The sequence below is a fragment of the Mycobacterium deserti genome (assembly GCF_025345615.1).
Lineage (GTDB): Bacteria > Actinomycetota > Actinomycetes > Mycobacteriales > Mycobacteriaceae > Mycobacterium > Mycobacterium deserti.
The window spans coordinates 1-115,343 of record NZ_JAODWD010000006.1 but is presented as its reverse complement, the minus strand read 5'-3'; the positions used below and the strand labels follow the sequence as shown (position 1 = coordinate 115,343).

At 67.1% G+C, this 115,343-nt stretch carries 102 protein-coding genes, 3 tRNA genes and 1 pseudogene (1 of these 106 running past the window's edge); 60 read left to right on the top strand and 46 right to left on the bottom strand.

All coding sequences use genetic code 11. From position 1 onward, the window contains the following. The 9 genes from N4S67_RS23255 to N4S67_RS23215 all read right to left on the bottom strand — a co-directional run. A protein-coding gene (locus N4S67_RS23255; RefSeq protein ID WP_260995405.1) for a BTAD domain-containing putative transcriptional regulator crosses the window boundary here: on the bottom strand, window positions 1–2,064 show its 5' portion. 1,206 nt of this gene lie to the left of the window's left edge; the window shows 2,064 of its 3,270 coding nt (coding positions 1–2,064); it begins with the start codon at window positions 2,062–2,064; its stop codon lies beyond the left edge, outside the window. 394 nt (window positions 2,065–2,458) lie between these two features. After that, window positions 2,459–5,095: a replicative DNA helicase gene (gene dnaB / locus N4S67_RS23250; protein WP_260995404.1), complete on the bottom strand. Its 2,637-nt coding sequence runs from the start codon at window positions 5,093–5,095 to the stop codon at window positions 2,459–2,461. Window positions 5,096–5,576: 481 nt separating this feature from the next. Continuing rightward, window positions 5,577–6,032 carry a 50S ribosomal protein L9 gene (rplI, locus tag N4S67_RS23245; protein ID WP_260995403.1) on the bottom strand — a complete coding sequence of 152 codons (456 nt, stop codon included), beginning with the start codon at window positions 6,030–6,032 and terminating at the stop codon, window positions 5,577–5,579. 13 nt (window positions 6,033–6,045) lie between these two features. Continuing rightward, on the bottom strand, window positions 6,046–6,309 hold the full coding sequence (gene rpsR / locus N4S67_RS23240) for a 30S ribosomal protein S18 (RefSeq protein ID WP_260995402.1): 264 nt from the start codon (window positions 6,307–6,309) through the stop codon (window positions 6,046–6,048). A gap of 42 nt (window positions 6,310–6,351) precedes the next feature. Continuing rightward, window positions 6,352–6,858, bottom strand: coding sequence for a single-stranded DNA-binding protein (locus N4S67_RS23235; protein WP_260995401.1), 507 nt, complete (start codon window positions 6,856–6,858; stop codon window positions 6,352–6,354). A gap of 118 nt (window positions 6,859–6,976) precedes the next feature. Next, window positions 6,977–7,267, bottom strand: a complete 291-nt coding sequence (gene rpsF, locus N4S67_RS23230) for a 30S ribosomal protein S6 (protein WP_260995400.1) — start codon at window positions 7,265–7,267, stop codon at window positions 6,977–6,979. A gap of 221 nt (window positions 7,268–7,488) precedes the next feature. Further along, entirely contained in the window at window positions 7,489–9,135 is a 1,647-nt protein-coding gene (locus tag N4S67_RS23225; RefSeq protein ID WP_260995399.1) for a glycosyltransferase family 87 protein, read from the bottom strand. Then, complete coding sequence (locus N4S67_RS23220) at window positions 9,132–11,591, bottom strand: transglycosylase domain-containing protein (RefSeq protein WP_260995398.1); 2,460 nt, start codon at window positions 11,589–11,591, stop codon at window positions 9,132–9,134. Before N4S67_RS23220 ends, N4S67_RS23225 begins: the two co-directional genes overlap by 4 nt. 58 nt (window positions 11,592–11,649) lie before the next feature. Beyond that, window positions 11,650–12,084, bottom strand: a complete 435-nt coding sequence (locus N4S67_RS23215) for a DUF5318 domain-containing protein (RefSeq protein WP_260995397.1) — start codon at window positions 12,082–12,084, stop codon at window positions 11,650–11,652. Window positions 12,085–12,189: 105 nt separating this feature from the next. Here N4S67_RS23215 and N4S67_RS23210 point away from each other — a divergent pair, with 105 nt between their 5' ends. The 12 genes from N4S67_RS23210 (at window position 12,190) to N4S67_RS23155 (ending at window position 24,736) form a co-directional block, all read left to right on the top strand. Further along, the gene (locus tag N4S67_RS23210; RefSeq protein ID WP_260995396.1) at window positions 12,190–13,035 is read left to right on the top strand and encodes a thioesterase family protein; all 846 of its coding nucleotides are present in this window, start codon (window positions 12,190–12,192) and stop codon (window positions 13,033–13,035) included. Between the two features lie 54 nt (window positions 13,036–13,089). Continuing rightward, entirely contained in the window at window positions 13,090–13,947 is an 858-nt protein-coding gene (locus N4S67_RS23205; RefSeq protein WP_260995395.1) for a DUF1707 SHOCT-like domain-containing protein, read from the top strand. Window positions 13,948–14,058: 111 nt separating this feature from the next. After that, window positions 14,059–14,604: a PadR family transcriptional regulator gene (locus N4S67_RS23200; protein WP_260995394.1), complete on the top strand. Its 546-nt coding sequence runs from the start codon at window positions 14,059–14,061 to the stop codon at window positions 14,602–14,604. A 36-nt stretch (window positions 14,605–14,640) separates the two neighbouring features. Further along, on the top strand, window positions 14,641–15,717 hold the full coding sequence (locus N4S67_RS23195; RefSeq protein WP_260995393.1) for an inositol-3-phosphate synthase: 1,077 nt from the start codon (window positions 14,641–14,643) through the stop codon (window positions 15,715–15,717). Window positions 15,718–15,812: 95 nt separating this feature from the next. Next, window positions 15,813–16,712, top strand: a complete 900-nt coding sequence (locus N4S67_RS23190) for an alpha/beta fold hydrolase (protein WP_260995392.1) — start codon at window positions 15,813–15,815, stop codon at window positions 16,710–16,712. 119 nt (window positions 16,713–16,831) lie between these two features. Further along, window positions 16,832–18,901: a PhoX family protein gene (locus N4S67_RS23185; protein WP_260995391.1), complete on the top strand. Its 2,070-nt coding sequence runs from the start codon at window positions 16,832–16,834 to the stop codon at window positions 18,899–18,901. A gap of 68 nt (window positions 18,902–18,969) precedes the next feature. Beyond that, a complete protein-coding gene (locus N4S67_RS23180) occupies window positions 18,970–20,037 on the top strand; it encodes a hypothetical protein (RefSeq protein WP_260995390.1) in 1,068 nt (355 codons plus the stop codon). 43 nt (window positions 20,038–20,080) lie between these two features. Then, complete coding sequence (locus N4S67_RS23175; RefSeq protein ID WP_260995389.1) at window positions 20,081–20,881, top strand: LLM class F420-dependent oxidoreductase; 801 nt, start codon at window positions 20,081–20,083, stop codon at window positions 20,879–20,881. Window positions 20,882–20,949: 68 nt separating this feature from the next. Next, on the top strand, window positions 20,950–21,627 hold the full coding sequence (locus N4S67_RS23170; RefSeq protein ID WP_260995388.1) for a GntR family transcriptional regulator: 678 nt from the start codon (window positions 20,950–20,952) through the stop codon (window positions 21,625–21,627). A 114-nt stretch (window positions 21,628–21,741) separates the two neighbouring features. Then, entirely contained in the window at window positions 21,742–23,463 is a 1,722-nt protein-coding gene (locus tag N4S67_RS23165) for an ABC transporter substrate-binding protein/permease (protein WP_260995794.1), read from the top strand. Between the two features lies 1 nt (window position 23,464). Continuing rightward, window positions 23,465–24,229 (top strand): amino acid ABC transporter ATP-binding protein, encoded by a 765-nt coding sequence (locus N4S67_RS23160; protein ID WP_260995387.1) that lies wholly within the window; start codon window positions 23,465–23,467, stop codon window positions 24,227–24,229. A gap of 57 nt (window positions 24,230–24,286) precedes the next feature. Then, entirely contained in the window at window positions 24,287–24,736 is a 450-nt protein-coding gene (locus tag N4S67_RS23155) for a MarR family winged helix-turn-helix transcriptional regulator (RefSeq protein WP_260995386.1), read from the top strand. Here the strand turns inward: N4S67_RS23155 and ggh are convergent, their stop codons facing one another. Then, window positions 24,737–26,077: a glucosylglycerate hydrolase gene (gene ggh, locus N4S67_RS23150; RefSeq protein WP_260995385.1), complete on the bottom strand. Its 1,341-nt coding sequence runs from the start codon at window positions 26,075–26,077 to the stop codon at window positions 24,737–24,739. A 54-nt stretch (window positions 26,078–26,131) separates the two neighbouring features. On the opposite strand from ggh, the gene N4S67_RS23145 reads away from it, so the two are divergent. Next, complete coding sequence (locus N4S67_RS23145; protein WP_260995384.1) at window positions 26,132–26,797, top strand: SDR family oxidoreductase; 666 nt, start codon at window positions 26,132–26,134, stop codon at window positions 26,795–26,797. 17 nt (window positions 26,798–26,814) lie between these two features. Here N4S67_RS23145 and N4S67_RS23140 read toward each other — a convergent pair whose 3' ends face one another. After that, entirely contained in the window at window positions 26,815–27,696 is an 882-nt protein-coding gene (locus N4S67_RS23140) for a type IV toxin-antitoxin system AbiEi family antitoxin domain-containing protein (RefSeq protein ID WP_260995793.1), read from the bottom strand. Window positions 27,697–27,792: 96 nt separating this feature from the next. Beyond that, window positions 27,793–30,660: a leucine--tRNA ligase gene (gene leuS / locus N4S67_RS23135; protein WP_260995383.1), complete on the bottom strand. Its 2,868-nt coding sequence runs from the start codon at window positions 30,658–30,660 to the stop codon at window positions 27,793–27,795. A 189-nt stretch (window positions 30,661–30,849) separates the two neighbouring features. On the opposite strand from leuS, the gene N4S67_RS23130 reads away from it, so the two are divergent. Next, window positions 30,850–31,806: an LpqN/LpqT family lipoprotein gene (locus N4S67_RS23130; protein WP_260995382.1), complete on the top strand. Its 957-nt coding sequence runs from the start codon at window positions 30,850–30,852 to the stop codon at window positions 31,804–31,806. 80 nt (window positions 31,807–31,886) lie between these two features. Then, window positions 31,887–32,228: a hypothetical protein gene (locus tag N4S67_RS23125; protein WP_260995381.1), complete on the top strand. Its 342-nt coding sequence runs from the start codon at window positions 31,887–31,889 to the stop codon at window positions 32,226–32,228. Window positions 32,229–32,249: 21 nt separating this feature from the next. On the opposite strand, the gene N4S67_RS23120 is transcribed toward N4S67_RS23125, so the two are convergent. Continuing rightward, a complete protein-coding gene (locus tag N4S67_RS23120) occupies window positions 32,250–32,855 on the bottom strand; it encodes a YqgE/AlgH family protein (RefSeq protein WP_260995380.1) in 606 nt (201 codons plus the stop codon). A gap of 128 nt (window positions 32,856–32,983) precedes the next feature. On the opposite strand from N4S67_RS23120, the gene N4S67_RS23115 reads away from it, so the two are divergent. Both N4S67_RS23115 and N4S67_RS23110 read left to right on the top strand, forming a co-directional pair. Continuing rightward, window positions 32,984–34,261: an MFS transporter gene (locus N4S67_RS23115; protein ID WP_260995379.1), complete on the top strand. Its 1,278-nt coding sequence runs from the start codon at window positions 32,984–32,986 to the stop codon at window positions 34,259–34,261. Between the two features lie 10 nt (window positions 34,262–34,271). Continuing rightward, window positions 34,272–35,048 (top strand): TIGR03084 family metal-binding protein, encoded by a 777-nt coding sequence (locus N4S67_RS23110; RefSeq protein WP_260995378.1) that lies wholly within the window; start codon window positions 34,272–34,274, stop codon window positions 35,046–35,048. On the opposite strand, the gene N4S67_RS23105 is transcribed toward N4S67_RS23110, so the two are convergent. Both N4S67_RS23105 and N4S67_RS23100 read right to left on the bottom strand, forming a co-directional pair. Then, entirely contained in the window at window positions 35,045–35,542 is a 498-nt protein-coding gene (locus N4S67_RS23105) for a pullulanase (RefSeq protein WP_260995377.1), read from the bottom strand. The two genes, N4S67_RS23110 and N4S67_RS23105, sit on opposite strands and share 4 nt — an antisense overlap. Window positions 35,543–35,548: 6 nt before the next feature. Next, window positions 35,549–36,997, bottom strand: coding sequence for a CCA tRNA nucleotidyltransferase (locus N4S67_RS23100; protein WP_260995376.1), 1,449 nt, complete (start codon window positions 36,995–36,997; stop codon window positions 35,549–35,551). 85 nt (window positions 36,998–37,082) lie between these two features. Between N4S67_RS23100 and N4S67_RS23095 the strand changes: the two genes are divergently transcribed. The 8 genes from N4S67_RS23095 (at window position 37,083) to N4S67_RS23060 (ending at window position 48,146) form a co-directional block, all read left to right on the top strand. Continuing rightward, the gene (locus N4S67_RS23095; RefSeq protein ID WP_260995375.1) at window positions 37,083–37,886 is read left to right on the top strand and encodes an NUDIX hydrolase; all 804 of its coding nucleotides are present in this window, start codon (window positions 37,083–37,085) and stop codon (window positions 37,884–37,886) included. Next, window positions 37,886–40,267, top strand: a complete 2,382-nt coding sequence (locus tag N4S67_RS23090) for a DUF6049 family protein (protein WP_260995374.1) — start codon at window positions 37,886–37,888, stop codon at window positions 40,265–40,267. The genes N4S67_RS23095 and N4S67_RS23090 overlap by 1 nt, the downstream gene beginning before the upstream one ends. After that, a complete protein-coding gene (murJ, locus tag N4S67_RS23085) occupies window positions 40,264–44,121 on the top strand; it encodes a murein biosynthesis integral membrane protein MurJ (protein ID WP_260995373.1) in 3,858 nt (1,285 codons plus the stop codon). The genes N4S67_RS23090 and murJ overlap by 4 nt, the downstream gene beginning before the upstream one ends. Before the next feature lie 74 nt (window positions 44,122–44,195). Further along, a complete protein-coding gene (gene sigM, locus N4S67_RS23080; protein ID WP_260995372.1) occupies window positions 44,196–44,759 on the top strand; it encodes an RNA polymerase sigma factor SigM in 564 nt (187 codons plus the stop codon). Between the two features lie 56 nt (window positions 44,760–44,815). Then, window positions 44,816–45,412, top strand: coding sequence for a hypothetical protein (locus tag N4S67_RS23075; RefSeq protein WP_260995371.1), 597 nt, complete (start codon window positions 44,816–44,818; stop codon window positions 45,410–45,412). Window positions 45,413–45,494: 82 nt separating this feature from the next. Beyond that, a complete protein-coding gene (gene trxB, locus N4S67_RS23070) occupies window positions 45,495–46,466 on the top strand; it encodes a thioredoxin-disulfide reductase (protein WP_260995370.1) in 972 nt (323 codons plus the stop codon). A 13-nt stretch (window positions 46,467–46,479) separates the two neighbouring features. Further along, window positions 46,480–46,830 (top strand): thioredoxin, encoded by a 351-nt coding sequence (trxA, locus tag N4S67_RS23065; RefSeq protein WP_260995369.1) that lies wholly within the window; start codon window positions 46,480–46,482, stop codon window positions 46,828–46,830. A gap of 122 nt (window positions 46,831–46,952) precedes the next feature. Further along, entirely contained in the window at window positions 46,953–48,146 is a 1,194-nt protein-coding gene (locus N4S67_RS23060; protein WP_260995368.1) for an N-acetylmuramoyl-L-alanine amidase, read from the top strand. Here the strand turns inward: N4S67_RS23060 and N4S67_RS23055 are convergent. The 9 genes from N4S67_RS23055 to rpmH form a co-directional block, all read right to left on the bottom strand. Further along, window positions 48,140–48,886 carry an acetyltransferase gene (locus tag N4S67_RS23055; protein ID WP_260995367.1) on the bottom strand — a complete coding sequence of 249 codons (747 nt, stop codon included), beginning with the start codon at window positions 48,884–48,886 and terminating at the stop codon, window positions 48,140–48,142. The genes N4S67_RS23060 and N4S67_RS23055 overlap by 7 nt on opposite strands. Window positions 48,887–49,103: 217 nt before the next feature. Then, entirely contained in the window at window positions 49,104–50,096 is a 993-nt protein-coding gene (locus N4S67_RS23050) for a ParB/RepB/Spo0J family partition protein (protein WP_260995366.1), read from the bottom strand. Window positions 50,097–50,142: 46 nt separating this feature from the next. Next, window positions 50,143–51,138, bottom strand: coding sequence for a ParA family protein (locus tag N4S67_RS23045; RefSeq protein ID WP_260995365.1), 996 nt, complete (start codon window positions 51,136–51,138; stop codon window positions 50,143–50,145). Next, complete coding sequence (gene rsmG, locus N4S67_RS23040) at window positions 51,135–51,824, bottom strand: 16S rRNA (guanine(527)-N(7))-methyltransferase RsmG (protein WP_260995364.1); 690 nt, start codon at window positions 51,822–51,824, stop codon at window positions 51,135–51,137. Before rsmG ends, N4S67_RS23045 begins: the two co-directional genes overlap by 4 nt. Window positions 51,825–51,881: 57 nt before the next feature. Next, a complete protein-coding gene (locus N4S67_RS23035; RefSeq protein WP_260995363.1) occupies window positions 51,882–52,436 on the bottom strand; it encodes a Jag family protein in 555 nt (184 codons plus the stop codon). Window positions 52,437–52,472: 36 nt separating this feature from the next. After that, window positions 52,473–53,642: a membrane protein insertase YidC gene (yidC, locus tag N4S67_RS23030; protein ID WP_260995362.1), complete on the bottom strand. Its 1,170-nt coding sequence runs from the start codon at window positions 53,640–53,642 to the stop codon at window positions 52,473–52,475. Beyond that, the gene (gene yidD, locus N4S67_RS23025) at window positions 53,593–53,940 is read right to left on the bottom strand and encodes a membrane protein insertion efficiency factor YidD (RefSeq protein ID WP_260995361.1); all 348 of its coding nucleotides are present in this window, start codon (window positions 53,938–53,940) and stop codon (window positions 53,593–53,595) included. Before yidD ends, yidC begins: the two co-directional genes overlap by 50 nt. Continuing rightward, a complete protein-coding gene (gene rnpA / locus N4S67_RS23020; RefSeq protein WP_260995360.1) occupies window positions 53,937–54,293 on the bottom strand; it encodes a ribonuclease P protein component in 357 nt (118 codons plus the stop codon). The genes yidD and rnpA overlap by 4 nt, the downstream gene beginning before the upstream one ends. Before the next feature lie 15 nt (window positions 54,294–54,308). Beyond that, window positions 54,309–54,452 carry a 50S ribosomal protein L34 gene (gene rpmH, locus N4S67_RS23015; RefSeq protein ID WP_260995359.1) on the bottom strand — a complete coding sequence of 48 codons (144 nt, stop codon included), beginning with the start codon at window positions 54,450–54,452 and terminating at the stop codon, window positions 54,309–54,311. A gap of 563 nt (window positions 54,453–55,015) precedes the next feature. Between rpmH and dnaA the strand changes: the two genes are divergently transcribed. The 10 genes from dnaA to N4S67_RS22965 all read left to right on the top strand — a co-directional run bounded on the left by dnaA (window position 55,016) and on the right by N4S67_RS22965 (window position 66,982). Then, window positions 55,016–56,527: a chromosomal replication initiator protein DnaA gene (dnaA, locus tag N4S67_RS23010; protein WP_260995358.1), complete on the top strand. Its 1,512-nt coding sequence runs from the start codon at window positions 55,016–55,018 to the stop codon at window positions 56,525–56,527. 516 nt (window positions 56,528–57,043) lie between these two features. Continuing rightward, window positions 57,044–58,240, top strand: a complete 1,197-nt coding sequence (dnaN, locus tag N4S67_RS23005) for a DNA polymerase III subunit beta (protein ID WP_260995357.1) — start codon at window positions 57,044–57,046, stop codon at window positions 58,238–58,240. Between the two features lie 55 nt (window positions 58,241–58,295). After that, window positions 58,296–59,189, top strand: a complete 894-nt coding sequence (gnd, locus tag N4S67_RS23000) for a phosphogluconate dehydrogenase (NAD(+)-dependent, decarboxylating) (protein ID WP_260995356.1) — start codon at window positions 58,296–58,298, stop codon at window positions 59,187–59,189. Window positions 59,190–59,191: 2 nt separating this feature from the next. Beyond that, window positions 59,192–60,355, top strand: a complete 1,164-nt coding sequence (recF, locus tag N4S67_RS22995; RefSeq protein ID WP_260995355.1) for a DNA replication/repair protein RecF — start codon at window positions 59,192–59,194, stop codon at window positions 60,353–60,355. Then, window positions 60,352–60,897 (top strand): DUF721 family protein, encoded by a 546-nt coding sequence (locus N4S67_RS22990; protein ID WP_260995354.1) that lies wholly within the window; start codon window positions 60,352–60,354, stop codon window positions 60,895–60,897. Before recF ends, N4S67_RS22990 begins: the two co-directional genes overlap by 4 nt. Before the next feature lie 231 nt (window positions 60,898–61,128). Further along, complete coding sequence (gene gyrB, locus N4S67_RS22985; protein WP_260995353.1) at window positions 61,129–63,156, top strand: DNA topoisomerase (ATP-hydrolyzing) subunit B; 2,028 nt, start codon at window positions 61,129–61,131, stop codon at window positions 63,154–63,156. 35 nt (window positions 63,157–63,191) lie between these two features. Beyond that, entirely contained in the window at window positions 63,192–65,699 is a 2,508-nt protein-coding gene (gyrA, locus tag N4S67_RS22980) for a DNA gyrase subunit A (protein WP_260995352.1), read from the top strand. 29 nt (window positions 65,700–65,728) lie between these two features. After that, window positions 65,729–66,634, top strand: coding sequence for a DUF3566 domain-containing protein (locus N4S67_RS22975; RefSeq protein ID WP_260995351.1), 906 nt, complete (start codon window positions 65,729–65,731; stop codon window positions 66,632–66,634). Between the two features lie 68 nt (window positions 66,635–66,702). Continuing rightward, window positions 66,703–66,776, top strand: a tRNA-Ile gene (locus N4S67_RS22970). Between the two features lie 133 nt (window positions 66,777–66,909). Further along, window positions 66,910–66,982: transfer RNA gene (locus N4S67_RS22965), tRNA-Ala, on the top strand. Window positions 66,983–67,021: 39 nt separating this feature from the next. Here N4S67_RS22965 and cwsA read toward each other — a convergent pair. Beyond that, window positions 67,022–67,441, bottom strand: coding sequence for a cell wall synthesis protein CwsA (gene cwsA / locus N4S67_RS22960; RefSeq protein WP_260995350.1), 420 nt, complete (start codon window positions 67,439–67,441; stop codon window positions 67,022–67,024). Between the two features lie 107 nt (window positions 67,442–67,548). On the opposite strand from cwsA, the gene N4S67_RS22955 reads away from it, so the two are divergent. Then, entirely contained in the window at window positions 67,549–68,076 is a 528-nt protein-coding gene (locus tag N4S67_RS22955; RefSeq protein WP_260995349.1) for a peptidylprolyl isomerase, read from the top strand. Between the two features lie 4 nt (window positions 68,077–68,080). Here the strand turns inward: N4S67_RS22955 and N4S67_RS22950 are convergent, their stop codons facing one another. Next, entirely contained in the window at window positions 68,081–68,497 is a 417-nt protein-coding gene (locus N4S67_RS22950) for a PH domain-containing protein (RefSeq protein ID WP_260995348.1), read from the bottom strand. A 155-nt stretch (window positions 68,498–68,652) separates the two neighbouring features. Beyond that, window positions 68,653–68,916 (bottom strand): cell division protein CrgA, encoded by a 264-nt coding sequence (crgA, locus tag N4S67_RS22945; RefSeq protein WP_260995347.1) that lies wholly within the window; start codon window positions 68,914–68,916, stop codon window positions 68,653–68,655. A gap of 73 nt (window positions 68,917–68,989) precedes the next feature. Between crgA and N4S67_RS22940 the strand changes: the two genes are divergently transcribed. Together N4S67_RS22940 and N4S67_RS22935 are read left to right on the top strand one after the other, a co-directional pair. Beyond that, the gene (locus N4S67_RS22940; RefSeq protein ID WP_260995346.1) at window positions 68,990–69,739 is read left to right on the top strand and encodes a DUF881 domain-containing protein; all 750 of its coding nucleotides are present in this window, start codon (window positions 68,990–68,992) and stop codon (window positions 69,737–69,739) included. Window positions 69,740–69,761: 22 nt separating this feature from the next. Further along, entirely contained in the window at window positions 69,762–70,436 is a 675-nt protein-coding gene (locus tag N4S67_RS22935) for an aminodeoxychorismate/anthranilate synthase component II (protein WP_260995345.1), read from the top strand. Here the strand turns inward: N4S67_RS22935 and pknB are convergent. From pknB to N4S67_RS22900, 7 genes are all read right to left on the bottom strand, one after another. Further along, window positions 70,414–72,288, bottom strand: a complete 1,875-nt coding sequence (gene pknB / locus N4S67_RS22930; RefSeq protein ID WP_260995344.1) for a Stk1 family PASTA domain-containing Ser/Thr kinase — start codon at window positions 72,286–72,288, stop codon at window positions 70,414–70,416. The two genes, N4S67_RS22935 and pknB, sit on opposite strands and share 23 nt — an antisense overlap. Continuing rightward, window positions 72,285–73,637, bottom strand: a complete 1,353-nt coding sequence (locus N4S67_RS22925) for a serine/threonine-protein kinase (protein ID WP_260995343.1) — start codon at window positions 73,635–73,637, stop codon at window positions 72,285–72,287. The genes pknB and N4S67_RS22925 overlap by 4 nt, the downstream gene beginning before the upstream one ends. Further along, window positions 73,634–75,109, bottom strand: a complete 1,476-nt coding sequence (gene pbpA / locus N4S67_RS22920) for a D,D-transpeptidase PbpA (RefSeq protein WP_260995342.1) — start codon at window positions 75,107–75,109, stop codon at window positions 73,634–73,636. Before pbpA ends, N4S67_RS22925 begins: the two co-directional genes overlap by 4 nt. Then, window positions 75,106–76,518, bottom strand: coding sequence for an FtsW/RodA/SpoVE family cell cycle protein (locus N4S67_RS22915; protein WP_260995341.1), 1,413 nt, complete (start codon window positions 76,516–76,518; stop codon window positions 75,106–75,108). The genes pbpA and N4S67_RS22915 overlap by 4 nt, the downstream gene beginning before the upstream one ends. Before the next feature lie 22 nt (window positions 76,519–76,540). After that, window positions 76,541–78,094 carry a PP2C family protein-serine/threonine phosphatase gene (locus N4S67_RS22910; RefSeq protein WP_260995340.1) on the bottom strand — a complete coding sequence of 518 codons (1,554 nt, stop codon included), beginning with the start codon at window positions 78,092–78,094 and terminating at the stop codon, window positions 76,541–76,543. After that, on the bottom strand, window positions 78,091–78,558 hold the full coding sequence (locus N4S67_RS22905; RefSeq protein WP_260995339.1) for an FHA domain-containing protein FhaB/FipA: 468 nt from the start codon (window positions 78,556–78,558) through the stop codon (window positions 78,091–78,093). The genes N4S67_RS22910 and N4S67_RS22905 overlap by 4 nt, the downstream gene beginning before the upstream one ends. Window positions 78,559–78,695: 137 nt before the next feature. Continuing rightward, entirely contained in the window at window positions 78,696–80,135 is a 1,440-nt protein-coding gene (locus tag N4S67_RS22900; protein WP_260995338.1) for an FhaA domain-containing protein, read from the bottom strand. 221 nt (window positions 80,136–80,356) lie between these two features. On the opposite strand from N4S67_RS22900, the gene N4S67_RS22895 reads away from it, so the two are divergent. Further along, window positions 80,357–80,439, top strand: a tRNA-Leu gene (locus N4S67_RS22895). A 143-nt stretch (window positions 80,440–80,582) separates the two neighbouring features. Continuing rightward, window positions 80,583–81,773 (top strand): DUF7373 family lipoprotein, encoded by a 1,191-nt coding sequence (locus N4S67_RS22890; RefSeq protein WP_260995337.1) that lies wholly within the window; start codon window positions 80,583–80,585, stop codon window positions 81,771–81,773. On the opposite strand, the gene N4S67_RS22885 is transcribed toward N4S67_RS22890, so the two are convergent. Beyond that, the gene (locus N4S67_RS22885; protein ID WP_260995336.1) at window positions 81,770–82,360 is read right to left on the bottom strand and encodes a TetR/AcrR family transcriptional regulator; all 591 of its coding nucleotides are present in this window, start codon (window positions 82,358–82,360) and stop codon (window positions 81,770–81,772) included. The two genes, N4S67_RS22890 and N4S67_RS22885, sit on opposite strands and share 4 nt — an antisense overlap. A gap of 141 nt (window positions 82,361–82,501) precedes the next feature. On the opposite strand from N4S67_RS22885, the gene N4S67_RS22880 reads away from it, so the two are divergent. From N4S67_RS22880 to N4S67_RS22865, 4 genes are all read left to right on the top strand, one after another. Continuing rightward, window positions 82,502–84,754, top strand: a complete 2,253-nt coding sequence (locus tag N4S67_RS22880; protein ID WP_260995335.1) for a molybdopterin-dependent oxidoreductase — start codon at window positions 82,502–82,504, stop codon at window positions 84,752–84,754. A gap of 13 nt (window positions 84,755–84,767) precedes the next feature. Further along, complete coding sequence (locus N4S67_RS22875; protein WP_260995334.1) at window positions 84,768–85,274, top strand: pyridoxamine 5'-phosphate oxidase family protein; 507 nt, start codon at window positions 84,768–84,770, stop codon at window positions 85,272–85,274. Next, complete coding sequence (locus N4S67_RS22870; protein ID WP_260995333.1) at window positions 85,274–85,753, top strand: nitroreductase family deazaflavin-dependent oxidoreductase; 480 nt, start codon at window positions 85,274–85,276, stop codon at window positions 85,751–85,753. Before N4S67_RS22875 ends, N4S67_RS22870 begins: the two co-directional genes overlap by 1 nt. Window positions 85,754–85,874: 121 nt before the next feature. Beyond that, window positions 85,875–86,840, top strand: coding sequence for a ferritin-like domain-containing protein (locus N4S67_RS22865; RefSeq protein WP_390893491.1), 966 nt, complete (start codon window positions 85,875–85,877; stop codon window positions 86,838–86,840). A 51-nt stretch (window positions 86,841–86,891) separates the two neighbouring features. On the opposite strand, the gene N4S67_RS22860 is transcribed toward N4S67_RS22865, so the two are convergent. The 6 genes and pseudogenes from N4S67_RS22860 to N4S67_RS22835 form a co-directional block, all read right to left on the bottom strand. Beyond that, window positions 86,892–87,695 (bottom strand): thioesterase family protein, encoded by an 804-nt coding sequence (locus tag N4S67_RS22860; RefSeq protein WP_260995331.1) that lies wholly within the window; start codon window positions 87,693–87,695, stop codon window positions 86,892–86,894. Window positions 87,696–87,722: 27 nt separating this feature from the next. Further along, window positions 87,723–88,055 (bottom strand): GNAT family N-acetyltransferase, encoded by a 333-nt coding sequence (locus tag N4S67_RS22855; RefSeq protein ID WP_260995330.1) that lies wholly within the window; start codon window positions 88,053–88,055, stop codon window positions 87,723–87,725. 7 nt (window positions 88,056–88,062) lie between these two features. After that, window positions 88,063–89,029 (bottom strand): annotated as a pseudogene (locus tag N4S67_RS22850) (pirin family protein). Window positions 89,030–89,072: 43 nt separating this feature from the next. After that, a complete protein-coding gene (locus N4S67_RS22845) occupies window positions 89,073–89,501 on the bottom strand; it encodes an EVE domain-containing protein (RefSeq protein ID WP_260995329.1) in 429 nt (142 codons plus the stop codon). A gap of 9 nt (window positions 89,502–89,510) precedes the next feature. Next, entirely contained in the window at window positions 89,511–90,686 is a 1,176-nt protein-coding gene (locus N4S67_RS22840) for a sensor histidine kinase (protein WP_260995328.1), read from the bottom strand. Further along, window positions 90,679–91,374 carry a response regulator transcription factor gene (locus N4S67_RS22835; protein WP_260995327.1) on the bottom strand — a complete coding sequence of 232 codons (696 nt, stop codon included), beginning with the start codon at window positions 91,372–91,374 and terminating at the stop codon, window positions 90,679–90,681. Before N4S67_RS22835 ends, N4S67_RS22840 begins: the two co-directional genes overlap by 8 nt. A gap of 90 nt (window positions 91,375–91,464) precedes the next feature. Between N4S67_RS22835 and N4S67_RS22830 the strand changes: the two genes are divergently transcribed. Next, window positions 91,465–92,010, top strand: coding sequence for a hypothetical protein (locus tag N4S67_RS22830; RefSeq protein WP_260995326.1), 546 nt, complete (start codon window positions 91,465–91,467; stop codon window positions 92,008–92,010). A gap of 384 nt (window positions 92,011–92,394) precedes the next feature. Continuing rightward, a complete protein-coding gene (locus N4S67_RS22825; protein ID WP_260995325.1) occupies window positions 92,395–92,877 on the top strand; it encodes a M15 family metallopeptidase in 483 nt (160 codons plus the stop codon). A gap of 22 nt (window positions 92,878–92,899) precedes the next feature. Here N4S67_RS22825 and N4S67_RS22820 read toward each other — a convergent pair whose 3' ends face one another. Then, window positions 92,900–93,490: a TetR/AcrR family transcriptional regulator gene (locus N4S67_RS22820; protein ID WP_260995324.1), complete on the bottom strand. Its 591-nt coding sequence runs from the start codon at window positions 93,488–93,490 to the stop codon at window positions 92,900–92,902. 78 nt (window positions 93,491–93,568) lie between these two features. Here N4S67_RS22820 and N4S67_RS22815 point away from each other — a divergent pair, with 78 nt between their 5' ends. Then, window positions 93,569–94,783 (top strand): Cmx/CmrA family chloramphenicol efflux MFS transporter, encoded by a 1,215-nt coding sequence (locus tag N4S67_RS22815; protein WP_260995323.1) that lies wholly within the window; start codon window positions 93,569–93,571, stop codon window positions 94,781–94,783. Window positions 94,784–94,992: 209 nt separating this feature from the next. Here N4S67_RS22815 and N4S67_RS22810 read toward each other — a convergent pair whose 3' ends face one another. Next, window positions 94,993–95,283, bottom strand: a complete 291-nt coding sequence (locus N4S67_RS22810) for a WhiB family transcriptional regulator (protein ID WP_260995322.1) — start codon at window positions 95,281–95,283, stop codon at window positions 94,993–94,995. A 325-nt stretch (window positions 95,284–95,608) separates the two neighbouring features. On the opposite strand from N4S67_RS22810, the gene N4S67_RS22805 reads away from it, so the two are divergent. Beyond that, entirely contained in the window at window positions 95,609–96,349 is a 741-nt protein-coding gene (locus N4S67_RS22805) for a transcriptional regulator (RefSeq protein ID WP_260995321.1), read from the top strand. Between the two features lie 7 nt (window positions 96,350–96,356). Here N4S67_RS22805 and N4S67_RS22800 read toward each other — a convergent pair whose 3' ends face one another. Further along, window positions 96,357–97,664 carry a MinD/ParA family ATP-binding protein gene (locus N4S67_RS22800; protein ID WP_260995320.1) on the bottom strand — a complete coding sequence of 436 codons (1,308 nt, stop codon included), beginning with the start codon at window positions 97,662–97,664 and terminating at the stop codon, window positions 96,357–96,359. Between the two features lie 621 nt (window positions 97,665–98,285). Between N4S67_RS22800 and N4S67_RS22795 the strand changes: the two genes are divergently transcribed. From N4S67_RS22795 to eccD, 12 genes are all read left to right on the top strand, one after another. Further along, on the top strand, window positions 98,286–99,131 hold the full coding sequence (locus tag N4S67_RS22795; protein ID WP_260995319.1) for an ESX secretion-associated protein EspG: 846 nt from the start codon (window positions 98,286–98,288) through the stop codon (window positions 99,129–99,131). 23 nt (window positions 99,132–99,154) lie between these two features. After that, window positions 99,155–99,664, top strand: a complete 510-nt coding sequence (locus tag N4S67_RS22790) for a YbaB/EbfC family DNA-binding protein (RefSeq protein WP_260995318.1) — start codon at window positions 99,155–99,157, stop codon at window positions 99,662–99,664. After that, entirely contained in the window at window positions 99,657–101,378 is a 1,722-nt protein-coding gene (eccA, locus tag N4S67_RS22785; RefSeq protein ID WP_260995792.1) for a type VII secretion AAA-ATPase EccA, read from the top strand. The genes N4S67_RS22790 and eccA overlap by 8 nt, the downstream gene beginning before the upstream one ends. 2 nt (window positions 101,379–101,380) lie before the next feature. Further along, window positions 101,381–102,862, top strand: coding sequence for a type VII secretion protein EccB (eccB, locus tag N4S67_RS22780; RefSeq protein WP_260995317.1), 1,482 nt, complete (start codon window positions 101,381–101,383; stop codon window positions 102,860–102,862). Further along, window positions 102,859–105,090: a type VII secretion protein EccCa gene (eccCa, locus tag N4S67_RS22775; protein ID WP_260995316.1), complete on the top strand. Its 2,232-nt coding sequence runs from the start codon at window positions 102,859–102,861 to the stop codon at window positions 105,088–105,090. The genes eccB and eccCa overlap by 4 nt, the downstream gene beginning before the upstream one ends. A 31-nt stretch (window positions 105,091–105,121) precedes the next feature. After that, window positions 105,122–106,903 carry a type VII secretion protein EccCb gene (gene eccCb / locus N4S67_RS22770; RefSeq protein ID WP_260995315.1) on the top strand — a complete coding sequence of 594 codons (1,782 nt, stop codon included), beginning with the start codon at window positions 105,122–105,124 and terminating at the stop codon, window positions 106,901–106,903. A 146-nt stretch (window positions 106,904–107,049) separates the two neighbouring features. Then, window positions 107,050–107,343, top strand: a complete 294-nt coding sequence (locus N4S67_RS22765; RefSeq protein WP_260995314.1) for a PE family protein — start codon at window positions 107,050–107,052, stop codon at window positions 107,341–107,343. 50 nt (window positions 107,344–107,393) lie between these two features. Further along, complete coding sequence (locus tag N4S67_RS22760; protein WP_260995313.1) at window positions 107,394–108,698, top strand: PPE family protein; 1,305 nt, start codon at window positions 107,394–107,396, stop codon at window positions 108,696–108,698. Between the two features lie 87 nt (window positions 108,699–108,785). After that, the gene (locus N4S67_RS22755; RefSeq protein WP_260995312.1) at window positions 108,786–109,088 is read left to right on the top strand and encodes a WXG100 family type VII secretion target; all 303 of its coding nucleotides are present in this window, start codon (window positions 108,786–108,788) and stop codon (window positions 109,086–109,088) included. A 31-nt stretch (window positions 109,089–109,119) separates the two neighbouring features. Then, window positions 109,120–109,407, top strand: coding sequence for a WXG100 family type VII secretion target (locus tag N4S67_RS22750; protein ID WP_260995311.1), 288 nt, complete (start codon window positions 109,120–109,122; stop codon window positions 109,405–109,407). Window positions 109,408–109,504: 97 nt separating this feature from the next. Then, complete coding sequence (locus tag N4S67_RS22745; protein ID WP_260995310.1) at window positions 109,505–110,905, top strand: MinD/ParA family ATP-binding protein; 1,401 nt, start codon at window positions 109,505–109,507, stop codon at window positions 110,903–110,905. After that, window positions 110,902–112,431, top strand: coding sequence for a type VII secretion integral membrane protein EccD (eccD, locus tag N4S67_RS22740; RefSeq protein ID WP_260995309.1), 1,530 nt, complete (start codon window positions 110,902–110,904; stop codon window positions 112,429–112,431). The genes N4S67_RS22745 and eccD overlap by 4 nt, the downstream gene beginning before the upstream one ends. 26 nt (window positions 112,432–112,457) lie before the next feature. Here eccD and N4S67_RS22735 read toward each other — a convergent pair whose 3' ends face one another. Both N4S67_RS22735 and N4S67_RS22730 read right to left on the bottom strand, forming a co-directional pair. After that, complete coding sequence (locus N4S67_RS22735; RefSeq protein ID WP_260995308.1) at window positions 112,458–113,420, bottom strand: hypothetical protein; 963 nt, start codon at window positions 113,418–113,420, stop codon at window positions 112,458–112,460. Next, on the bottom strand, window positions 113,417–115,343 hold a 1,927-nt coding region (locus tag N4S67_RS22730; RefSeq protein ID WP_449288840.1), incomplete at its 5' end, for a TPR repeat region-containing protein. The genes N4S67_RS22730 and N4S67_RS22735, both read right to left, overlap by 4 nt.

Below are 115,343 nucleotides of genomic sequence, written 5' to 3'. Positions count from 1 at the left end.
GAGTTGAAGTCTGGGACTTAGCGCCGCGATGTGCGACGGCAGGTTCGACATCAGCGCCTGGAACGTCGACATCTGCGTGTGTTGGAGCACGTCGGTGCCGTGCAGTTCGATCAGCTCGACTGCACGCTGATCCTCACCGGCAGCCACCGCGTGGTGGATGGCCTCGCGCAGCAGCTTGTGGTCGGCGAACCAGCGCGACGCGATCGCATGTAGGCGCGTGATGCGTTCGGGTTGGTCTCGCTGCAGCCGGCGCTGCAAGAATTCGGCGAACAGCTGGTGGTAGCGGAACCACTCCCGTTCGTCGTCGAGTCTGCGGAGAAACAGGTCGCGGTCCTCGGCAGCCTCGAGCAGTGCTTGGCCGTTGCCGACGCCGGCCAATGCGGACGCCAGATCGCCATTGACCCGCTCGGTGAGCGAGGTCGTCAGCAAGAAGTCGAGCATCTCCGGTTCAAGCGAGTCGAGCACGTTCTCGGCCAGATACTCGCCGATCATGTGATGGCGCCCCGACATTCGGCTGATAAACGCGGCGGGGTCGCCCTGCCCCCGCAGCGACAGCGACGCAAGCTGCAGCGCCGCGACCCACCCATCCGTCGTCTGTTCGAGGTTGGCCACATCCGCTTCGTCCAGAGCCAACCCGCACACGTCCACAAGAAACGCGCGTGCCTCGGCGACATTGAACCGCAAAGTGGCCGCATCGATTTCGACCAATTCGTCGCGTACGCGCATACGTCCGATCGGCAGCCCGGTTCGACTGCGCGTGGTGACCAACACTTGGAGCTGATCGCCGCCGTGGTCGAGCAGGTACTCCAGCGCCCCGATCGTCGAGGCGTCGGTGACCCGATGCCAGTCGTCGACGATGACGCATGTCCGTCTACCGAGCGCATCGATCTCATTGATCAGCGACGTGAGCACAAAGCGCTCTGCCTCGGCGCCGCGGAGCGCAAGAATCTGCCGCAGGTCCTCCCCGAGCGTGGGCAGCGCGGTGCGGACCGCATCGATCAGGTGTGCCAGAAACCACACCACGTCGTTGTCGTCACCGTCGATCGTGAGCCACGCGACGATGACGCCCTCCGCGACCAGGACATGGCGCCATTGTGTGGCCAGTGTGGTCTTGCCGAACCCCGCGCCACCATGGATCACCAAGAGACGTCGGGGGCCTCCTGTGCGCAAGGTGTCGATCAAGCGGGTGCGTTCTACCAGCGGCCTCGATGCCGTCGGCGGGCGGTACCTGGTCAATACGGTAGGAGGCGTCGGGGGGGTCGAGTGGATCGGTTCGCCGCCGACGTTGCGCTGGGCGGGCGGCGTCCTGACCGGCGCTCGAGAGGCAGCTTCAGGAACGCCGTCCAGGATCTGCTGATGCACCCGGCGCAGCGCCGGGCTGGGATCAACGCCCAACTCCTCGACGAGCCGGTCACGCATCACGCGGAACGTCTCGAGCGCATCAGCTTGCCTGCCGCACCGGTACAGGGCGAGCATCAGCTGCCCGGCAACCCGTTCGTCGAGCGGATGATTCTGCGCCATCGCGGCGATCGCTGGCAGAAGCTCACCGTGACGATCGGCGCGCAGGCCGGAATCGTTGGCGTCGAGCACCACTGAGACCCGTTCGGCTTCCAGCGACGTACGGACATCGTTCACCCACGGGGTGTCAAGCGAAACGAACGGGTCACCGCGCCACAGGTGCAACGCCTCGCGAAACAGACGATCAGCATCGCCAGGATCAGCTGTCGCGCGTGCGGCAGCAACCAACTGTCGGAAGCGATGCAGATCAATCGATGCGGGGTCGGCCTTCATCACATAGCCACCCGACGCGCGGCCTATCTCGACATCACCCCCGGTCGTGATCACACGCCTAAGACGAGACACGTAACCCGCCAGTGCATTTCGAGCGCGGTGCGGCCGATCATCAGCCCAGATTCGAGCGATCAGTTGATCCGTCGTCGTGGGACGGTTGACGTCGACCAACAGCGCCGCCAACACACACCGTTGCCGCATCGTGCCGATGTCGAGGCGCTGCTCGTCCGACCACGCCTCGACCTCGCCGAGCAACCGGAACTCCGTTGCCACGCACTACAGCCTTCACCAGCAGACTCGAAATGTCCGGCGAACGGGACGCGTCGCGAAACTATCGCCTTAGTCGGCCGGGGGAGGAGAAGGCATACTCCGGCACCGCACGCCAGATCGCGCGACCTATTCGCCGTAGGTCCACGCGCATATGGAATGGCGACGTGGGACCGGCCGCCCACATCCTGAAGATCTCATCGAGGAACTCGCATGCGTGCCGGTCAATGTCGGCACACTTGTCGGCCCGGCCACCGCGGACCGATCCCGTGCCCGCGGTGGGTCGGCTGACACCCGGCGTCGGGATCGCCGTCGGGCCATCGCAGGAGGTGTCGTCGGGCTCGACGTGAGCCTGGCGCTACGAACGACGGCGTCGTCGTGATGAGCGCACACCAGTGAACTATTGCTTGGCCATGTTGGCGAAACGGCTCAAATGCAGTTGGTGCGCAACGGTAATCGTCTTCGTCGGACCGCTGCGGTGCTTGGCGATGATCAAGTCAGCTTCGCCGCCGCGGGGGTCGTCGCGTTCGAACGCGTCGGGCCGGTGCAACAAGACGACCATGTCCGCGTCCTGCTCGATAGATCCCGACTCGCGAAGGTCGGACAGCATCGGTTTTTTGTCGGTGCGCTGTTCGGGACCGCGGTTCAGCTGGCTCATCGCGACGACAGGGACTTCGAGTTCCTTCGCCAAAAGCTTGATCTGACGCGAGAATTCGGATACTTCCTGCTGTCGGGACTCGACCTTCTTGCCAGACGTCATCAGCTGCAGGTAGTCGATGACGATCAGGCGCAGATCCGCTTTCTGCTTGAGCCGACGAGCCTTGGCCCGGATCTCCATCATCGTCAGGTTCGGTGAGTCGTCGATATACAAAGGTGCTTCGCTGATTTCGCTCATCCGTCGCGCGAGCCGTGTCCAGTCATCGTCGTTCATCCGGCCAAGCCGCATGTCGGCGAGCTTGATCTTCGCCTCGGCGGACAGCAGTCGCATCACGATCTCGGACTTGCTCATTTCGAGGGAGAAGATGACGCTCGACTGGTGGTGCTTGATCGAGCACGACCTCATGAAATCCAGTCCAAGCGTCGAATTGTGCGTCGGCACCATTGCTCGCCCGGCCAGATACATTTGGTCGGCGTTGTCCACCTGAACGCAGCGCACGGCAACGCTGTCGACGGGCCGCACATCGGTGATGAACCGCGAGCCTGACCGCGCGGTACCGCAAGCTGCGCGGCGCTCCTTGTGCAACAGCGCCTTCCGGCTCAATGCGAACACGTCATCCTCAGTGGAGAACGTGGTGACGTATGCAATCGAGCTGTCGCTGCTGCGCCCCCTGACGCGCTTACCGAAGGTCTGCGCGCGATACCCGAGACTGACGATCAACTCGAAAACGTCGCGCGCCAGGCGCTCGCTGGTCACACAGAACTGAACCGCACCGCCCGCGGTGACCGTCCCGTCGGTATCCAGCAGGCCTGCTAGCAGCTCGCGCCGTTGCATCTCCGACGCACGCAGGTACTCGGCCGGTATGTGCTTGTTTCGCAGGACACCAAGCGTCCGCAGCCGGCCCTGCAGCGTGCCCATTGCGTTGCGGCAATCCTGGCAGAGGCGCAGTCCACTGGAGCGCTGGCCGCATTGCGTACACACCGGCGGTGGAACCTGCTCGGAAACGAACCGTGCGCGTCCCCCACACGAGCGTCCGCACGTCCGCACCTGGCTCGTCCGCGGGGTGAATTGCGCGCCACAGACGACACATTCGCGGGCGGCAATGGGCTCCGGGTCTGGCAGACGCAGCTGGTACCGGTACTTCGCCGTGTCGGAGCGATGCGCCACGAAGCCGTCCGCCTCGATGCGCATGACGATCTCGGGATCGGCGGACGTGATCTGTGCCGCCGCACTGGTGCCGTCACCTAGCCAGGCACCCAACGTGTACGGCGGGATCAACAGATCCCGCTCCGGCGTCTGCAGGGGTGCGGCATTGACGACGGAGTGGTTCAGACGGCGGTCCGCAGTGGCGCACCGCAGCGACGAGGCGATCTCTTGTGTGGTCCGCACAGTCGCGAAGGTGCGCTGATTCTTGTGACGGTTGTAACCGGCGGCCGCAGCCTGCGACGACTTCCTGGACGCGCGCGTCTCCGTCAGCCACTGATGCTCGGCGTCGGCGACGATGACCGTGCCATCGGAGAATTCGACTTCGTAGCACGGTCGGCCGAGCATGACCTCCGTCGCCGCGACGACGCGCGTCGGCACACCATCGGCACCGAGGAGCCAGTCCCCTACGGCGACCTCGCCCATCGTCGTCCAGCCGTCCGGGGTGGGCAGCGGAGTATCGAGCGACAACGCCTTGCCCATACCAGGCCTGGCCGCGATGACGATCATCTGTCCCGGATGCAGACCGTTGGTGAGATCGTCGAGCTCGACGAACCCCGTCGGCACGCCACGGCTGACCCCACCTTGAGAGGCGATCGCGTCGATCTCGTCCATCGTCGGCTGCAGCAGATCCTCGAGCGCGACGAAGTCTTCCGAGGCCCGCCGTCCCTCGGTCACGTCATAGATCTCGGCCTGCGCCCGGTCGACGATGTCGCTGACGTCCGCGCCCTCAGCGCCGGCATAGCCGTACTGCACGACCCGCGTGCCCGCCTCCACCAGCCGGCGCAGCAGTGCCTTCTCCGCGACGATGCTCGCGTAGAACCCGGCGTTGGCTGCCGTCGGCACCGTCGAGATCAGCGTGTGCAGATACGGCGCCCCGCCGATCCGGCGGAGCAGCCCCCGACGGTCCAACTCGGCCGCGACCGTCACCGCGTCGGCTGGCTCACCGCGGCTGTACAGGTCAAGGACCGCGTCGTAGATGTTCTGGTGTGCGGGCTTGTAGAAGTCGCTGGGACGCAGTCGCTCGAGCACGTCGGCGATGGCGTCCTTGCTCAGGAGCATGCCGCCCAGGACGGCCTGTTCGGCCGCGGTGTCCTGGGGCGGTTGGCGCCCGTAATCCTCGCGCGGAGGCGCGGAGTCCATCGCGGAATGGCCGAGATCGTCGACAACAGCCACGGCGCGTTCACCTCCCCGTATCCGTCGAACGTGAGTTCGATACCGCTCACCGCGACTGTAAAGCAGACTCCCGACAGCCACCCCCACCGGAGTCGGCAACTGCCTCGCGACGGCCAACGGTAGACGTTGCTGGGGGGTATGCAACCCTCCCCTGTTCATAGACCTGTGGATGGCGTGTGGATATCGCTGAACAACTATGTTGAGACCCTGGGGAGAACCTGTTAGTAAACGGCTTTGTTCGGGGCATCCGCGCAGATAGTCGCACCATAAACGGCCTGAGACGTTGTGGAGAACAATTGCCCCGGCGTGTCGGCCCGGGTTGCCACCTCGGGCGTGTTGTGTTGCGCTTTGGGGCCATACAGGTTAACGGCTCGTAAGCTTCGCTGTCGCCTAACTAACCGGCGAAGTTCGCCAGCGCGCACAGCAACGGCCGGGTGGAGCTCATCAAGCTCTCCACCCGGCCGAATTGACGCTGGCGTTACTACCCGGCGACGACGTCCAGCGACACCGTGGCGTTCACGTCGGGATGCAGACGCACCGTGATCGGATGGGTGCCGACCGACTTGATGTGCGCCTTGGGCAACTGGACGGTCCGCTTCTCGAGATTCGGTCCGCCGGCCTTCTTGATCGCGGCCACGACAGCAGAGGTCGTCACCGAGCCGAACAGCTTGCCGGTGTCGGTCGACGCCTTGACGGGCAGCGGCACGCTGCCGAGACCTTCGATCGCGGCCTTCAGCTCGTTGGCGTGCTCGAGGCCCTTGACGCTCTTGAGCTCGCGGGCCCGGCGGATTTCCTCGGCCTGGCGCTCGGCGCCACGCGACGCCACGATCGCCAGTCCGCGGGGCAGCAGGTAGTTGCGTCCGTAGCCGTCCTTGACCTCAACGATGTCGCCGGACGTTCCGAGGTGCTCCACCTCGGCAGTGAGTATCAGCTTCATTTCGTCTCCCTGCCTATCGCGTCGACGAGCTGAACGGCAGCAGAGCAACCTCGCGGGCGTTCTTGACCGCGATGGCGATGTCGCGCTGATGCTGGACGCAGTTACCGGTCACGCGGCGGGCGCGAATCTTGCCCCGCTCGCTGATGTAGGTGCGCAGCAGCGCGGTGTCTTTGTAGTCGATGATCTGCCCCTTGCCCTTCTTGGAGCAGAACACGCACTTGCGCGTCTTGACCGGCTTTTCGGGTGCCGGCCGCCTCTTGGTGGAGGACTTAGCCATGTGTCTATCTCTTTCTTATGTATCGCTGTAACAGATGAAGTATCAGAAGGGCGGTTCGTCGTCGCTGCCCGCAAACGAACCCGATGCCGGGGCGCTGCCCCACGGATCGTCCTGCTTGGGCTCGGAGCCGCGCGAGCCCCCGCCGCCGCCACCGCTGCCGAATCCGCCGCCGCCACCGCCGCTGCGGCTGGCCTTGTTCACCTTGGCCGTCGCATAGCGCAGTGACGGGCCGATCTCGTCGACCTCGAGCTCCACGACAGTGCGCTTCTCACCCTCGCGGGTTTCGAACGAGCGCTGCTTGAGCCGACCCTGCACGATGACCCGCGAACCGCGCGTGAGGCTTTCGGCCACGTTCTCGGCCGCCTCACGCCAGATGTTGCAGCGCAGGAACAGCGCGTCGCCGTCCTTCCACTCGTTGGTCTGGCGGTCGAATATGCGCGGGGTCGATGCGACCGTGAAGTTCGCGACGGCCGCGCCCGACGGTGTGAACCGCAACTCGGGGTCGGCTGTCAGGTTTCCGATGACCGTGATGACGGTGTCACCAGCCACTGTGTCCTCCTCGGCAGATTTAGTCGGCTCTTCGCGCCAGCGCTCATCGCTGCGGCGTGCGGGAAGTAGTTCGCAGGCGAGCCTACGGAAGCACTACGACGCGCACAGGCCGTTCGGACTAGTGCTTGTCGGTCCGCATGACCTTGGTCCGCAGCACGGACTCGTTCAGGTTGAGCTGACGGTCCAACTCGGACACCGTCGCGGGCTCGGCCTTCACATCGACGACGGCGTAGATGCCCTCGGCGTGCTTGGCGATCAAGTACGCCAGGCGGCGACGGCCCCAGATGTCGACCTTCTCGACAGTGCCGCCGTCCTTGCGGATGACGTTGAGGAACGTCTCCAGCGACGGCGACACGGTGCGCTCGTCGAGAGTGGGGTCAAGAATGACCATGATTTCGTATGGACGCATGAGAACCACACCACCTCCTACGGTCTGGTCGGCCGCGGACGATCCGCGGCAGGAGGGTTACCTGCGTCGGCAACCGGCCCAGGCTACAGGAATGCCCGCTGATCTGCGAAATCTGCGTCGCTTTCACCGGCGAGCAGACGCGAAACTGCCCTATTTCACGCCCAGAAGGGCAGGTTTGTGTCTGCTCGCGCGGGCAGGTGCGCTCGCGCGGGAAGGTGCGTCTACCGCTGATCGACGAGTTCGTGCTCCGGTTCCGGCGGCGCGGCTGTCACCTTGGTGCGGTCATGATCGGGGCGCAACCAATCCGGCAGCCAGCGGGGCGGGGCATCAGGCGCGCGATCGAACACGCCGCCGGCCGGGTCGTCGACTTCGCCGCGGTACCGCACCAAATCCAGCTCCGGGCGATAGATCTGGCGAATCACCAACGCGCACAGAGCCACTACTGCGACGTCACGCAGCAGCACCGTCGCGGTGAACCACTGCTCGGGCAGGCCGCGGTTCTGCTCGCCGTAGAGGAACAACATGCGCGGTATCCACACCAGCGCGTCAATGGTCATCCACGCCAACAAGATGCGCCGGTGCGGTAGCGCCAGTACCGCCAGCGGCACCAGCCACAGCGAGAACTGCGGACTCCACACCTTGTTGGTCAGCAGGAACGCCGCGACCACCAGGAAAGCCACCTGCGCGACCCGCGGCCGCTGCTTGGCCGTCAACGCGATGTATCCGATTGCGATACAACAGGATACGAACAATGCCGCAGTGACGGCGTTGAGGACCGTCGGCGGCTGCCAGAAGCCGAGATCGGTGTCGAACCCGCGCCACCCGGTGAACGACTTGATCACGTTGTAGATCGAGTCCATGTCGTCGCCGCGGCGGGTGTTGAGCCGGAAGAACTCCGACCACCCCCGCGGGAACATCACCAGGATCGGCAGGTTCACCACCACCCACACCACCACTGCCGCCGCCACGGTACGACCGACCTCCCGCAGCTTGCCGGTCCGAACCGCCAACACCGCCAGCGGCGCGAGCAACAACAGCGGATACAGCTTGGCCGCCACTCCCAGCCCGATCAGCGCTCCCGCGAGCCACGGTTTTCGACGCGCCCACGCCAGCAACGCGCCCGTCGCGAAAGCCGTTGCCAGCGCGTCGAAGTTGGTGAAGATCTGGAAGATCACCAGCGGCGACGCGGCCACCAGTGCCGCGTCCCAGACCCGGCGCCGGCCGGCCAACAGAGACGTCGCCCACACCGTGGCCAACCACGCCAGCGCCAACCCGAACGCGGCGATGTTGAAGAACATCACCACCTCGGCGATCACCGGCACCGACACCAGCTTGGTCACCGCCGTGTAGGTCTTCGCCAACGTCATCGACACGTACTGGTACATGCCGGTCAGCACCGGATACTCCATGTAACGCACCGCGATGTTGCCGTCGTACTGGACGCGGGGCTGACCGGTGGCGTCGCTCTCGATCCAGCTCGACTTGTACGGGAACTTGCCCAGATTCAGCAGTTCCGCGGTGTACAGCGGAACGGTGTCGGAGTAACACAGCTCGTAGTAGGCGCGCTGGTTCTCCCAGTTGGCCACCTGCTGGCCGGCGTGCCCTGTGCCGGTGGTCTGCAGACATGCCGCTTTGGACGAGTAGCCCAGCGCCAGAAACACCAGCGCGATGATCAACATCACCCGCAGCGGCGTCATGAACCGCTGCCGTCCGATCAGCGCGTGCCGACCGACGGGTCCCCCGATCGTTCCCGACAGCGCGGCGCCGATGGCGTCGGTGCGGCTGGGCAGATCACGGTCGTCGAGGCTGCGCAGATCGCGCGCGAGCTTGGCGGGCGAAACCGTCGGCTCGCCCTGCGGTTCGGTCACGGAGGCGGAAGCGGACCCGGCGGCGGGCCACCTGGCGCTGGCGCTACCACCGGACCGGGCGGCGGCACGGGCGCGGGGGCGACGGGCGCGAGGGGCGCACCGGGTACCGGCGGTCCGGCAGGAACGGTGGTGGGCGGTCCCCACGGGATCGTGATGCCCGGCGCCACCTCGAGAGTCGGCTGAATGACCGTGTTCGACGGGGGCGGCGGCGCGATCGGTGTGCTCGGCTCCGGCGCCCGCACCGGCGCCTGCGGTACGCCCGCGTAGCCACCGATCTCCTCGGGCTTCGGGAACGATTCGTTGTCGGTGTCCTCGAGCGCGCCGTCCATCGTCGCCTTCCAGATGTCCGACGGCAACCCCGAACCGTAGACCGGCGAACCCCACTGATTCTCGAGCGGTTTGGTGCCCTCGGTGGTGCCCACCCAGACCGCCGTCGACAACGACGGGGTGAACCCGACCATCCAGGCGTCGCGGTTGGCGCCCGTGTCACCGAGCTGGTTGGTGCCGGTCTTGGCCGCCGACGGCCGACCACCTGCCAGGGCGTGACCGTTGGAGTAGGCGGCGATCGGCTGCATCGCCGCGGTCACGTTGTCGGCGACCTTCTTGTCGATGCGCTGCTCGCCGGTGTTGTCCTGCTGGCTCGCGTCGAACAGCACCTCGCCCTGCGAGTTGACCACCTTCTGCACGAAGTGCGGCTTGTGGTAGACCCCCGACGCGGCCAGCGTCGCATAGGCCGACGCCATGTCGATGACGCGAGACTGGTACTGGCCCAGCACGACTCCGTTGTTCGGCGGTCCGCCCTGGCCATCCTCGGACAGCGTGTGCTCGACACCGGGGAAGCTCTCGGCGATACCCGCCTGGTGCGCCGCGTCGGCCACGTCCTGCGGGCCGTTCTGCAGTTTGAGCATCAGCCGGTAATAACTGGTGTTCAGCGACCGCTTCAACGCCTCGGCGATATTGCAGGTGCCGCAGCCGCCGCCCTCGACGTTGTTGATCTCGATGCCGTTCACGCTCAGCGGCGAGCTGTCCACCTGGGTGCCCAGCCCCATCCCCTGCTGTAGGGCGGCCACCAACGCGAACACCTTGAACGACGAGCCCGTCGGCAGGCCGGCCTGCGCGAAGTCGAAACCGTTGGCGTCGGTGCCGCCGTAGTAGGCCTTGACCCCGCCGGTGCGCGGGTCGATCGAGACGATCGCGGTGCGCATGTCGGGGTCCTGGCCGTCGAGGTATTCGGCGGCGGCCTCCTCGGCGGCCTTCTGCGCCTTGGGGTCGATCGTCGTGGTGATCTGCAGGCCTTCGGTGTTCAGCGTCTGCTCGCTGATGTCGAACAGCTCGAGCAGTTCCTTCTGCACCTGCCGCTCGATCAGCCCGTTCGGCCCGGTGGTCTGGTTCTGGTTGCGCGCCACGTCAGGCGGCACCGTCGGCGGGAACACCTGCGCGGCGCGGTCCTGCGGCGACAGCGCACCGATCTCGACCATGCCGTCGAGCACCCAGTTCCAGCGCACTGCTGCGCCCTCGGCGTCGACGGCCGGGTCCAGCGTCGACGGACGCTGGATCAGCGCGGCCAGCAGCGCGCCGTCCGCGACGGTCAGCTGTTCGACGGGTTTGTCGAAATAGGCCCGCGACGCCGCGGCGATTCCGTACGCACCGCGGCCGAAGTAGATGATGTTGAGGTACGACTGCAGCACGGTGTCTTTGGACCATTCGCTGGACATCTTCGTCGAGATGACCAGCTCCTTGGCCTTGCGAACCACGCCACCGAGCCCGGATCGCTCCGATCCGACGAGCGCGTTCTTCACGTACTGCTGGGTGATCGTCGACCCACCCTGCAGATCGCCGCCGAACAGGTTGTTCTTGATGGCGCGGGCGAACCCTGTGAACGAGAAGCCGGGATTGGAGTAGAAGTCGCGGTCTTCGGCGGCCATCACCGCGTCGCGTACGTGTACCGGAATCTGGTCGATGTTGACGTCGACTCGATTGCCTTCGGGCGGAACGATTTTCGCGATTTCGCTGCCGTCGCTGGCGAGAATGGTCGACACCTGGTTGGTGCGGATGTCGCCCGGCTTTGGCACGTCGACGATGAGGTAGGCCATTCCGAACGTGACCAGTGGCAGCACGATCATCGCCGCCACGGCTACGTAGAGGGTCCTGCGCACCCACGTCCAGTTGATCTGCTGCCCGCGGTTGGTGCGTCGAGGTGGTCTTCCCGACGGGCCGCCTGGGCCCCTGCCGCCACCGCGTGGCCGCCGCGGCGGCGGTGGTGGCGGCTGCTTCGGTGCGGGCGAGCCCTCCAGCGCCGCCTTAACGACGTCGACCGGATCGCGGTAGCGCGGCTCGTCGCGCACGATCGGAAGCACGGCGGTGTCGTCAGGCTTGGGCGGGACCGGCCGCCTCGGCGATCCGGCAGCAGGTGGGCGGTGCCTGCCGCCGTCGTCGGAATGCCGTGCTGCGCTCACACCGTCGGCCGCGCGTCCCAGGGGGACATCGGGGGCTGACCGGTCGTGGCGCCCTTCGCTATTCACTGGCCGTGCGCGCACGACTGCGCGCCGTTCGATTGCTTCGTGATCCCCGAGAGCCTCCGGTAGGAGGGACGGCACCGAGCACATACGACTTGACCAGATGGTTCCAACTGCAGGTGCGGCATACCTCCACCACGTGTACTGAGAACTCGTCGTAGCGGGACGCCAACAGGACCAGCTCCTCTGCGGTGCGCGCCGAACCCGATACGGCGCCCAGGTGGTCTCCGAATACCCACGACACCAGGGTCAGCTGTTCCTTGCGGCAGATCGGGCACATCGCCGAACTGGGCTTCCCATGGAATTTCGCGGCTCGCAGCAGATAGGGGTTGGCGTCGCAGACCTCCGAGACGCCGGTGCGCCCCGAGTAGACCTCGGCCAGCAGGGACCGCCGCTTGAGCGCGTAGTCCACCACCTGTCGCTGCAGTCGCACGGAGACCAGAGTACGTCGGCGATCCGACGGCCGAGGCACGACGGCTCCGGCGGGGGCATGACCGTGGTGTTTGATCTGGAGGTTCGCAGACGATCAGGAGAGCGCATGTTGGACGGGCGCGATTTCGCCCTCGACGGTGGCCCGACCGGTGACCGGACGAGTCACTTCACCCGTGAGCTCCCGGAGAACTGGTGCTTCAACGGGCGGGCGTTCGGTGGGTACACCTCGGCGCTGGCGCTGGCCGCGGTGTTCGCCCACAGCGGCCGTCCCGCGGCGGCATCGCTGTCGGTGACGTTCGTGGAGGCCGGTGCGCCGGGCGCACTCGAGCTCGACGCCCGCACCATCCGCGGCGGGCGGACGGCCGCCGCGATCGAGGTCACGATCAGCCAGAACGGGCGGACGATATTGATCGCCAGCAGCTGGCTGGCCGACGGCTGGCTCGGACCGCCCGCGGTCGACGCGCCGATGCCGTTCGGTCGCTGGGGTACGCCGACCGCCCCGCTGCCGGACCCCGCGACCGGCACGTCGTTGGAGTGGATCGGCGACGAGTACCCGTCGCTGCGCTTCGCCCACCGTCGGGGCGTCGACTATCCGCAGGGCCTCACCGAGTTCGGGGATCGGCAGCCCGCCGTTGCGCTGTGGGTCACCGTCGACGGCGGCGATTCCACCCTCGACCCGCTCGACCACCCGCAGATCGCCGACGTGCTGCACGCCGACGCGCACCTGTTCGATGCGCCAGGCAAGGTCTCCGGGTTCGTCGACGCGTGGCTGCTGAGCCTGGACCTCAACCTCGTGTGGCAACCGGGCGCGCACCTGTTGCCATCCACCGAATGGCGGTTGCTGGAGGCCGGCGGTTCGGTCGGTAGCGGTGGTGTGACGGCCTACGGCACATTGCGCGGCCGCGACGGTTCGCTGGTCGCTGTGCTGACGTCTCAGGGGCTCGTCCGCTGACGTCGGCGCGATCCGACCCCCCGAACCGACCGGCGAACTCTTACCATCATCGTCGTGGCGACCAGGCAGAGCGCAGGCACGCGAGCGAAAGACACCGACCGCAACAACACGTGCAAGGTTCTCGACAACGCGCTCGCCGAGGGGCAGCTGTCGATGACCGAACACGGTGAGCGCGTCAAGGCCGCCACCACGGCGACCACCCTCGGCGATCTGCAGGCGCTCGTCGATGACCTGCAGACCGAGAACAGTCCGGTCCAGATGCCCAACCTCAAACCGCAGCGCAAGGCGTTCAACGCCGACGGCAGCGGCTGGGGCCTGCGCGCGGCGATCGCCGGTGTGCTGATCGTCCTCGGCGTCGCAATCGGCTGGGGCCTCTACGGCAACACCCCGTCGCCGCTGAACTTCACCTCTGACCCTGGCGCCAAATCCGACGGCGTCCAACCAATGGTGCTGACCCCGCCCAAGCAGTTGCATTCGCTCGGCGGGCTCAACGGACTGCTCGAGCAGATGAAGCAACGCTTCGGCGACACCAACGGCTACCGGCTCACCGTCTACCCGGACTACGCGTCGCTGACCCGGCAGGACCCGAACGAGGAACGGCGCGCGCTCAACTACAGCTACCGCGGTGGCTGGGACGATCCGACGGAAACCACCAAGTCCGACAGCGACGTCGAGGTCGACCTCGGCACGTTCGACACCAAGACGGTCGTCGGCGTGCTGCGCGGGGCACCCGAGACGCTGGGCATCAAGCCCGACGATGTGGACAACATCTATCTGAGCGTCAACCCGAGCGGCGACCCCACGACGCCGGGCTCCATCTCCGTCGAGGTGTACGTCAGTAGCGACTTCGGCAGCGGCTGGATCGAACTGGCCGCCGACGGCACGGTGAAGCAGGTCCACTACCCGGGCTGAGCGGTTTCCGTTCGCGCGGGGATAACGCTTTGTTGGCGCCGAATATATCGGCGCGATACTATTGGCCGAGGTGTCGAACCGCCGTAACGGACGAGCAAAGGAGGTGTCCCGGTGCTCGAACTGGCCATCCTGGGGCTCCTGCTCGAATCGCCCATGCACGGCTACGAACTGCGCAAGCGACTGACGGGTCTGCTGGGGGCGTTCCGCGCGTTCTCCTACGGCTCGCTCTACCCGGCGCTTCGACGCATGCAGGCCGACGGCCTGATCGTCGAGGACGCCGCGCCGGAAGGCATCCCGAAGATGCGCCGTGCGCGGCGCGTCTACCGGCTCAGCGATGCCGGTAAGCAGCGCTTCGCCGAACTGGTGGCCGACACCGGTCCGCAGAACTTCTCGGACGACGGGTTCGGCGTTCACCTCGCCTTCTTCAACCGCACGCCCGCCGAGGCGCGGATGCGGATTTTGGAGGGGCGCCGTCGTCAGGTGGAGGAACGCCGTGAAGGTTTGCGTGAAGCAGTAGCGCGGGCCAGCAGCTCGATAGACCGCTACACCCGCCAGCTTCACCAGCTCGGGTTGGAGTCCAGCGAGCGCGAAGTGAAATGGCTCAACGAATTGATTGCGGCGGAACGAACGGCGCAGCAACGGGCTGAGCAGCCGTAAGTACTACCGGGTTAGTAGGAGAGGGAGATAGTCGTCATGACTGGAAACACTGACGTGCGAGTCGCAATTGTCGGCGTGGGCAACTGCGCGTCGTCGCTGGTGCAGGGCGTGCAGTACTACAAAGACGCGGACGAGAACGTCACCGTTCCCGGCCTGATGCACGTCAAGCTCGGCCAGTACCACGTGCGCGATGTGAAGTTTGTCGCCGCCTTCGACGTTGACGCGAAGAAGGTCGGGTTCGACCTCTCCGAGGCGATCTTCGCGTCCGAGAACAACACCATCAAGATCGCCGACGTGCCGCCGACCAACGTCACGGTGCAGCGCGGCCCGACCTTGGACGGCATCGGCAAGTACTACGCCGAGACCATCGAGATCTCCGACGTCGAGGCCGTCGACGTCGTCAAGGCGCTCAAGGACGCCGAGGTCGACGTGCTGGTGTCCTACCTTCCGGTCGGCTCCGAAGAGGCCGACAAGTTCTACGCCCAGTGTGCGATCGACGCAGGCGTGGCGTTCGTCAACGCGCTGCCGGTCTTCATCGCGAGCGACCCGGAGTGGGCCAAGAAGTTCGAAGACGCCGGCGTGCCGATCGTCGGCGACGACATCAAGAGCCAGGTCGGCGCGACCATCACCCACCGCGTCATGGCCAAGCTGTTCGAGGACCGCGGCGTGCAGCTCGACCGCACCATGCAGCTCAACGTCGGCGGCAACATGGACTTTTTGAACATGCTCGAGCGCTCGCGCCTGGAGTCGAAGAAGATCTCCAAGACCCAGGCCGTCACCTCCAACCTGCAGCGCGAGTTCAACACCAAGGACGTCCACATCGGCCCGTCCGACCACGTCGGCTGGCTCGACGACCGCAAGTGGGCGTACGTGCGGCTCGAGGGCCGCGCCTTCGGCGACGTGCCGTTGAACCTCGAGTACAAGCTCGAGGTGTGGGACTCGCCGAACTCGGCCGGCGTCATCATCGACGCGGTGCGCGCGGCGAAGATCGCCAAGGACCGCGGCATCGGTGGCCCGGTGTGGGCCGCGTCGGCCTACCTGATGAAGAGCCCGCCCAAGCAGCTGCCCGACGACGTCGCCCGCACGCAGCTCGAAGAGTTCATCGAGGGCTGACTAGTTGTCCGCGATTGCGGGCAGATCGTATTTTCGTCGCGAAAGTCGATCTCCCCGCAGTTTCGGCGTTGCATAGGGTCACCTAAGGTCAGCTGATGACCGAGATTTCGCCGGACGACGAGTTGGCCGCCCTGAGCGAGTTCACCTTCCTCAAGGAAAACGCCAAGCAAGCCGGCGTTGCCACAATCCCGCCGGTCGAACGGATCGACGCAGGCCCGATAAGCGCATTGAAGTTCGGTGACGCCTCACCGCGGGTGGTGTTCCTGCACGGCGGCGGCCAGAACGCCCACACCTGGGACACCGTGATCATCGGCCTCGGCGAACCAGCGCTGGCCATCGACCTTCCCGGACACGGGCGGTCCGCGTGGCGCGAGGACGGCGACTACGGACCCAAGCTCAACGCCGTCGCGGTCGAGCCGGCAGTGCGCGAACTCGCGCCGGACGCCGATCTCGTGGTCGGGATGTCACTGGGCGGGTTGACCGCGCTGCGGCTGGCCGTCACCGCGCCGGAGCTGGTGCGCCGCCTGGTGCTCGTCGACGTCACTCCCTCGGCGCCGGAGCGCCACACCGAGATGACCGATGCGCAGAAGGGCACCGTCGCTCTGGTTCAGGGCGACCGCACGTTTCCGACATTCGATGCGATGCTCGAGGTCACTGTCGCCGCGGCCCCGCATCGCGACCGGGAGTCGTTGCGCCGCGGCGTGTTTCACAATGCGCGAAGGCAGGACGACGGGACCTGGACCTGGCGCTACGACGAGATGCGCAAGGGCGAGGGTTTCGAGGGGTTGTGGGACGACGTGCCTAACCTCACGACGCCGACCACGTTGGTGCGCGGCGCCAACTCATTCTTCGTCAACGACGACGACGCCGCCGAGTTCGCCCGTCGCGCACCGGGTTTCCAGGGTGTGCACATCGTGGCGAACTCGGGTCATTCCGTGCAGAGCGACCAACCCGGCAAGCTGATCGAGATTCTGCGGAGCGTGCTCGCCGGCTGACGACGGGCCGCTATCACCGTTGGCCTGTTGTTCACCTCCTGCTACCCGACTTGCCGTAACTTCTGGCAGGTCCGGCCGACAAGCCCCGGCCGGGCTTCGTGTCGGAAGGAACCGTCCACATGGCGCTCGTGCCGCTCAGCCTCTTTGTCACCCACGACGGAAAGTCCAAGCGTCAGCATGTGACGTGCCGCTACAAATGCGGCGACGCGTGCTCGAAGCCGGTCCCGAACAAGAGTGACAACGAGTACTTCGGCGACATCGTCAAGTCGATGTCGCGCCGGTCCGTTCTGCAGGCCAGTGGCGTCGCGGTCCTGGCCGTCGGCGCCGGTTCGGTGCTGGCCGCGTGCGGAAGCGGCGAAGAGCCGGCCGCGAGCCCGACGACGTCGGCCGCACCCGCGGAGTCTCCGACGGGCATGAAGTTCGCCGCCGTCGCGCCGAACAGCGAGGATGTCGTGGTCATCCCCGAGGGCTACCAGCAGGCGGTGGTGATCAGTTGGGGCGACCCGATTCTGGCGGGCGCGCCCAAGTTCGACATCAACGCCCAAACCGGTGCCGCGCAGCGCGGCCAGTTCGGCTTCAACAACGACTTCGCGGCGCTGTTGCCCATTCCGGGACAATCGGACCGCTTCCTTCTGGTCACCAACTTCGAGTACGTCGCGCCGCAGTTCATGTTCCCCGGCTACGACCCGAAGAAGCCGACGCGTGAGCAGTTCGACGTTCAGATCGCCGCGGTCGGCATGGGCGTCGTCGAGGTGACGCGCACCCCGCAGGGTCTCAAGCCGGTGATCGGCCGATACAACAGGCGCATCACCGCCGACACCCCGTTCACACTGACCGGGCCCGCTGCGGGCACCGACTTCGTCAAGACAGCGGCCGACCCCGGCGGGCGCACGGTGGCAGGCACCTTCGCCAACTGCGCCGGTGGCGTCACCCCGTGGGGAACCGTGCTCTCGGGCGAGGAGAACTTCCACTCGTACTTCGGCGCCGCCGAGGGATCGCCCGGTCCGAGCCCGATCGACGCCGACCGGCAGGACCGCTACGGCCTCGCGCTCGAACTCTCGGAGCTGTTGTGGGAGACGTTCGACCCGCGTTTCGACCTGACGAAGAACGCCAACGAGCCGAACCGCTTCGGCTACGTCGTGGAACTCAACCCGTGGGACCCGAACTCGACGCCGGTGAAGCACAGCGCGCTGGGCCGGCTCAAGCACGAGGGCGCCAACATCTACGTCACCGACGACGGCACCGTGGTCGCCTACACCGGTGACGACGAGCGGTTCGACTACATGTACAAATTCGTGTCCAGCCGCAAAGTGCAGCCCGGCCGCGAGCCGGCGGCGATGGCCAACAACATGGCGATCCTCGACGAGGGCACGTTGTATGTCGCCAAGCTGTCCAGCGACATCCCCGCCAACGAGATCGACGGTTCGGGCAAGCTGCCGTCGAAGGGTTCGTTCGCGGGCACCGGCACCTGGATCCCGCTGCTGCGCTCCGGTCCAGGCGGGCAGGCCGAGTCGCTGGTCAACGGCATCTCCGCACAGGAGGTCGCGGTGTTCACCCGCATGGCCGCCGACAAGGCGGGCGCCACCAAGATGGACCGCCCCGAGGACTTCGAGGCCGACCCGAAGACCGGCAAGGTCTACGTCGCGCTGACCAACAATGACGAACGCGGCGCGGCCGGTGAGGCGCCGCCGGATGCGGCCAACCCGCGCAACGACAACAAGAGCGGCCAGGTTCTCGAGATCACCGACAACCACACCGGCACCGACTTCACCTGGGACCTGCTGCTGGTGTGCGGTGACCCCGCGGCCGCCGACACCTACTACGCCGGGTTCGACAAGACGAAGGTCAGCCCGATCTCGTGCCCGGACAACCTGGCGTTCGACAGTCACGGCAACCTGTGGATCTCGACTGACGGCAACGCGCTCGACTCCAACGACGGGCTGTTCGCGGTCGCGCTCGAAGGGCCGAACCGCGGCGAGACGAAGCAGTTCCTCACCGTGCCGCTCGGCGCCGAGACGTGCGGTCCGGTGATCACCGACGACCTGGTCACGGTGTGCGTCCAGCACCCGGGTGAGCACGACGACAACAGCGTGGACAACCCGTTGTCGCGCTGGCCGGAGGGCGGCAACGGCACGGCGCGGCCGTCGGTGGTGGCGGTATGGAAGGCCGACGGGAACATCGGCGTGTGAGCGCGTGCGCGAACACCATCGGCATGGTCTGAGCGGCGGCCGCCGCCGGCCCCACTAGCATTCGCCGGATGACGTCATCAGCGCTTGTCGCCGTGGATCTCGCGCACGAGGGGAACGAAGCCTCCGACCTCGTCCACGTCGACAATCAGGCGCTGCTGGACGCGCACGGATGGGATTTCGGATTCTGGACCGTGCTCGACGAGGGCTCGGTGGAGGACTGCATCGCGGTGCTCGGCCATGCCCGCGGCGCAGCAGCGGACAGCGGCTGGGAGATCTACCCCCTGCCGGCCATCGCCGGTGACGAGAAGGGGCGCACCGAGGATGCCGAGGCGGTGGCGCGGCACGACGGGTGGATCTACGTCGTCGGCTCACACTACGGCTCCAAAGCCGGCCCCCTACAGGCCAAGCGCGCCTTCGTCGCGCGCTTCGACGAACAATCGATCGACCGGATGGTGCCCGAATCCGAACTGCCGATCGACATTCGCCGCAACAAGTTCCGGCTGCACCGCCTGATCAACGACGCGCTCGACGCCTCGCACGTCGTTGCGATCACCCCCGGGGACAACGTCCGCACCCGCTTCATCGCGCGCACGATCGAACGAGGAACCCAGCGCAACAAGACCTGGGTCGACCGGCTGACCGATCGCGACGTGCCCATCAACATCGAGGGCGCCGCATTCCGCCCCGACGGGAACCTGCTTCTGGCGCTGCGCTTTCCGACCACCGCCGAAGGCGAACCGATTCTGGTCGAACTTGCGGGCGTCCCGGCCATGTTCGACGACGGCGCCGATCCGACCGTCGTGCGGGTGTGGGAACTGGCCGGCGTGTCACCGCCGAACGCGCTGGTGGGCTTCCGCGCACTGTCCCGGTCCGGACCCGATGTCTTTGACGCGATCGTGGGGTCGATCGACGCGACCGACAAGGGTTCGGCGCTACTCGAGGACCATCCCGACGGTGCGCTCGCGCACTGTTCGCACTGGCGCTTCACGCTGCCCGCCGACGGCCCCCACGTCACCAGCGTCGCGCTGGTCCGCGACTTCCCGGACCTGCGCAATGTCGAGGGCCTCGCCGTCGAAACCGGGCAGACCTTCTACGTCACCGACGAGGACCACCGCATCCAGGTGCGCTTCGGCTGATCGCTCCCGGCGCCCTCCGGCCGGCAGCGGTTACCGTTGCGGAGTGACCTCAGCCTCATCCCACCCCGTGCGTATCGGCGTGCAACTGCAGCCGCAACATTCCCCGCAATACAGCCAGATCCGCGACGCCGTCCGGCGCGCCGAGGACATCGGCGTCGACATCGCCTACAACTGGGACCACTTCTATCCGCTGTACGGCGAGCCCGACGGGGCGCACTTCGAATGCTGGACGATGCTGGGCGCATGGGCCGAGCAGACGTCGCGCATCGAGTTCGGCGCGCTCGTCACGTGTAACTCCTACCGCAACCCCGAACTGCTGGCCGACATGGCCCGCACCACCGACCACATCTCCGGTGGACGGCTGATCCTGGGCATCGGCTCGGGCTGGTTCCAGCGCGACTACGACGAATACGGCTACGAGTTCGGCACCGCAGGCGGCAGGCTCAACGACCTGGCGGCGGCTCTGCCGCGAATCAAGGAGCGCTTCGCCAAGCTGAATCCCGCCCCCACACGCGACATTCCGATCCTGATCGGCGGGTCGGGCGAGAAGAAGACGCTGCGCATGGTCGCCGAGTACGCCACCACTTGGCACGGATTCGTCGACCGGGAGTCCTACCCCCATAAGGCCGAGGTCCTGGCCGGGCACTGTGAGGCGGTCGGCCGCGACCCGGCGACCATCGAGCGGTCCGCGGGTCTGCAGGGCAAGGGTGACGCGTTGCTGGCCGAGGCCGATGCACTCCTCGAGCTGGGAGTCACCCAGTTCACCGTCGGCGTCAACGGGCCGGACTACGACCTGGACGCCGCCGAGGCGTTATGCCGGTGGCGGGACAGCCGTTCGTCGTAACCGCTCCATGGGCGGCGGGTCACGTGAGACACTGGCGCCGCCAGCGCACGCGAGGAGCAATTCGGCCCATGCCCAAGAAGTATGGGATCAAAGAGAAGGACCTCGTGGTCGCGCATGTCGTCAACCTGGTGCTGACCGGCAAACTGCGGTCGGGAGATCGGGTGGATCGCAACGAGATCGCGCACGCCCTCGGGCTGTCCCGCGTGCCGATCCAGGAGGCCGTGGTGCAGCTCGAACACGACGGGATCTTGTCGACCCGCTATCACCGCGGCGCGTACGTCGAGCGGTTCGACGAGGACGTCGTGCGCGAACACCACGAGCTCTACGGGCTGCTGAGCGGCATCGCTGCGGCGCGCGCCACGGCGGCGTCGGACCCGTTGATCCGCGCACGCCTCGACACGCTGCTGGGTGTCATGCGGGCGAGCAGGGAATCGCGCGCGTTCCAAGAGGCGGCGTGGCAGCTGCGCGGCGTCATCAACGAGGAGTACGCCGGCCCGCGGCTGCAGGCCGCGATCCGCGCGTCGCAATCGTTCATACCGCGTGCGTTCTGGGTGGCCTACCTCAACAACCACGACGAGATGCTGCCGTTCTACGAAGCCGAAGTCGCGGCCATTCACCGCGGCGACGCCGACACCGCACGAACCGCGTGCGTCGAACGCTCCGAGGTGATGGCGCGGATCATGCTCACCGAACTGGTGCGGCGCGGCGTCCTCCGGCCGGCCGGTGCGGAGCCCGTTGCGTTCTGATTGAGCTGAAGCCGGTGTCGCGGGGGTGCCGATGGTTACCTTGCAGGGGTGAACCCGTTCCCGCGGCTCTGTAAGTCCTTCGTCGTCGCGCTGACCGTATTGCTGGCCCTCGGCATGGGCGTGGCGGCGCCGCCCGCGGCGGCGAACGTCGACCAGTGCGCTCCGCCGGGGGTGCAGAGCGCCAGCGCGCTGCCCACGAATCTGGCGGCCGCCGCTGCGGGACCGGGCGAAGACAAGTACACGACGCCGACGGTCACGCCGCTGCCGGCCGTCGATGTCAACGCGCTCGGGCTCAGCACGCCCGGCACGCTGACGGTCGGCACCCTGTCGGACGCACCGCCGAGCATCTGCATCGACTCGGCCGGTCAGTTCACCGGATTCGACAACGAACTGCTCCGTGCGATCGCCGAAAAGCTGGGTCTGCAAGTCAATTTCGTCGGCACGGAGTTCTCTGGACTGCTGGCACAGACGGCGTCGCGGCGGTTCGACGTCGGCTCCTCGTCGATTACCACCACCGAGGCGCGCCGGCGCACCGTCGGCTTCACCAACGGCTACGACTTCGGCTACTTCTCGTTGGTGGTGCCGACCGGTTCGGCGATCACCGGATTCGACAAGCTGGCGGCCGGGCAGCGTATCGGCGTGGTGCAGGGCACTGTTCAGGAGTCGTACGTCATCGACACCCTAGGCATCGAGCCGGTCAAGTTCCCGGACTACAACACCGTCTACGCCAGCCTGAAAACGCGACAGATCGACGCGTGGGTGGCGCCGTCGCAGCAGGCCTCCGGCACCGTGCAGACGGGCGATCCAGCCGAGATCATCGAAAACACGTTCAGCTTGGACAATTTCGTGGCGTGGGCCGTCGCCAAGGACAACCAGCCGCTCATCGACGCGCTGAACTCCGGGCTGGACGCCATCATCGCCGACGGCACCTGGGCGCGGCTGTACACCGACTGGGTGCCGCGGGCGTTACCGCCAGGCTGGAAGCCGGGATCCAAAGCCGCGCCGATGCCGCAACTGCCGGACTTCGACGCGATCGCCGCGCAGAACCAGGGGGCCGCGCCGGCGGAACCGTCGGCGCCGAAGTCGACTCTGTCGCAGCTGGCGGATGCGTTCGGGAACTGGGATCTCTACAAGCAGGCGATCCCCGACCTGTTCAAGACCGGTCTGCCGAACACCCTGATCCTGACGGTCAGTGCCGCGGTCATCGGGCTGGTCCTCGGCATGGCGCTGGCGGTGGCGGGAATTTCGCGGGCGTGGTGGCTGCGATGGCCTGCGCGGGTGTACACCGACATCTTCCGCGGCCTGCCGGAAGTGGTGATCATCCTGTTGATCGGCCTGGGCGTCGGTCCGGTGGTCGGCGGGCTGACGGGCAACAACCCGTATCCACTTGGCATCGCGGCGCTGGGGCTCATGGCCGCGGCGTACATCGGCGAGATCTTCCGGTCCGGAATTCAGAGCGTAGAAGCCGGGCAGATGGAAGCATCACGCGCACTGGGCTTTTCGTACACCTCGTCGATGCGCCTTGTGGTCATCCCGCAGGGGGTGCGCCGGGTGCTGCCCGCGTTGATGAACCAGTTCATCTCGCTGCTGAAGGCGTCGTCGCTGGTGTACTTCCTCGGGCTGGTGGCCAACCAACGGGAACTGTTCCAGGTCGGCCGCGACCTCAACGCCCAGACCGGCAACCTGTCCCCCTTGGTGGCGGCCGGGCTGTTCTATCTGGTGCTGACCGTGCCGCTGACACACCTGGTCAACTACATCGACGCCCGATTGAGACGCGGCAGGCAGCAGACCGAGCAGGACCCGCTGGAGCTGTCGACGTCGCAGGAGATGATCTGAGATGGCGGCTGAGAAGAGCGCTCCCCTGAAACACCACTTTCAGCCGGTTTCGTTGAGCGCCAGCGACATTCATTTGGCGTTCGGGCCGAACGCAGTGCTGCGCGGAGTGGACATCGACGTGCCTGCGGGCAGCACAGCGGCGGTGATCGGCCCGTCGGGTTCCGGCAAGTCGACGCTGCTGCGGACGCTCAACCGGCTCTATGAGCCCGATCGCGGCGACATCCTGCTCGACGGACGGTCGGTGCTCAAGGACAACCCCGATCAGTTGCGCCAGCGAATCGGCATGGTGTTTCAGAGTTTCAATCTGTTCCCCCACCGCAGCGTGCTCGACAACGTGACGCTGGCGCCGCGCAGGCTCAAGGGCCTGAGTGCCGACGCGGCCCGCGAACTGGGGCTGGCGCAACTGGACCGCGTCGGCCTGCGGCACAAGGCCGACGTGCGGCCCACCACTTTGTCGGGAGGTCAACAGCAACGAGTGGCGATCGCGCGCGCACTGGCGATGGCACCGCAGGTGATGTTCTTCGACGAGGCGACCTCGGCGCTGGACCCGGAATTGGTCAAGGGCATCCTGGCGCTGATCGCCGACCTCGGTGCGGACGGGATGACGATGGTGGTGGTGACCCACGAGATGGGGTTCGCCAGGTCGACGGCCGACGAGGTGTTTTTCATGGATCACGGACAGGTCGTCGAATCGGGCCCACCGGACAAACTGTTCGAGTCGGCGTCGACCGAGCGGTTGCAGCGTTTCCTTTCGCAAGTTCTCTGACATTTACGTGCTCGTCATCCATCGTGTCAGGGTCCGACAGGTTAGACTGCCTGCATTATGGTCGAGGTTGAGCCGCAGGTCACAGACCTGGCCGGGGAGCTGCAGAGGGTGCTCTCGCGGGTTTTTTCGGTGCTTCGACGCAGCGACCCGAATCGCGGCGACTCCACGACCGGTGATCTGACGCTCGCCCAGCTGTCGATTCTGCTCACTTTGCTCGAGGCGGGGCCGATGCGCATGACCGAGCTGGCAGCCCATGAGCGCGTCCGCACCCCGACCACCACGGTGGCGATTCGCCGGCTGGAGAAGCTCGGCCTGGTCAAACGCTCCCGCGACCCGTCGGACCTGCGCGCAGTGCTCGTCAACATCACCCCGGAAGGCCTGGCCCAGCACCAGGAAGCGCTGGAATTGCGGCGCGCACACCTGGCGACGCTGCTGTCCAAGCTCGGTCCTGAAGATCTCGAGACGCTGGCCAAGGCGCTCGTTCCGCTGGAACGCATCGCCGAATAGTCAGCCCAGCCAGTCGAGCACCGCGGCGGCGGTCCACGACTGCTGCATGCTGCCGAGCGCTTCGCCGGTGAACGGCTCGTAATATTCGGCGAAGCTGCCGTCGCTGGCTTGGCGCAGACCCTCGAGGCGCAGCAACTTGGACCGTTCTGCCCAACCGCGCCGAGCAAAGCACCACGAGAACAGCCACGTCACCACCGGCCAAACCGGACCGCGCCAGTACTCACGCGGACGGAAGTCCCGCGACACCGGTGACGTCGACGGGATGCAGGCGTACTTCAGATCGGGATGTCCGCAGAACCGGGGACCCTCCAGCAACTTGACCAGTGCCCGCTCCTTGTCGTGCGGTAGTCCGCCGCACATCAGCGGGGCGAACTGCGCGACCGTCTCGGTGGCCACCCATTTGCCCGCGCGGACATCGAAATCCCTTGCCGCGCCCGTTCTTCCGTCCGTGGTCTCGACGACGCCCGCGCGGAACCGTTCGGCCCACGCGTAGAGGTCTTTGACGTCGGCGTTGGGGCGCCGGTAGTCCTCACCGATCTCGGCCAGCACGTCGCAGGCGACCGCGAAGATGGCCGAGACGAAGACGTCCTCGACGGCGAAACTCATCTGATTCGGGAGCAGGCTGTCGTCGTAACGCACCTGCTTCATCTCCTCGAGCAGCCAGAGGTAGCGGTCGTACTCGCCGTCGGACGGCCGCTGGCTGGTGTCGGTGATGATGGCGTTGTCGGCTCGCTGGTACTCCGGCACCTCGCCCGGAATCACGTTGGCGTACGCGCTGTCCCAGCGCGGCGAGTTGTCCATCCCGGACTCCCAGCCGTGATAGAGCGTGATGCGGCCACGCTGCTTCTGGTCGCGGCTCTCGGCGAGCCAGCGGTGCCATCGGACCAGGTCGTCCCAGCGTCGGTCGAGGAACGCTTCGGCGACCGCGCGGGTGGACCGGCCGCGGGTCTTGGCGTGATCGAGGATGCGCTGCACCGCGATCGCATGCACCGGCGGCTGCGTGATGCCCGAGGTGTGCCGGTTGCGCGGCGCGTGCGCGGCCAGTGCGGAGGTGGCCCACCGGGCGGGACCAGGAAAGTACCCGTCCACGCCGTTGGCGAAGACGATGTGCGGGATCATCCCGTTGGTCCACTGTGCCGACAGCAGCGTGTCGAGTTCGACGACGGCCCGCTCCACGCTCAGCGGCGCGAGCCCGATCGACACGAACGCCGCATCCCAGCTCCACATGTGCGGGTACAGCAACGGCGCCGCGGTGGTCATCACGCCCAGGTCGTTGCCGCGCAGTAAGTACGCGGCGCGGGCCGCGAGCTGGGTCGGAGCGAAGCTGTGGTCGGGTGGCATCGGTTCCATCATGCGGCGTCGGCGGGCTCGGCGCAGGTCGGTAGGGTGGCCCGCATGCCGACGGCGATGATCACGGGCGCCTCGCGAGGTGTCGGCGCGGCGGTCGCTCGGGCGTTGGCGCCGACTCACACTCTGTTCCTGGCCGGCCGTCCGTCACCGGATCTAGACGCGATTGCTGCGGAGTTCGGGGCGACGACGTGGCCGATGGATCTAGCGGATTTCGACGCGATACCCACGGTCGTCGAACCCATCGACCAGCTCGACGTCTTGGTTCACAACGCGGGCGTGGCGTACCCGGGCCGGGTCGCCGAGTCGACAGTCGATGAGTGGCGATCCACGATGGCGGTGAATGTGGTTGGCCCCGTTGCGCTTACGCTGGCCCTGCTGCCAGCGCTGCGGGCCGCGCGTGGACACGTCGTGTTCGTCAACTCCGGATCGGGGATCAACGTCTCGCCGGGCCTGGCGTCGTACGCGTCGAGCAAGTTCGCGCTGAGAGCGTTCGCGGACTCGCTGCGCAACGACGAGAGCTCGCTGCGGGTGACGTCTGTGCACCCGGGGCGCATCGCCACCGAGATGCAGGAGGAACTCGTCGCCTACGAGGAACGCGAATACGACCCGTCGCAGTTCTTGAGTCCCGAGACTGTCGCGCAGGTGATCGCCGATGCGGTGCATGCCCCGCCGGACGCCCACATCCGCGAGGTCGTCGTCCGCCCCCGCTAGCAGGTGATTTCGGCGCGCTAACGATCGCTGACCGACTGTTCGCGCACCGAAATCGCCCGGCGGATCTCGGCGATCACGCGTTCTGGATACTCCGTCAGGTCGAGCCAGGTGAACCGCAGAACCTGCCAGCCGGACAGAGCGATCGCATTCTGCCGTTTACGGTCGATCTGAAAAGCGTCCGCGTCGGAGTGAAACGCCCAGCCGTCCGTCTCGATGGCGATCTTGACTTCGGGAAATCCGACGTCGACGTGGTAGCCGGCGACCGGGTGGTTCGCCTTCCAGCCCGTGATCCCCGCCGCACGCAGAAGCTTCACCAGCAGCCGCTCTGCGACCGACCGCGCGTTGTCGGCAGCCGCTTGCAGCAGAAGACGAGCCGCAGGCGATCCATAGCGGCCTCTGTTTCGCAGTTGAGCACGCCAGAGCTCGCGCAGTTCGATGTTGCGCTGTAGCGGCCGGTCCATCAGCTTGGCGCCGCCAGGTCGCGTGATCGCAGCCTCGAGGATGGTGAGCGCCGGTGCCGTGACCCGAACGCCCCGCAGGATCCTGACATCTGCCGGGTCCAAATCCCTTCGCCGCAGGCGGGTTTCGGCGTGACGGCGGCCATGGCCGGTTCTTGGCATGGTGACGTCGACGACGTCGGGCGCGAACTGCGTGAGGTCATGCCAGAACGCGGCGGCCATGCCACTCGCGACGGCGCGCTCCCCGTACCCCCAGACCGCGCTCCGGATACGGGCGGCGTCGGTGAACACGCGGTCGTTGACGAAGTACACGCCGCGAGCGCACCGCAGCCAGTGTCCGGATCGAAGTCGCCGCTGAACCGCCTGGAGACTGAGTCCGGCGCGCCGCGCTTGTTCGAGCGTCAGGACGCCGTCCTGCTGCCTAAGGAGGTCATCGAGCACTCCCATAGGACGGCGCGCTGCACGTTTGCGTTCCACTGCCTGCGATTTCGGTGCGCCAACGATCGCTGAGCGACTGTTTGCGCACCGAAATCGCTGTTACTTGGCGACGATGTTGACCAGTCGGCCGGGCACCACGATCACCTTCTTCGGCGTGGCACCCCCGAGGAACGCCAGCACCTTCTCGTCGGCCAGCGCCGCGGCTTCCAGCGTGTCGGCGTCGGCATCGGCGGCCACGACGATCTTGCTGCGGACCTTGCCGTTGACTTGAACCGGGAACTCGACGGTGTCCTCGACGAGATACTGCGGGTCGGCCACCGGGAACGGGCCGTGCGCGAGCGAGGTGTCATGACCCAGCCGCTTCCACAGCTCCTCGGCCAGGTGCGGCGCCAACGGCGCGACCATCAGCACCAGCGGTTCCAGCGCTGCCCGCGACCGCACACCCTGCTTGGTCAGATGGTTGGTGTACTCGATCAGTTTGGCCGCCGCGGTGTTATTGCGCAGCGCCGCATAGTCTTCCGACACTCCGGCGATCGTCTTGTGCAGCAGCTTCAGCGTGGCGTCGTCGACCGCCTCATGCTCGGCAGCGCGCTCGGTCCCCGTCGCCTCGTCGACCACCAGCCGCCACACCCGCTGCAGGAACCGATGCGCGCCCACGACGTCCTTGGTCGCCCACGGCCGCGACGCCTCGAGCGGACCCATCGACATCTCGTACACCCGAAGGGTGTCGGCGCCGTAGTTGTCGCAGATCTCGTCCGGCGACACCGAGTTCTTCAGGCTTTTGCCGATCTTGCCGAACTCCTGGTTCACCTCGATCTCGCCATCGGGTCCGGGCCAGAAGAACTTTCCGTCCCGCTCGACGACTTCGGCCGCAGGCACGTACGCGCCGCGTGCGTCGGTGTAGGCGAACGCCTGGATGTAACCCTGGTTCACCAGCCGCCGGTACGGCTCGCGTGAACTCACATGGCCCAGGTCGTAGAGCACTTTGTGCCAGAACCTCGCGTACAGCAGGTGCAGCACCGCGTGCTCGACACCGCCGACGTAGAGGTCGACGCCACCGGGGTCGTTCGCGCCGTGCTCGGCCGGCCGCGGCCCCATCCAGTAGGCCTCGTTCTCCTTGTCGCACAACCGTTCTTTGTTGTACGGGTCGGTGTATCGCAGCTCGTACCAGGAACTGCCCGCCCACTGCGGCATCACGTTGGTGTCGCGGGTGTAGGGCTTGAACCCGTCGCCGAGATCCAGTTCGACGTTCACCCAGTCGGTCGCCTTGCCCAGCGGCGGCGACGGTTCGCTGTCGGCGTCGTCGGGGTCGAACAGCACCGGTGAGTAGTCCGGGATGTCGGGCAGCTCGACAGGCAGCGACGACTCGGGCAACGGGTACGCGCGCCCGTCGGCGTCGTAGACGATGGGAAATGGCTCGCCCCAGTATCTCTGGCGGGCGAACAACCAATCGCGCAGCTTGTACTCGACGCGCGCTTTTCCTCGGCCGTCGGCCTCCAACCGACGGGTGATCGCCTCTTTGGCCGCCGCGACGGACAACCCGTTGAGGTAGTCGGAATTGACCACCTCACCGTCGCCGCTGTAAGCGCCTTCGGAGATATCGCCGCCGGCAACGGTTTCCACGATGGGCAGTCCGAACTCCTGCGCGAAATCCCAGTCCCGCTGATCGCCGCCCGGGACGGCCATGATGGCGCCCGTGCCGTAACCGACCAGCACGTAGTCGGCGATGAAGATCGGGATCTGTTGACCGTTGGCCGGATTCGTGGCGTACGCGCCGATGAACACCCCGGTCTTGGTCTTGTTCTCCTGGCGCTCCAAGTCGGATTTGGCCGCGATCGTCGCGCGGTAAGCGGCGACCGCCTCCCGGGGTGTCTGCCCGCCGTTCGTCCAACGGGCGTCGACGCCGGCCGGCCACTGGGCGGCGGTCAATCTGTCGACCAACGAGTGCTCCGGCGCCAGCACCATGTACGTCGCGCCGAACAACGTGTCGGGGCGGGTGGTGAACACCTCGAGATCGCCCGCGTCGGTGCCGAAAAGCACGGATGCGCCCGTCGACCGGCCGATCCAGTTGCGCTGCATGGTCTTGACCTTGTCCGGCCAGTCCAGCAGGTCAAGGTCGTCGAGCAGGCGGTCCGAGTACGCGGTGATGCGCATCATCCACTGTCGCAACCGTTTCCGGAACACCGGGAAATTGCCGCGCTCGCTGCGGCCGTCGGTGGTGACCTCCTCGTTGGCCAGCACAGTGCCCAATCCGGGACACCAGTTCACCAGCGAGTCCGCGCGGTACACCAGGCGGTACCCGTCGATCACGTCGGCGCGCTCGTCTGCCGACAGCGTCGACCAGGACCGGCCGTCGTCCAACCACCGTGTCCCCGAATCGAATTCGGCCACCAACTCGGCGATCGGCCTGGCTTTCTGCACCGTCGGGTCGAACCACGCGTTGTAGATCTGCAGGAAGATCCACTGCGTCCACTTGTAGTAGTCGACGTCGGTGGTGGAGAAGCTGCGCCGGGAGTCGTGGCCGAACCCCAACCTGCTCAGCTGGCGGCGGAAGTTGACGATGTTGGCCTCGGTGCGGGTCCGCGGATGCGTACCCGTCTGAATCGCGTACTGCTCGGCGGGCAGGCCGAACGCATCGAAGCCCAACGCGTGCAACACATTGCGGCCCGTCATCCGGTAGTACCTGGCGTAGACGTCGGTCGCGATGTAGCCCAACGGGTGCCCGACGTGCAGGCCCTCGCCCGACGGGTAGGGGAACATGTCTTGGACGAACATCTTGTCGGCGGGCACACCCGAACCGTCGGTCGGCGCCAGCGAGCCGACCGGGTTCGTGACGTTGAACGTCCCGTCCTCGGCCCACCGCTGCTGCCAGTCGCCCTCGATCTGCCCAGCGAGCACCGCGGTGTACCGGTGCTGCGGGGTGTCCGCGTCCTCGGTGCGGGACTCGGCGATCGGCGGTTCTGTCACGTGAACAGCGTATAAGCCCCCCGATCGTGGTTTTTCCAGGCCACGGGTTGGTCTCGGTTGCGTCACCTCCCGGTCAGGGGTTGGTCCCAGGTCGGTTCCGGCCCTGTCCTGCGGCCGATCGCCGTGGATACAGTCAGCGCCTGACCAGGGGTGTGACGAACCCCGCAATGTTGGGAAGGACCGACGTCGATGATCGAGATCACCCGCCGCTTGGGCGTTCTGGTTGCAGGAGTGGCCGCCGGGACCGCCGGCATCCTCGGCTTCGCGGGACCCACCGCGTCCGCTCAGCCCGTCTTCCCGCAACCCCCGCAGCCCGCGCCGGCCACGGTGACCCAGACAGTCGTCGTCGCTCCCGCCGCAACGCCGCAGTCGCTCGTGCAGCCGAATGTGGCGGCGGCCACAGCTGCCGCCCCCGGCCTCGCCGCCTCCCCCGGCCTAGCCGCCACTCCCGGCGCGGTCGCGAATCCGGGGCTCAACGCCGCACCCGTCGCCGCGCCCGTTGTGCCGACGATCCAGCCGGCCGCCTCGGGGACGTTGTTCGACTACTTCAAGGAGCGCAACGTCACGCTCGAGCCGCAGGCCAGCAAGGATTTCAAGGCGCTCACCATCGTCCTGCCGATGCCGCGCGGCTGGGCCCACATACCCGACCCGAACGTGCCCGACGCGTTCGCAGTGATTGCCGACCGTGTCGGCGGCAACGGCCTCTACTCCTCCAACGCGCAAGTGGTGGTCTACAAGCTGATCGGCGAGTTCGATCCGAAGGAGGCCATCAGCCACGGCTTCGTCGACGCTCAGCAGTTGCCGGCATGGCGCGCGACCGTCGGCTCGATAAGCGAATACGGCGGCATGCCGTCGTCGGTGATCGAGGGCACTTACCGCGAGAACTCACTGACACTGAACACCTCACGGCGCCACGTCATCGCCACCTCCGGACCCGACCGCTACCTCGTCTCGCTCTCGGTCACCACGAGCGTCGATCAGGTCGTCGCGGCCGCCGACGCGACCAACGCAATCATCACCGGCTTCAAGGTGAGCGCTCCGGGTGCGGCAGCACCGCGGCCCGCGGCGCCGCCGCCCGCGGCCCCGGCACCTGCGGCTCGGGCCGCCGCGCCGGGCCTCACTCAGCCGGTCGGCCTGCCGGGTTGAGCGTCGTCCCCCGGGCGAAGCCTGGCGCCCGGGGGACGCCCAACCCGACCTGACGCCTGCGGGCCTCGTATTGTGTGGCCATGCTGATCGCCGCGGTGCTGTGCCTGTGCGCAGCCGTCCTCACCGCCGCCATGGGCATGTGGCTGCTTCGCCGTCCGCTCGCCGGTGATCCCGTCCGCGAGGTCCTGCGCGCGGTGGCGCCGACCCAGCTTGCCGCGGCGGTGATGCTCGCCGCCGGCGGCGTGGCCGCGCTGGCCGCCCGCCCCGCTACCGCACTCGTGGTGTTGGTCGTCTGCGTGCTCGGCGCCGTCGGCACCGTGGCGGCAGGCTGCTGGCAGAGCGCCAAACTGGCGGCCCGCAAGGAGGCGACCACGGACGGCTGCGGTGAAGCGTGCGCGACGTGCACGCTGTCCTGCAGCTGAACGCGTTGTCGCGCAGCTGAATCAGTTCCTGCTGATGTCGATCGGATGCGTGGCCAACAGCGACGTCGGCAACGGCTGACGACGCAGTACCCGCGCCCACAGGTCGACGCGCGGCTCGACGAGAACGTCGGATGGCATCGCCGACGACACGATCCAGTCGTCCCGTTCGATCTCACCGTCGAGCTGGCCGATGGTCCAGCCCGAGTACCCGGCGTATATCCGCACTCCTTCGAGCAGCGGCGCCAGGTCATCGGGATCGGCGTCGAGATCCACCATCACCATCCGCCCCTGCACGTGGCGCAGGCCGGGGATGCCGCTCGCCTCCATGCCGGCTCGCAGAGTGGCCAGACACAGCGCGGCGTCGCGCTTGACGGGTCCACCGATGAACATCGTCTTGGGCTTGGTGGCCAGTTTCGCCCACTGCGGCAGGACGTTGTAGACGGCGGTCTCGCTCGGCCGGTTCAGCACCACGCCCAGCGTGCCGCCGTCGTTGTGCTCGACGACGTAGATGACGCTGCGCCGAAACGTCGGCTCCAGCAGGTCGGTGTTCGCGAGCAGCAGCGTTCCCGCCCGCACGCGGGGCGTGGTAGGAGCGACGAAGTCCTCCGGATCCTCTGACTGCGCCACCTCTCCATCATGGCACCAGCAACGGGTCATCGTCGCGAACAGGTGCGGCCCGCCGGGATATTTGTGTTGCGCGGTCTTTGTACTGTGGGTCGGGTTGCCGATCCCGCGAATCAGGACGTGATCACCAAGTGGCCGACGGTCGTGCGCCCATCGCCGTATGGCGCTCTGTGCGCGCTCTGCCCGAGTTCTGGCGGCTGCTCGAATTGCGAGCCGTCAGCCAGTTCGGCGACGGCCTGTTCGCCGCGGGACTGGCGGGCGCGATCCTGTTCAGTTCCGAGCGCGCCGCCGGGCCGTGGGCGATCGCCGGCTCCTTCGCCGTGACCTATCTGCCGTACTCACTGCTGGGACCGTTCGCCGGCGCGCTGCTGGACAGGTGGGACCGGCGGCTGGTCCTCATCGGCGCCAACGTGGCCCGGCTGCTGCTCGTGCTCTGCGTCGGGGCCATGCTTGCCGCCAGTGCGCACGACGTCTCAATCCTGTTGGGCGCGTTGATAGTGAACGGCTTCACCCGATTCGTCTCCTCCGGCCTGTCGGCGGCGCTGCCGGACGTGGTGCCGCGCGAGCAGGTGGTGGCGATGAACTCGGTGGCCACCGCCACCGGTGCTGCCGCGGCCTTCCTCGGTGCGATCTTCATGCTGGTGCCCCGCTCGCTGTTCGGGGACGACGACACCGGCGCGTCGACGGTCATCTTCTTCGTCGCGGTTCCCGTGGCGCTGGCGCTGCTGCTGTCGGTGCGGTTCCCGCCCGACGTGCTCGGCCCGCACGAGAGCAAGCGGTCGATCCACGGCTCGGTCGTCTACGCGGTCGCCACCGGCTGGGCGCACGGCATCCGCACCGTCTCGGCCGTGCCGACCGTCGCCGCGACGCTGTCCGGTCTGGCCGCGCACCGGATGGTGTTCGGCATCAACTCGCTGTTGGTGTTGGTGATGGTGCGGCACACCGACACTCACGTCGTCGCGGGTCTGGCTACCTCGGTGATGTTTCTCGCCGCGGGTGGAATCGGGTCCTTCCTCGCCACGATTGCGACGCCCGCGGTGGTGCGTCGGTGGGGTCGGTACGGCGCGGCGAACGGCGCGCTGGCCTTCGCCGCGGTCGTCCAGCTGTGCGGCTCGTTCCTGTACGTCCCGCTGATGGTCGCGTGCGGCTTCCTGCTCGGCGCCGCCGGACAGGTGGTGAAGCTGTGCGCCGACACCGCGATGCAGATCGACGTCGACGACGCGCTGCGCGGGCACGTGTTCACGGTTCAGGACTCGCTGTTCTGGATGTCCTACGTCTTCGCCATGGCGGTGTGCGCCGCATTCATCCCGGCCGACGGCCGTCAGCCGCTGCTGGCCCTCGCCGGCGTCGCGGTGTACCTCGCTGGACTTGCCTTGCACGCCGCGATCGGGCGACCCCGACCCCGCTAGGGTGACCGGCATGGCCGCAGCAGACCCGATGGTGGCCGACCTTCGCGCCGAGAGCGACGAACTCGACGCACTGGTCGCCGACCTTGACCCCGCGCAATGGGCGCAGCCGACACCTGCGCCGAGGTGGACGATCGCCCATCAGATCGCCCACCTGCTGTGGACCGACCGCGTCGCGCTGACGGCCGTCACCGACGAGGCCGGCTTCGCGAAGCTGCTCGAGATCGCCGCCAAGGATCCGTCGGGTCTCGTCGACGCAGGTGCCGAGGAGATCGCCGCGATGCCGCCCGATGCGCTTCTCGCGGACTGGCGTGCGACCAGGGCGCGCCTGCACGACGAGCTGCTGCGGGTCGCCGACGGCCGCAAACTGCCGTGGTTCGGTCCGCCGATGAGCGCCTCGTCGATGGCCACCGCGCGGCTGATGGAGACCTGGGCGCACGGGCTCGACGTCGCCGACGCGCTGAACGTCACCCGGCCGGCGACCGAACGGCTGCGTTCGATCGCGCACATCGGTGTGCGCACCCGCGACTTCGCGTTCGCGATCAACGGGCTGACACCACCGGCCGAGCCGTTCCGCGTCGAATTGCAGGCACCCGACGGATCGATGTGGTCGTGGGGACCCGAGGACGCCACGCAGCGGGTTGTCGGCTCGGCGGAGGACTTCTGCCAGCTCGTCACCCAGCGCAGGCCGCGAGCATCGCTGGACGTGCACGCCGACGGCGCCGATGCCGAGAAGTGGCTGACCATCGCGCAGGCGTTCGCGGGCCCGCCGGGGCCCGGCCGCGATTAGAGCGCTGTCGCCGACTCGGCCCTGCCGTCGCCGTCGCTGTCGGAGAGCCTGACGTCCCACGTCCCGTCGCCGTCGGTGTCGACGAACGCCTGCCCCTCGCCCATGGCCCGATCGGCCAACCCGTCGCCGTCGACATCGATCAGCCTCTCGACGGCGTGTCCGTCGCCGTCGACGTCGACCACCGGTCCCCCGGTGTGTTCCACACCGTCGAGCCCGAACCACCGCGTCTGCCCGCCGCGGTCGACGCTGACCGCCCAGGTGCCGGTGCCGTCGTCGGAGAAGTAGGTCGCCTCGGCGGCATCGGGAACGAAGTCGCGGACCAATTGGTCGGCCGCCCCGTCGCCGTCGAGATCGGCCATCGCGTCGTCGAGCAGGCCGTCGCCGTCGAAGTCCAACCCCACCGCTTCGAACGCGCCGTCACCGTCGAGGTCGACGTCCGCCGGGGCGGACCACATGGTTGCCGACCCGTCACCGTCTCCGAGGCAGTACTCCATGACGGTTCAGACGCCGGGGCGCTCCCGTGAGTTCCACCACTTCAGCAGTTCCCCGACCGCCTCGTCGTGATCCATCGGCCCGCGATCGAGCCGCAGTTCCTTGAGGAACCGCCACGCCTGCCCCACCTCGGGCCCGGCCGGGATGGACAGGATCCGCATGATCTCGTTGCCGTCCAGATCCGGCCGAACCCGCGCCAGATCCTCCTTCTCCGCCAGCTCCGCAATGCGTCGTTCGAGGTCGTCGTAGTTGGCTTGCAGACGCGCCGCCCGCCGCTTGTTGCGTGTCGTGCAGTCCGCGCGCACGAGCTTGTGCAACTGCGGCAGCAACGGCCCGGCGTCGGTCACATAGCGGCGCACCGCCGAGTCGGTCCAGCGCCCGTCCCCGTAGCCGTGGAACCGCAGATGCAGGTAGACCAGTTGCGACACGTCGTCGACCATCTGCTTGGAGTACTTCAACGCCCGCATCCGCTTGCGGGTCATCTTCGCGCCGACCACCTCGTGGTGGTGAAAGCTCACCCCGCCGTCGGATTCGTGCTTGCGCGTGGCCGGCTTGCCGATGTCGTGCAGCAGCGCCGCCCAGCGCAGCACCAGATCGGGCCCGTCGTCCTCCAGGTCGATCGCCTGCTTGAGCACCGTCAGCGAATGCCAGTACACGTCCTTGTGTTGGTGGTGTTCGTCGATGGCCATCCGCATCGCGCCCACTTCGGGCAGCACGACCTCGCCGAGGCCGGTCTGCACCATCAGGTCGATGCCGGCGACCGGATCGGCGCCCAGCAGCAGCTTGTCGAGCTCAGCGGCGACGCGCTCGACGGTGATGCGGTCGAGCTGCTGCGCCATCTCCAACAGCGCCTCGAGCACCCGCGGCGCGACACCGAACTGCAGCTGCGAGACGAAGCGCGCCGCCCGCAGCATGCGCAGCGGATCGTCGCCGAACGACACCTGAGGCGCCGACGGGGTGTCGAGCATCCTGGCCCGCAGCGCCGCCAAACCGCCCAGGGGGTCGTGGAATTCGCCCGGCCCGTCGCCGGTGATGCGGATCGCCATCGCGTTGGCGGTGAAGTCGCGACGCACCAGGTCGTCGTGCAGGTTGTCGCCGAAACGCACCTCGGGGTTGCGCGACACCTGGTCGTAGGTGTCGGCGCGGAAGGTCGTGATCTCGAGCCGGTAGTCGCCCTTGCCGACGCCCAGCGTGCCGAAGTCGATGCCGGTGTCCCACAGCGCGTCGGCCCAGCCGCGAAGAATCTTCTGCATCTGTTCGGGCCGGGCGTCGGTGGTGAAGTCCAAATCGGTGAGGGGCCGGCCGAGCAGCACGTCGCGGACACTGCCGCCGACGAGATACAGCTCATGGCCCGCATCAGCGAACACGGCGCCGACATCGCGCAACACCTCGCCGTTGCGGTTCAACGCAACCGCCGCGGCGGCGAGCAGTTCGGCATCAGCTGCTGATTCGGCCACGTTCGGACAGCCTAATCGGCAACGGCTCAGTCACGACCGGTGAGTGTGGCGGGAACGAATCTTCGTGGCAGCTACTATCGCTTGGGTGTCGGACGGCGAAAAGGCCAAACCACGACGGCGCCGCGGGCGTCGTCGCGGTCGCCGCGCTGCCGGTCCACCCGAAGCGGCGTTGGAGCACCACAACGGCGCGATTCAGATCAAGAAGGACTCGTCCGACGCTGCGAGCAAGCCGCAGAAGACCCGTCCGCGCCGTCCGCAGGACCGGTTGCGCACAGTCCACGAGACCTCGGCGGGCGGGCTGGTCATCGACGGTATCGACGGGCCGAAGGACGGTCAGGTCGCGGCGCTGATCGGGCGCACCGACCGGCGTGGTCGCATGCTGTGGTCGCTGCCGAAGGGCCACATCGAACTGGGCGAGACCGCAGAGCAGACCGCGATCCGTGAGGTCGCGGAGGAAACCGGTATCCGCGGCGACGTGCTGGCCGCGCTCGGCAGCATCGACTACTGGTTCGTCACCGAGGGGCGCCGCGTGCACAAGACGGTGCACCATTACCTGATGCGCTTCTTAGGTGGTGAGCTGTCCGATGAGGACGTCGAGGTCACCGAGGTCGCCTGGGTTCCGCTCAAGGAACTGCCGTCCCGCCTGGCCTACGCCGACGAACGTCGCCTCGCCGAGGTGGCCGATGAACTGATCGACAAGCTGCACACCGACGGCCCCGCGTCGCTGCCGCCTCTGCCCCGGACCTCGCCGCGACGGCGGCCCCAGACGCATTCGCACACCCGCCGTCGTCCTGACGACGCCCCGCAACCGTCCCTGGGGGTGGAGCGGAGCGACCGGGGGAAGATGGAGCCCGGCCGGCGGACGAACGGCTGCGGACAAGGTCCGTGATGCGTCCGGCGGTGCGGGCGCGGCTGTTGGCTGCCATCGCGCTGCTGCTGTTGACCGCCGCACAGATGACCGGGCCGCACGCCGCGGCGGGCGAACCGGGGTCCGTCCCCTTCCTGCAGGTGCGTATCGACCGAGTCACGCCCGAGATCGTCACCACCACCAGCGAACCGGTCGTCACGGTCACCGGGGTGGTGCTCAATGTCGGCGACCGGCCGGTGCGCGACGTCGTGGTCCGGCTCGAGGACGCCGCGGCAGTCACCTCCTCGGAAGGCCTGCGCACCAACCTCACCGGCGACGTCGACCAGTACGAGCCGGTTGCGAACTTCATCACCCTGGCCCCGGAATTGCCTCGGGGACAAGCCGTTCCGTTCACACTTGCTTATCCGCTGCGGTCCGCCGAGCAGCCGTCTCTGGGCATCGAGGAGCCCGGGGTGTACCCGGTGATGGTCAACGTCAACGGCACCCCCGACTACGGGGCGCCGGCCCGACTCGACGACGCGCGCTTCCTGCTGCCGGTGACCGGCGTTCCACCCGATCCGTCGGACGACACGGCCGACGCGCTGACCGAGGTGGTGCCGCCCGACACCTCCCGCCCCGTCCGGCTGACCATGCTGTGGCCGCTCGCCGACCGCCCGCGTCTGGCCGCGGGTGCGGCCGGCGGCACCACGCCCGTCCGGTTGATCGACGACGATCTGGCCACCTCGCTGGCCGCGGGCGGCCGACTCGACACCCTGCTCTCGGCCGTAGAGTTCGCGACCAGCCCGCAGGTCGACCCCGACGGAGCGCTGCGCGACGCGACGTGCCTGGCCGTCGACCCGGACCTGCTCGTCACCGTCAACGCGATGACCGGCGGCTACGTCGTCAACGACGGACCCGACGCCGGGGCGGGCACGCCGACGCATCCCGGCGCCGGGAAGGACGCGGCGCTGGCTTGGCTCAACAGGCTCAAGGCGCTGGCGAAACAGCTGTGCGTGACGCCGACGGTCTACGCGCAGGCCGACCTCGACGCATTACACCGGGTCGGCGACCGCGGTCTGTCCGCGATCGCCACCAACGGCGCAGGAGGTGTCGTCGACCAGATTCTCGGCATCGCGTCGGTGCGCGGCGCCACCCTCGTCGGCGACGGACCGCTGACCGGCGGGGCCGCTGAGCTGCTGGCCACGCAGGGGCGGACGGTCGCGATCTCGGCGGCCGACCTCGCCGACAGGTCCGAGACCACCAGCGACAGCAACGAGCCGGGCACCCCCGACGTGCGTCCGGTGCGCTACACGCCGGAACTGGTCGCGGCACCGTTCGACCCGACCGTCGGCGCCGCGCTGGCCGGCTTGGGCACCGAGCCGATGGCACCCTCGTATCTCGATCCGGCACTCGACGTGCCGCTCAAACACGATTCGGCCGTCGCGCGGCGACAGGACGCGCTCGGTGCCATGCTGTGGCGCGGCCTGGAGCCCGGCACCGAACCACGCACCCAGATCGTGATGCCGCCCCTGTCGTGGAGTGTCACCGCCGACGATGCGCGGGCGATCCTCACGGCGGTGGCCACGACCATCAATTCCGGTCTGGCACAACCGCGTCCGCTGACCGCCGTGATCGCCGAAGCCGCTGCGGTCCCCTCGGGCCAGTCTCGGTTGCCCGGTGACCAACTCGGCAATCCGCGCGGCCGGTTCGACGACGCCGTGGTCTCCGGAGTCGCCGGCGTGACGGGTCGCCTGTGGGGCCTGACCGCCGCCCTGACCACCGATGCGCAGACCGGGCTGACGGGGGCCGAATACACCGCGCCGCTTCGCGAGGACATGCTGCGCGCGTTGAGCCAGTCCGTACCCGCGGACGCCCGCAACGGCCTTGCTCAGCAACGATTGACGACGGTTGGCCGCACGGTGGACGACATTTTCAACGCGGTCACCATCGTCAACCCCGGCGGGTCGTACACGCTGGCCACCGAACGCAGCCCATTGCCGCTGGCGCTACGCAACGACCTGCCGGTGCCGGTCAAGGTCAGGCTGCAGGTCGACGGCCCGCCGGGGATGTCGGTCACCGACATGGGCGAGATCGAGTTGCCGCCGGGCTACCTGCCACTGCGGGTACCGGTCGAAGTCCACTCCACCCAGCGGTTCGCCGTCGACATCACGTTGCGCACCGCTAACGGCTTGTCGCTGGGCGAATCCGTGCGCCTTTCCGTGCATTCGAACGCCTACGGCAAGGTGCTGTTCTTCATCACGCTCTCGGCCGGTGCCGTACTCGTGCTGCTCGCGGGCCGCCGGCTGTGGCACCGGTTCCGCGGACAACCCGACCCCGCCGACCTCGACCGCCCGGATCCACTGGACGTCGCCCTGCACTTCGACGACGCGGGCACCCCCGGAACGAAACCCGGACCCACATGAGCACAGCAGGGCGCCACGGCAGACCGGGACCGCCACCGCAGCCACCAGCCGACCTCGGCTCGCGCCCGCCCCGCCACGAAGCCGGTCCGGTGCCGCCGCGCGGCAGGCCCGTCACCCCCGGCCCGCCGAGGCGCCGAAAAGCGCCCCCGCCACGGATCTCCCGCGGTCCCGCACCGCGGCGCCGCGCGGGTCGGCCCGAACTGTCCGACGCCGCCGTCGTGTCGCGGTCGTGGGGAATGGCGTTCGCGACACTGATCAGCCGGCTCACCGGCTTCGGGCGCATCGTGCTGCTCGCGACGATCCTGGGCGCGGCGCTGTCCAGTGCGTTCTCGGTGGCGTTTCAGCTGCCGAACCTCATCGCGGCGCTGGTGCTCGAGGCGACGTTCACCGCGATCTTCGTGCCGGTGCTGGCTCGCGCCGAACGCGACGATCCCGACGGCGGAACGGCGTTCGTGCGTCGGCTCGTGACGCTGGCGACCACGCTGCTGCTGATCACCACCGCGCTGTCGATCGTCGCCGCGCCGCTGCTGGTCGGCCTCATGCTGGGCGACGACCCGGAGGTCAACCGCGAGCTGACGACGGCGTTCGCCTACCTGCTGCTCCCGCAGGTGTTGTTCTACGGGCTGTCATCGGTGTTCATGGCAATCCTGAACACCCGCAACGTGTTCGGGCCGCCGGCCTGGGCGCCGGTGTGCAACAACATCGTCGCCATCGTCACCCTGGTCCTGTACCTGATTGTGCCGGGCGAACTCTCGCTCGACCCCGTCGAGATGGGCAACGCCAAGCTGCTGGTGCTCGGGGTCGGTTTCACCTTGGGCGCGGCGACGCAGGTGCTGGTGCTGCTGGTCGCGATCCGGCGTGAGCGTGTCAGCCTGCGGCCGCTGTGGGGCATCGACGATCGGCTCAAGAAGTTCGGCACGATGGCTTCGGCGATGGTGCTCTACGTGCTGATCAGCCAGATCGGTTTGATCGTCGGCAACCGGATCGCCAGCGACGCAGCCGCTTCCGGGCCGGCCATCTACAACTACACCTGGCTGGTGTTGCAGTTGCCGTTCGGCATCATCGGCGTGACGGTGCTGACGGTGGTGATGCCGCGGCTGAGCCGCAACGCCGCGGCCAACGACACCCCGGCGGTGCTGGCCGACCTCTCACTGGCCACGCGGTTGACGATGGTGACGCTGATCCCGATCGTGGCGGTGATGACCGTCGGCGGTCCCGCGATCGGCAGCGCCCTGTTCGCCTACGGCAACTTCGGCGACGTCGACGCCGGCTACCTCGGGATGGCGATCACGCTGTCAGCGTTCACACTGATTCCGTACGCCCTTGTGCTGCTGCAACTTCGGGTGTTCTACGCCCGCGAGCAACCGTGGACCCCGATCGCGTTGATCGCCGTCATCACCATCGTCAAGATCGCCGCCTCGGTGGCCGCGCCGCATCTGACCGACGACCCCGATCTGGTGGCCGGCTATCTGGGCCTGGCCAACGGCCTGGGCTTCGTCGCGGGCGCCACGGTCGGTTACGTCCTGCTGCGCGCCAACCTCAACCCCCCCGGTGGCCGGCTGCTCAGTCTGCAGGTGGTGCGCACCATCCTGGTCACGATCGCAGCCTCGTTGATCGCCGGGCTCACCGCGCACGTCGTCGACCACCTGCTGGGGCTCCACGCGCTGACCCGCGACTGGGGCGGCGGCGGATCGCTGCTGCGGCTGCTCGTGCTCGGCGTGATCATGGTGCCGATCGTGGCCGGGATGCTGATCGCTGCGAAGGTCCCCGAAGCACAGGCCGCCCTCGGCGCCGTGAAGCGACGCCTGGGTCGGGGCGCCGGACCCACGCCCGACGGGCGGCCGACGGTAGCCCCGGCGACGAATATGCCCCCCGACCGGCCGCGGCCCGGGAGGTCACTCACGTACGCTGAGCAGAGGAATTCGTTCGCGCCGCCGCGCCGTCACGTACCAGCGGCGGTCCGGCGCGGGCCTCCGGCAGGGGTTGCCGGGGACTGGATGGGGAAAGGACCAGCGGTGACCAACGAACCCGCAGGCACCCCGCCGCCCGGACCCGACAGCACGGCCACCACGAAGATCCCCCTGCAGTCGCCTGACGATTTCCGGCCCGACGTGCCCGCCGACGAGTTCACCCCCGACGTGCCGGAGCCCGAAGCCACCGCTGAGTTCCCAGCCGAGCGCGCCGGGTATCCCGGGGACGGCCTGCGGGACTCCCCCGAGTATCCGGAGGCGACCACCGAGCTGCCCGTCGAGGCCAACGGCACCGCCCGCATCCCGGTGTCCGGCAGGCCGCCGTCCGATTACGGCGGCGACCCGACCCGTGAGCCGCTCGCGTTCGACGCCCCGCGCGAACCCGACATCGAGGCCGCGACGTCGGACGAGGACGTTCACCTCATCCCCGGTGCCACCATCGCCGGCGGGCGATATCGCCTGCTGGTGTTCCACGGCGGACCGCCGACCCTTCAGTTCTGGCAGGCGCTCGACACCGCGCTGGACCGCCAGGTGGCGCTTACCTTCGTCGACCCCGATGCGACGCTGTCCGACGAAGAGCTGCAGGACATCCTCAAGCGCACCCTGAAGCTGAGCCGCATCGACATGCCCGGCATCGCTCGCGTGCTCGACGTCGCGAACACCGGCTCCGGCGGCCTGGTGGTCTCGGAGTGGATCCGCGGCGGCTCGCTGGCCGAAGTGGCCGAGACCTCGCCGTCGCCGATCGGCGGTGCCCGGGCCATCCAATCGCTGGCGGCGGCCGCCGAACAGGCGCACCGGTCCGGTGTCGCGCTGTCGATCGATCATCCCAGCCGGGTGCGGGTCAGCATCGAGGGCGACGTGGCGCTGGCGTTCCCGGCCACTCTCCCCGAGGCAAACCCCGAAGACGACATCCGCGGGATCGGCGCGGCGCTCTACGCGCTGCTGGTCAACCGGTGGCCGCTGGACCAGACGGGCGTGCCCAGCGGGCTGGAGTCAGCCGAACTCGACGCCGCAGGCCAGCCCATCGAACCGCGGGCCGTCGACCGCGACATCCCGTTCCAGATCTCGGCCGCCGCGGCCCGCGCGGTCCAGGAGGGCGGCGGCATCCGCAGCGCACCGACCCTGCTGAACCTGCTGCAGCAGGCCACCGCGATTGCCGACCGCACCGAACTGATCAACCCGGTCGACGAACCCGGACCCGAGTCGCCATCGCCCGTACGGGCAGGGCCGGACGACGATCCGGAGTTCCAGGCCCGCCGGCGTAAGGGCCTCATGATCGGGCTCAGCGTCGGCGCCGCGATCGTCATCATCGCGCTGGTGGTGCTGGCCTCGGTGCTCAGCCGGATCTTCGGCGACGTGGGCGACGGCCTCGGCGGTGACGAACTCGGTCTCAACGCCCCGACGGAGTCGCAGGAGGCAGGCGGCGCCGGCGGCAACGCCATCAAACCTTCTCGCGTGACGGTCTTCTCGCCCGAAGGCGAAGCCGATGCGCCCTCGGAGGCGGGGCTCGCGATCGACGGCAACGTGTCGACGGTGTGGCCCATCGACACCTACAGCGATCCCGTTCCGTTCCCCGGCTTCAAGAACGGCGTCGGGCTGATGCTCGAGCTGCCGCAGCCGACGACGCTGGGCGAGGTCGACATCAACCTCAACAGCACCGGCACCGCAGTGGAGATCCGGTCGGCGCAGACGCCGACCCCCTCGACGCTGGACGACACCACCCTGCTGACCGGGCCCACCACCCTGCAGCCCGGACCGAACACCATCAAGGTGGAGGGTGCGCAGCCCACGTCCAACGTGCTGGTCTGGGTGTCGACGCTGGGCCAGGTCAGCGGGGAGAGCCGCTCCGACATCGCCGAGGTCACGCTCAAGCCGTCCGGCTAGCCGTCCCGGACCGCTATCCCCAGCCCCGCAAACTTGTGTCGGGAGCCACCCGCGGCGCCAATTAGTGTTCGGCTGTGGGGTTCGAACAGCAACGCACCGACGCCGAGCTGTTGGCCGCCCACGTCGCCGGCGACCGCTATGCGTTCGAGGAGTTGTTCTACCGCCATCAACGCCAGCTGTACCGGCTCGCGCGGTTCACCAGCCGCAACCCCGACGACGCCGCCGACGCGCTGCAGGACGCCATGCTGGCCGCGCACCGGAATGCGCCGAAGTTCCGCCACGACGCGGCGGTCAGCAGCTGGCTGTACCGCATCGTGCTCAACGCCTGCCTGGATCGGTTGCGTCGCAACAAGGTTCAGCCCACGACCCCACTGCCCGACGATGTCGGCGTCGGTGACCCGACGCTGCGGGTGGACACGGCGATCGTCATCGAGCGCGCGCTGATGCGCCTGCCCGTCGAACAGCGCGCAGCGGTGGTCGCGGTCGACATGCAGGGGTACTCGGTGGCCGAGACGGCCCGCATGCTCGGCGTCGCCGAGGGCACGGTCAAAAGTCGGTGCCACCGGGCCAGGGCCAAGCTGGCCGAGGCGCTCGCACCCCTCGACGCCCCCGCCGCCGCGGAGCCCGTCGAACGTTGAGGGAACCGTGAACGCATCCGCAACGTCCAAGCTGTCGTGGTGGAGACTGGCTAGCGATGGACCCCTCGGCGCACGACTCGACCCACGACCGGGTGCGCGTCGAACTCGCCCGACTCGGGGCGGACGCGGGGTCGGCCCCCGAGGTCCCCGAGGAGGTGACCGAACGCGTCGGCGCGGCCCTGCGGGCGGCGGGTCCGGCACATTCGATCGCCCGGCCACGGCTCCAGCGCGGCCAGAAGGTCGGTTTGGCGATCGGCGTCGGGGCGGTACTGGCCGGCGCCGCCGTCGGCATCGGCGCGACGATGCGGGCAGGCCACGAGCCGGCGTGGCCGGCAGGCCCGACCGCCAAGCAGATCACAGTCGCCAGGCCCACCGTCCCGCTGGCTGACGCCGAGATCATCGGGCTGCTGTCGCGCACACCCGACTACGGGTCCCTCGACGACCCGCAGCGGCGCGCGGCGTGCCTCGACGCGGTCGGCCACCCGGCGACACGGGTGTGGGGCGCGCGTCCCGTCGAGGTCGACGGCACGCCAGGGATCCTGCTGGTGCTGCCCGGCGACTCGGCCGGAGACGTCATCGCCCTGGTGGTCACACCGGAATGCAAGGCGGCTCACACCGGCCTGTTGGCCGAAACCACGGTCACTCGTCCGTAATCTGACCTCCAGACTGCGCGGGAACACCCCGGCTTAGGCTGGTGTTTGTACTCGTGCCGACGAAATCGGCAGAAAGGCTCCCATGACCTCCTCAGCCACGGTGCACGACCTGATCATTATCGGATCCGGTCCCGCCGGCTACACCTCCGCCGTTTATGCGGCGCGCGCGCAACTGAAGCCGCTGGTGTTCGAAGGCACCCAGTTCGGCGGAGCACTCATGACCACCACGGAGGTGGAGAACTACCCGGGCTTCCGCGACGGCATCACCGGCCCGGAACTGATGGACCAGATGCGCGAGCAGGCGCTGCGGTTCGGGGCCGACCTCCGCATGGAGGACGTCGACGCCGTCTCGCTCGACGGACCGATCAAGACCGTCACCGTCGGTGACGAGACGCACCAGGCTCGCGCCGTGATCCTCGCGATGGGCGCCGCGGCGCGCCACCTCGGCGTGCCCGGCGAAGAGGGGCTGATCGGCATGGGCGTGAGCACCTGTGCCACCTGCGACGGGTTCTTCTTCCGCGACCAGGACATCGTGGTTGTCGGCGGCGGCGACTCGGCGATGGAGGAGGCCACCTTCCTCACCCGGTTCGCCCGCAGCGTCACCGTGGTACACCGCCGCGAGGAATTCCGTGCCTCGCGCATCATGCTCGACCGCGCGCGCGCCAACGAGAAGATCACCTTCATGCTCAACACGACCGTCACCCAGATCGAGGGCGATCCCAAGGTCACCGGCGTGCGGCTTCGCGACACCGTGACCGGCGAGGAGTCGAAACTCGATGTCACCGGCGTGTTCGTCGCCATCGGGCACGATCCGCGTTCCGAGCTCGTGCGCGGACAGGTCCACCTCGACGAGGACGGATACGTGCTGACCGAAGGCCGAACCACCAACACCTCGCTCGAAGGAGTGTTCGCCGCGGGCGACTTGGTCGACCGCATCTACCGACAGGCCATCACCGCCGCGGGCAGCGGCTGTGCGGCCGCCATCGACGCCGAGCGCTGGCTCGCCGAACACAGCGCGGGGCCGGACGACGAAGAGACCTCAGTACCGATCTGATAGGAGCACCACCATGGCCGACACCACATCCAAGTCCTCTGGATCTTCGACGGTCGCCGTCACCGACGACTCGTTCTCCAGCGAAGTGCTGTCCAGTAGCACCCCCGTGCTGGTCGACTTCTGGGCGACCTGGTGCGGCCCATGCAAGATGGTCGCCCCGGTGCTCGAGGAGATCGCCCGCGACAAGGCCGGCCAGTTGACGGTCGCCAAGCTCGACGTCGACGCCAACCCGGCCACCGCGCGTGACTTCCAGGTCGTGTCGATTCCGACGATGATCCTGTTCAAGGACGGCGCCCCGGTCAAGCGGATCGTCGGCGCAAAAGGCAAGGCCGCGCTGCTGCGCGAACTCGCTGACGTGGTCTAACGCCGCCGATCGGCGACCAGACACCGGCCTGGGCTTTTCTCGATTCGCCCAAGCGTCTGCGACAATTTGGCATAGCAACCTGTCGGCGCACGCCGCTGACAACTGTGACCGAAAGGCCGCCCATGTCGAGTCTGCGTCGCGGTGACCGCGGGGGTGCGGTCACCGAGATCCGGGCTGCGTTGTCGTCGTTGGGGATGATCGACAGTCCCGACGCCGAGATCACCACCGGAAAGCACGTCGCGCTCGATGCGTTCGACGACGAACTCGACCACGCGGTGCGCGCATTCCAGCAGCACCGCGGGCTGCTGGTCGACGGAATCGTCGGTGAGGCGACCTATCGTGCACTGAAGGAGGCGTCGTATCGCCTCGGTGCGCGCACGCTCAATCACCAGTTCGGCGCGCCCATGTACGGCGACGACGTCGCGACGCTTCAGGCCAGGCTCCAGGACCTCGGGTTCTACACCGGTCTGGTCGATGGGCATTTCGGTCTGCAAACCCACAACGCGCTGATGTCGTACCAGCGTGAGTACGGGCTGTATCCGGACGGCATCTGCGGCCCGGAAACGTTGCGGTCGCTGTACTTTCTCGGCTCACGCGTCACCGGCGGGTCGCCGCACGCGATCCGCGAGGAGGAACTGGTCCGAAGCTCGGGGCCGCGGCTGTCCGGTAAGCGGATCATTATCGATCCTGGCCGCGGCGGCTCCGATCACGGGCTGATCATGCAGGGACCCGAAGGCCCGATCAGCGAAGCAGACATCCTGTGGGACTTGGCAAGTCGGCTCGAAGGCCGGATGACGGCGATCGGGATGGAGACGTTCCTGTCCCGGTCGGCCAACCGAGCGCCGATCGACGCCGAACGCGCCGCAACCGCCAATACGGTGGGCGCCGATCTGATGATCAGCCTGAGGTGCGCCACCCAGGCCAGCCCGGCCGCCAACGGCGTCGCGTCGTTTCACTTCGGCAACTCGCACGGCTCGGTGTCGACCATCGGCCGTAACCTCGCCGACTTCATTCAGCGAGAAGTGGTGGCGCGCACCGGATTACGTGACTGCCGCGTGCACGGACGGACGTGGGATCTGCTGCGGCTGACCCGGATGCCCACCGTTCAGGTCGACGTCGGGTACATCACCAACCCGCACGACCGCGACATGCTGGTGTCGGCGCCTGCGCGTGACTCGATCGCCGAGGGCATCCTCGCCGCGGTAAAGCGCCTTTATCTACTCGGCAAAAACGACCGTCCGACAGGCACATTCACGTTCGCCGAGCTACTGGCTCACGAGCTGTCGGTGGAGCAGGCCGGCCGCGCGGTTCAGTAGCAGGGGCTCGATCCCGCCCCGACCGGCTGCTGCAGCTGGGCGCTCTCGAGCAGCCGCTCCAGAGCGGCCTCGACGTCGGCCTTCCACCCCAAGCCCTGTTCGAGTTCGAGGCGCAGCCGCGGGAAGTACCGATGCTGAGTGACGACGACGAAGCCGGCGTCCTGCAACAGGTCGGCGTCCAGGACGCACTGGTCCACCGAGCAGTCCCCCAGCACATCGACGACGGGCTTGATGTCCGGCGGCACCGCCCGTGGGTCGAGCAGCTCGGCGACCTCCGATGTCCGACCGAACGCCTCGAGCGCCCGCGCGCCGCGGCGGACGAGGTCGCCGACAACCGCCGCGATCAAGGTGCGCGGAAGCACGTCGGCGGCGTCACCGGGCTCCACACCCATCGAGGTCAACAGAACGGCGTCGGCGCTGACTGGGCCGGACGGGAAGTGCCGCGCGCGCGGCACCGCGGTGGGCGGGGCATAGAACGCATAGCCCAGACACGTCGCGTCGTCGAGCAGCTCTTGCGGCGGGCCGTCGTCGTCACCACCTGCACACTCGACCGCGACCTGACCGCACGATCCCCACTCGAGCATGACCATCGACAGCCACGCTTCCTTCTCGAATTCGGGATCGGAGAGATGCGCGTCGGCGGTAGCGGACGGCTCCATCTCCCAGTACACGCATCTGCGTGCATGCTTGGGCAGCTGCTCGAAGGCTTCGAGCCGCAGGGGTGTGGTTCGTGCTGGCACTAAACTCCCCGTGGTTCTCGCGGTGCTGAAGTGCACGGCTGCCACTTCAGGATAGAAGGGCGCGGCGACGTGCGTCCGAATTCGACGCGCCGAATCCCGGCGTTCCACGCCGAGCGCGAAAGATGTTGATGCACAGAGCTTTCCGCCTTCTGGTCTCGCGCGCTGCCGCCGACAGCTCGGTGTATGTCACAGTGACGTAATTACCGCGGGTGGTAGGTCAGCCCTTCTCCGCGCTCATCAAGTCCACGATGCGCTGTAGGTCGTCGACCGACCCGAACTCGACGACGATCTTGCCTTTACGTTTGCCGAGACTGACCGTCACCCGGGTGTCGAACGCCGTCGAGAGGCGCTCAGCAACATCCTGCAGGCCCGGCATGTGAATGGGCTTGCGCTTCGGGTTCGGCGGGGCGGCGGGCCCGGCGCGATTCGCCAGGGTGACTGCTTCCTCGGTGGCCCGCACCGACAGTCCCTCGGCGATGATGCGCGCCGCCAGTTCCTCCTGCTGTTCGGGTCCACCTTCGAGCGACAGCAGTGCCCGTGCGTGCCCGGCCGACAGAACGCCGGCGGCCACCCGACGCTGCACGGGGATGGGGAGCCGCAGCAGCCGGATCATGTTCGAGATGAGCGGCCGAGACCGTCCGATGCGGGCGGCGAGTTCGTCGTGGGTGACGCCGAACTCGTCGAGCAACTGTTGGTAGGCCGCGGCCTCTTCCAGAGGGTTCAGTTGGACGCGGTGGATGTTCTCCAGCAGCGCGTCGCGGAGCATGCTGTCGTCGGCGGTCTCGCGGACGATCGCCGGGATCGCCGTGAGGCCGGCCTGTTGTGACGCGCGCCAGCGGCGCTCCCCCATGACCAGTTGGTAGCGCGGCGCGCCCTGCTCGGTGGCCGGCAGCGCCCGCACCACGATCGGCTGCATGAGCCCGAACTCGCGGATGGAGTGGACGAGTTCGGACAGGGCCTCGTCATCGAAGACCTGGCGCGGCTGACGCGGGTTCGGCTCGATCGTCGACGGGTCGATCTCGCGGTACACCGCGCCGACCGCACTGGCCTCCGGTGGTGGGGCGCCCGTGCCGCCGCCGAGGACGACATCGGCGGCCGCGGCGCCCATCGTCGGCCCGAGCGACGACGCGTCGCCATCGGCCGGGCCGGTGGGAATGAGCGATGCCAGCCCGCGGCCGAGGCCGCTGCGCTTGCGGGTGGGGTTGGTCATTGGTGCAGTCTCCTCTGGCCCGGCTGTCTGCTCTTCGCGCGAGTGCTCATCGCCGCTCCGCGATCTCACGGCTCGCATCGAGATAGCTCATCGCCCCGCGTGAGCCGGGGTCGTAGTCGAGGATCGTCATGCCATAGCCGGGCGCCTCGGACACCTTGACGCTGCGTGGGATGACGGTTCGCAAAACCTTCTCGCCGAAGTGTGCCCGAACATCCTCGGCCACTTGGTCGGCCAGCCGCGTGCGGCCGTCGTACATCGTCAGAATCACGGTTGTCACTTCGAGGTCGGGATTGAGGTGCGACTTCACCATCTCGATATTGCGCAACAACTGGCCCACACCTTCGAGGGCGTAGTACTCGCATTGAATGGGGATCAGCACCTCGGGTGCGGCGACGAGCGCGTTGATGGTCAACAGGCCCAGCGAGGGTGGGCAGTCGATGAAGACGTAATCGAAGTCGTAGTTCTGGATGCCGGACAGCGCGGTGCGCAGGCGGCCCTCCCGCGCGACCATGCTGACCAACTCGATCTCGGCGCCGGCCAGATCGATCGTCGCCGGCACACAGAACAGGCGCTCGCTGTGCGGGCTGCGCTGAATCGCATCGTTTAGCGGAATCTCACCGATCAGCACCTCGTACGACGACGGCGTGCCCTCGCGATGCTCGACCCCGAGCGCAGTACTCGCATTGCCCTGTGGGTCGAGATCGACGACCAGCACCTGGAGTCCTTGCAGGGCGAGCGCCGCGGCCACGTTGACTGCGGTCGTCGTCTTGCCGACACCGCCCTTCTGGTTGGCGATCGTGAAGATCCGCTGCCGGGCCGGCCGCGGCAGACCGCTCTTCGCGGCGACGTCCAGCAGGCGCACCGCCCGTTCGGCCTCGGCTCCAATCGGGGTGTCCACGACGGCCTCGCTCCACGGCGCGGCGGCGACGGCTTCGCCTTTCCAGTTCCCTCCCCCTGCGCTCGTGCGCGATGTTTCACGTGAAACATCTGCATCGCCTGGTACCCCTTCGTGGGGTGTGCGGTCGTCCGGCACTGAACTCATCCTCGTCTCCCGCTGGTTGCTCGGCGCCTCGTCGGAGCCCCCCGCCGCGCCACCACCGCGGTTGCGGGTGGGTCCAAGTAGTCCGCGCAACATGTCATCACCCTTACATCGACTGCCCCCGCCGCCGTCATCACACGCCGGTGCTCGTGTACCTCGTCGGCCGCCCGCTCGCCTTTCAACGCGATCATCAGGCCGTCCGCCCGCAGCAGCGGCAAGCTCCAACTCGTCAATTTGTCGAGCGATGCCACCGCCCTCGACACGACCGCGTCCACCTCCCCCACTTGTTCCCGCACCCCGCGATCCTCCGCTCGTCCCCGGACCACCGTCACGCTCAGCCCGAGCGCGTCGACGGCTTCGCGCAGGAAGTCACTGCGGCGCAGCAGAGGTTCGATGAGCGTGACTCGGCAGTCGGGCCGAGCCATCGCCAACGGTATCCCGGGCAGGCCTGCGCCACTACCGATGTCGGCAACTCGGGCGTCTGGCTGGAGCAATTCGGCGATGGCGGCGCTGTTGAGGATGTGCCGGTCCCAGAGACGGCCGACTTCACGCGGTCCGATGAGGCCGCGTTCGACGCCGGCCCCGGCCAGGATCTCGGCATACCTGCGGGCGTCACCTACCCGCGCTCCGAACAAGGCGTCGGCCGCCGGTGGCGCCGCCGGCACCTCGTCATGTTTCACGTGAAACATCCTTCGAAGACTCCAGGGCGCCGAGCGGCGACGCGCACGAACTACACAGATGTAACTTCAGTCGATCAGCACGACGACGCGGCGCGACGGCTCCACGCCCTCGCTCTCGCTGTGCACACCCTCCACAGCGGCCACCGCGTCGTGCACGATCTTGCGCTCGAAGGGCGTCATCGGGGCGAGCTCTTCACGGTCCCCGGTCTCGAGCACCCGGCGCGCCACCTTCTCGCCCAGCGCGGCCAGTTCGTCGCGGCGACGCCGGCGCCACCGCGCGATGTCGAGCATCAGCCGGCTGCGCTCGCCGGTCTTCTGGTGGACCGCCAACCGAGTCAACTCCTGCAGCGCATCAAGCACCTCGCCCTTGCGCCCGACAAGCTTGTTCAGATCAGTCCCGCCGTCGATGCTCACCACCGCTCGGTCGCCCTCTACGTCGAGATCAATGTCCCCATCGAAGTCGAGCAGATCCAACAACTCCTCGAGGTAGTCTCCGGCGATCTCGCCCTCGGCAACGAGGCGGTCCTCCATGTCCTCCTCGCCCGGCTCCGCACTCGTCGCGGTGTCGGGTGAAGTCGTGTCCTCGTCCGTGAGGCGTTCGGTCGTGTCGGCGTCTGTCATGCCTGTCTCTCTTTCGTCCGCCGGTGGGGAACCGGGTTATCGCTTGCGCTTCTTCGGCCGCGCGCCCGGCCGCGGGGACGCGCCGGGTCGCGGTGTGCGGTTGCCCGCACCCGACGTCGTCCTGCCGTTGCCGTTGTTCGTCGCCGGCTTGGCATCTGGTGGCACGTCCAGTGCCGAATCGTCCGCTGCACTGTCGCTGACCTCGCTGCCGTCGCTCGACGTGATCTCGGCGGACGCCGGCTGGGTCTTGGAACGCTGCTTCTTGGGCTTGGCGCCCGGCGGGGGTGCGTTCTGCGCCCGCCGCTCTTGAGCTTCGCGCTTCTTCTCTTCTTCCTCTTTTTCGATCTTGCCGAACACGTAGTGCTGCTGACCGAACGTCCAGATGTTGTTGGCGAGCCAGTACATGATCACCGCCAGCGGCAGGAACGGGCCGCCGACGACAACGCCGAGCGGGAAGACGTACAGCGCCAGCTTGTTCATCATCGCGGTCTGGGGGTTGGCCGCCGCTTCCGGACTCTGCCGCGCCACCGACGCCCTGCTGTTGAAGTAGGTCGCGACGCCGGCCAGGATCATGAACGGCACACCGACCGCGATCACCGCGGGCCGGTGGAATTCGGTGAACGCCTCGAGCCCGTGCTGCTGAATCATGGTGGCGCCCAGCGGTGCGCCGAACAGGTGGGCGTCCAGGAAGTGCCCCACGTCGGTCGCGCTGAACACGTAGTTGCCGAGCGACCTGTTCTCCTCTACCGACAGGCCGAGCCGGCCGATGCCGGTCTGGGTTCGGTTGAAGGACATCAGCACGTGATAAAGCCCGAGGAACACCGGGATCTGGGCGAGCATCGGTAGGCAGCCGAGGATCGGGTTAAAGCCGTGTTCGCGTTGCAGCTTCTGCATCTCCAACGCCATGCGCTGGCGGTCCTTGCCGTACTTCTTTTGCAAGGCCTTGATCTGCGGCTGCAACTCCTGCATCTGCCGCGTGGTGCGGATCTGCCGGACGAACGGCTTGTAGAGGATCGCGCGCAGCGTGAACACGAGGAACATCACCGACAGCGCCCAGGCGAAGAAGTTGTCGGGCCCGAGGAGGAAGGCGAACGCCTTGTACCAGACCCACATGATCGCCGACACCGGGTAGTAGATGATGTCGAGGCTGAACCAGTTAAACACGCGTCTCGCTTCCTGATCGCGATGCCGGGGTGGCCCCCGCATCGTCTGCGGCGTCCGCCGAGAACTCGGATCCGGGTGCACTCGTCTCGTGCGCGTCAGCGCACCGCTCGGGTATCGGGTCCCATCCTCCCTCATGCCACGGTCCGCATTTCAGCAGCCGCACGAGGGCAAGCCACCCGCCTTTGAGCAGGCCGTGCTCCCCCAGGGCGTCGACTGCGTACTGGCTACAAGTAGGTGTGAACCGGCACGTGGGCAATCGCAACGGCGAGATGGTGTGCCGGTACAGCTGGATGACGTAGATCAGACCGCGCGCAGCCGTCGAGCCGAGCCGACCTCTCATCGGTCTGCTCCCGGCTTGGGTCGGGTCCGTCGCAGGGCGGTTCGCAGTTGTTCTTCCAGCCGAGCCGAAATCGCGTGCCGACTACCCGGCAACGCGCGAATCACGACACGGTCGGTTGGCTCGAGTTCGGCGATCAAGGGCCGGGCCACATGCCGCAGGCGACGGGCGACCCGATGCCGCTGCACCGCGTTGCCGACCGATTTCGAGACCACCAGACCGATCCGCGGTCCATCGCGGGTATTGGCACGACGCAGCGCGTGCACGACGAGATCGGGCTGCACCGCGCGCATCCCTTGACTGACCGTGGCACCGAAATCCGCCGACCGCGTCATCCGGTACCGCGCCGGAAGCACCGCGCTAGACCCGGGTCACGCAGTGAGCTTGCGGCGACCCTTAGTGCGCCGGCTCGACACGATCGCCCGGCCTGCCCGGGTCCGCATCCGCAACCGGAAGCCGTGCACCCGCGAACGGCGCCGGTTGTTCGGCTGAAAAGTCCGCTTGCCCTTGGCCACGGCTGTCTCTCCTTGTTTGCATCTGACATCCGCACCTCACCCCGTCGACACTCATGCGGGTGGGGACGCGATTGCCGTTGGTAAGCTCGTCCGTCTCGCTAACCGGCGCGGGCTCCAGGTGAACCTGGGCGCAGCCGTATCGCCACGTGCGGGCGACTGTTCGAGGGTACTGACGAGATTTCGCTGGGTCAAACCTCGTCCGGGCCGTCACCCGCGCCCCCCGAAAACTTCACTTCCGCCACAGCCGTCACGGCATTTGAGAGCCGCTTCCAGAACCCTCAGAAATGTTGCAGAACGGTTGGCACTCGCACAGAAAACTGTTAGCTTCTGCCAATGCCGTTTCCACAAGGATCGGCGCCAGACAACGAAGCGGGGACGCCCAACTCGGTCGCGAGCCCACAGTGTGCACCATCACTGTGACGAGCCCCGGCCCGCGGCGTCCTTGCAAGGTAGACAACTGAGCGACGGCGACTGTTCTCTCCACAGGCTGTGGATAACCATGTGGACAGTTCGTCATCGTTCCTTTGGTCGTCTCCGACCAGCTCTGAGGGGGTAGTGCGTCTTTGACAGCTGACCCCGACCCCCCGTTCGTCGCCGTTTGGAACACCGTCGTTGCCGAGCTGAACGGCGAGGCCCCGATCACCGGCGCGCACAACGGCGAGTCTCGAGAGTCGCAGGTCCCCACGCTCACCCCGCAGCAAAGAGCCTGGCTGAAGATGGTCAAGCCGTTGGTCATCACCGAAGGGTTTGCTCTCCTGTCGGTACCGACCCCATTTGTCCAGAACGAGATCGAGCGGCACCTGCGCGAGCCGATCATCACCGCGTTGAGCCGACAGCTGGGGCAGCGCATCGAACTCGGGGTGCGGATCGCCGCGCCCGGTACCGAGGACAGCGACGACACCTTCAACGGCTCGGCCGGCGGTGCACCCGCCCTCGAGCCCGATGAGGTCGACGAAGACTCCGAAGCCCGCGCGAGCGCGGAGGAGAGTTGGCCGACGTACTTCTCCGGACGGGCCCAGCATGGCGCGGCCGGCGAAGCCACCGCGGTCAATCTCAACCGCCGCTATACGTTCGACACCTTCGTCATCGGCGCATCGAATCGGTTCGCTCACGCTGCGACCCTCGCGATCGCCGAGGCGCCGGCCCGGGCCTACAACCCGCTCTTCATCTGGGGCGAGTCCGGCTTGGGCAAGACGCACCTGTTGCACGCCGCCGGTAATTACGCCCAGCGACTGTTTCCCGGCATGCGCGTCAAGTACGTGTCGACCGAGGAATTCACCAACGACTTCATCAACTCGCTGCGCGACGACCGCAAAGCGTCTTTCAAACGCAGCTACCGCGACATCGATGTGCTGCTCGTCGACGACATCCAATTCATCGAGGGCAAGGAAGGCATCCAGGAGGAGTTCTTCCATACCTTCAATACGCTGCACAACGCCAACAAGCAGATCGTCATCTCCTCGGATAGGCCGCCCAAACAACTGGCCACGCTCGAGGACCGGCTGCGAACCCGGTTCGAGTGGGGCCTGATCACCGACGTCCAGCCGCCGGAGCTCGAGACCCGCATCGCGATTCTGCGTAAGAAGGCGCAGATGGATCGGCTCGACGTCCCCGACGACGTGCTCGAGTTGATCGCCAGCAGCATTGAACGCAACATCCGCGAACTCGAGGGCGCACTCATCCGAGTCACCGCATTCGCGTCGCTGAACAAGACGGCGATCGACAAGTCGCTCGCCGAGATCGTGTTGCGCGATCTGATCTCGGACGCCTCCACGATGCAGATCAGCACCGCGGCGATCATGGCCGCCACAGCCGAGTACTTCCAGACCTCCATCGACGAGCTGCGCGGGCCCGGCAAGACCCGCGCGCTGGCACAGTCGCGCCAAATCGCGATGTATCTCTGCCGCGAACTCACCGACCTTTCCCTGCCGAAGATCGGCCAGGCGTTCGGCCGCGATCACACCACAGTCATGTACGCCGAGAAGAAGATCCGCGGCGAAATGGCCGAGCGACGCGAGGTGTTCGATCACGTGAAGGAACTCACGACGCGCATTCGTCAGCGTTCCAGGCGCTGATTCGGTACTTCCTCTACATCTTCTGGCGCCGAATTTCAGAAAAACTTTCGCACCGTCGGTACCTCTTGTCACACCCGCGGCCTGTGCACACCGGTGTGGACAACTTGGGATCAACTACCCCCGGTGGCGCACTGTCCTACACAACCCGGCCCGTCTCCACAGACGATGCGCGCCGCGACACCGACGATCCACAGCGCACTCACATCACGACACGCTTGTCGTGCAGCGCCGACACCCGTTCATCCCCAGTGTCCACAGCCCCTAATACTGTTGCTTGTAAATCTCCGTAGATTGTTCTTTGAAGAAGCCTGTTGGGGACACATCGATCCCATGGGCGCAGACACCGTCGATGACGCCGGATGTCAGGGCTATCGATTAGCTTTCAAGTTGGCACGGAAAGCTCTACGGTGATTCAGCGGAACCGATACGGTCCTCCCGACGCATCGCTGAGAGGCGTGGTGAGACACCGGGAAACCGCTGATTAGCGCTTGTTGTGGTATTGATCGAAGGGACCCTATGGACGTGGCGACGACAACGGTTGGTCCCACCGATTTGAAGTTTCGCCTGGTTCGCGAGGACTTCGCCGACGCGGTTGCGTGGGTGGCTCGTAATCTGCCGACCAGGCCTACCGTTCCGGTCTTGGCGGGTGTTCTGCTCACCGGCTCCGACGAGGGCCTGACCATCTCCGGCTTCGACTACGAAGTGTCGGCCGAGGTGCAGGTCGCCGCCGAAATCGCCTCGCCGGGAAGCGTTTTGGTGTCCGGTCGGCTGTTGTCCGACATCACCCGTGCCTTGCCGGCCAAACCCGTCGACGTCAGCGTCGAAGGCACCCGCGCAGCACTGACCTGCGGCAGCGCCAGATTCTCGCTGCCGACCATGGCGGTGGAGGACTATCCGGCGCTGCCGTCACTGCCCGACGAAACCGGTGTGATTTCGTCGCAGTTGTTCGCCGAGGCCATCGGACAGGTGGCCGTGGCGGCAGGGCGTGACGACACGTTGCCGATGCTCACCGGCATTCGCGTTGAAATCTCCGGTGAGAAGGTCGTTTTGGCAGCCACCGACAGATTCCGCCTTGCGGTTCGCGAATTGACCTGGTCCACCACGTCGGCCGACATCGAGGCTGCGGTGCTGGTGCCGGCCAAGACGTTGTCCGAAGCCGCCAAGGCGGGGTCCGACGGGGCTGACGTGCACCTGGCCCTCGGCTCGGGATCGGCCGTCGGCAAGGAGGGTCTGCTCGGCATCCGCAGCAACGGCAAACGCAGCACGACCCGTCTGCTGGACGCCGAGTTCCCGAAATTCCGTCAGCTCCTTCCTGCCGAGCACACCGCGGTGGCGACCATCGGGGTCGCCGAACTGACCGAAGCGATCAAACGTGTGGCGCTGGTCGCCGACCGTGGCGCGCAGATCCGCATGGAGTTCGCCGACGATGTTCTCCGGTTGTCGGCCGGCGCCGACGACGTCGGTCGCGCCGAGGAGGATCTGCCTGTCGAGTTCTCCGGTGACCCGTTGACCATCGCATTCAATCCGACGTACCTGACAGACGGGTTGGGGTCGCTGCACTCAGAGCGGGTCGCGTTCGGTTTCACGACACCCAGCCGCCCGGCGGTGTTGCGTCCGGCGAGTGAGGACAGCGCAACTGACGGTGCGGGGCCGTTCCCCGCCGCGCAGACGGACTACGTGTACCTGTTGATGCCGGTGCGCCTTCCCGGCTGACCGGCCGATGCGCACGCGAGGAGCACGGCGGTAACCCGCCACGAGAGGGGCGCACATGCAATTGGGGCTGGTCGGCTTGGGCAAGATGGGCTTCAACATGCGCGAGCGCCTGCGCGAAGGCGGGCATGAAGTCATCGGCTACGACCCTCGGCCGGAAGTCACCGATGTGCCGACTCTGGGCGCGCTCGCCGAAGCGCTCGACGCACCGCGCACGGTATGGGTGATGGTGCCGTCGGGGCCTGTCACCGATCAGACCATCGTCGCGTTGGCCGACGTGATGAGCCCCGGCGACCTGGTCATCGACGGCGGAAACTCGCGCTTTACCGAAGATGGCCGGCATGCGAAATTGTTGGCCGACAAGGGAATTGCGTTCATCGACGCCGGCGTGTCCGGTGGTATCTGGGGATTGACCGAGGGCTACGGGCTGATGGTCGGCGGCAGCGACGACAACGTCGCGCGGGCGATGCCGATTTTCGAGACGCTGCGCCCGCCGGGACCGCGGGAGGACGGCTTCGTGCACGCAGGCCCGGTCGGTGCAGGACACTTCGCCAAGATGGTGCACAACGGCGTGGAGTACGCCTTGATGACCGCTTACGCAGAGGGTTACGAGATGTTGGCCGCCGAGGATCTGATCAAGGATCCGCAGGCGGTGTACCAAGCCTGGAGCAACGGCACGGTGGTGCGATCGTGGCTGCAAAAACTCCTGGCCAAGGCGCTCAAAGAGGATCCCGGCTTCGACCAGATCTCCGGCTACACCGAGGATTCCGGGGAGGGTCGGTGGACGGTAGAGGAAGCCATCCGACTACGGGTGCCGGTGCCGGGCATCGCCGCTTCGTTGTTCGCGCGCTTCCTGTCGCGCCAGGATGATTCACCGACCATGAAGGCGGTGGCGGCGCTGCGCAACCAATTCGGTGGCCACGCGGTCAAACGCATCAGCGAATCGGGCTAGTGGTGCACGTCCGGCATCTGGGATTGCAGGACTTCAGGTCGTGGGCGCGGGTCGACCTCGACTTGGAACCCGGCCGGACGGTGTTCGTCGGCCCGAATGGTTTCGGCAAAACCAATCTGGTTGAGGCGCTGTGGTATTCGTCGACCCTTGGCTCTCATCGCGTCGGCACCGACGCGCCGTTGATTCGCGCAGGTGCAGAGCGCGCGGTGGTCTCCACCATCGTCGTCAACGAGGGTCGCGAGCTTGCGGTGGATCTGGAGATCAACCCCGGCCGTGCGAACAAGGCACGGCTCAACCGCTCCCCCGTCCGCTCGGCCCGCGAAATTCTCGGTGCGCTGCGCGCGGTGTTGTTCGCGCCGGAGGATCTGTCGCTGGTGCGTGGCGACCCGGGCGAGCGACGTCGATACCTTGACGACTTGGCGACTGTCCGTCGACCACAAGTCGCGGCGGTCCGCGCCGACTACGACAAGGTGTTGCGCCAGCGCACGGCGCTCTTGAAAACCGCGGCGGGTGCGCGGTACCGGGGCGACCGCAGCGTACTGGACACACTTGATGTCTGGGACGGGCATCTCGCTGTCAACGGTTCCCAACTGATCGCCGCGCGCGTCGAGCTGGTCAATCAGCTGGCACCGGAGGTCGAGAAGGCCTACCAACTCCTCGCTCCCGCGTCGCGACCGGCTTCGATCCGTTATCGCAGCGGCGTCGAGGTGGTTGAGCAAGAAGCCGCGGCGGGCACCGGTAGCGCCGAACTGTTCGAAGCCGCCCTCCTCGACGCGATGGCGCGTCGGCGCGACGCCGAACTCGAACGCGGTGTCTGCCTGGTGGGTCCGCACCGCGACGACCTCGAATTGCGGCTCGGCGACCAAACCGCGAAAGGTTTTGCCAGCCACGGGGAATCGTGGTCGATGGCGTTGGCGCTGCGACTCGCGGCGTATGAGTTGTTGCGCGCTGACGGCGGAGGCGATCCGGTGTTGCTGCTCGACGATGTGTTCGCCGAACTCGACAGCGCGCGCAGGCAGGCGCTGGCGAATGTCGCCGCCACGGCCGAGCAGGTGCTCGTCACCGCCGCTGTGCCTGACGACATTCCGGGTGACTGGGACGCGCGCAGGGTGGAGATCACGATGCGCGACGACGACAACGGCCGAATCTCGGAGGTACAGGAATGACCGAATCACCGGAACCCCCCGCGCACCTGGCGCACCTGAAGGGGATGGATCTGGTCCGGCGCACCCTCGAGGAGGCGCGCGGCGCCGCGCGCAGTCAAGGCAAGGACGTCGGCCGTGGCCGGTCGTCGATCCCGCGCAAGGTCGCGGGCAACAGCAGGCGGCGGTGGTCTGGGCCGGGCCCGGATTCGCGTGACCCGCAGGTGTTCGCCGCGGCGACGCGCGACCTGGCCCGTAGCCGCGGGTGGTCGGCGCGCGTGGCGGAGGGCGCGGTGTTCGGCAGGTGGCAGACGGTCGTCGGAGACCAGATCGCCTCGCACGCCACTCCCACAGCTCTGGACGAGGGTGTGCTAACGGTGTCCGCGGAGTCCACGGCGTGGGCGACCCAGCTGCGGATGGTGCAGGCGCAGCTTCTCGCCAAGATCGCCGCGGCGGTCGGCGACGGTGTCGTGAACAAGCTGAAGATCGTCGGCCCGGTGGCCCCGTCGTGGCGCAAGGGCAAGTACCACATCGCTGGCCGCGGGCCGCGCGACACGTATGGTTAGGGCTCGACGAGGTGGTTTCTCAGAGCCGCCAGAACGACGCGATCATAGTTCTCAAGCGTCCTGAGGCACCTAGTTCCGAGAAATTCCACAGGCGGCGCAAATAGGTGTGCAGAAACGCCGCCTCAGAATCGGTGCTGTGGGCCTCTGACGGTAGGATGGTCGCAGATCCGCAGACGGTCTCTCATCCGTCTCGCAAGCCTCCCGGCAAAAGACCAAGGAGAAGCGTCCAACGTGGCTGCCCAGAAGAAGAATGCTCCCAAGGAGTACGGCGCCGATTCGATCAAGGTCCTCGAAGGCTTGGAGGCGGTCCGGAAACGGCCGGGCATGTACATCGGCTCCACGGGCGAGCGCGGTCTGCACCATCTGGTCTGGGAGGTGGTGGACAACGCCGTCGACGAGGCGATGGCGGGCTTCGCCACTCGCGTCGACGTCCGGATTCTCGCCGACGGCGGGGTCCAGGTCACCGACGACGGCCGCGGCATCCCCGTGGCGATGCACTCGACCGGCATCCCGACCGTCGACGTCGTGATGACGGTTCTGCACGCCGGCGGCAAGTTCGAGCAGGGCGCCTACCAGGTGTCCGGTGGTCTGCACGGTGTGGGCGTGTCGGTGGTCAACGCATTGTCCACCCGCCTGGAAGCCGACATCTGCACCGACGGCTACGAGTGGTTTCAGTCCTACGACCGGTCGGTTCCGGGAACCCTCAAGCAGGGCCAGAAGACCAAGAAGAAGGGCACCACGATCCGGTTCTGGGCGGATCCGGACATCTTCGAGACCACGGTCTACGACTTCGAGACGATCGCCCGGCGCCTGCAGGAGATGGCATTCCTCAACAAGGGATTGACCATTGAACTCACCGATGAGCGGGTCACCCCCGAAGAGGTGGTCGACGACGTGGTCAGCGATCACGCCGAGGCGCCGAAGTCGGCGGAGGAGAAAGCCGCCGAGGCCGCGGCACCGCACAAGGTCAAGCACAGGGTGTTCCACTACCCCGGCGGCCTGGTCGATTTCGTCAAGCACATCAACCGGACGAAGTCGCCTATCCAGCCCAGCGTCATCGACTTCGACGGCAAGGGCGAGGGCCACGAGGTAGAGATCGCGATGCAGTGGAACGCCGGCTACTCCGAGTCGGTGCACACCTTCGCCAACACCATCAACACCCACGAGGGCGGCACCCACGAAGAGGGCTTCCGCGCGGCGCTGACATCGGTGGTCAACAGGTACGCCAAGGACAAGAAGCTGCTCAAGGACAAGGACCCCAACCTCAGCGGTGAGGACATCCGCGAGGGGCTGGCCGCGGTGATTTCGGTCAAGGTGTCCCAGCCGCAGTTCGAGGGCCAGACGAAGACGAAGCTCGGCAACACCGAGGTGAAGTCGTTCGTCCAGAAGATTTGCAACGAACAGATCGGCCACTGGCTCGAGGCAAATCCGGCGGAAGCGAAAACCGTTGTGAACAAGGCGGTCTCGTCAGCGCAGGCCCGTCTGGCCGCGCGCAAGGCCCGCGAGCTGGTCCGCCGCAAGAGCGCCACCGACATCGGCGGGCTGCCGGGCAAGCTGGCCGACTGCCGCTCCACCGATCCAAAGAAGTCGGAACTGTATGTGGTGGAGGGTGACTCGGCCGGCGGTTCGGCCAAGAGCGGGCGCGACTCGATGTTCCAGGCGATCCTTCCGCTGCGCGGCAAGATCATCAACGTCGAGAAGGCCCGCATCGACCGCGTGTTGAAGAACACCGAAGTCCAGGCGATCATCACCGCGCTGGGCACCGGCATCCACGACGAGTTCGACCTCAGCAAGCTGCGTTACCACAAGATCGTGTTGATGGCCGACGCCGACGTCGACGGCCAGCACATCTCGACGCTGCTGTTGACGCTGCTGTTCCGTTTCATGAAGCCGCTGATCGAGAACGGCCACGTGTTCCTGGCCCAGCCGCCGCTGTACAAGTTGAAGTGGCAGCGCAGCGAACCGGAGTTCGCCTACTCCGACCGCGAACGCGACGGCCTGCTCGAAACCGGCCGTGCTGCGGGCAAGAAGATCAACACCGAAGACGGCATCCAGCGCTACAAGGGCCTCGGCGAGATGGACGCCAAGGAACTGTGGGAGACCACCATGGACCCGTCGGTGCGGGTGCTCCGCCAGATCACGCTCGACGATGCGGCGGCGGCCGACGAACTGTTCTCAATTCTGATGGGTGAAGACGTCGAAGCACGTCGAAGCTTCATCACCCGCAACGCCAAAGACGTTCGCTTCCTGGATGTTTAGCGCGAAGCTCACCGACCCAACCAAGGACTCATCGAATGACTGACACCACGTTGCCGCCCGGCGACGAAGCCGGGGACCGCATCGAGCCGGTCGACATCCAGCAGGAGATGCAGCGAAGCTACATCGACTACGCGATGAGCGTCATCGTCGGGCGCGCCTTGCCCGAGGTGCGTGACGGTCTCAAGCCGGTGCATCGGCGCGTGCTCTACGCGATGTTCGACTCAGGTTTCCGGCCCGACCGCGGGCATGCGAAATCCGCGCGCTCCGTTGCCGAGACGATGGGCAACTACCACCCGCACGGCGACTCGTCGATCTACGACACCCTGGTCCGGATGGCCCAGCCCTGGTCGCTGCGGTACCCCCTGGTCGACGGCCAGGGCAACTTCGGCTCGCCCGGCAACGACCCGCCAGCGGCGATGCGCTACACCGAGGCGCGTCTCACGCCCCTGGCTATGGAGATGCTACGTGAAATCGACGAGGAGACAGTCGATTTCATTCCCAATTACGACGGTCGCGTCCAGGAACCGACGGTTCTGCCGAGCCGGTTCCCCAACCTGCTGGCGAACGGTTCGGGCGGCATCGCCGTCGGCATGGCCACCAACATGCCGCCGCACAACCTGCGCGAGCTCGCCGAAGCCGTGTACTGGTGCCTGGAGAATTTCGACGCCGACGAAGAGGCGACACTGGCCGCCGTCACCGAACGCGTCAAGGGCCCCGACTTCCCCACCCACGGTCTGATCGTCGGCTCACAAGGGATCAACGACACTTACACCACCGGCCGCGGGTCGATCCGGATGCGCGGCGTGGTGGAGATCGAGGAAGACTCCCGCGGCCGCACCGGCATCGTCATCACCGAACTGCCGTATCAGGTCAACCACGACAACTTCATCACCTCGATCGCCGAGCAGGTCCGCGACGGCAAGCTGGGCGGCATCGCCAACATCGAGGACCAGAGCAGCGACCGGGTGGGCCTGCGCATCGTCGTCGAGATCAAGCGCGATGCGGTGGCCAAGGTGGTGCTCAACAACCTCTACAAGCACACCCAGCTGCAGACCAGTTTCGGCGCGAACATGCTGTCCATCGTCGACGGCGTACCCCGCACGCTGCGGCTCGACCAGCTGATCCGCCACTACGTCAACCATCAGCTCGACGTGATCGTCCGGCGCACCACCTACCGGTTGCGCAAGGCCAACGAGCGCGCCCACATCCTGCGCGGTCTGGTCAAGGCGCTCGACGCGCTCGACGAAGTGATCGCGCTGATCCGGGCGTCGGAAACCGTCGACGTGGCGCGGCAGGGGTTGATCGAGCTGCTCGATATCGACGACATTCAGGCCCAGGCCATCCTCGACATGCAGTTGCGCCGCCTGGCGGCCCTGGAACGGCAGAAGATCGTCGACGACCTGGCCAAGATCGAGGCCGAGATCGCCGACCTCGAGGACATTCTGGCCAAGCCGGAGCGGCAGCGCGCCATCGTGCGTGACGAGCTCAAAGAGCTCGCCGACAAGTACGGCGACGACCGTCGCACCCGGATCATCCCGGCCGACGGCGACGTCGCCGATGAGGACCTGATCGCCCGCGAGGACGTCGTCGTCACCATCACCGAGACCGGCTACGCCAAACGCACCAAGACCGACCTGTACCGCAGCCAAAAGCGCGGCGGTAAGGGCGTGCAGGGCGCCGGCCTCAAGCAGGACGACATCGTCAACCACTTCTTCGTGTGCTCGACGCACGACTGGATCCTGTTCTTCACCACGCAGGGGCGGGTGTACCGCGCGAAGGCCTACGACCTGCCGGAGGCCTCGCGCACCGCGCGCGGCCAGCATGTGGCCAACCTGCTGGCGTTCCAGCCCGAGGAGCGCATCGCCCAGGTCATCCAGATCAGGACCTATGAGGACGCGCCGTATCTGGTCCTGGCCACCCGCAACGGGTTGGTGAAGAAGTCGAAGCTCACCGACTTCGACTCGAACCGCTCCGGCGGCATCGTGGCGGTCAACCTGCGCGATGGCGACGAACTGGTCGGCGCGGTGCTCTGCTCGTCCGACGACGACCTGCTGCTGGTCTCGGCCAAGGGCCAGTCGATCCGGTTCTCAGCAACCGATGAGGCGCTGCGTCCGATGGGACGCGCAACCTCCGGTGTGCAGGGCATGCGGTTCAACACCGACGACGAATTGTTGTCGCTCAATGTGGTGCGTCCGGACACGTATCTGCTGGTCGCGACGTCCGGCGGTTACGCCAAACGCACCGCGATCGAGGAGTACAGCCCGCAGGGCCGCGGCGGCAAAGGGATCCTGACGATTCAGTACGACAAGCGCCGTGGCAGTCTTGTTGGTGCGTTGATCGTTGATGACGACACAGAGTTGTATGCCATCACCTCGGGTGGGGGCGTCATCCGGACCGCGGCGCGCCAAGTCCGAAAGGCCGGGCGGCAGACCAAGGGTGTTCGGTTGATGAACCTGGGCGAGGGCACGACACTGATTGCCATCGCGCGCAACGCTGAGGAAGGCGACAGCACCGACGAGGTCAATACGGACCTCGGGGACTAGTCAGCCTCGGGAGAAGTGAGGAGCCGTAGGTGAGCTCACCGAACGAGCCGGGATATCCGCGTGCTGGTGACAGTCCAGGGGGCAACGGCTCCGTCCCCGGGTTGGGGCCGGCCCACGACGGCGGTTCACTCGGTAACGCCGCCACGCGCCGACCTGTCGGTGAGTCCGGCGACGTCCCGCCTTGGCAGCGCGGTCCCGCAGCGCGGGCGGCAGGGCAGACCAGGCGCGAGCCGGAACCGCCCACCAGAAGTGAGGCGGCGGCCAGAACCGAGGCGCCGCGCGGCGCCAGCGGTGAGGCACCGCGCCCGACCGGCGGTGGCGGGGGCCACTCCCCCGCCGTCGATGCGCGGCTGAACCGTTTTCTGTCCGGGAGTTCAGCGCCCACCCACGAGCAGGAGGCGCCCGCGCGCAGCGAGCGGCCCGAGGCGTATGCCAGTGAGCTGCCCGACCTGTCCGGGCCGACGCCCAGGCCGCGCAAGGCCACCCCAGATCGTCCGGCCCCGGAGCCGCCGAGCCGGCCCGCGACGGCGCCAACCGGCGGACGCATGCAGGTCGGCGCCCGTCCGCACGGCCCGGTGCGGGCCAGTATGCAGATCCGCCGGATCGACCCGTGGAGCACGCTGAAGGTGTCCCTGGTGCTGTCGGTCGCGCTGTTCTTCGTCTGGATGATCGCCGTGGCGTTCCTGTACCTGGTCCTCGGCGGAATGGGTGTGTGGAGCAAGCTGAACAGCAACGTCGGCGACCTGCTGACCAGTGCCAGCGGCAGCACCGGCGGTGAGTTGGTGTCCAGCGGCACCATCTTCGGCGGCGCAGCGCTGATCGGTCTGGTCAACATCGTGTTACTCACGGCGATGGCGACGATCGGGGTGTTCATCTACAACCTGACCACCGACATCGTCGGCGGGGTGGAAGTCACGCTCGCGGATCGGGACTGAACGCATCAGCGGTTTGGGTGGCGGCTTACCATTGCGGTAATCTCGTCGCTCGGCCATGCAGGCAGTACGGGGCTATAGCTCAGGCGGTTAGAGCGCTTCGCTGATAACGAAGAGGTCGGAGGTTCGAGTCCTCCTAGCCCCACGGAAGGGTCACACATGAGGCAGTTGCTTCTGCTCTCCGCTGGGATCGCCGCGGTCCTCGCCGTCGCGGTCTGGCGGTCGCGCCACGGCGTCGAGGTGTGGCACGCGGCGGCCGACATACCGGCCTGACCCAAGGGGCCTTAGCTCAGTTGGTAGAGCGCTACCTTTGCAAGGTAGATGTCAGGAGTTCGATTCTCCTAGGCTCCACTCCTGTTGTTATCGGGTGTTCGAAAACACCTCTGCGCCTTACGGTTTGGGCGTCACCTCGACACTAGGCGGGCGCGGTGACGGCTCCGGTTGCATCGAGCGGCGGATGATCGAGAACGCGGCCGCTCCGCCGGCCAGGACCACAACGCCTGCGGCGATGACGACCAGCGGATGGCGCCGCCGCTTACTGCGAGCCTTCTGCAGCGCCGCGGGAAGACTCGCCACGACTTCCTGCGCAGCGGCCAGTTCGGCCGCGATGGTCTCTTGCGCCGCGACCAGCTGATCGCTGACACGGCCCCGGCGGTACCGGTTGCTCACCCATGACGCCGACGACTGGGCGCCATCGATGCCGAGCCCCAAGGCGCCGCGGGTCACGTCCACCGGACCCACGGCGGTGTATTTCAGGCCGCGGGCCAGCCGCTGGCTCGGGGACAACCGGAGATCCGCCTTTGTGCTCATGCACACCTCTTCTGCAGCCGGGGAAGGAATCGATACCAGCCTGCCATCATCGCCGAGGAAGCGGTGCGGTGTTGAGCACCGAAGCGGGCGTGGCACACTGACTTCCCGTGACGAGCCCCATTCAGACAGCGACTGCAACGCTGCACACCAACCGCGGTGACATCAAGATTGCGCTCTTCGGAAACCACGCCCCCAAGACCGTGGCCAACTTCGTCGGACTGGCCCAGGGCACCAAGGACTACAGCAGCGAGAACGCCTCAGGTGGCGTGTCCGGACCGTTCTACGACGGCGTGATCTTCCATCGCGTCATCGAGGGTTTCATGATCCAGGGCGGCGACCCGGCCGGCACCGGCAGCGGCGGCCCGGGATACGAGTTCGCCGACGAGTTCCATCCCGAGCTCCAGTTCGACCGGCCGTATCTGCTCGCGATGGCCAACCGGGGCCCGGGCACCAACGGCTCGCAGTTCTTCATCACGGTGGGCAAGACGCCGCACCTGAACCGCAAGCACACGATCTTCGGTGAGGTCGTCGACCCCGAATCTCAGAAAGTGGTCGATGCGATCGCCACGACCGAGACCGACCGTCGGGACCGTCCTACCGATCCGGTGGTCATCGACTCGATCACCATCGCCTGAGGGCTCAGGAGCCGGCGTAACCGGCCGCGGTGAGGGCGTCCAGAACGTTCAACGGATCGGTGCCCAAGTCCCATCGGGTGAACACCAGCAGGTGATCCTCTGCGGTGTCGATCTCGAGTAGCCGCACTGTGCGCGCGATCCGTCGGAACTCGGTGATGCGGATCCGCCTGATGTCGTCGGGTCGCAGCACGGTCGTGGAGAACCATCCGCGGCTCAACAATCCCCCGTCGGTGATTGCCAGTTTCGGCTGTGCGCGCCACGACAGGAACGCGAAGGCGAGCAAACCCGCCGCGGCGACGCCCAGCAGAACACGGCCCGGCGGGTCTGTGATCAGCGTCACATCGACGACAGCCAAGATAAGTCCGGCTATGCCGCACGCGATGATGCCGCCGGCAGGCGGACTCCACTCAGTTTGCTGCATTGAAGCTCAACACCCATTTACCGTTGCTAATGAGGTTATCCACAGGTGCTATCCCCAATGGGGATGAATCACATCCGTGTGATCCGATGACCGCGAGGTTGCCAGCCGGGTAACGCGCGGAGGACAACTTGAATTCATCGCGCGGGTAAACCCGGTCAGCGCCAACGCATCGTGAGCAACAGCCCGGTGATCATGAAGGCAAACGCGATCGCGTAGTTCCACGGGCCGAGATCGGCCATAAACGGAATCGCCGAGGACGCCAGCTGGAACACCAGCAGCCAGACCAAGCCGATCAGCATCAGGCTGATGAACAACACCACGAACCAGGTGCTCGACGGCCCGGCCTTGACCTTGACCGGGGTGCGGCTCACGGCGCTGATCGTGAAGTCGTTCTTCTTGCGAACCTTGGACTTGGGCATGGGTACCTTCGACAATTCAGTGCGACGATGTAGTTGCGAGCCTATCGCAGGCAGCGCGGCAGGAGAGCATCCGATGGACCAGCAACGGCAATCTTTGTGGCGCTTCGGCGTGCCGGTGGTGTGCTTGTCGGCCGGGCTGCTCCTCGCCGCCACACACGACGTCTCGGGCGGCGACGACATTCGCCGCAGCGACGCGCCGCGCCTGGTCGACCTGGTCCGCGAAACCCAGCAGTCGGTGGACCGGCTCACCGCTCAGCGCGACGCGTTGAGCGCGACCATGGACAGCCATCACGGCGGCTCCCCCACCACCGATGCCGCGTTGACCGCCATCACCGAACGGTCGGCACAGCTCGCCCTCAACGCCGGCATGGAGCCAGTCCGCGGGCCGGGCCTCGTCGTGACGCTCAACGACGCTCAGCGCGACGCAGAGGGCCGCTTCCCGCGCGACGCCTCCCCGGACGACCTGGTCGTGCACCAGCAGGACATCGAGGCCGTCCTCAATGCCCTGTGGAGTGCGGGCGCAGAAGGCATTCAGATGCAGGACCAACGGATCATCGGAACCTCGGCGCCACGCTGCGTCGGCAACACGCTGCTGCTCAACGGGCGCACGTACAGCCCGCCGTACGTGATCGCCGCCATCGGCGACGTCGCGGCCATGCAATCCGCGCTCACCGCGTCGCCGTTGGTCTCGCTCTACAAGCGGTACGTCGAGCGGTTCGGGTTGGGTTACTCCGAAGAACCCAGCAGCGCGCTTGAACTGGTCGGTCACTCCGAACCGCTGCGCATGCGGTTCGCCAAGCCCGCGGGCCCGCTGGGCTACTGATGACGCCTAGTAACCTGGCCTGATGCAGGTTCTGGTCGTCGACAACTACGACAGCTTCGTGTTCAACCTGGTTCAGTACCTGGGCCAGCTGGGTGTGCACGCGCAGGTCTGGCGCAATGACGACGACCGACTGGCCACCGACGCCGACGTCACACGCGTGGCCGAGGAGTTCGACGGCGTACTGCTCAGCCCCGGGCCAGGGACCCCCGAGCGCGCGGGTGCGTCGATTCCTCTGGTCACCGCGTGCGCGGCGGCCGAGACGCCGCTGCTCGGCGTGTGCCTCGGACATCAGGCCATCGGGGTGGCGTTCGGCGGCACCGTGGACCGTGCCCCCGAGCTGCTCCATGGCAAGACCAGCACGGTCTATCACGCCAATTCCGGTGTCCTGCAAGGGCTTCCCGATCCGTTCACCGCGACGCGGTACCACTCGCTGACCATCCTGCCGGACACTGTGCCCACTGAACTCCAGGTCACCGCCCGCACGCAGGGTGGCGTGATCATGGGCGTGCGGCACACCGACCTGCCGATCCACGGCGTGCAGTTCCACCCGGAATCGATCCTCACCGAGGGCGGACACCGCATGCTGGCCAACTGGCTGGGTTACTGCGGCGCCGCGCCCGAAGAGGCGCTGGTGCGTCGACTCGAGGACGAGGTCACCGACGCCGTGCAGGCGGCTACGACGCGAAGTTCAGCGTGATCGTGGCGCCGAAACTGACTTCGGCACCTGCAGGCGGGTTCTGACGCACGACGGCGTTGGTGCGCTGCCCGCTGTTCTGGACGTCGCCGCCCTTGTCGAGGACGCCGGTCCAGCCCAGGGTGCGCAGCCGCGGTTCGGCGTCCACCCAGAACTGCCCGGTGAGATCCGGCATGACGAACTGGTTGCAGGCCGACAGCTGCAGCTGGATCGGAATGTCGACCGCAGAGTCCTGCCCGGCGGTCGGCAGCGTGCCCATCACCTGACCGCAGGGGGCCGTGCTGTCCACCTGGACCGACACCACGTTGTTGAAGCCGGACGCGGCCAGGATCTGGCGCGCGGGCGCCTCCGTCTGACTCTTCACGTCGGGGACGGGCCGGCTGTCAGGTCCCGAGCCCATGATGATGGTGATCTCGTTGGTGATCGCCGAGGTCTGGTTTGCCGGTGGGTTGGTGGCCAGCACCTTGTCCTTCAACTCCGGCGTCGACGGCGACGCCGACTGTCTGAACCGCTCGAAGCCGGCGTCGGTGAGCTTCTGCGTTGCCTCGGCGAAACTCAGATTCTTGACGTCGGGGACCTCACGCTGCTCGGGGCCGGTCGACACGTTCAGCGTGACCTCGTCGCCGGCGCTCACGGACGTGGCGGCGGCCGGCTCAGTGCTGATGACGTGATCGGGCGGGACCGTCGAGTCGGGCCGCTGCTGCGTGCGGGTCTTGAATCCGCGGTTCTGCAACTCCGCGATCGCGTCGGCTGAGGCCTGGCCCCGCACGTCGGGCACCTGCACGTCGCGCGTGCTGCCGCCGAACATGTTGATCGCGACCGTCACGATGACCGTCAGCACCGCCAGCGCGGCGACGGCGATGAGCCACCGGCCCACCGAGCCGCGGCGCTCGCGTTCGGCATACGCAGGCGCGGGGCGCACCACCGGGTCGATGGGCTCGGTCCGCTGATGCGGCGGCGGACTCGACATGAACGATGTGCGCTCGGCGTCGGTGAATACCTTTGGCGCATCGGGTTGTTCGCCACTGTGCACCCGCACCAGGTCGGAGCGCATCTCAGCGGCGGTTTGATATCGGTTGTCCGGGTTCTTGGCCAGCGCCTTGAGCACGACCGCGTCCAATTCGGGGGACAGCCCGGTGTGGCGCTGTGACGGCGGCACCGGATCCTCGCGGACGTGCTGATAGGCCACCGCGACAGGCGAGTCCCCGACGAAAGGGGGCTCCCCGGTGAGCATTTCGTAGAGCACACAACCGAGCGAGTAGACGTCGGAGCGCGCGTCGACCTTCTCGCCGCGGGCCTGCTCCGGTGAGAGGTACTGGGCGGTGCCGATCACCGCGGCGGTCTGGGTGACACTGTTGGCGTCGGCCAGCGCGCGCGCAATGCCGAAGTCCATCACCTTCACCGCGCCGGCCTTGCTGATCATGATGTTGGCCGGTTTGACGTCGCGATGGATGATGCCGTGCTGATGACTGAAGTTGAGCGCCTGACAGGCGTCGGCGATGACCTCGATGGCCCGCGTCGGCTCCATCGGCCCGTCGTTGTGCACGATGTCACGCAGCGTGACGCCCTCGACGTACTCCATCACGATGTACGGCAGCGGCCCGTTGGGCGTCTCGGCCTCGCCGGTGTCGTAGACCGCGACGATGGCCGGGTGGTTCAGCGCGGCGGCGTTCTGCGCCTCGCGGCGGAACCGGAGATAGAAGCTGGGGTCGCGGGCCAGGTCGGCGCGCAGCACCTTGATGGCGACGTCGCGGTGCAGTCGCGTATCGCGCGCCAGATGAACCTCGGACATGCCGCCGAAGCCGAGGATGTCACCGAGTTCGTACCGGTCGGACAGGTGCTGTGGGGTGGTCATGTTGAAATTCGGGGCCATGTCTGTTCTGGAGCCGTTGCTGGAGCCGCTCGTTGTGAGCGCGCAGACGCCACCTGCACCGTTGCAGGCGACGAAAGCGCGTCGCTTGGGGTTACCCCGATTCGCCGTCCATGATCGTCGCCGCCCGTCCCGGGGGTCCTTTGCGGGAGCGCGGCCGGTGACTCGAACGGTGTCGTCTCGGTGATCGTATTGGTGATCGTCGGCGGCGGCGCCTGCTGGTCCTTGCGGTCCTGGGCGTTCAGCACGATCAGGATGGCGATGACGATCGCCAATGCGCCGAGCACCCCGGCCGCCCACAGCAGTGCCCGCTGGCCCGAGGAGAAGGTGCGGCGCGGCGGGGGAGTGCGATGCGTGCCCGTCATCGGCCTGGCCGCCCGCGCGGCGGTTGCCGGGGCGCGACCGGTCATGTCGGCGGCGGCGCGTGCTTGCGCGGCCGACGGCACTGCTGCCGGGGATGCCCGACCGATCGACGGCGCCTGGTTCGGCCGCGGAGGTCGTCGGCCGGAGCGCACCGCCGCCACGGCGTCGGCGAACGCGCCGCCTGAGCGGTACCGCATACCCGGATTCTTGACCAGGGTGATCTCGATCAATTCGCGCACGTTGGGCGGCAGATCAGCGGGCAGCGGAGGCGGGGTCTCCTTGATGTGCTTCATCGCCACGGTCAGCGCGCCGTCGCCGGTGAAGGGCCGCTTGCCCGAAACGGATTCGTAGCCAACCACTCCTAGTGCATACACATCGCTGGCCGCGGTCGCGTCATGACCGAGCGCCTGCTCGGGCGCGATGTACTGGGCGGTGCCCATCACCATGCCGGTCTGAGTGACGGGCGCGGCGTCGACGGCCTTGGCGATGCCGAAGTCGGTCAGCTTCACCTGCCCGGTCGGTGTGATCAGGATGTTGCCGGGCTTCACGTCGCGGTGCACCAGGCCCGCAGTGTGCGCGACCTGCAGGGCTCGGCCGGTCTGTTCCAGCATGTCCAGCGCGTGGCGCAGCGACAGCCTGCCGGTGCGTTTCAGCACGGAGTTCAGCGGTTCGCCGTTGACGAGTTCCATGACCAGGTACGCGGTGCGGCCCTCGCCGTCCATGTCGGTCTCGCCGTAGTCGTACACCCCGGCGATACCGGGGTGGTTGAGCATCGCGACCGTGCGTGCCTCGGCGCGGAACCGCTCGACGAATTCGGAATCCTCCGAGTACTCGGCCTTGAGGACCTTGATCGCGACTCTGCGGCCCAGTCGCGAGTCGACGCCTTCCCACACCTGGCCCATACCGCCGGTGGCGATCAGCCGCTGTAACCGGTACCGACCGGACAGCGTCACTCCCACGCGCGGGCTCATGACCCCTCCCTCAGCGCAGCGGCGATCGTGGCCCTGCCGATCGGCGCCGCCAGTGCGCCGCCGGTCGCGTTGAGCCGGTCACCGCCGTTCTCGACCAGGACGGCAACGGCGACCTTGGGGGCCTGAGCCGGAGCGAAGGCGATGTACCAGGCATGCGGAGGGGTGTTTCGGGGGTCGGTGCCGTGCTCCGCTGTGCCGGTCTTCGATGCGATCTGCACGCCGGCGATGGCTCCCTTCTGCTGCGTCACCTGCTCGGCGGCGACCATCAGGTCGGTAATTGTATCCGCGACCTGCTGGGGCACCGCCCGTCGCTCTTCGGCCGGTGCCGTCGAGCTGATGTTGGCGAGATCGGGCCCCTTCAGGCTATCGACCAAGTACGGCCGCATCGCTACCCCTTTATTCGCGATGGTTGCGGCGACCGTCGCGTTCTGCAGTGGTGTCAGTGCCACGTCTTTCTGCCCGATGCTCGACATGCCCAACGCGGCGGCGTCGGGGATCGGCCCGACCGTCGACTCGACGACCTGCAGAGGGATGGGCGGGGGAGCGGTGTCCAGACCGAAAGCCGCGGCGGTGGACCGCAGCGCGTCGGCGCCGGTGTCGATGCCGAGTTCAACGAACGCGGTGTTGCAGGACCGTGAGAACGCCTCCTGCAGCGAGGCCGTCGGACCGCCACCGCACGACGATCCGCCGAAGTTCTCCAGCGTTGCTGTGCTGTCCGGCAACGGCATTCGCGCCTGTGCGGTCAGCTGGGTGTTTCTGTTCGCGCCCTGCTGCAGCGCCGCGGCGGTGGTGATCACCTTGAAGGTCGAGCCCGGAGGATAGGTCTCCGAGATCGCCCGGTTGAGCAGCGGGGACTCCGGATCGTCGCGCAGCTGTTGCCAGGCCACGCCCTGCTGCTCCGTGTCGTGAGTGGCCAACAGGTTCGGGTCGTACGACGGCGCCGAGACCATCGCGAGGATCTTTCCCGTCGACGGCTCGATGGCCACCACGGCGCCCTTGCACGGCCCGCCGCAACCGTCCTCCATCGCATCCCATGCCGCCTGCTGCACTTGGGGATTGATCGTGGTGTCGACGTTGCCGCCACGGGGATCGCGGCCGGTGAAGAAGTCGGCGAGGCGACGGCCGAACAGGCGCTCGTCGGAGCCGTTGAGAACGGTGTCCTCGGCGCGCTCCAGACCCGAGGACGAGTAGCGCAAGGAGTAGAAGCCGGTGACCGGAGCGTAGGCCTGCGGATTCGGATACACGCGCAGGAAGCGGAACCGTCCGTCGGTGGAGACCGAGTAGGCCAGAAGCTGTCCGCCTGCCGAGATCTGGCCGCGCTGGCGCGAGTACTCGTCGAGCAGCACCCGCTGGTTGCGCGGATCGGTGCGCAGTCCGTCGGCGGTGAAGACCTGCGTCAGGGTGGCGTTGGCCAGCAGCAGCACGATCAGAACCATGACCGTGACGGAGATCCGGCGCAGCGAGGTGTTCATACCTTCTCGATCACCTCGGTGCCGGCCGCCGCGAGCGGCGTCGAGGCCTGCGGCGTGGTGACGATCGGGCGGCGCGCGGCGTGCGAGATGCGCACCAGGATCGCCAGCAGCAGGTAGTTCGCCAGCAGGGACGAACCGCCGTAGGACATCCACGGGGTGGTCAGCCCGGTTAGCGGGATCAGCTTCGTCACGCCGCCGACGACGATGAACAACTGGATCGCCAGCGTCGAGGCCAGCCCGGCGGCCAGCAGCTTGCCGAAGCTGTCGCGCACCGCGATAGCCGTGCGTAGGCCGCGAATGATGACGATCGTGTACAGCATCAACACCGCGGCGAGGCCGACGAGTCCGAGTTCCTCACCGACCGCGGCGATGATGAAGTCGGTGGACGCGGCGGGAACGGTGCCGGGCTGCCCGTTGCCCAGGCCGGTGCCGAAGATGCCGCCGGTGGCGAACGAGAACAGCGACTGCGTCATCTGATAGCCGGCGCCCTCGGGGTCGGCGAACGGATCGAGCCACGTCTGCACCCGCACCCTGACATGCCCGAAGAGGTGGTACGCCGCAATGCTTCCGGCGGCGAACAACGCCAGACCGATGACCACCCAGCTGAAACGGTCGGTGGCGACATACAGCAGCACCAGGAACGACGCGTACAACAGCAGCGAGGTTCCGAGGTCCTTCTCGAAGATCATCACACCCACCGACGCGACCCAGGCCGCCAGCAGCGGCGCCAGGTCGCGGGGCCGGGGCAGGTCCATGCCGAGGAAGTGCTTGCCCGCACTGGTGAACAAGCTGCGCTTGGACACCAGGACGGCCGCAAAGAAGATCAGCAGCAGGATCTTGGAGAACTCCGCGGGCTGAATGGAGAAGCCCGGCAGTTCGATCCAGATCTTGGCGCCGTTCTGCTCCGACATCGACCGGGGGAGGACAGCGGGAATCGCCAACAGCACCAACCCGGTCAACCCGCAGACGTAGCCGTACCGCGCGAGCAGACGATGGTCGCGCAGAAAGATCACGATGAGCGAAAACCCGACGACACCGAGCAGCGTCCACAGCGTCTGCTGGTTGGCGGTGCCGCCCAGTCCATCCGCGGTCAGTTCGCCTTCGGCGATGTCGAGGCGGTGAATCATCACCAGGCCCAACCCGTTCAGCAGCGCGACCACGGGCAGAAGGAGCGGGTCGGCGTACGGCGCGAACCGGCGGATGGCCAGGTGCGCGCCCGCGAACAGGGCGAGGTACGCAACGGTGTACTGCGCCAGGTCCCAGTGCGGCCCCTGGTCCTGGTTCACCTCGACCAGCAGCAGCGCGAGCGCAGTGATCGCCGTGGCGAAGCCGAGGAGGATCAGTTCGGCATTGCGTCGGTTCGGCAGCGGCGGCATCACCGCGACCGGGGACTGCGGCTGGGTCGTCATGGGGCGACCTCGCGAGCGTCGGTCATGCCGCTTCCCGGCAGTTGGTGCCCGGCTCCGGCGGTGGGGGAGGCAGCGCGGTGACCGTGGGCGGCGGGGGCGGGGGCGGTGACGGCGAGGGAGGCGGTGCCGGGGGCTGCGACCCGGGCGGCGGCGCGGGTGTGGGCGTCGGCGAGGCCGACGGGGTGACCGTCCGCGGCGTCTCCGGCGCCGGTGGTGCGCTGCTCGTTGCGCTCGGATTGTTGGGCACGCCAGGCGAATTGGTCGGCGCCGGCGAGTGCGGCACCCCGGTGGGGCGCGGCGGGGCGGGAGACTCCTTCGGGCACAACGGAAGCAGTGAGTCTTGGGCGAGCTTGTTGATCTGACCGATGGCTTCGTCCTCGGAGCCCGTCGGCAGGCCGGCGTCCACCTGGGCGCGCTCCGACTGCTTCAGGTCACCGACCCGAAAAAGATCGCAACCCGGCGGCGACTGCCCCGGGCTGATGAGGTTGAGGCCGTTATGTGCCGTCAAACATCCTTGCCGGTATGGCTCTTGGAGTGGATAGCCGAGGATGGACCCCGGCACCCCCCGCATGATCGCGACGGCGCCGTCGTTGGCGGTGACGTAGTAGTTGCTTCGCACGATCTCGCGGCCGATCGCCAGACCCGACAGCACCACGAGCAGGACCAGTACAGCGGCGATGATCATCTTGCGCCGCGAGCGCGGCGGGCGGGGCGGCTCTTCAGGTTGCGGCACAACGCGTTTGGGCTCATTGCGGCGGGGGTTGAACGCCGATGCCCGCCCCGCGGCGGTGTTCGGCGGCGCCACTTGGTCGTCGTCTCCGGAGACCGCGCCCGCGAGGATCGGCTGCGTCTGCCCGTAGTCGTAATCGATGACATCGGCCACGACGACGGTGACGTTGTCGGGTCCGCCGCCACGCAGCGCCAGTTCGATGAGCCGGTCTGCGCTCTCGGCTACATCCTTGATCTGCAGCGCTTCGAGGATGGTGTCGTGGCTGACCGGATCGGACAGACCGTCGGAGCACAGCAGATAACGGTCGCCGGCCCGAGCCTCGCGCATGATCAGCGTGGGTTCGACCTCGTGTCCGGTCAACGCCCGCATGATCAGCGAACGCTGCGGGTGGCTGTGCGCCTCCTCGGCCGTGATGCGGCCTTCGTCGACAAGTGTCTGCACGAAGGTGTCGTCCTTGGTGATCTGAGTGAGCTCGCCGTCGCGCAACAGGTAGCCGCGGGAGTCACCGATGTGCACCAGGCCAAGTCGATTGCCCGCGAACAGGATTGCGGTCAGCGTCGTGCCCATGCCATCGAGCTCGGGGTCGGCTTCGACGTGCGCCGCGATCGCCGAGTTCCCCTCCCGGACCGCGGAATCGAGCTTGCTCAGCAGATCGCCGCCGGGCTCGTCGTCGTCAAGGTGGGCAAGTGCCGCGATCACCAGCTGCGAGGCCACCTCACCGGCCGCATGACCGCCCATGCCGTCGGCGAGCGCGAGGAGCCGCGCCCCCGCGTAGACCGAGTCCTCGTTGTTGGCGCGAACCAGGCCGCGGTCGCTGCGCGCAGCGTATCGGAGCACGAGCGTCACGGGCGCAGCTCGATTACCGTTTTGCCGATCCGAACCGGCGTGCCCATCGGAACCCGTACCGCCGTCGTCACCTTTGCCCTGTCGAGGTATGTGCCGTTGGTCGATCCTAGGTCTTCGACGTACCATTCCGGACCCCGAGGCGACAGCCTGGCGTGCCGCGTCGAGGCGTAATCGTCGGTCAGCACCAAGGTCGAATCGTCGGCGCGGCCGATCAACACCGGCTGGCTGCCCAGCGTGATCCGGGTGCCCTTGAGAGCGCCTTCGGTGACGACGAGCTGGCGTACGACGTTTCGACCCCCTCGCTTCGGCAGCAGCGATCCGCGCAGCGGCAGGCCACGGCGGACCATGACGGCGCCGGTGGGCGCGTAGATGTCGGTGCGCAGGATGCGGAGGACCGACCAGATGAACAGCCAGAGGAGCAGCAGGAAACCGACGCGCGTCAGCTGCAGAACCAACCCCTGCATCTGACGTCCTCTCCGTCCCCGTCCCGTACCAGTCGCGACAACACCCTTCAGCGTGCCACCTTCGGCGTCACGATACTTGGGCCGCCATCGACATGATGGCGAAGCCAGCAGGCTTGATCAGCCCGAGACCTCCGAACTCAGTGCACGCGGACGATGATCTCCGAGTGACCCAGCCGGATCACGTCCCCGTCAGCCAGCTGCCACTCCTGTACCGGTGCGTTGTTGACCGTGGTGCCGTTGGTCGAGTTGAGGTCCGACAGCAGCGCGATCTGGCCGTCCCACCGGATCTCCAGGTGACGTCGCGACACCCCGGTGTCGGGCAACCGGAACTGCGCGTCCTGGCCGCGGCCGATCACGTTCGCACCCTCACGCAACTGATAGGTGCGACCGCTACCGTCGTCCAGCTGCAGCGTGACGGTGGCGCCGCCGGCCGCGTAGTCGCCCTGGCCGTAACCGCCGTAGCCGGCGCCCTGTCCACCGGACTGGTAGTCGTAGGCGCCTGCGGGTTCGGCGTAGCCGGGCTCGGCGTATCCGCCCGCGGCGGGCGCGGGCGCGTCTGCGTAGCGGCCGTACTCGGGCTGCGCGTAGTCCTGACGGCCGTACGCCTGCCCGCTGTAGCCGCCCTGGTCCGGATAGCCGCCCTGATCGGGGTAGCCGCCTTGATCCGGGTATGCGGGCCGCGGTTCGGGCCTGCCGTATCCGCCGTCGTCGGGACGCCCCGGCGGACGGCCGTAGTCATAGTCGCCGGCCGGCGCGCCGTACCCCGGCTGCCCACCGCCTGGAGGGGGTCCGTAACCGGCAGGCGGCTGGCGGTAGCCGCCCTGGTCCGGGTAGCCGCCGCCGGCCGGCGGTCCGTAGCCCCCCGCGGGCGGACGCTGCTCGTAGCCCGGCGGCGGGTAGCCCTGGTCGGGGTAGCCACCCTGGTCGGGATAGCCGCCACCCTGCTCGGGGTAGCCGCCCGGCCGTGGGGGATAGGCCTCCCCCTGCGGCGGGTAACCGCCCTGGTCTGGCGGGGGATACGGGGCCCGCGGGTCCGGCCCGCGGTCATCGGGCTGGCGACCGTAGCGGTCGTCGTAGTATTCGTCGGCCGGCCGCCCCTGCCCCTGACCGGGCCGGTAGCTGGGATTGTCGCTCATCGCTTGTACTCCTGGTTCTGCGTTGGACGAGAGTGCTCGAGGTGGTGGGGCGGGTTCGTCCGTGGTCGAGTCGGGGTTGACCGCGCCACGCGCGCGAAACTGTCCGGTATGCAGTTGGGGTGACTGCTCGAACCTGACGACCACATCACCGTACGTTTGCCACCCCTGCTCACGGATGTATCCCTCCAGGTGCTTGGCAAACGTCGCTGATGTGAGGTCCGGGTCGGCGCTCACCTTCTGATAGTCAGGCACACTGAGGGTAATGACGTAGTCGTTTGGGGCCAAAACCCGGCCGCCGTGCAGTTCACGCGCTCCGGTGTCGGCTTCGCGACGCAGCATGGCTTCGACCTCTTGCGGGACAATCGATCCACCGAAGACCCGCGCGAAAGCGTCCCCGACGGTCGATTCGAGTTTGCGTTCGATGCGGTCGACTAGACCCATGTCACCGCCCGCCTCACTCGTCGTTGTCCTTCGTCGTGCTCCGGTCGGCCCGCCGCCGCGTGTCGTCTGGCCGCAATACTTCCTTGCATGGTATCGGCCCAGCACAGTCGTGCGGGACCAACAGAATTCTGAGAATCCGATTGGCCGATCAAGCAGGCATTAGCGTGATCGGTGCGGTTGGGGAGTGGGCCGCCGTGCGTGATAGGCTCCCCCGGTTGTTGGGGCGAGTGGCGGAATGGCAGACGCGCTGGCTTCAGGTGCCAGTGTCCTTCGGGACGTGGGGGTTCAAGTCCCCCTTCGCCCACAATCACTTCGGTTCGGCGCCGAATGCGCGTGACGTCGCGATCTGCACAAAGATCGTGACGTTTTCCTTTTTCGGAGGTCGCCGGTAAGCCCGTTCGGCACGGGGCCGACGTTGCGGCGTTGACGCACGGTAGTTTTCTGCGAATGCGGCGCGCATTTCTTGCATTCGTTCTCGCGGTGGTGCTGCCTGCAGCGGCGTGCAGCTCGACGACCGAAGGCTCAGCGGTCAAGGACACCAGCGCCCCGCCGCAGCCGACCATCGACGTCAACTCGCTCGACACCGGCCCCTATTCGACGAAACCGGCCCAGCCGCTCGGCGTCGCAGGCGACCCGGCGCGCGGGGTCGTCATCGAGGCCCAGCGCATGGCCAACCACGTGATCGGCCCGTGGGAAGTCGATCCGGCGGTCACCGGGTGGTTCGGCTTCGGCGCGCTGGTGCTCGACTCCGCCCAGGCGATGACCCTGATCGGGCCCAGCGAGCTCGCGGCGGTGGCGGGCAAGCACAACTTCGTCAACGGCTTCACCTCCGCGCGCACCGAAGCGAACAAAAAGCTGCTGATGACCGCAGTGCTGCGGTTTCCCGACGAGACCGCGGCCAAGGACGCGGCGACCGAACTCGGCGAGAGCGCGTTGAAGCAGCAGGGCGCCGACGGTCCGGCGCAGAAGGTCCAGATTCCCGGCCACGACGACGCGCAAGCCAACAGCTTCGTCATGATCGATCGCGATGCCGGGCGGTGGAACGCGGTGCGCGCCTTCACCGCTCACGGCTCTTACGTTTTCATGCAGTTGGCGCAGTCCACCGAGAGCGTCGACGGAGCGACCGCGCTGGTGGCCAAGACGCTCGACCTGCAAGGCCCGGAGATCGACAACTTCCGCGCAACCGATCCCGCCGAGTTCGCCGACATCTCCGTCGACCCGACGGGGTTGTTGGCCCGCACGGTTCCGGTCGAGCCGCGCGACCTGGCGGGTACGCAGTACACGACGTACGAACAGCGCGGCGCCCTGCACTTCCAGTCCGATCCGGCGCGCTCGTCGAAGTTGTTCGCCGACACGGGCACCGACCTGGTCGCGATGGCGAAGACCAACATCTACGAAGCCGAGAACGCCGAAGGGGCGACCGGCGTCGTCGACGGCTTCTTCGCTGAACTGCAGCCGACGTCGCAGCCGGCCAACGCGGTGCGCAACATGCCGGACAGCCGGTGCCTGCGCCTCAAGGACGGGGCGTTCTACTGCCTGGCGACGGTCGACCGCTATGCGATCGAGGTCAGCGGCAAGGAACTGCTGGACACCCAGCAGCTGGTCGCCGCGCAGTACGCCGTGCTGACCAGCGGCTAGGCCAGCACGCCCCGCAGCACCAGCTCGCTGAGCCTGCGGGCCGCGGTGTCGGTGTCCTTGACGCGGCGCACGCAGACCGCATACCAGGCGCCGCCGGCGATGACGTCCATGATCGTGTCGGCGTTGACGCCTGCGCGCGCGACGCCGTCGGCGACCGCGCCGTCGATCCTGGCTGCGAGTTGACTGCGGGCGGTGGCCTCGAGGCGATCGCTGAGCAGCCGACGCATCTTTCGGTCGGCCCGTAAATCGTTGAGCAGACCGGGAATTGCCTCACGCACCGCGGCATCGCCGTACATGCGCATGGCGCCGTGGCACAGCCGGGTGATCTCCGCGGCGAAGTCGTCGGCTGGTGGTTCGGGGCCGAGGTCGGGGAACAACGCCTCGTGCACCAGGTGCGCCTTGGAACTCCAGCGGCGGTAGACCGCGGGGCGGCTGACCCCCGCCGTCGTCGCGATGAGGTCGATGCTGGTCGCCGCGTAGCCGCGATCGATCAGTAGCCGCCGTGCGGCGGCCAACACGTCGGTGTCGATCGAGGGATCGCGGCGCGAGCCCTGGCGGCGGTGAGGCCGTGCCGCGGTATCCGCCAATTCGCGTCTCCGGTCGTCGGTTTGTCGTTACAGTCTGTCACAACAACACGACCCGACCGCGCCGAAATGGAATTCCCGGCTATCAAGCAGCCCGCTTCGTAGCCCGGAATTCCATTTCGGCGAAAGCAGGCGAGGAGCGTCATGACTGCCGGAGTAAACCTTCCGCTGGCCGCCACCGGCGAGGACGGTCGACACCTCTACACCTGCCCACTCTGTGAGGCCATGTGCGGGTTGGAGATTCAGGTCGAGCGCGGGCGGGTTGCCGGTATCCGCGGCAACCGAGACGACACCTGGAGCCGCGGCCACATCTGCCCGAAGGGCGCCACCTTGGGCGCCGTGCACGAGGACCCGGACCGTATCCGGCGCCCGATGATCAAGGTCGACGGGCAGTGGCAGGAGGTCAGTTGGAGCGCCGCATTCCGGCGGTGCACCGAACTGCTGGCCCCGGTGATCGACAAGTACGGCATCAGCGCCGTGACGTGCTACACCGGCAATCCACTCGCGCACTCGTTCTCTCTGGGCCGCTACACCGGCGTGCTGCTCGGCATGTCGGGAATTCCGCTGTCCTACTCGCCCGGCACCGTCGACCAGTGGCCGAAGAACCTGTCGTCGCACCTGATGTACGGCGGGTGGTGGACCTTTCCGGTGCCCGACATCGAGCGCACCGACCTGCTCGTGGTGATGGGCGCGAACCCCGCTGCGTCGCAGGGCTCCCTGCTGGCGGCGCCCGACGTGATGGGCATAATCGACGGAATTCGCAAGCGCGGCAGAGTAATTGTGGTCGACCCAGTGCGCACCGCGACCGCAGCCCGCGCCGACGAATGGCTGCCGATCACCCCCGGCACCGACGCGGCGCTACTACTGGCCGTCACGCACACGCTGTTCGCCGAGGAGCTGGTCAGTCTCGGCGAGGTGGCACCGTACGTCGACGGGCTTGACCGTATGCGAATGGTGGCCGCCGAGTGGTCGCCCGAACGCGTCGCACCGGTCACGGGCGTTGCCGCGGACCGCATCCGCGAATTGGCGCGCGAACTCGCGCGCACCGAGCGTGCCGTCGTCTACGGCCGAATCGGGTTGTGCAATCAAGAGTTCGGCAGCTTGGCGAGCTGGCTGGTCGACGTCGTCAACATCCTCACCGGGCATTTCGACACCGCGGGCGGTGCGATGTTCCCGCGTGCGGCGGCGTGGTCGGTGACTGTGCAGCCGCTCCCCGGACTCGAGGACGGGGCGCCCGAGTTCGGCCGGTTCCGCACCCGCGTGCGCGGCGCCAAGGAAGTGCTCGGACAGGTACCGGTGTCATGCCTGGCAGAGGAGATCGCGACGCCGGGCGAGGGCCAGATCAAAGCGTTGATCACCGTGGCGGGCAACCCTGTGCTGTCGACGCCGGCCGGTCACCGGCTCGACGAAGTGCTCCCGGACCTCGACGCGATGATCGCGGTCGACCTCTGGCTCAACGAGACCACCCGACATGCCGATGTGATCCTGCCTGGCCTCTCGCCGCTCGAGCAGCCGCATCACGACGACCTGATCCTCAACTTCGCCATCAACAGCATCGCGAACTACTCGGCGCCGGTGTTCGCGCCCGATGACCCCGACCGGCCGCACGAGTGGGAGATCCTCATCCGGCTCACCGGGTTGTGCACCGGAACCCCCGCCGAGGATGTCGACGTCGCCGCGTTCGACGACGGGTTCTTCGACTACATGGCCTTCACCCAAGGCCTCGACGGCGCGCAGATCCGCAAGCACTACCAGTGCGGCGGCCCCGAACGCATCCTCGACCTCACCCTGCGCACCGGCCCCTTCGGCGACCGCTACGGGGAGAACCCTGACGGTCTCAGCCTGACGAAACTGAAAGAGCATCCGAACGGCATCAACTTCGGGCAGATGGTGCCGCGGGTGCCCGAGGTGCTGGGCACCGCCGACAAGAAGATCAGGCTGACGCCGCAGTACCTGCTCGACGACCTGCCGCGGCTTGCCGAGCGTCTCGACCGCGCGCCCGACGAGCTTGTGCTGGTCAGCCGGCGGCATCTGCGCAGCAACAACTCCTGGCTGCACAACGTCGCCCCGCTGATGAGAGGCCGGGACCGATGCACACTGCTGATGCACCGCGACGACGCAACCAAGCGCGGCGTGGTCACCGGCGACATCGTGACGGTCGTGTCGTCAGGCGGTCGCATCGACGTGTCTGTCGAGGTGACCGACGCGATCATGCCGGGCGTGGTGTCCATGCCGCATGGCTGGGGCCACGGCAAACCGGGCACCCGGATGGCCGTCGCCAACGGCGCACCCGGCGTGAACACCAACATCCTTTCGCCGCCGACGTTCATCGACGAACCGTCCGGAAACGGCGCGCTCAACGGCATCCCGGTGACGGTCAGCGCCGCGGCGACCTGACAGTATTCGAACCGTGGGCAAGAACGAACGCGCGAAGATCGTCATGTCGGACGACGAGATCGCCGAATTCATCGAGCGCAGCAGGACCGCGACCATGGCCACGGTGCTTCCCGACGGCAGGCCGCACCTGGTCGCGATGTGGTACGCGGTCGTCGACGGAGAGATCTGGTTCGAGACGAAAGCCAAGTCGCAGAAGGCCGTCAACCTGCGCCGCGACCCGACGATCACCGTGATGATCGAGGACGGGCACTCCTACGACACGCTCCGTGGCGTGTCGATCGACGGCCAGGCCGAGATCATCGACGACCCCGACACCAACCTGCGGGTCGGCATTAGTGTGTGGGAGCGCTACACCGGCCCTTACACCGATGAGATGCGCCCGTTCGTCGACCAGATGATGCACAACCGGATCTGCGTGCGCGTCGTGCCGCAGCGGATGCGCAGCTGGGACCACCGCAAACTCGGAATGCCCGCCATGCCCGTCGGCGGCAGCACCGCACAGTACCTCGAGGACAAGTGATGGACCCGAGCAAGAAACCGGCGCAACTCAATTCGCCGTTTGTGACGACCGTGATGAAGTATGCGGGCAAAGCCCATGTGTGGGTGTATCGCAGGTCCGGCGGAAAAATCGGCAAGACCTGGCGCGTCGGCGCCGGTTTCAAGAAACCCGTACCGACGCTGTTGCTGGAACACACCGGCCGCAAGTCCGGCAAGAAGTTCGTCTCGCCGCTGGTCTACATCACCGACGGAGACGACGTGATCGTTGTGGCGTCGCAGGGCGGGCGCGATACCGACCCGCAGTGGTACCGCAATCTGGTGGCCAACCCTGATGTGCACATCGAAATCGGCACCCAGCGCAAACCGGTGCGCGCCGTGACCGCATCGGCAGAGGAAAAAGCCAGGTTATGGCCGAAGCTGGTGGACGCCTACGCCGACTTCGACACGTATCAGAGTTGGGCGGACCGCGAGATCCCGGTCGTGGTGCTCCAGCCGCGCTGAGGCGCAATTGGGACTTATCTCACATCGCGTTCCCTACCCCCGTGCACCCGGGTAGCCGACGTAACAGGTGCGCATAAGCGCCGAAACCAAATACGTCGATATTCAAGGGGGCCTACTGACGATGGCTACAACAATGACCGAAACCACGCTGCTCACGCAGCTGCGAACCATTCTTGATCTCACACACACCGAGATCCAGGTGGCGGAGACCCGCGTGTCGCAGGCCCGCACCGAAGCGGTGCGCCGTGAGCTGACGCAGAACGCCGAGAACGGCCGTATCCGCGCCGAGGCGATCGAGAAGGCGATCCGGGATCTCGGCGGATTCCCGGACACCATCGGCCCGTTCCTGGGTCGTGCCGCCGCGGCGGTCAAGGCGCTGACCGAGCAGGCTCAGCCGTTCGATGAGGCGCTGCTCGGCGACCTCGCGCTCGAGGACCAGCTGCTCGACCGTGCCCGCTACATCAAGGCGCTCGCCGTTTCGGCCAAGCGCAGCGATGTACAGCAGCTGGCCGACCGACTGATCACCGCGCACTCCGCGACGGTCAACTGGCTGACCACGGTGCTGGCCGAGGAGGCGCTTGGCGGTCCCGCCGCTCTGCGTCGCACCCCGCTGCAGGCTGCAGCCGGTACGGCGGTCAAGGTCGTGAACCTGCCGGGGCAGTGGTCGGCGCAGTCGATCGAGCGTTTCGCCGAACTCGTGCGTTCCGCGGGGCCGGCTGTCGAGGACCTGCGCGAGCGTGCGCAGCGGGCCAGCGAGATCACCTTCAAGGCGCTCAGCGCGTCGCGTGACGGTGCGCTTCGCAGCGCCGAGAAGGTCGTGCGTCGTGAAGGCGCCGATGAGGCGGCCGACAGGCTGCACAAGGCGCGCGCCGAAGGCGGCATCGTCGACGCCGACGAGCTGCCGATCGCCGGTTACGAGGACTTGAACCTCAACGACGCGGTCGCCGCGGTGAAGGATCTCGATGATCCGTCCGACATCCGCACGATCGTCGCCTACGAGGAGATGCACAAGAATCGGCAGCGGCTGGTGTCCGCGGCGCAGACGCGCCTGGCAGACATCGCCCAGGAGGTCGTCGGCCTCAGCTGACAACCGATTGACGGACGCCCCGCGGTCATCGCCGCGGGGCGTTCGCTCGTCTCAGGGGCGGGGCGGACTGAAGCCGGGATTGGCCAACGCGGTCGCCGTGGCACTGCCGATCGGGCCGTGCTGGTCGACGACCGTCGCCGTGCCGGTGGCGACGCCCGCGTCGCTGCAGTGCGTGAGGGCGTTCAAGCCGAGGTACGGCCCCTCGGGCAGTCGACTGAGCGTCAATGTGTAGTCGGCGTTGATGAAGCCCAAACCGGCTGTGCCGTAATGGGTAACCGAACTCGCCATGTCACCCACCATGGCCGCGCGGGTGAAGGGCGTCATCGGTGCATCCGCAACCAGTGGCAGCAGGTCGCGCACCCAGATGTGCTTGGGGCCGACGTGCTGCCAGGCGCTGAGGTTGGAGTCCGGACCGGGGGAGCCGGAGTCTTTACCGAAGATCCACACCAGCATGGCCAGATCCTCGGGCACCCGTTCGGGAAGAGGTGGCGGCGGCGGCATCTCGGTCGAGGATGTCCAGACGTCCCCCTCGGGTTGCTCGCCGCGTCGCAGGAACAGCGCGCTGGCGCGTGCGACGACCTTGCCGTTCTGATGCATGTTCGCGTCGACGAGGCGTAGACGCCTGCCGTCGCGGGCGACGGTGGTGTCCACGCGCACCGGTGTCAGGGCCGCCGGTCGGAACAGGTCGACGGTCAGGCGGGCCGGTTGTAACTCGGGGTCGCCTGCGGCGGCTTCGATGACATGGCCCAGCAACCCGCCCACGTAGTTGCCGCTGATGGTGTGCCCCCAGGGGCCACGCGCGAAGGGTGTCGGCACAAAGTGGTCGCCGTCGGGCAGGAAGAAGGCGGTCGTCACCGCGACGACCCTATCGGGTTAGCCGATCTAAGAATTCTGCAGCCAGCGCTTGATGTCGCGGTCCACGGGATCGACGACGTCGTCGAACTCGTGATGCTTGCCGACGTAGTTCTCGACCATCGCGCACACGGGCACGATGCGCTTGCCGGCCTCCCGCGTCCGCGCGAGGGCTTCGCCGATGAGAATCGTTGCCAGGCCACGTCCTTCGAATGCGTTGTCGACCTCGGTATGGGTGAAGATCCGCTGCCCGTCTCGCTCGGCGAATTCGGTGAAGCCCACGGTTTGATCCTCGACGGCGATGCTGAATCGGTCGGCTTCGGCGGTCACGGTGGTCTGCGCGCCGGTCTTGTCGGTGGTCATGTCTCCGCTATACCCCATGGTTGGACCGCGGACGCAAGGTGGCGTTCGGCAGGGCGGGCGCAGGGAGCCGCGGCACCGAACCCCGGTACTGGCTCACCGAGCCGAAGCGGTCGTGATGCTCCTGCCACTGCTGTCGGTACGTGGCGATGTCCTCGTGGCTGCGACCGACGAAGTTCCACCACATGACCAGTCGCTCCGGGAAGGGCGGACCGCCGAGCAGGAGCGCCCGCGCCGGCCCGTCGCCGCGATTCGCCACGGTGAGGTGAGCGCTGCCGGCGGGTTGAACAGCGAGGTCGGCAGTGTCGAGACGCGTGCCGGCCACATCGAGGTGGCCCCGGTCGAGCAGAACGCCGTGTTCGAAGTCCCGGTCGAACGTCCAGGGTCAGTTCGGCGCCTGGCTCGAGCTCGACCTGGGCGCCGAGCAGCGGAGTGAACGTTGCCACGGGTGACCGTTCACCGGCGAGCTCACCGAGAAAGACTCGTAGCGTCGCCGCCCCGACCGATCGCGGACTCGGGACGTAGTGCGCGAAGTCGCGGGCCGTGTCGCGAGCGGCGTCGGGCAGCGCCACCCACAGCTGTACCCCGTGCAGAACGGCCGTCGCCGGCGTGGAGACCTCGGAATGGCAGATGCCTGCGCCCGCGGTCATGAGGTTCAGTTCGCCTGGTCGCACCATCGCGTGCACACCGGCGCTGTCGCGGTGTTCGACTTCGCCGCTGAACAGCCAACTGACGGTCTGCAGACCCGTATGCGGGTGCGGAGGCACGTCCATGCCGGGTCCGGTGCGGACGTCGTGTGGACCGTAGTGGTCGATGAAACACCATGCGCCGATGAGAGATCGCTCGCGCTGCGGCAGCGTGCGGCGCACTTTGATCGCACGCGGTCCACCGAGCGGTACCTCACGCGAATGCAGCACACCGGCGAACGGCGACGAAGTGCAGGCGACTTCGGCGGGCGCGGTGTCGGTGTTGCTCACGAACCCCACCGTAACCACGGCACCCCTCGTGAGGATTTATCGACTACTGCCGCAACCGCCGTGCCCGTGTCATCGCTGACCGAATGACCCTCAGGTCGTGGTCGTCGATTTTAAACAAGCCGAAACGGAATTTGTACCCCCAGCGGGCCTTGTCCTCGATGAAGTCGAGCTTGTCGAGCAGCGGTCGGATCGGCGTCTCGCCGCACTCGAGGAAGTCGACGTTGCGCCGCCACGGACCGTCCTCCTTGGGTTCGGCCTGATAGGGCTCGTCGTCGACGACCTGCCCAATGGCGGTGAAGGCCTGCAACGGATCTCCCGTGGGGTAGGCCGTCTTCGGCGAGTAGAAGATGATCCAGTCGCCGCGCGCCATCCTGCGGAGCGTGGTCGGCTTGCCATGGTTGGCCTGTGTGAATCGGCCGCGCACGCCAAGCGAAACGTGATCACGGCTGACCGTGTTGATCCAGTTCGTCATGACCGCACGCTAAAGCGGAAGGCCGACAGATGTGCCGTGCGCGACGGCCGCCTGTGGACAACTCGACATCGACCTGTTGACAACCTGCACCGTGGGTAGTTGCACCGTGACGCGGAGCCCGCCATCGGGACGGGGGCTGAGTGTGAGTTCTCCGTCGTGCGCTTCGGCGATGCTGTCGACGATCGCCAGACCGAGACCAACGCCTGCGTGGTCGGTGCGTATACGTCCGGTGCCGCGCTGAAACGGCTCGGCAAGAGTGGAAACCACTGTGGGAAAAAGCACCTCGCCGGTGTTCTCGACGGTGAGCATCGCACCGTCGGGGTGAATGCTGGTGGTGACCCACACGGTGCCCTGTTCCGGCAGGTTGTGGACGATCGCGTTGTGCACGAGGTTGATCGCCATCTGCAGCAGCAGTGCGTATGAGCCGACGGTCGGGGTGACGTCGCCTGCGGTCTTGAGCGTGACGCCATGCTTCTCGGCAAGGGGGAGAAGCGTTTCGGTGGCTTCTTCGGCGATGAGGGATAGGTCGACGTGTTCTCTGGTGAAGGACCTTTGGTCGGCGCGGCTGAGTAGAAGCAGCGCTTCGGTGAGGTCGATCGCTCGGGTGTTGACGGCGCGAAGGCGTTCGACGAGTTCCCCGGTGTCGCGGTCGGGGTCACTGCGGGCCACGTCGAGAAGGGTCTGGGTGATCGCCAGTGGGGTGCGCAGTTCGTGAGAAGCGTTGGCCGCGAACCTCTGTTGTTCGGCGACGTGCGCTTCCAGCCGTGCGAGCATCGTGTCGAAGGTGTCGGCGAGTTCGCGAAACTCGTCCCTGCGGCCTGGCAGCCGGATCCGGTGTGACAGCGACCCGTTGGTGGCCATGCGGGCGGCGTTCGTGATTCGAGTCAGGGGGTTGAGCATCCGGCCGGCGAGGAGCCACCCTCCGGCGAGGCCGAAGGCCAGCAGGAACGCCAGCACTGCCGCCGCCGCCGGAGCGAAGGCCCGCAGGAGGTTGGACCGGATGGGAAACACGCCATCAGTCAGCGTGTCGTCGGTGCTCCCGGGGATGATCATCATCCGGTCGGGAACGTGACGCAGCAGGAAGACCCATACCGCGGCGAGCAGCAAGGCGCCGGCGAACATGAGGAAGCCGGCGTAGCTGAGGGTCAATTTGAGGCGAACACTCACCCCAGGCGGCCTATTCACGTTCGCCTCCTTCATCTTTGGTGCCGGGTGCTGTGTCGATGCGGTAGCCGACGCCGGCCACGGTGGCGATGATCCAGGGTTCGCCGAGTCGTTTGCGCAGTGCCGAGACTGTGATGCGCACGGCGTTGGTGAACGGGTCGGCGTTCTCATCCCACGCCCGTTCCAGTAGGTCCTCTGCGCTGACGACACCGCCTTCGGCAGCGACGAGGACTTCGAGCACCGCAAATTGTTTTCGGGTCAGACCGACGTAGCGGCCGTCACGGTAGACCTCGCGGCGGAACGGATCCAGCCGCAGACCCGCGATCGTTCGCACAGGTGGTCTGTGGTGGGCGCGCCTGCGGTCGAGGGCCCTGAGGCGCATCACCAGCTCTCGGAGTGCGAAGGGCTTGGTGAGGTAGTCGTCGGCGCCGAGTTCGAACCCCGAGACCTTGTCGTCGAGCCGGTCGGCGGCAGTGAGCATCAGGATCGGTATGCCGCTGCCGGACGCGACGATGCGCTCCGCGACCTGGTCACCAGAGAGCCCGGGAATGTCGCGGTCGAGGACGGCGATGTCGTAGGCGTTGATGCTCAGCAGTTCCAGAGCAGTGTCACCGTCACCGGCGATGTCTGCGGCGATCGCTTCCAGGCGTAGGCCATCGCGGATGGCCGTTGCCATGTACGGCTCGTCTTCAACTATCAACACACGCATACAGGCGTGACGCTACGGGCCGCTGCATATCGTCGGTGTATCGAATGCCGCATACGTGCTGACAACACCACAGCGCCTTCACTAGCGACCATGACACACAACAATTCAGCACACACCGCAGTCCGCAGCACTCGACGACCGCTGGCCGTTTTCGCCATGGCCGCCTTGATTGGCTCGGGAGGTTTGGCCATCGCGGCCCAGGCCGGAGCCACCCCCGCCGGTCAGGAGCAGGCGGTGAAGTACTCCGAGTGCATGCGCGCCAACGGCGTCGCGGATTTCCCGAACCCCAACGCAGACGGTCAGATCCCCTACGGAGGTATCTCGGTACCGAAGGCCGTGTGGGTGAACGCTGTCGGCGTTTGCAAGGGCCTGCAACCGCCGGGCTGGTCAACCGACGCCCAGCGCACTCCAGAGCAACAGGACGCTGCACTCGAGTTCGCCCAATGCGTTCGCGACAACGGGGTGCCGGACTTTCCTGATCCCGCCACCGCACGTGACCCCCTCATCGACACGTCGAAGATGCGTGGCGACGTCAGCGCCCGCAGCATTCCCGAGCTCCAGCCCGCGGTGGATGCGTGCCGCGGCCTCTTCAGCGCCGCGCTGCCGGGGCCACTGGGAACTGGCCAGCCGGGCTGAGAATAAAGCTCGAAAGCGCGGCCACGCCGGTAGCGACAGTCGCCACCGGCGTGGCCGCCACGCTCTGCGCACGTACCGAGCCGGTGCATGTCGTCGGCATATCAGAAACCACATACGCGCTGACAACACCACGCTGCCTTGACTGAAGTCATGACCTACAACCCATCCGCACGAGTAGCAGCCCGACATCTCCCAGCAACGATCTTCGCCGCCGCTGCAGTGCTCAACGCAGCCCTTATCGGTGTCCTTGTCCACCAGTCGCCGGCCTGGCTGACCTCCCCGGCGGCACCGCCCACCCACCTCAACCACGATGGACCGGCTGCTGCGGCGCCGCTCCTTCCGCATGGCGAAGTGGCCCCAAGGCAGCCTTCTCAGCCAGAAGGTGTGCCTGACCGCAAAGTTGAATCGGGATCCAGCGTCGCCGGTGGCGCCGTCCCCGACGGCGTCAACGTCTTTGATGACGAGGTTCCGGCCGTGGCCAACCTCGACGCGGATCTGCTCGGAGCCCTGCGGGACGCCGCGACGGATGCCCAGCACGATGGGGTGGAGTTCGTCCTCAACAGTGGTTGGCGTTCCGCGGAATACCAGGAACAGCTGCTGCGTGAGGCGGTCTCGGAGTACGGGTCGGAAGCGGAAGCTGCCCGCTGGGTGGCCACGTCCACCACGTCCGCTCACGTATCGGGGGACGCGGTCGACATCGGGCCTTCCGATGCGACGACGTGGCTATCTGCGAACGGGGCCCTCTACGGGTTGTGCCAGATCTACCTCAACGAACCCTGGCACTACGAACTGCGGCCCGAAGCTGGTCTTGACGGTTGCCCACCCCTGTATGTCGACCCCACGCATGATCCGAGGATGCAGCAGTAGGCGCGCTTTGGCGATCTGAGGGTCATGGCCACGCCTGCACCGCAATGCGGGACGCTCGCTCGAGTTGGCTACGGGGTACGCCGTCAGAAGCAGATTGGGCGATCCCGCTCAGCATCGCCATCGTGTAGCGGGCGAGAGCAAGCGCATCCGTATCGGCGGGCAGCCTCCCGGCGTCGACGTCGGCCCTGATCTTGGCGGCGAACGCCGCCGTGTTGCGGCGCCGCAATTTGCGGGCAGCCTGCCGTACCGCCTCATCCGTCGCACCAGCGTCCCCGCTGACGACCAGACATCCAGCCGGGAGCCCACGACGCGTGTACCGCGCAGGCGCCTCGGCGAGGATGCGCGCGGCCGCCTTTCGGGCTGTCGGCTCCTCTGTCAATGCCGCATCGATAAATCCGCCGTACCGAGCGTCGTACACGCGCAACGCCTCGGCGAACAATTGCTGCTTGTCACCAAACGCCGTGTAGAGGCTCGGAGCGCCGATCCCGAGCTCGTCGGTGAGGTCGCGTATCGAGGTGGCCTCGTACCCACATCGCCAGAACATCCGAATCGCCTTGTCCAGTGCGAAGTCCCGATCGAACGAGCGGGGGCGCCCGCGGGTCGATGCCACCACGAGCCCATTCTATAACGATCGCTAGAGAATATGCTACGTTCGATATCTGTAACGACCGCTAGGGAAAGCAGGTGACACATGCGCTTCACGGCATCGAAGATCTCGCCGGTCTGGGTCATCGGCCTGGCGATCTTCGCGCAGGGAACCAGCGAACTCATGCTCGCCGGGATGCTGCCCGAGATGTCGGCCGACCTGTCGGTCACGATCCCGCACGCGGCACTGCTGATCTCGGGCTTCGCATTCGGCATGCTGCTCGGTGCGCCCACGCTGGCGATCGTCACGCTTCGGTGGCCGCGAAAGCGCGCCATGCTCGCGTTCCTGGGTTTATTCGCGCTGGTCCACGTCGTCGGCGCACTGACAACCAGTTATCCGCTGCTGCTCGGCTCCCGCTTCATCGGGGGATTCGTCTACGCAGGCTTCTGGGCGGTGGGCGCGAGCACCGCGATGTCTCTGGTGCCACCCGATCGGCGGGGACGCGCGATGAGCGTTGTCGCCGGGGGGCTGACTGTCGCGACCGTCGTCGGGTTGCCCGCAGGTACGTGGATCGGACAGCATTTCGGATGGCGGGGCGCGTTCTGGGCCGTCGCGGCGATGACGGTAGCCGCCGCGGTGGCCATCCTCATCGCCGTGCCCGATCTGCGCAGCAACACCGTGCCACGCATCAGCGTCGAACTGCGTGCTGTCCTGAACCGCAGACTGTGGCTTTCCTACGCGATCACGGCGACCTCGACCGCGTCGCTGTTCGGCACGTTCTCCTATCTCGGCGCCATGGTGCTCGACACCACCGGTCTCGACCCGGCCTGGGTGCCTGTGGTCATGCTCATCTACGGGCTGGGTGCGCTGGCCGGCATGTCCGCAGGCGGGCGGGCGGCAGATCGCCTGCCAGTCGGCGTGCTCGTCGGTGGATTCAGCGCGCTGGCAATCGTTTCCGCCGCGCTCGCCCTCACCGCGACCCACGCCGTCGCGGTGGTCGTCCTCGTGGTTCTGCTCGGCCTGGTCGGTTTCGGCACCAACCCGGCGCTGAACTCTCGGGTTTTCGGCATCGCTCCCGCGGCGCCCACGCTGTCGGTGGCAGGAAACATCGCAGCATTCAACGTCGGTATCACCATCGGACCGGCCGTGGGCGGGATGGCACTCACCGCCGGATTCGGATACCCCGCGGTGTTGTGGATCGGTGCCGCGCTTGCCGTGCTCGCCCTCGGACTAGCCGGGGTCGATGCCACCGCTCGGCGAACAGGACGTACCGACTCGTCAGCCACCACGCGACCGCCCGTCGACCAAATGGCGGGCTGAGGGAAGTCCACCGCGACGGCGACGACGCGGTAGCCGCGGCCATCAAGAGGGGACGGTGCCGCCATGGCGCCTCTCGGCGAGTGGTCGCTCGAAGCGACAGTGTTGGTTGGGGCCCGGGGCATGCCCGGCACCGTCGCGTCATCCAACGGCGGGCCTGGCCGAGATATTCCGCCCGCCGCCGACCCCCCGATCCGGCGGCGGGACGGGGGCTAGGCGATGTCGGCGTAGAGACGGCGCTCCCGCACCGGATACCCGTGCGACTCCGCGAGATTCCGCAGCTGGCGCAGCGCGAAGGTGCGACCGCGGCCGCCCTCGGGGATCACGATGCCGGCCCAGAGCCCTTCAGCGCGCGGCAACTCGCAGGCATCACGGGCGCACATCCAGCGACGCGGGCACGCCCGGCAGATCGTCTTGGCTTCCTCGTCGGCTGTCGTCGTCCATCGCTCGGGATCCCGTGTGCAAGCACCGATCGGGGTCTCGTCCCAGGGCGTCGTGTTCATCGCTGTGACTCCTCTGCATGTGCTCTGCGGTCGTGGCACCGCGTTGGCGAAAAGGTAGCGCACAAACCGTAGCGATGCAACAGTTAGCGCCACAAAAACAGAACACTTTTGTGGGCGTCGGGAGTGGCACAGCGTGCGAGCGCCGCTTGAACTGCAAAAACCAGTTCAGGCGGCGTCGCTGGAAACCGTAGCGGATGCAACGGTCTCCGCTTCAGGCCGGCGTAGCTATGCCACAGCGACACGGCACCAAGTCGTAGCGCTCGGCGTCAGGGCGGTTACGATTGGCGGGCCCGTCGCCCGCTCCACAGTCGAGGATCGCTCGTCCATGGCCCACGCAGAGTCGTCCGATGAGGCGACCGAAGTGCTGGATGCCGGGATGGTGCGGGCCGGTGCCGCGGCGGCCGCGCGTCGGCGTGAGCTCGACATCAGCCAGCGCAGCCTCGCCGCGGACGGGATCATCAACGCGGGGGCGCTGATCGCGTTCGAGAAAGGCCGGAGCTGGCCTCGCGAGCGAACCCGCGCCAAGTTGGAAGAGGTTCTGCGCTGGCCGCCGGGGACGATCGCCCGGCTCCGGCGCGGCGAGTCGGTCACCCCCGCACCGCGCGCCGAACAACCGTCGTCCGGCAATGACGAGGCATCTCTGATCGCGCAAGCGGTGATCACCGCGGTCAGCACTTTCAGTTCGGCGATCGAGGCGCTGCCGGCACCCGAGGACCCCGAGTTCTCGCCGAGGGTGAGAAAGATCCTGGCCGACCTGCGTCAGCTCGAGGCCGTCGCCGCCCGCGCCGCGCGCATCAGCAAGGTGTCGCCGCCACTGATCAAAGCGCTCAGCGCCGTGCGGAGCCGGTACGACGAGCTGATGCTGCGCGCGGCCAGGGCTCCGGGGGCCACACTGGGCCAGCAGCTGTACGCCATCCGGCGCGGAGCCAACCTCACTATCACCGAAACAGCCCAAGCCGCAGGCATTTCCGAGGACGAGGTCGTGCGGGCCGAAGCCGACGAGCTGATACCGGCCGCGACGGCGAAGGCTATAGAAACGTTCGTCGAACAGATGGACTGGCGCTGATTACGCGTCAGAACCGCTCGCGCTCCCGGCTGCGGTCGTCGGTTCTCGGGAAGTGCTCGGCGAGTGCGGCCGCGATCTCGACGAATTTGCGCCGGGTCGCGGGCGACATCACGCTGGTTCCGTCGATGACGCTGCCCAGCCGCAGGTGCCCGTCGAAGGGCACCTCGACCACCCGCTGCCCCTGGGACGAGAACTGTTGCGCGAGAATGGATCGCGTGCGCTTGTCGGCGTGCCCGTCGGAGTCGTTCAGGACGATGACCGTCCGCTGAAGCAGGCCGTTGAGACCGCGAGAGGCCAGCCAGTCCATGGTCTGGCCCGCCACCGCCGCGCCGTCGACCCATGGTGACGAGACCACGATCAACGCGTCGAGATCGCGTAGTACCTCCTGGGTCACCGGGGTGTCCATCGTCGAACTGCAATCGACGATCGAGATCGTGAAGTGGCGGTCCAGCCGCGAGGTTGCTTCCCGGTAGATCGCCGGGTCGAGCACGCGTCGCCGGGCGGGGGTCGCCTCCCCCGCGAGCACGAACAGGCCCGCGGCGTTGTTGCCGACTCGGCTGCGCAGGTCGGCGAAGCTCTCCAGATGCTGGTCGCCTGCCAGCTCCCAGTAGGAGCCCTGCACCCGCGGGTCCACCCGGCTGCCGAGCTTGCCGAACGAGGTGTCGGCGTCGATGGCCACCACCCGGTCGTCCTGACGCAGTTCGGCGAACACCGACCCAACGCTGGCCGAGACGGTCGTCTTGCCGACACCGCCCTTGCCCATCACGCCGATCTTGTAGTGACCGCGAAGGACGGCTTTGATTTGCGCTTCCAGTTCAGCCTGGCGAATCTCCTCCGGGCCCTGGCCGAGGTTCACCATCCCGAAGGTGGCCTTGTAGAGCGCCCGTCGCCAACCCCGGCTTGGGGGCACCCGGCGTGCCGGGACGAGCTCGTCGGCGCGGATGCGGTCGGCGTAGGACCCGGGCGGCGGCGGCGCTCCGCGGCCGTCCACCGCGTACCCGGCATCCGGCCACGGCTGGTTCGACGGGGGCTGGCCCTGCGGCGGTCCTGCCTGCGGGCGAGGTGGGCGAGCCGACGCCGGCTGCTGCGGGTGGCCCTGCTGCTGTTGTCCCCAGGGGGCGTTCGGTGGTGGACCGGATTCGCGGGGCGGCCCGTAGCGGGCGGCGGGCGGTCGGAAGCCGCCGGGACGCTCAGGTTCACGGAACGGCGGCGGCGGGGTGGGCTGTTCGGGGTCGTCGCCGGTCGGGTCGAGGTCCGATTCCTCCGGACCCGACCAGCCGAGCTTCTTCCGCAGCGCGTCATCGCGGTCGGTCACTGCGATCTCCTCCGAATGTTGTGCGACGCGGGTTTTCGGCCCCCTCAAGTATCAACTACCGGTCGCCGTGCCCGTCGATTGCGGGCAACTCTGAACTGCGACAACGAGCAGCAAACAATACGCACGTAACGTCGGGCCCCCTCCCGCGTCGACTTCTCGGCGGCGACATCCAGCAAACACAAGCGCATGGCCAGGTTGCACCAACATGCCGGTGCCGCCGACCGAACGCAATTCGCTGTATCCACATCGGTATAGCCCTGAACTGGGCGATGCACCGCTCATCTAATTGCTGTGCGGCCCGCGAGCACAGCCGTCCTCACCGGCCCCGGCCGCCAAATTAGCGCCAGGTGGGTACCGGATTCGCTGGTACGCTGTGTTCCGTCCGAGGGGGTCTTCCTGGCTGGGTCAACTGGGCGTGTTGCGCTGGGCGGCAAAGTATCAATACCGCCGTCAGCGCGAACCAGAATCCGACCCGCCGAGTGGACCCAGTGGAGGCCCGTGCTCGCTAGGTTTGGGTCCGCACGTGGAGATGTAGGGAGAGGGGTCCATGTCCACTGGCCAGATGCGCACCGCGACCGCTCGTCGTGGTGGGCTCGGCGCTCCGGCGCGGCCGGTCCGGCGATGAGTGGTCCGCACGCTGCCCGGCCCGACGCGACGCACATCGACGACGTGGTCGGCGTCGAGGTCACCATCGACGGCATGTTGGTCATCGCCGACCGCCTGCATCTGTCGGACTTCCCGCCGTCGCTGGGAATCCGCCTGAACATCCCCCAACCGGACCTGCGCAACATCGTCTGGGAGCAGGTGGCCCGCGATCTCACCGCACAGGGCGTGCTCGACGTGTTCGGCCAGCCCCACCCGGAGGTCGCCGCGATGATCGACACGCTCAGCCGTGCCGAGCGCACCCTCGAAGCGCGCTGGTGGCGGCGTGACCTCGGCGGCAAGATGGTGCGGTTTGTGGTGTGCCGCAAGGGGAATCGCCATGTGGTGGCCGCCCGCGACGGCGACATGCTGGTCTTGCAGCGCGTCGCACCGCAGGTCGGACTCGCCGGAATGGTGACGACGGTGCTCGGAACGGCCACGGCTGCCGACGTCGAACCGTTGACCGGGGTCGCGAGCAAACTGGCCGAGAGCAGGAATGCGAACCAGCTCACGCAATACGGCATCGCGCCGGCCTCGGCACGGGCGTATGCGGAGATCATCGCCGATCCCGCCGGGTGGGTGGAGATCACCGCGGTGGAGCGTCATCCCGGCGGGACGTTCACCCAGACCGACGTCGCGGCCGGTGTCCTCGACGCCCGGCAGGGCCGCATCGTGTCCATTCCGCGGCGCGTCAACGGCGAGCTCTACGGCAGCTTCCTGCCCGGATCCAAGGAGAACCTGCAGCGCGCGCTCGATGGGCTGATCGGGTTCCTGCCGTCCGGCAAGTGGTTCGACCACAGCGACGCGGCGCTGAACGGGGACTGAATGCGCGCAAGAAAGGCCGGCTAGTGGGTGAGCGTCACCCCGACGACTCCGACGACGAGCGCGACGATTTGTCCGCGCTCGATTTCTTCGACGTCGGCGACACTGCCGGCGGTTCGGACCTCGACGCGCTCGACTTCGCGCCGATCTACCCGCCCGACGAGCCGCTGCCGCCGCCCAACGCCGCAGTCGAGGATGTCGTACTGCCCATGCACACCGTCACCAACCCGCCGGGCACCGTCACGGTCACGACGTACATGGACGGCCGCGTCCAGCACATCGAATTGTCGCCGAAGGTCGCCGATATGACCGAAGCCGATCTCGCCGACGAGATCGTCGTGATCGCGCGGCTGGCCACGCAGGACGCCAAGTCCGCGCAGTACGCGTACATGCTCGACGGGATGCGCGAACAGGGGCACGACGACGCGGCCACCCGAGACTTCCTGACCCGCGACTTGGACCTGCCCACCCCGGAACAGGCCCAGGCAGCACAGGCCGAGGTCTTCGCGACAAGATATGGGGGTGACCATGACTGATCACCTCTCCAGCCTGTTCGGCAGCGCGGTCGGAATGCTCGCCAGTTCCCCCTCGCGCTCGTTTGAAATGTTCACCGAGATCACCACGTTCGACGAAACCGCTTGTGACGCATGGGTTGGCCGCATCCGCTGCGGCGACACCGACCGCGTGACGCTGTTCCGCGCCTGGTATTCGCGGTCCAACTTCGGCCAACTGGCCGGGGCCGCCGAGATCTCGATGAACAGCCTCAACGCCCGAGTTCCGATCGGCGGGCTGTTCGGCGACATCACGTATCCGATCAACTCGCCGCTGGCGATCACGATGGGCTTCGCGGTGCATGAGGCGTCGATCGGGAATTACGCCGACGCGATGGAGGCGCTGGAAGACGTTCCGTCGGCGGGCGCGGAGCACCTGGTGTCGTGGGTCAAGGCCGTGATCTACGGGGCCGCCGAGCGGTGGACGGATGTCATCGACCAGGTCAAGGGCGCCGGCGCGTGGCCTGACAAGTTCTTGGCCGCCGCCGCCGGTGTTGCGCACGGCGTGGCGGCCGCCAACCTCGGGTTGTTCACCGAGGCCGAGCGACGGCTGACCGAGTCGAACTCCTCACCGGCCGGCGAGGCGTGCGCACCTGCGATCGCGTGGTTCCTGGCGATGACCCGTCGCAGCCAGGGCAACGAAGAAGCGGCCGTGGCGCTGCTGGAGTGGCTGCAGGCGACCCATCCTGAGCCGAAAGTGACTGCGGCGCTGCGCGATCCGACCTACCGCCTGGTGACCACCACGCCGGAGAAGATCGCCTCACGCAGCGATCCGTGGGACGCCGCCAGCATCGTGGCCGACACATCCGGACGTGACGCGCTGCTGGCCGAGGCTCAGGCCGAACTCGACCGCCAGATCGGGTTGACCCGGGTGAAGGAGCAGATCGAGGCGTATCGCGCGGCGACGCAGATGGCCAGGATCCGCGCGGCGCGGGGCATGAAGGTCGCCCAGGCGTCCAAGCACATGATCTTCGCGGGCCCACCGGGCACCGGCAAGACCACGATCGCCCGTGTTGTGGCCAGCATCCTCGCCGGGCTTGGCGTGATCTCTGAACCCAAGCTCGTCGAGTCGTCCCGCAAGGATTTCGTCGCCGAGTACGAAGGCCAGTCGGCGGTGAAGACCAGCCGCACCATCGACCGTGCCGTCGGCGGGGTGTTGTTCATCGACGAGGCCTACACCCTGGTGCAGGAGCGCGACGGGCGCGCCGACCCGTTCGGCACCGAGGCGCTCGATACCCTGCTCGCCCGGATGGAGAACGACCGAGACCGGCTCGTGGTGATCATCGCCGGGTACAGCGCCGACATCGACCGGTTGCTCGAATCCAACGACGGCCTGCGGTCGCGTTTCGCGACCCGTATCGAGTTCGACTCCTATTCGCCGGACGAGATCGTGGACATCGCAAAAGTGATTGCCAAAGCCAATGATTCGTCACTGGACGAGGAGGCCGGCAAGCGAATTCTGGAGGCGGCGACGCTGCTGAGTCAGCGGGCGCTCAACGGCAAGCCGGCGTTGGACATCGCGGGCAATGGTCGATACGCCCGGCAGCTGGTGGAGGCCGGTGAGCAGAACCGCGACATGCGGCTCGCCCGCTCGCTGGACTTCGACAGCCTCGGCGTGGAAGAGCTCAGCGAGATCAACGGCGACGACATGGCCGCGGCGATTTCGGCAGTGCACGCACGATTGAGTATCGGCGAGTAGACATGGCAAGTTTCCGGCTCACCACCAAGGTGCAGGTCAGCGGTTGGCGCTTCCTGCTGCGCCGCGTCGAGCACGCGATCGTGCGCCGGGACACCCGGATGTTCGACGATCCGCTGCAGTTCTACAGCCGCGCGGTGTTCGCGGGAGTCATCATCGCGGTGCTCATCTGCCTGGGTGCAGCGCTGCTGGCCTACTTCAAACCGCTCGGAAAGCGCGGCACAGACACGCTTCTGGTGGACCGCACCACCAATCAGCTCTACGTCACGATCCCCGGCACCGGTCAGCTGCGCCCGGTGTACAACCTGACGTCGGCGCGGCTGGTGCTCGGCAATGCCGGCACCCCGGTGGCCGTGAAGTCCGACGAGCTGAACCGGATGCCGAAGGGCCAGCCGATCGGTATCCCCGGCGCTCCGTACGCCACGCCGCTCGGGGGCGCCAACTCGATGTGGACGTTGTGCGACACCGTCACCAAGCCGGAAAGCGTGGCGCCCGAGGTGGAGACGTCGGTCATCGCGCGCCCGCTGCAGATGGATGCGTCGGTCGGTGCGATGCGCCCCGACCAGGGCATGCTCGTGACGTACAAGGACAACAACTGGCTGATCACCGACGACGGCCGCCACGACGTCGACCTCGCCGACCGCGCTGTCACCTCGGCGGTGGGCATCCCGGTGACGGCCAAGGCGACGCCGATCTCCGAGGGCCTGTTCAATGCGCTGCCGAATGCCGGGCCATGGCGACTTCCCGACATTCCGCGCACCGGTGAGCCGAACACGGTTGGGCTGCCGCAGAATTTGGTGATCGGCGCGGTGTTCAAGGCGTTGACAGAAGACGGCGAACAGCACTTCGTCGTCCTCCCCGACGGCATCGCGCGCGTGAACGACACGACTGCGGCGGCGTTGCGCGCCACCAATTCCTACGGCCTGATCGCACCGCCACCGGTGGAGGCCAGCGTGGTCGCGAGGATTGCCGAACAGGTCTTCGCCTCACCGCTGCCGGACAAACCGCTCGACATCCTGCTGCGTGAGGACGATCCCACGCTGTGCTGGGCGTGGCAGCGCGAACCGGGCGACCAGACGCCGAAGACCACCGTGATCGCGGGCCGGCACCTGCCGATCCCGTCGTCGGCCATGAACACCGGTATCGACCAGATCGGCGGCGACTCAACCGTTTACATCGACGGCGGCCAGTACATCCGGCTGCAGTCGCCCGACCCCCGCTACGGCGAGAGCTTGTACTACATCGATCCCCAGGGCGTCCGATACGGACTCCCTAACGAGGAGACGGGCAATAATCTCGGCCTGAGCGGACCGAAGACCGCACCGTGGCAAGTCGTCGGCCTGCTTGTCGACGGGCCGCTGCTGTCCAAGGAGGCCGCGCTCGTCGAGCACGACACTCTGCCCCCAGATCCCAACCCGCGCAAGATCAGCGAAGGCGTCAACGGCGCCGCCCAGCCCGCGACGTCGAACACCGGAGGCGGCGGATGACCACCAAGAAGTTCACCCCGATCATCAAGCGCGGGCCGCGGTTGACGCCCGGCGAGATCAACGTGACGCCGCCCGACGACCTGGGCGTCGAGATCCCGCCGTCGGGCATCCAGAAGGCACTGCCCTGGGTCATGGGCGGCGGCATGATCGGAATGATCGTCATCATGATCTTCACCGGCATCCGCCAGCTGTCGCCGTACATGCTGATGATGCCGCTGATGATGGTGATGGCGACCGTCGGGTTCATGGCCGGTGGCGGGCCTGGCGGCAAGCGGGTGCCCGAAATCAACGCCGACCGCAAGGAATATCTCCGGTATCTGGCTGGGCTGCGCACACGTGTGACGTCGTCGGCGGCGGCGCAGGTGACGTTCTTCAACTACCACGCACCGCATCCCGACGATCTGCTGTCGATCATCGGAACCCACCGGCAGTGGTCGCGGCCGGCCAACGCGGACTTCTATGCCGCCGTCCGCATCGGGCTCGGCGCCGAACCGGCGGTCGACCGGCTGCTGAAGCCGGCGGTGGGCGGCGAACTGGCCGGGCCGCAGGGCGCGCCGCAGCCGCATCTCGAGCCGGTGAGCCACATGTGGGTGACGAAATTCCTACGCACCCACGGCTTGATTCACGAATGCCCGAAACTGGTGCAGCTGCGGACGTTTCCGACCATCGCCATCGGCGGCGACCCGGCCGGTGCCGCCGGGCTGCTGACCGCGATGATCTGCCACCTGGCGGTGTTCCACCCGCCGGACCTGTTGCAGATCCGCGTGCTCACGGACAACCCTGAGGACCCGAACTGGTCGTGGGTCAAGTGGTTGCCGCACGTGCAGCACCAGAACGACACCGACGCCGCGGGCGCGACGCGGCTGGTGTTCACCCGGCCCGACGGGCTCAGCGATCTGACGGCCCGCGGACCGCACACCGCCGACGCCACGCCCAGTGGGCCTTACGTCGTCGTCGTCGATCTCACCGGCGGCAAGGCCGGATTCCCGGTCGACGGGCGCGCCGGTGTCACCGTGATCACGCTCGGCAACCACCGCGGGTCGGCGTACCGGATCCGGGTGGACGCCGACGGCACCGCCGATGACCGGCTGCCCAATCAATCGTTCCGCCTTGTGACGACGGTGACCGACACGATGACGCCGTCGCAGGCGGGCCGCATCGCCCGTAAGCTGGCCGGCTGGTCGATCACCGGCACGATCATCGACAAGAGCGTGCGGGTACAGAAGAAGGTCGCCACCGAATGGCACCAGCTTGTCGACGCGCAGACCATCGAGGAAGTGACCCCGAGCCGGTGGCGGATGTTCACCGACACCGACCGAGACAGGCTGCGCATCCCGTTCGGCCACGAGCTCAAGACCGGCGACATCATGTACCTCGACATCAAGGAAGGTGCGGAGTTCGGCGCCGGTCCGCACGGGATGTTGATCGGCACAACGGGTTCCGGTAAGTCGGAGTTCCTGCGCACGCTGATCCTTTCGCTCGCCGCGACGCACCACCCCGACCAAGTCAACCTGCTACTCACCGACTTCAAGGGCGGCTCGACGTTCCTCGGTATGGAGAAACTGCCGCACACGGCGGCGGTGGTCACCAACATGGAAGAGGAAGCCGAGCTGGTCAGCCGCATGGGTGAGGTGCTCAGCGGCGAGCTGGACCGCAGGCAGTCGATCCTGCGGCAGGCCGGCATGCAGGTCGGGGCGGCGGGCGCGCTGTCCGGTGTCGCCGAGTATGAGAAGCACCGCGAGCGTGGTGCGGACCTTCCGCCATTGCCAACGCTTTTCGTCGTCGTCGACGAGTTCGCCGAGCTGCTGCAGAACCATCCGGACTTCATCCAACTGTTCGACCGCATCTGCCGCGTGGGCCGGTCGCTGCGGGTGCACCTGCTGCTCGCCACGCAGTCGCTGAACACCGGCGGCGTGCGCATCGACAAGTTGGAACCCAACCTCACCTATCGGATCGCGTTGCGTACCACCAGTTCAGCGGAATCCAAGGCGGTGATCGGGACGCCGGAGGCGCAGTACATCACCAACAAGGAAAGCGGCGTGGGATTCCTGCGGGTCGGCATGGAGGACCCGGTCAAGTTCCACAGCGTGTACACCGGCACGAACTACGTGCCCACGGCGCCGGTTCAGCAGAACGGCGAAGCGAAGCCGCGAGTGACGAATCAGAGCCGCATGCGGATCCACCAGTTCACGGCGGCACCGATCATGGATGCGGCGGCGAGCTCATGAGTTCAAGCGAGGAGCCGAAGGCGGATCGCGCATGACCATCGAATCCGAGCAGAGAGTGCTGCGCGAGGTCGTCCTCGACCAGCTCACCACCGGCGAAATCCGCGCCTATCGGATGTGGTTGCCACCGTTGACGGATCCGACGCCGGTCAACGAACTGGTCGAACGCGATCATCAGCGCCGGCCGTTGCGGTTCGGGCTTGGCATCATGGACGAGCCGCGCAGGCACCGCCAAGAGGTGTGGGGCATCGACGTCTCGGCAGCAGGCGGCAACATCGCCGTCGGCGGCGCACCGCAGACCGGCAAGTCGACGTTCCTGCAGACACTGGTTCTGTCGGCCGCGGCATCCCATACTCCGCGGCAGGTTCAGTTCTACTGCGTCGACCTCGGCGGCGGCGGCCTTATTTACCTCGAGGACCTGCCGCACGTCGGCGGTGTTGCAACCCGGTCCGAACCCGACCGGGTCATGCGCGTCGTTGCCGAGATGAAAGCCGTTCTGCGACAACGTGAAGCGACGTTCAAGCAGTATCGCGTCGGCTCGATGGCGGCCTACCGGCAGATGCGCGACGATCCGAACCACCCCGCGTCCGCCGACCCGTTCGGCGACGTGTTCCTGGTGATCGACGGCTGGCCGGCGTTCGTCGCGGAGTTCCCCGACCTCGAGCCCATCGTGCAGGACCTCGCCGGCCAGGGCCTGGCGTTCGGTGTGCACACCGTCATCTCCACGCCACGGTGGACCGAGCTGAAGTCACGCGTGCGCGACTACTTGGGCACCAAGGTCGAGTTCCGGCTCGGCGATGTCAACGAGACCCAGATCGACCGCATCACCCGCGAGATTCCGGCCAACCGACCCGGCCGCGCCGTCTCGATGGAGAAGCACCACCTGATGATGGGGGTGCCGCGACACGACGGCGTGCACAGCGCCGACAATCTCGTCGCCGCAATGTCGGAGGCGGTGCAGATGATCGCGTCCGGCACCACCGAGCAGGCGCCGAAGGTGCGTGTCTTGCCCGAGCGCATCTATCTACGCGAGCTCGATCCGGCCCCGCCGGGCCCCGAGGCGGATTACCGCACGCGGTGGACGGTGCCGCTCGGTATCCGCGAGGCGGACCTGACGGTCGCTTACAACCACATGTACATGACGCCGCACCAGCTGATCTTCGGGGCGCCGAAGTCCGGGAAGACGCGTATCGCGCACGCGATCGCCGAGGCGATCTGCGCCCGCAACAGCCCGCAGCAGGTGCGGTTCATGTTGGCCGACTACCGGTCGGGCCTTCTCGACGCCGTCCCGGACAGCCACCTTCTCGACGCCGGCGCGGTCAATCGCAACAACGCGACGTTGGAAGAGGCGATCAAGGCGCTGGCCATCAACCTCAAGAAGCGGCTGCCGCCGCCCGACCTCACCACCGCCCAGCTCCGCGCGCGGTCGTGGTGGACCGGGCCGGACGTCGTGCTGCTCGTCGACGACTGGCACATGATCGTCGCGGCCAGTGGTGTGTTGCCACCGATGGCGCCGCTGTTTCCGTTGCTGCCCGCCGCGGCCGACATCGGACTGCACATCATCGTGACCTGTCAGATGAGCCAGGCGCACCGAGCAACCATGGACAAGTTCGTCGGCGCCGCGTACGGCGCCGGTTCACCGACGATGTTCCTGTCCGGCGAGAAACAAGAGTTTCCGTCCAGCGAGATCAAGCTCAAACGCCGGCCCCCTGGCCAGGCATTTCTCGTATCGCCCGATGGCAAGGAGGTCATTCAGGCGGCCTATGTGGATCCACCGGAAGAAGAAGTGTTAGCAGCACCCCCACACGGCGGTTAGGATATTACGAGACGGTCAGCAAAGCTGGCAGCGAGGCACCAGCAAAGGGGTCGGGGGAACGATTCCGAGCTCTGTGGCAACACGTGCTGAGTCTTGCGAAAATGCAATACGCAGGCATTACACCCGAACGCGAGGAGTCACCGCAAATGCAACCGTTAGAGCACAACCCGGGCGCCATGGGCGTCGGAGCGCAGGTAGTCGCAAATGGTGTTCGTGGTCTGGCGACCGGCACGGTCGCTACCGCCGAGGTCACCGCGCTGGTGCCGGCCGGGGCTGACGAGGTCTCGGCGCAAGCCGCGCTGGCCTTCGCCGCGGAGGGCGTCGAGGCGATGGCGATGAACACGTTCGCGCAGCAGGAGATGGCCCGGGCGGGCGCGGCCTACATGGAGGCCGCGGGTATCTACACCGCGGTCGACGGCGCCAACGCCGCGACCTTCTGATCTGCCAACCGACGACCTCCGACACACACCGGGCGAGGAAGTAATAGACGATGTTCTGGCATGCAATGCCGCCAGAGCTCAACACTGGGCGGCTGATGGCCGGCGCTGGGCCAGCGCCGATGCTTCAGGCCGCTGCGGGCTGGGAAGCTTTCGCGATCTCGCTGGAGACGCAGGCCGACGAACTGGCCGCCAGCCTGGCGAATTTGACCTCGACCTGGAGCGGATCGGCGAGCGAGCGCGCCGTCTCGGCGACCATGCCCATGGTGGTGTGGCTACGCACAGTGGCGATGCAAGCCCAGAAGCGTGCGTTGCAGGCCACGGCGCAGGCGAATTCGTACAGCCTGGCGATGGCCACCACGCCGCCGCTGGTGGAGATCGAGCAGAACCACATCACCCATGCGGTTCTGGAGGCCACGAACTTCCTCGGCATCAACACCGTGCCGATCGGGGTCAACGAGTTCGACTACTTCGTTCGCATGTGGAACCAGGCGGCCGCGGTGATGGACGCCTATCAGGCGGAGACGGCGATGAACATCATGTTCGAGCCGATCTTGCCGATGAAGCCGATTGTGCTTCCGGGCGTCGGGGAGAGCGCGGCCAGCGCGGCGATCGGACAGGCCGCCGCGATGGCGCCGGCAGCGGCACTTCGCAACGCGGCGATGGCGCACGTCAGCGCGCAGGCCACCGTCGAGTCGGCGGGGCTGATGACCGGACGCGCAGTGGCGCAGGGCAATATGGCCGCCCAGCGCGCCGAGGGTCAGGTGCAGAAGGCCGAAAACACCGCGCAGCAGGTGGCCGGGCAGGACCAGATGCAGCAGGGCATGCAGCAAGGCATGCAGATGGGTATGCAGATGGCGTCGCAGCTGGGCTCGATGCTGACCCAGCTGCCCCAGCAGGGCATGCAGATGGTGACCCAGCCGATGCAGCAGCTGACCCAGCCGTTGCAGCAGGTGACGTCGATGTTCGGCCAGCTCGGCAGCATGGGCAGCGAGAAGGCTCAAATGGGGTTGATCGGAGCCAGCCCGCTGTCGAACCATCCGCTCGCGGGGGGTTCGGGTGCGACCTCCGGTGCGGGGCTGGTGCGCGCGGCCTCACTACCGGGGGCCGGCGGCACCGCGGCGCGGACACCGTTGATGGCGGGCCTCATCGGCGAGACGAAGCCTGTCGCCGTCGGGCCAGCGGGAGCGGGCGCAGGCGCGGGCGGTGCGGGCCTGGCGCCCGTCGGTGCCGGCGGAGGAATGGGCCCGATGGGTGGCATGGGCCAACGCGGTTCGAGCGGCGGCAACAAGCAGGGGCTGACGGCGCCGTCGGTGTTGCCCCAGGACCTAGGTGAAGACGAAGGCGACGACTGGTAGTCGCCGACACAGACTTCCCGGTCACCTGACCGGAAAGACTCGCCATTCCCGTGGTGAGGACACAGGAAGAAAGAAAGAGTATCCAGCATGGCACAGATGAATACCGATGCCGCTGTCCTCGCCAAGGAGGCAGCTAACTTCGAGCGGATCTCCGGAGAGCTCAAGGGCGTCATCTCGCATGTCGAGTCCACCGCCGGCGCGCTGTCGGCCCAAATGGTCGGTCAGGCCGGCACCGCCGCGCAGGCGGCGCTGATGCGCTTCCACGAGGCCGCCGCGCGTCAGGTTCAGGAACTGAACGACATCTCGGCGAACATCCACACGTCCGGCATGCAGTACACCACCACCGACGAGGACCAGGCCGGTTCCTTCGCGTCGGCAATGAACATCTGACCTCAACGACTTACAGAAACGGAGAAAACACATGAGTGAACAGGTATGGAACTTCGCCGGAATCGAAGGCGGAGCAGGCGAGATCCAGGGCGCCGTCGGCACCACCGCGGGCCTGCTCGACGAGGGCAAGGGCTCGCTCGCCGCGCTCGCCTCGGTGTGGGGCGGCAGCGGCTCGGAGTCATACCAGGCCGTCCAGATGCGTTGGGACAGTACCTCGGCCGAGCTCAACGCCGCGCTGCAGAACCTGGCGCAGACCATCAGCGAGGCCGGTTCGACCATGGCCCAGACCGAAGCCGGCGTCACCGGCATGTTCGCCTAACACGAGAGTTACACGCGGGTGGGCGGGCTTGTCCTAGGGGGCGATCCCGCCCACCTAATGTGTTTCGCTGAGTGCATCAACCATTTGAGAGGTACCCATGTCGGCCGACTATGACCGGCTCTTCCACCCCCCGGGCGACGTCGTGAAGACAGCCGACGACCAAGGCGCGGAGTCCGACGCTTCCAAGGGGGCGGCGACGCCGACGAACACAGGTGGACCAGCGCGCACCGAGGCCACTTCGCCTTCAATGCCGGTCGCCTCGAACCAGACCCAGGCCACCCCTGCCCCGCCGCCGCGGCAGTCGGAGATCACGACCCAGATGCCACCGACGCGGGCAGCCGCACCCCAGCGTCAGCAGGCCAACGGCATGATGCGGGCGCCGAAATCCACGGGTCCGGCCGGCGCGCGTTTCGAGCAGCCGCGTGCGGCGCCGACGCCACCACCGCGTCCCGCGCCCGCGCCCGCGCCGTCGCAGCACTTCGCCGACGCCCAATCCGACAAGAGCACCTGGCGGCCCGGTCAGTCGGTCGCTCAGCCCACGCCGACCTCGGCGGCGACCATCGGCAACCATCGCGCCATCGACGCGCTGTCGCACGTCGGGGTGAAGTCGGCGGTCAAGATGCCGTCGCAGCGCGGTTGGCGGCACGTGCTCTATCTGCTGACGCGGATCAACATGGGGCTATCGCCCGACGAGATCTACGAATTGGATCTACACACCCGGATCCGCCGAAATGCCCGCGACTCGTACCAGATCGGAATCTTCGGCCTGAAGGGCGGCGTCGGCAAGACGGCGGTGACCGTGGCCTTGGGGTCCTCGCTGGCGAAGGTGCGCGGTGACCGCATTCTGGCTGTCGACGCGGATCCGGACGGCGGCAACCTCGCCGATCGTGCGGGCCGGCAGTCGGCCGCGACCATCGCGGACCTGCTCTCTGACAAGGAATTGGCGCGCTACAACGATATTCGTGCTTACACGAGCATGAACGGCTCGAACCTCGAAGTGCTGTCGTCGGAGGACTACAGCGCGGCGCGGCGAGAGTTCAACGACGAGGACTGGAAGGGTGCGACGAGCATTGTGTCGCGCTACTACAACCTGGTGCTCGCCGACTGTGGAGCCGGGCTGTTCCAGCCGGCGGCGCGCGGCGTGCTGTCGACGGTGTCGGGTCTGGTGATCGTGGCCAGTGCGTCGATCGACGGCGCGCGGCAAGCGGCTATCACCATGGACTGGTTGCGGCAGAACGGATATCAGGATCTGCTCGGTCGGTCCTGCGTGGTGATCAACCACGTGGTGCCGGGCAAGCCGAACATCGACGTCGAAGATCTGGTGCAGCAGTTCGAGCGACATGTGCCGCCGGGCCGCGTCCTCGTGTTGCCGTTCGACAAGCACATCGCCGCGGGCACCGAGATCCAGCTGGACCTGCTCAGCAAGACATTCCAGCGACGCATCATCGAACTGGCGGCGGCGCTGTCCGACGACTTCGACAGGCTAGAACGTCGTTGACCAGTACCGCCGCAGCAGCAGCCACCTCGAGCGTGACGCCGGGTCGACCGTCGACCACGCGCGTGACGATACTGACCGGCCGGCGGATGACCGACCTGGTGCTGCCGGCATCGGCGCCGATCGAGACCTACATCGACGAAACCGTATCGGTACTGGCCGACCTGTTGGAGGACACTCCGAAGGACGTGCTGGCCGGTTTCGACTTCACCGCGCAGGGGGTGTGGGCCTTCGCGCGACCAGGCGCCCCGCCACTGAAGGCCAGTGAGTCGCTTGACGACGCGGGAGTGGTCGACGGGTCGCTGCTGACGCTGGTGTCGGTCAGCCGCACTGAACGGTACCGGCCGCTCGTCGAGGATGTGATCGATGCGATCGCGGTGCTCGACGAGTCGCCGGAGTTCGATCGGTCTGCGCTGAATCGTTTTGTCGGCCTAGCACTCCCGCTGGCGGCGCTGGCCTTGACGGTGATGACGCTCGTCGCGTGGTCGCGTACCGGGCACGACTGGTGGTGGGCCGTGGCGCTCGCTGTGCTGGGCCTCGGCTTGCTGGGTGGCAGCATGTTGGCCAAGAGCCGCTACTCCAACATCGACATGACGGAGAGTCTGCTTGTCGCGTGCGCGCCGGTGCTTGCCGGCGCCGCGGCGTTGGCGGTGCCGCTGCCGGAGGGTGTCGACGGGTTGGGCGCGCCGCAGGCCGCGGGCGCTGCAGCGGTGCTCTTGCTGCTGACGTTGGCGACTCGTGGTGGCCCGCGTAAGCGGGCGGAATTGTCGTCGTTCTTTGCGGTGACGTCGATCGCGGCGACGTTGGCGGCCATTGCTTTTGGATACGGCTGGCAGTACTGGGTCCCGGCGGGTGCCATCGCGTTCGGGCTGATCGTGGTGACGAACGCGGCGAAATTGACTGTGGCTGTGGCGCGCATTGCGCTGCCGCCGATTCCCGCACCGGGCGAAACGGTAGGCAACGAGGAACTGCTCGACCCGGTCGCGACGACCGAGACACCGGATGACGAATCGCCGACCTGGCAGGCGATCATCGCGTCGGTTCCCGATTCAGCGGCGCGACTGCACGAACGCAGCGAGTTGGCCAAACGGCTGCTGATCGGGTTCGTGACCGCGGGTGCGTTGGTGTTATCGATCGGCGCTATTGCGGTTGTGGTGCAGGGACATTTCTTCGTGCACAGCATGATCGTCGCCGGCCTGGTGATGTCGATCTGTGCGTTCCGGTCGCGGCTGTATGCCGAACGCTGGTGTGCCTGGGCGCTGCTGGCGGCGGTGGTCGCGATCCCGACGGGTGTGATGGTGAAACTGAGCCTGTGGTGGCCGGACAGCGCCTGGCTGGCACTGGCCCTCTATCTGGCGGCGGGGATCGTAGCGCTGATCATCATCGGTGCGTCGAGCAGCGTGCGTCGAGTGTCTCCGGTGACCAAGCGGATCTTCGAATTGCTTGACGGTGCGGCGATCGCGGCGACGATCCCACTGCTGTTGTGGATTTCCAGCGTGTACGACATGCTGCGAAACCTGCGCTTCTGATCGCAAGACGGACCGAAGCGAAGCGTCTACTGAACGTCCTCGCCCGAGCTGGTCCGGAACGCATTGTTGAAAGCGCTCAGGCCGTCGCCAAAGCCCCTATCGGACAGATACTCCTGCAGATCCAGGAAGTAGGTGCGCATCGCGTTCTTCGAGAACTCGCGCTCTACTTCGGCTGGCGGCATTAGCTTTCCGCCACGCACGTACTTGCCGACTTCTCCAGGGTTGGGGTCGGATCGCAGCAGGGTCGAGGCCGTCCGGACAGCCATGTCGTTGAGCGCCTCGCCGCCTGTACTTACCGGAATTTCTGCGCCGGTCTGCCGAGCCGCGCCGGCGACGGCACCCAGAAGCGAACCCGCCGCTCTCAGGTCGGTGACAGACTCATCACTATCCGACGCGGCTGAGGCCGCGTAATCCTCGTACATCTCGGCTGCGGACTGAACGGATTCGGCGATCAAGCGACCTGCCTCAGGATCAGCAACGAGCACCGACAGGAGCCCCCGCAAGGCTGAGGGGTCGTCCGAGACCTGGGTTCGAGGCGCCTGGAAGGCGGCGTCCTGACCACCGGCCAGGTCTTTGATGTAGGGTGCCAGGGCGGTGGCGTAGCTTCTAATAAGGAGCGGATTTAGTTGTGCTGCAGTGACCTTTGAGGACCCGAGGAACCCGGACTTGATCGCGGTCAGGTTGTTGTGGTGGGTCAGGAGGAACTCGGCGAGCACGGCCGCGGCCTGGTTGGCCTGCGACGCGGCGCCGGCCTCAGTTGCATGGGCGTCAGCGCCGATCCAAGTGAAGCGCGTTGCCGCGGCGGCGCCATCGTCGTCCCATGCGTAGGTCGTTAACCGGTTGAGGACATCATCGGCCTCGTCGCTGGCAAGCAGCTGAGACATCGCCGGTGGAGAATCGGGCGGGAGCTCGGGAGGTGCGGTGCCGCAAGCAGATACGGCGATGATGCATGCCGCCAGGATGCCGAGCAGGTTCGTCGTATGCTTCATCCGCCTGGCTTGAATCCTTCCGGAACGTTGATGCCGCCGGCGTTCTGGTACTGCGTGTAAAAGGTGTTCATCGCGTTCGCGAAGCCGCGTTCCTGTACATACTCCTGCATGTCGAGGTAGTAGTCGCGCAGTTGATTCGGCGGGATGTCCTCAGGCTTCTTCAATGTCCCATCGCGGTTCACGTACTCGGCCATCTCGCCGAGGTTGGGATCGCCCTTCACCAGACCTTCGGCGATGTAATAGTTCGTCTGATTCATCGCATCCGCCACCGTTGTGGTGGACGCATTCGATTGCACGGATTGGAGTGTGGGCTCGCTACCGATCATGCCCTTGATGGTCAACTCTGCTAGCGTGCCGCCGACGCCACCCGGTATCTGCCCCGCCGGCCAGCCCAGGGCAGCGCCCAGCGCCGCCTTCTTGATGTTGTACGCGTCCTTCTGATTCTCCAGATTGTTGGCGCCGCGTGACTCCATCTCCTGCACCGCCGCTGAGTCGATGACACCCAGGAGTGCCCCGGCGTTGGCCAGGTTGTTGTAATCCGGATGCCGCTGGTAGTCGAGGATGTGGTCGTATGCGGTTTCATTCCACGCCGTCGCCGCTGTCTTGTCTGAATCCATCACAGCGAAGATGTTGCGCATCTCGGTGAAGTCTGAATTGGCCGTTCCTGGAACGACTTCGAATCCTGGCAGCTCGCCGTCGCCGAGCATCGCTTTCTGATATGGATCGAGTGCATGACCCCACCCCTGCACGAGGTCCGGATTCATCTGCCCGACGGTGATGTCTTCCTCCACCCCGAAACCACCCGGCAAACCCGGGCCACCGGGATGCTTGAGATTCAATAGTTCGTCGCCCTTGTCGCCCAGGTACGACGACAGTGCGTTGGCCGTTTCGCCCGCCCGCCTGGCGACATCTTGATCAGCGGACGTCGCGTCCGCGTTGACCCAGTCGGTGAGCGTCCGGACCGAAGCACCGTTGTCCGTCCATTCGTGGCGGGCAACGTCGTCAAGGAAGGTCGAGTTCGGCTCGGTGATCATGTCGTGACTGACAATCTTGTCGCGACCTGCCGAGTTGAAAATGTCCTGAACGATCGAGTCACCCTCGGGGTTGGAGGTTTTGAAGTAGTCCTTGTTCTCCTGCTCGGCGCCGTGCAACACGTCCACCGCGCGATCCATCATGGTGCGGTCCAACTCGGAGCCCTGCTGGAATTCTGCGTCACCGGCCTTGATCAACTCCGCGACCTGCTTGAGGTCATCGCCCGAGGGGTAGGTCGTGACGGGGACGGGCAGGTTCGGGTCGGTATGCTCTCGACTGACTGCCTGCGCCTCGATAGCGTCCTTCACGCTGGCCGGCAGCATCCCCGTACCCCCGGTAGCGGCGTCGGTGTCCATGCCGGGCGGAATTTGATCTTCAAATTGCTCACCAATGACGATGGGGAACTTGACGTCGGGGTCGCTCATCACCTGCATTGAGTCGCCGATGATGTCACCGTGTTCGCCCAAGTCATTCTTGATGCCAACGAGCTGATCGAGCGACATGCCAGCCATCTGGTGCTGCATCTGGCTGATCACTTGGGCTTGGTCAGGTTTTAACGGTAGCGGCGGGAGCGTGGCATTCGGGCTGTTGGGATCGGTCCGCGGATGCAGTTGGTTGGGGTCAATCCCGTCGAGGATGTCGTCCACCTGTCGCGCCGCCTCGTCATCACCGGCGAGCGCTCGACGGACGAGGTCTTCGATGTCTTTCTCCCGCTTCTCGGCTTCCTCTGTCTTCTCGTCCGTCGCGCCGAGAGGGTCATCTTCGCCGCCGGTCTTGTCCCCGGCGAATCGCTGGTTGCCCAGTGCCTGGAACTCTTTGCCCAGCTTCCCGAGCCGCTCGGCTATGGCGTTCGATTGCGAGTTCGACGTCTTGACGATCTCCTCGAGCTGA

Excerpts from the sequence above, each read along its gene's own strand:
- trxB (WP_260995370.1), top strand. The coding sequence starts at position 45,495 with ATGACCTCCTCAGCCACGGTGCACGACCTGATCATTATCGGATCCGGT.
- N4S67_RS23195 (WP_260995393.1), top strand. The coding sequence starts at position 14,641 with ATGACTGGAAACACTGACGTGCGAGTCGCAATTGTCGGCGTGGGCAAC.
- N4S67_RS22935 (WP_260995345.1), top strand. The coding sequence starts at position 69,762 with ATGCAGGTTCTGGTCGTCGACAACTACGACAGCTTCGTGTTCAACCTG.
- N4S67_RS22990 (WP_260995354.1), top strand. The coding sequence starts at position 60,352 with ATGACCGAATCACCGGAACCCCCCGCGCACCTGGCGCACCTGAAGGGG.
- rplI (WP_260995403.1), bottom strand. The coding sequence starts at position 6,032 with ATGAAGCTGATACTCACTGCCGAGGTGGAGCACCTCGGAACGTCCGGC.
- N4S67_RS23050 (WP_260995366.1), bottom strand. The coding sequence starts at position 50,096 with ATGACCAACCCCACCCGCAAGCGCAGCGGCCTCGGCCGCGGGCTGGCA.
- N4S67_RS22905 (WP_260995339.1), bottom strand. The coding sequence starts at position 78,558 with ATGCAGGGGTTGGTTCTGCAGCTGACGCGCGTCGGTTTCCTGCTGCTC.
- pbpA (WP_260995342.1), bottom strand. The coding sequence starts at position 75,109 with ATGAACACCTCGCTGCGCCGGATCTCCGTCACGGTCATGGTTCTGATC.
- gyrA (WP_260995352.1), top strand. The coding sequence starts at position 63,192 with ATGACTGACACCACGTTGCCGCCCGGCGACGAAGCCGGGGACCGCATC.
- N4S67_RS22890 (WP_260995337.1), top strand. The coding sequence starts at position 80,583 with ATGCGGCGCGCATTTCTTGCATTCGTTCTCGCGGTGGTGCTGCCTGCA.
- eccCb (WP_260995315.1), top strand. The coding sequence starts at position 105,122 with ATGACCATCGAATCCGAGCAGAGAGTGCTGCGCGAGGTCGTCCTCGAC.
- N4S67_RS23170 (WP_260995388.1), top strand. The coding sequence starts at position 20,950 with ATGCCCAAGAAGTATGGGATCAAAGAGAAGGACCTCGTGGTCGCGCAT.
- gnd (WP_260995356.1), top strand. The coding sequence starts at position 58,296 with ATGCAATTGGGGCTGGTCGGCTTGGGCAAGATGGGCTTCAACATGCGC.
- cwsA (WP_260995350.1), bottom strand. The coding sequence starts at position 67,441 with ATGAGCACAAAGGCGGATCTCCGGTTGTCCCCGAGCCAGCGGCTGGCC.
- N4S67_RS23035 (WP_260995363.1), bottom strand. The coding sequence starts at position 52,436 with ATGACAGACGCCGACACGACCGAACGCCTCACGGACGAGGACACGACT.
- murJ (WP_260995373.1), top strand. The coding sequence starts at position 40,264 with ATGAGCACAGCAGGGCGCCACGGCAGACCGGGACCGCCACCGCAGCCA.
- N4S67_RS23185 (WP_260995391.1), top strand. The coding sequence starts at position 16,832 with ATGGCGCTCGTGCCGCTCAGCCTCTTTGTCACCCACGACGGAAAGTCC.
- N4S67_RS23190 (WP_260995392.1), top strand. The coding sequence starts at position 15,813 with ATGACCGAGATTTCGCCGGACGACGAGTTGGCCGCCCTGAGCGAGTTC.
- N4S67_RS22810 (WP_260995322.1), bottom strand. The coding sequence starts at position 95,283 with ATGAACACGACGCCCTGGGACGAGACCCCGATCGGTGCTTGCACACGG.
- N4S67_RS22795 (WP_260995319.1), top strand. The coding sequence starts at position 98,286 with ATGAGTGGTCCGCACGCTGCCCGGCCCGACGCGACGCACATCGACGAC.
- eccA (WP_260995792.1), top strand. The coding sequence starts at position 99,657 with ATGACTGATCACCTCTCCAGCCTGTTCGGCAGCGCGGTCGGAATGCTC.
- N4S67_RS23160 (WP_260995387.1), top strand. The coding sequence starts at position 23,465 with ATGGCGGCTGAGAAGAGCGCTCCCCTGAAACACCACTTTCAGCCGGTT.
- N4S67_RS22765 (WP_260995314.1), top strand. The coding sequence starts at position 107,050 with ATGCAACCGTTAGAGCACAACCCGGGCGCCATGGGCGTCGGAGCGCAG.
- N4S67_RS22735 (WP_260995308.1), bottom strand. The coding sequence starts at position 113,420 with ATGAAGCATACGACGAACCTGCTCGGCATCCTGGCGGCATGCATCATC.
- N4S67_RS22950 (WP_260995348.1), bottom strand. The coding sequence starts at position 68,497 with ATGCAGCAAACTGAGTGGAGTCCGCCTGCCGGCGGCATCATCGCGTGC.
- N4S67_RS22745 (WP_260995310.1), top strand. The coding sequence starts at position 109,505 with ATGTCGGCCGACTATGACCGGCTCTTCCACCCCCCGGGCGACGTCGTG.
- N4S67_RS22755 (WP_260995312.1), top strand. The coding sequence starts at position 108,786 with ATGGCACAGATGAATACCGATGCCGCTGTCCTCGCCAAGGAGGCAGCT.
- N4S67_RS23145 (WP_260995384.1), top strand. The coding sequence starts at position 26,132 with ATGCCGACGGCGATGATCACGGGCGCCTCGCGAGGTGTCGGCGCGGCG.
- N4S67_RS23180 (WP_260995390.1), top strand. The coding sequence starts at position 18,970 with ATGACGTCATCAGCGCTTGTCGCCGTGGATCTCGCGCACGAGGGGAAC.
- N4S67_RS22830 (WP_260995326.1), top strand. The coding sequence starts at position 91,465 with ATGACACACAACAATTCAGCACACACCGCAGTCCGCAGCACTCGACGA.
- dnaN (WP_260995357.1), top strand. The coding sequence starts at position 57,044 with ATGGACGTGGCGACGACAACGGTTGGTCCCACCGATTTGAAGTTTCGC.
- N4S67_RS23165 (WP_260995794.1), top strand. The coding sequence starts at position 21,742 with ATGGGCGTGGCGGCGCCGCCCGCGGCGGCGAACGTCGACCAGTGCGCT.
- rpsR (WP_260995402.1), bottom strand. The coding sequence starts at position 6,309 with ATGGCTAAGTCCTCCACCAAGAGGCGGCCGGCACCCGAAAAGCCGGTC.
- N4S67_RS22760 (WP_260995313.1), top strand. The coding sequence starts at position 107,394 with ATGTTCTGGCATGCAATGCCGCCAGAGCTCAACACTGGGCGGCTGATG.
- N4S67_RS23045 (WP_260995365.1), bottom strand. The coding sequence starts at position 51,138 with ATGAGTTCAGTGCCGGACGACCGCACACCCCACGAAGGGGTACCAGGC.
- N4S67_RS22915 (WP_260995341.1), bottom strand. The coding sequence starts at position 76,518 with ATGACGACCCAGCCGCAGTCCCCGGTCGCGGTGATGCCGCCGCTGCCG.
- yidC (WP_260995362.1), bottom strand. The coding sequence starts at position 53,642 with ATGCGGGGGCCACCCCGGCATCGCGATCAGGAAGCGAGACGCGTGTTT.
- N4S67_RS23075 (WP_260995371.1), top strand. The coding sequence starts at position 44,816 with ATGGACCCCTCGGCGCACGACTCGACCCACGACCGGGTGCGCGTCGAA.
- N4S67_RS22870 (WP_260995333.1), top strand. The coding sequence starts at position 85,274 with ATGGACCCGAGCAAGAAACCGGCGCAACTCAATTCGCCGTTTGTGACG.
- N4S67_RS22750 (WP_260995311.1), top strand. The coding sequence starts at position 109,120 with ATGAGTGAACAGGTATGGAACTTCGCCGGAATCGAAGGCGGAGCAGGC.
- N4S67_RS23210 (WP_260995396.1), top strand. The coding sequence starts at position 12,190 with ATGTTGGACGGGCGCGATTTCGCCCTCGACGGTGGCCCGACCGGTGAC.
- N4S67_RS22925 (WP_260995343.1), bottom strand. The coding sequence starts at position 73,637 with ATGAGCCCGCGCGTGGGAGTGACGCTGTCCGGTCGGTACCGGTTACAG.
- rsmG (WP_260995364.1), bottom strand. The coding sequence starts at position 51,824 with ATGTTTCACGTGAAACATGACGAGGTGCCGGCGGCGCCACCGGCGGCC.
- ggh (WP_260995385.1), bottom strand. The coding sequence starts at position 26,077 with ATGCCACCCGACCACAGCTTCGCTCCGACCCAGCTCGCGGCCCGCGCC.
- N4S67_RS23155 (WP_260995386.1), top strand. The coding sequence starts at position 24,287 with ATGGTCGAGGTTGAGCCGCAGGTCACAGACCTGGCCGGGGAGCTGCAG.
- pknB (WP_260995344.1), bottom strand. The coding sequence starts at position 72,288 with ATGACCACCCCACAGCACCTGTCCGACCGGTACGAACTCGGTGACATC.
- N4S67_RS22880 (WP_260995335.1), top strand. The coding sequence starts at position 82,502 with ATGACTGCCGGAGTAAACCTTCCGCTGGCCGCCACCGGCGAGGACGGT.
- N4S67_RS22900 (WP_260995338.1), bottom strand. The coding sequence starts at position 80,135 with ATGGGTCTAGTCGACCGCATCGAACGCAAACTCGAATCGACCGTCGGG.
- N4S67_RS23090 (WP_260995374.1), top strand. The coding sequence starts at position 37,886 with ATGCGTCCGGCGGTGCGGGCGCGGCTGTTGGCTGCCATCGCGCTGCTG.
- N4S67_RS22835 (WP_260995327.1), bottom strand. The coding sequence starts at position 91,374 with ATGCGTGTGTTGATAGTTGAAGACGAGCCGTACATGGCAACGGCCATC.
- N4S67_RS23125 (WP_260995381.1), top strand. The coding sequence starts at position 31,887 with ATGCTGATCGCCGCGGTGCTGTGCCTGTGCGCAGCCGTCCTCACCGCC.
- yidD (WP_260995361.1), bottom strand. The coding sequence starts at position 53,940 with ATGAGAGGTCGGCTCGGCTCGACGGCTGCGCGCGGTCTGATCTACGTC.
- eccCa (WP_260995316.1), top strand. The coding sequence starts at position 102,859 with ATGACCACCAAGAAGTTCACCCCGATCATCAAGCGCGGGCCGCGGTTG.
- N4S67_RS22865 (WP_390893491.1), top strand. The coding sequence starts at position 85,875 with ATGGCTACAACAATGACCGAAACCACGCTGCTCACGCAGCTGCGAACC.
- trxA (WP_260995369.1), top strand. The coding sequence starts at position 46,480 with ATGGCCGACACCACATCCAAGTCCTCTGGATCTTCGACGGTCGCCGTC.
- N4S67_RS23105 (WP_260995377.1), bottom strand. The coding sequence starts at position 35,542 with ATGGAGTACTGCCTCGGAGACGGTGACGGGTCGGCAACCATGTGGTCC.
- rpsF (WP_260995400.1), bottom strand. The coding sequence starts at position 7,267 with ATGCGTCCATACGAAATCATGGTCATTCTTGACCCCACTCTCGACGAG.
- eccB (WP_260995317.1), top strand. The coding sequence starts at position 101,381 with ATGGCAAGTTTCCGGCTCACCACCAAGGTGCAGGTCAGCGGTTGGCGC.
- N4S67_RS23110 (WP_260995378.1), top strand. The coding sequence starts at position 34,272 with ATGGCCGCAGCAGACCCGATGGTGGCCGACCTTCGCGCCGAGAGCGAC.
- N4S67_RS22815 (WP_260995323.1), top strand. The coding sequence starts at position 93,569 with ATGCGCTTCACGGCATCGAAGATCTCGCCGGTCTGGGTCATCGGCCTG.
- N4S67_RS22940 (WP_260995346.1), top strand. The coding sequence starts at position 68,990 with ATGGACCAGCAACGGCAATCTTTGTGGCGCTTCGGCGTGCCGGTGGTG.
- N4S67_RS23130 (WP_260995382.1), top strand. The coding sequence starts at position 30,850 with ATGATCGAGATCACCCGCCGCTTGGGCGTTCTGGTTGCAGGAGTGGCC.
- N4S67_RS23060 (WP_260995368.1), top strand. The coding sequence starts at position 46,953 with ATGTCGAGTCTGCGTCGCGGTGACCGCGGGGGTGCGGTCACCGAGATC.
- crgA (WP_260995347.1), bottom strand. The coding sequence starts at position 68,916 with ATGCCCAAGTCCAAGGTTCGCAAGAAGAACGACTTCACGATCAGCGCC.
- N4S67_RS22855 (WP_260995330.1), bottom strand. The coding sequence starts at position 88,055 with ATGACCACCGACAAGACCGGCGCGCAGACCACCGTGACCGCCGAAGCC.
- N4S67_RS22805 (WP_260995321.1), top strand. The coding sequence starts at position 95,609 with ATGGCCCACGCAGAGTCGTCCGATGAGGCGACCGAAGTGCTGGATGCC.
- N4S67_RS22845 (WP_260995329.1), bottom strand. The coding sequence starts at position 89,501 with ATGACGAACTGGATCAACACGGTCAGCCGTGATCACGTTTCGCTTGGC.